This is a genomic window from Saccharothrix luteola (assembly GCF_020859565.1).
Taxonomy (GTDB): Bacteria; Actinomycetota; Actinomycetes; order Mycobacteriales; family Pseudonocardiaceae; genus Actinosynnema; species Actinosynnema luteola.
On sequence record NZ_JAJHUO010000004.1, the window covers coordinates 202,418 to 315,903 of the forward strand.

Here is a 113,486-nt window from a genome sequence, read left to right on the forward strand (position 1 = left end):
CTCTCCACGGTCACCGTGACCACCGCCTCGGCCGCCGGCCCCGTGCTCATCGAGGGCCTCGACCACGACGACGCGGTGCGGTTGGCCGACGAGCTGACCACGACCACCCAGGCCACGCCGGGTGATGCCACGTGACCACGGACCTGCCCGCCGCGCCCGAGTACGCCGAGCCGGTGGTGGACTGGCACCGGCTGGACGTGCGGATGCTCGTCGTCCGCCCGCTGAACGAGCTGCTCGGCCTGGTGCCGCTGTTCGTCGGCCTGATCGTGCTCGGCAAGGGCGAGACGTGGCGGATCCTGGTCAGCGTCGGCGTGATCGCGGCGATCGTGCTGTTCGGCCTGCTGCGCTGGATCACCACCCGGTACCGGATCACCACCGAGCAGGTCGAGCTGCACACCGGGCTGCTCGTGCGCAAGCGCCTGGCGGTGCCGCGCGACCGGATCCGCACGGTCGACCTGACCGCGAAGCTCGGGCACCGGCTGTTCGGGCTGTCCGCGATCCGGGTCGGCACCGGGCAGCGCGACCAGCCCGGTGAGGACGGCCTGACGCTGGACGCGGTGTCGTCCGCCGAGGCGGAACGGCTGCGCGTGCTGCTGCTCACGATCGCCAAGGCGGAAACCCCCGCCGTCGCGGAGGAAGCGCGGCCGGGCGTCGTGCTGTCCGAATGGGACAACCGGTGGCTGCGCTACGCGCCGTTGACGTTGTCCGGCCTGGTGGCCGCGGGCGCGCTGTTCGGGTTCGTGATGAACTTCGCGCGGGAGCTGGACATCGAGGTGTTCGAGCCGATGAGCGAGGCCGCGCACTGGGTGGTGGAACAGCCGCTCGGGTTGACCATCGCGGTGTTCGCGGGCGTCGTGCTGCTGGTGGCCACGTTCGGCTCGGTGCTGGTGTACGTGGTGCAGTTCTGGGGCTACCGGCTGACGCGCGAGCCGGACGACACGGTGCGCGTGCGCCGCGGCCTGCTCACCACCCGTTCGGTTTCCGTTGCGGAGCAACGACTTCGCGGCGTCGAGCTGGTCGAACCGCTGCTGCTGCGCGCCGGGCGGGGCGCCCACGCCAAGACCGTGACGACCGGTCTGGGCCGCAAGGGCGAGAGCAACCTGCTGCTGCCGCCCGCGCCGGTCGCCGAGGCTCACCGCGTGTCCGCGGAGGTGCTGCGGCCGACGACGGGCAACGCCGCTGAACACGCCGCCACCGCCGACCGGGCCGGGGCGTCGCCGACGCGGACGCCGTTGCGCAGGCACCCGGTGGCCGCCCTGCGCCGCCGGATGGTGCGCGCCGTCGTGCCGTTGCTGGTGCCGGCGGCCGTCCTGGCGTGGTTCGCGCCGAGCTGGACGTGGCAGGTCGTGCTGGCCCTGGTGCCCTTCTCCGCCGCCCTGGGCTGGGACCGCTACCGCTCGCTCGGCCACGCCCTGACCGACCGCCACCTCCTCGCCCGCGCGGGCTCCGCGGTCCGCGAAACCGTTGCCCTGCAACGCACCGGCATCATCGGCTGGCGCATCTCCCGCTCGTTCTTCCAACGCCGCGCGGGCCTGGTCACGATCACCGCCACCACCGCGGCGGGCAACGGCGCGTACCACGTGGTCGACGTGGCCGAGGCCGACGGCCTGGCGCTCGCCGACGCGGCCGTGCCGGACCTGCTGCGCCCGTTCCTGGAGCTACCCGACTGAGCGGAACGTGGTGCGGTAGGCGCTGGGCGACACGCCGAGCGTCGCGCCCATCTGCTGCCGCAGCGCCGCGCCCGTGCCGAAGCCCGCGTGCCGGGCCACCTGGTCGATCGCCAGGTCGGTGGTCTCCAGCAGGTGCCGGGCCCGTTCGACGCGCTGCTGCGTGATCCACTTGCCGGGGCTCACGCCGGTCTCCTCGCGGAACCGGCGGGTGAACGTGCGGACGCTCATCCGGGCGTGCGCGGCCAGCGCGCGCAGGTCCAGCGGCTCGTGCAGGTGCGCCACGGCCCACGCGCGGGCCGGTGCGGTGGACGTGTCGGCCCGGTCCGGGATCGGGCGGACGATGAACTGCGACTGCCCGCCCGGACGCCACGGCGGCACGACGCACCGGCGCGCGGCCGTGTTCGCGACGTCGCTGCCGTGGTCGTGCCGCACGACGTGCAGGCACAGGTCGACGCCCGCGGCGACGCCCGCCGAGGTCAGCACGTCGCCCTCGTCCACGAACAGCACGTCCGGGTCGAGGTCGACGTTCGGGAACAGGCGGCGGAAGTTGTCCGCGTGCGCCCAGTGGGTGGTGGCCTTGCGCCCGTCCAGCAGCCCGGCCGCGGCCAGCACGAACGCGCCCGTGCAGATCGACATCACCCGGGCGCCCCGGTCGGCCGCCGCGAGCAGGGCGTCGCGCACCGGCTCCTCCAGCGTGCCTTCCTCCAGCACCCGCGCCCCGTAGTGCACGCCGGCCACGATCACCGTGTCCGCCTCCGCCACCAGCTCCAAGCCGTGGTCGGGGGTGATGGCGAACCCGGCCGAGCTGCGCACCGGACGTCCGCCCGGCGTGCAGACCCGCACCCGGTAGTACCGCTGACCGTGCTCGTCGCGGGCGGCGTTGAGGACCTGCGTCGGCGTGCCGAGGTCGAACGTCACCACCTCGTCCAGCGCGAGCACGGCGACCAGGTGACGGCTGTCCATGGCCGGATTTTTGCACATGATGGCCATCCAGCCACTTTCCGGAACCGGGTCGCATCGTTGAGGCTTCCTCACGTGATTCGCAGCAGGCAGAACTGGGCATGGGTGGTCGCCGGCGTCGCCTTCATCGCACTCGTCGGCGCCGCGGCGTTCCGGGCCACCCCGGGCGCGTTGATCGAACCGCTGCAACGCGAGTTCGGCTGGTCCACGGCCACGATCGGCTTCGCCGTGTCGGTGAACCTCATGCTGTTCGGGCTGACCGCGCCGTTCGCCGCCGCGCTGATGGAGCGACTCGGCGTGCGCAAGGTCGTGGCCTCGGCGTTGACGCTGGTCGCCGTGGGCAGCGGGTTGACCGTGTTCATGACCACGGCCTGGCAGCTGGTGCTGTTCTGGGGCGTCCTGGTCGGCCTGGGCACCGGTTCGATGGCGCTGGCGTTCGTGGCGACCATCACCGGCCGCTGGTTCGTCAAGCACCGCGGCCTGGTCACCGGCATCCTGACCGCGGGCGGCGCGACGGGGCAGCTGGTGTTCCTGCCGGTGGTGGCGGCGTTGTCGGAGTCCTCCGGGTGGCGCTCCGCGTCCATCGTGGTGTCGGTCGCGGCCCTCGCGGTGGTGCCGCTGGCGCTGCTGTTCCTCCGCGACCACCCCGCCGACGTGGGTGTCCCGCCCTACGGCGGCGACGAGATCGTGCCCGTGCCGCCGTCGACGGGCGGTTCGGCCCGGCGTGCCATCAGCGCGCTGACCAGCGCCGCGCGCACCGGACCGTTCTGGTTCCTGGCGGCGGGCTTCGCGATCTGCGGCGCGACCACGAACGGCCTGGTCGGCACCCACTTCATCCCCGCCGCGCACGACCACGGCATGCCCACCACCACCGCCGCGGGCCTGCTCGCCCTGGTCGGGATCTTCGACATCGCCGGCACGGTCCTGTCGGGCTGGCTCACCGACCGCGTCGACTCGCGGATCCTGCTCGCCGTGTACTACGCGCTGCGCGGCGCGTCGCTGCTCGTCCTGCCGCAGCTGTTCCACGACTCGGTGCACCCGTCGATGCTCGTGTTCATCATCTTCTACGGCCTGGACTGGGTCGCCACCGTCCCGCCGACGGTCGCGCTGTGCCGCCAGGTGTTCGGCCTGTCCGCCCCAGTGGTCTTCGGCTGGGTCTTCGCCTCGCACCAGATCGGCGCGGCGATCGCCGCCACCGCCGCCGGTCTCACCCGCGACCACTTCGGCGACTACGCGCCGGCCTGGTACGTCGCCGGCCTGCTCAGCATCGGCGCCGCGTTCCTGTCCATGAAGGTCAAGCGCTCACCGGCGCTTGCGGGAGGTCCCGAAGAGCCCACGGGTGATCTCGCGGCCGAGCGCGCTCGCGGCTGAACGCAGGAACGACTTCACCGCCGAGTTGCCGAGCACCTGCGACACCACGCCCGGCTCCTCACGCGGCTCTTCGCGCTCGGCCCGGCGTTCGGGCTCGCGAGGTGGCGGCCCCCCCCCCCCCGGCGGGGGGGGCCCCCCCCCCCCGCCCCGCGCCCCCCCCCCCCCCCCGGGGGGGGGGGGGCCCGGCGGGGGGGGGGGGGGGGGGGGGGGGCCCCCCCCCCCGGGGGGGGGGGCGCCGCCACCTTCGCCGTCAGCTTCTCGTACGCCGACTCGCGGTCGATCGTCCCGGCGTACTTGCCGTGCAGCTCTGACGCCTCCGCGGCCTGCTTGATCGCGTCCGACCCGATCGTGTCCATCAAGGACCGCGGCGCGCGCAGCCTCGTCCACGCGACCGGCGTCGGCGCGCCCTTCTCGCTCAGCACCGTCACCACCGCCTCGCCGGTCCCCAACGACCTCAACGCCTCATCCAGCTCGTAGTGCGGCGTCGTCGGGTACGTCTTCACCGTCTTCGCCAACGCCGCCTGGTCCTCCGGCGTGAACGCCCGCAACGCGTGCTGCACCCGTGCGCCCAACTGCGACAGCACCGCGTTCGGCACGTCGGTCGGCAGCTGCGTGCAGAAGAACACACCCACGCCCTTGGACCGGATCAGCTTCACCGTCTGCGTGATCCGCTCCAGGAACGCCTTGGACGCGTCGGCGAACAGCAGGTGCGCCTCGTCGAAGAAGAACACCAGCTTCGGCTTGTCCAGGTCGCCCTCCTCGGGCAGCACCTCGAACAGCTCCGCCAGCAGCCACATCAGGAACGTCGAGAACAACGCGGGCCTGGCCTGCAACTCCGCCAGCTCCAGCAGCGACACCACACCTCGGCCGTCGACCAGCCGCATCAGGTCGCGCGGGTCGAGCTCCGGCTCGCCGAAGAACGTGTCACCGCCCTGCGCCTCCAGGTTCACCAGCGAGCGCAGGATCACACCGGCCGTCGCCGACGACACACCGCCGAGGCCCTTCAGGTCCGCCTTGCCCTCCTCGGACGTGAGGTGCCCGATCACCGACCGCAGGTCCTTGATGTCCAGCAGCGGCAGCCCGCGCGAGTCGGCCCAGTGGAAGATCAGCCCGAGCGTGGACTCCTGGGTGTCGTTGAGCCCGAGCACCTTGGCCAGCAGGATCGGCCCGAAGCTGGTGACGGTCGCCCGCACCGGCACGGCCACGCCACCCGTGCCCAGCGACAGGAACTGCACCGGGCACGCCTCTGGCTGCCAGTCGTCACCCGTCTGGGTGGCACGCTCGGTGACCCGCTCACCGCCCTCCCCCGGCCGTGACAACCCCGACAGGTCGCCCTTCACGTCCGCCACCACCACCGGCACGCCCGCCGCCGACAACTGCTCCGCGATCAGCTGCAACGTCTTCGTCTTGCCGGTGCCGGTGGCGCCCGCGACCAGCCCGTGCCGGTTCAGCGTGGCCAGCGGGAGCCGCACGCGCGCGGTCGGCTCCACCGTGCCGTCCACGAGGACCGCACCGAGTTCGATGGCCGCGCCCTCGGAGGCGTAACCGGCAGCGATGTCGCTCTGGGCCGTCATCGCCCCGAGCGTAATGAGATTGGAAGGGCCCGCCACCCGAAGCGACGCGGGGCCGGCGGGACCGGGCGACTAGGCTCGCGCGGGTGATGGATCGCTTGGTGTGGATCGACTGCGAGATGACAGGCCTCGACCTGGGCAAGGACGCCTTGATCGAGATCGCGGCGCTGGTGACCGACGCGGAGCTGAACGTGCTCGGCGAGGGTGTCGACGTGGTGATCCACGCCGACGACACCGCGCTCGACTCGATGCCGGACGTCGTCATGCAGATGCACGCCAAGTCGGGGCTCACCGAGGAGGTGCGGCGGTCGACCGTGACGCTCGCCGACGCCGAGGCGCAGGTGCTGGCCTACATCAAGGAGTGGGTGCCGGACCCGCGCACCGCTCCCCTGGCGGGCAACTCGATCGCCACCGACCGCGGGTTCATCGCCCGTGACATGCCCGAGCTCGACGCCCACCTGCACTACCGCATGGTCGACGTGTCGTCGATCAAGGAGCTGTGCCGGCGGTGGTACCCGCGCATCTACTACGCGCAGCCGGGCAAGGGCCTGGCGCACCGCGCGCTGGCCGACATCAAGGAGTCGATCCGCGAGCTGGCGTACTACCGGCGGACGGCGTTCGTGCCGCAGCCAGGGCCTTCCTCGGAGCAGGCGCAGGCCGTGGCCGCCGAGCTGCTGGCCGCCGACGGCCTGAAATAGGGTCGATTTCAGACCCGGCGGTAGGGCACTGTATGCTTCACGCGCCGGGTCAGCCGGTCTTGGTGGGTGTAGCTCAGCTGGCAGAGCACTGGGTTGTGATCCCAGGTGTCGCGGGTTCAAGTCCCGTCACTCACCCCAAGCGAACGCCCCTCGACGCCTGTCGAGGGGCGTCTTCTTTTGCCGTGGAGTCGTCATGAGCGCCACACTCGTCGCGAAGGACCTGGCCGCCGGGCACGGCGACCGCGTCCTGTTCGAAGGCTTGGACCTGGTCGTCGCACCCGGTGACGTGATCGGCCTGGTCGGCGCCAACGGCGCGGGCAAGTCGACGTTGCTGCGGACGTTGGCGGGCCTGCTGCCCGCCGAGCGGGGTGTGATCCGCCTCTCCCCGACCACCGCGACCGTCGGCCACCTGCCGCAGGAGCCGGAACGGCGTCCCGGTGAAACCGTGAGGGACTTCCTGGCCCGGCGCACGGGCGTGGCGGCGGCGCAGGTCGAGCTGGACCGGGCGACCGAGGCGTTGTCGTCGGGTGCGGGTGACGACGGCTACTCCGACGCGCTGGAGCGGTGGCTCGCGCTCGGCGGCGCGGACCTTCCGGAGCGGTCGCTGGAGGTGGCCGCCGACCTGGGGCTCGACGTCTCGCTCGACCTGGCGATGACGGCGCTGTCGGGCGGCCAGGCGGCGCGGGCCAGCATGGCGTCGTTGCTGCTGAGCAGGTACGACGTGTTCCTGCTCGACGAGCCGACCAACGACCTCGACCTGGACGGCCTGGCTCGGTTGGAGCGGTTCGTGACGGGGCTGCGGGCGGGTGTCGTGGTGGTGTCGCACGACCGCGAGTTCCTGGCCCGGACGGTGACGCGGGTCGTCGAGCTGGACCTCGCGCAGCAGCAGGTGCGGTCCTACGGCGGCGGCTACGAGTCGTACCTGGAGGAACGGGAGATCGCCCGCAGGCACGCGCGTGAGGAGTACGACGAGTACGCGTCCACGCGGTCGTCGCTGGAGGAGCGCGCCCGGGCGCAGCGGGCGTGGATGGAGAAGGGCGTGAAGAACGCCCGCCGCAAGGCTCCCGACAACGACAAGATCGGGCGCAAGTTCCGCACCGAGGCGACCGAGAAGCAGGCGTCGAAGGCCCGGCAGACCGAGCGCCTGATCGAACGCCTCGACGTGGTCGAGGAGCCGCGCAAGGAGTGGGAGCTGCGGATGGAGATCGCCGCCGCGCCCAGGTCCGGCTCGGTGGTGTCGGTGTTGCGGGCGGCGGTGGTGACGCGCGGGTCGTTCACGCTCGGGCCGGTGGACCTGCAGGTGGACTGGGCGGACCGGATCGCCATCACCGGGGCCAACGGCTCGGGCAAGTCGACGTTGCTGGCGGCGCTGCTCGGCCGCGTCCAGCTGACCTCGGGCTCGTCGTCCCTCGGCTCGGGTGTGGTGGTCGGCGAGATCGACCAGGCGCGCGGCCTGTTCCTGGGTGACGAGCCGCTGCTGGACGCGTTCGGCGCGGCCGTGCCGGACGTGCCGCCCGCCGAGGTGCGCACGCTGCTGGCGAAGTTCGGGCTGAAGGCGGCGCACGTGCTGCGGACGGCGGCCTCGCTCTCACCCGGTGAACGCACCCGTGCCGCGTTGGCCCTGCTCCAGGCGCGCGGCGTCAACCTGCTCGTGCTGGACGAGCCGACGAACCACCTCGACCTGCCCGCGATCGAGCAGCTGGAGTCCGCCCTCGACTCCTACCAGGGCACCCTGCTGCTGGTCACCCACGACCGCCGGATGCTGGACGCGGTGCGCACGACCCGCCGCCTGGTCGTGGCGGCGGGTCGCGTCACCGATCTGTAGAGCCCTAGCGGTTGCCCTTGACCCACTGGTCCCACGGGATCTGCCAGTCGCCGAAGCCGTCCCACGACTCCAGCACCGGGCCGCCGGAGTTGGTGACGACCACGATGTCGCCCTGCTTGGAGTTGTCGAACACCCACTTGGCGTTCTCGGGCGAGAGGTTCAGGCAGCCGTGGCTGACGTTGCGGTGGCCCTGGTCGCCGATGGACCACGGCGCGCTGTGGAAGAAGATGCCGGAGTTGGACATCCGGTAGGCCCAGTCGACCGGGGTGACGTAGCCGCCCGCCTCCAGCGACAGGCCGTAGGTGCGGGAGTCCATCACCATGTGGGCGTGCTTCTCCATGAGCACGTAGGTGCCCGTGGGGGTCGGGTTCTGCGCGTCGCCCATGGAGGTCGGCATGGTGCGCACGACCTGTCCGTTGACCTTGGTGACGACCTGGTGCGTCTGGCCGTCCGCCTCGTGCACGACGGCGTCGCCGATGGTGGTGTTGATCACACGGTCTTCTTCGCCGTACACGCCGTTGCCCACGTGCTTGCCGTAGATCTTGGCGTTGATCGTGATCTTGGTGCCGGGGGTCCAGTAGTTCTGCGGCCGCCAGTGCGCCGTCTTCTCGTCGAACCAGTAGAACGCGCCCTCGACGCGCGGCACCGTGGTGATCGAGATCATCGCCTCGGCGGCGGCCTTGTCCGCGATCGGCTCGTCGAAGTAGAACGCGAGCGGCTGGCCGACGCCGACCGTCGTGCCGTCCTGCGGGTTGACCGAGAGGTAGGTCAGCGTGCGCGGCTTGACGGTGGTGAAGGTGGACGTCTTGGTGACCGGCTTGCCGTCCGCGCCCTCGCCCGTCACGGCCAGCGTGTAGGTCTTCTGGTAGCCGAGCGGCTCGGTGTTGGTCCACTGCAGACCGTCCGGGCTCACCTGGCCGGCCACGGCCTTGCCCTCCGGGTTGGTCAGCGCGACCGACGTGATCTTGCCGTCGGTCGCCGTGGCGACGACCGGCACGCCGGGCTGCACGTCGACCGCCGCGTCCGCGGGGCCCGTGGTCAACGACACGGGCTTCGGCGGCGGTGTCGACGACGTGGTGGTGGTGGATGCCTCGCCGCCGGTGTCCCCGGTCGCGGCCGAACCGGAAGAGCAACTCGTGACCAACGTCGCGACCAACCCGATCGCGACGATTCCCAGCGCTCGGCGCGCCCCCCGCTTGCGGTACATCCCCGTCCTCCGCTTCGTCCCCAGAACGCCGTGACAGCCCGCAACAGGAGTCTGTCGGCGTCCCCTGACAAGGTGACGCCTGGAGGCTTGACGATGTTGCCCGAGATGCTGGATCGTTACCAAGGCGAAGTTCCCCCTGCACCAGGGCGGCACACCCACCCTGACCAGGCGATTGGGAGCCCGGTCGGACGCTGTGCTAATGTTCTTCACGTCGGACGGAGCAAGAGGGTCCGGGCGCCGCTAGCTCAACTGGCAGAGCAGCTGACTCTTAATCAGCGGGTTCGGGGTTCGAGTCCCTGGCGGCGCACAACACAGCGAGAGGGTCACCATTCCGGTGGCCCTCTTGTTGTCTTTCTCGGCGATGAACGCCACTAAGGAGTGGGTGGGAACTCGTACTCCCACCCACGTCCTCAGGTCGGCGCCTCGGAGGTTCCACCACCGGTACTGCCGGCTCTGCGTATGTCGGGTTCCATCAGAGCTCCTCGTTCGAGTCTCGACACCGCGAAGCGGTCGTCATCCGATACGGCCGGGCCATTGCACAACACAAGCCGAGCTGCCCAGGTCGACTTCGGCGGCCGTTGCCGTCGGGCCGCCGAGCACGAATGCGACGACGGCGAGTGAACCGGTGAACGAAACAGCAATGGTCCGCGATGCGCGGCGCATGCGTGAGTACACGGGCGTAGTAGATCACCCGCCCCAGTGGTCCGTCCCACGGGGGTGGTTCTCTTCCGGGTGTCACCCACCCGTCAGAGAAGAGCGGCGACACCCATTGATGCATAACTATTTTGTTGTCCTGCTCAACATTCACTGGATCAGGTGACGACCTTTCCTCTCAGTTCTTACGCTCAGTGATCTCCTTGGCCGGCGTGGCGGTGAAGTCGGGCGCCGACGAACGAGGCTCCGGAATAGCGCTGCGAATAGTCTTCACATCGGCCAGGTGTTCCGTCACCACCTCGGCCTCGACCTCCTGCACGCCCCGCAGCACGCCGACTGCCAGCCGGAACCGCTCTTCGGCCTCGTCCAACCGCCCGAGGGCCACCAGCGCGTGACCCCAGACGTGCAGCGCGCGCCCCTGTCCCGCACGCGCCCCGATGACGTGACACGTGGAAACGGCCTCCTCGGCGTGGCCGATGGCCTCACCGAACCGGCCCAGGTCGTACTCCACCTCGGTGAGCGTGACGAGCGCGTCGGCGGTGCGGGCGCGATCACCGCCGATCGGGTGGAGCGCCAGGGCTTCGTGGAGGCGACCCAGGGCCTCCTCGTGCTCGCCCCTCTCGAAGTGGAGCCGCCCGACGTCCGTGAGGGTGGTCGCGACACCCCTGACGTGACCTATCGAGCGACGGATGGCGAGCGCCTGGTAGTAGTGCTCCAGCGCGAGATCGTCCCGCTCCGCTTTGCGGTACGCGTTCGCGAGCTCGTTCAGGGCGTACGCCTCGCCGTCGCGGTAGCCGGATTCGCGCGTCGCGTCCAGGGTTTCCCGGTACAGCTCGATCGCGGCGCCGACCTCGCCCAGGGCCAAGCGGATTCCGGCCAGGTTGTGCGAGCAGATGAGTTGGATCTCGTGCGCGCCGATGGCTCGCGCCAGGTCCGATCCGGCTTTGAAGTGCTCTTCCGCCTCGGCGTACTTGCACAACCGGTACAGCACCATTCCCACATTGCTGTGCGTGCCGCTCAACGCTTCCAGGTCGCCGAGCGCGGCACACGATTTGAGCGCCGCCCGGTGACTGATGAGGACGTCCTCGTAATGCCCGGACCGGTCGTACGCCTCGTGGAAATTGGCCGACAGCCGCCACGCGTGCCCGTGGAACCCGTGGCGGACGGCTTGCGGCACCGCGGCGACCAGGTTCGCCCGCTCCCTGGTGAGCCACCTCAACGCGTCCGACTGGTCCGCGAGCGGCACCGGCTCCGCCGACATGCCCGGCAGTGGCGGCACCGGCGAGGTCTGGGGATCCAGCAGGTGGGCCGCGGCGCCGGACGACGCCAGGTACCAGTCCAGCAGCCGGGTCATGGCGTGCTTGCGCGCCTGCGCGGGCTCGTCGCGGCGCACGAGGTGCAGCGCGTAGCCGTGCAACGTGTCGTGCAGCCTGAACCGCCGCGGCACGGCGCCGTAGTCCAGCAGGTTGCTGCGCACCAGCGTGCTCAGGTGCGCGCTGACCGCGTCGTAGGGCTCGCCCAGGAGCGCGACCGCCGCGTCGACGCCGAACTCGGCCGTCGGGTTGAGCGCCAGCAGCCGGAACATCCGCGCGGTGTCCGCGGGCAGGTCGCGGAACGACCAGGAGAACGCCGCCGGCAGCGTGGCGCTCTCGTCGTCGCTGTCGTGCACGGATCCGAGGATCCCGAGCCCGTCCTGACCCTTGAAGTCCTCGACGAGCTCCCCGATCGGGGTGTCCGGCCGGTTCGCGACGTGCTGCGCGATGATCCTCAACCCGAGCGGCAGGCCGTCCACCAGACCGGCCAGGTCCCGCAGCGCCGCGGGGTCGACGTCGGCCCGCTCGCGGCCGATCTCGTTGCGCAACAACGTGATCGACTCCGCCGTCGACAGCGGCGGCACGGGCACGAGGTCGACGTGGTCGAGGACCTTCAGCCCCATCAGCCGGGTCCGGCTCGTGATGATCGTCAGGCACTGCGGCGTCGCCGCCAGGACCGGCCTGACCTGTGCGCTCTCGTGCGCGTCGTCGAGCAGGACCAGCATCCTGCGGTTGCCGAGCAACCGGCGGAGCTCGAGCTGCCGCTCGCCGCCGGTGGCGGGTATCCGCTCGGCGCCGAGCGACCTCAGCAGGAACGCCAGCACGTCGTCGGGCGCGACCCGCGTGCCGGGGCCGGCGCCGCGCAGCTCCAGGTACAGGTTCCCGTCCGGGAACCGGTCGCGGTGCCGTGCCGCCCACTTGAGGGCGAGCTGGCTCTTGCCCACGCTCGGCATCCCGTGCAGCGCGACGACCCGGCCCTGGTCGCCGTCGCCGAGCAGGGCGTCGAGCCTGGCCAGCAGGTCGTCGCGGCCGGTGAAGCTGCGCGCGGGCGGCGGCAGCTGGTGCGGCGCCGTCGTGCCCGGCACCGCGGTGCTCTCCTGCTTGCGCAGGATGCTCCGGTAGAGGTCCCGCAACTCCGGGCCGGGCTCGGCGCCGACGTGCTCGAACAGGCGCTGGCAGAACACGGCGTAGAAGTCGAGCGCCGTGGAGTAGCGGCCCAAGGCGTCCAGGGAGCGCATGTAAAGGCCGGCGAACGCCTCGTCCGGGGCCTGGCTCGCGGTGAGCCTGCCCGCTTCGGCCATCACCTCCAGGTGCTCGCCCAGTTGCCGCTGGCTGTCCAGCAACGCGTAAAACGCGGGCATCCGGTCGAATGTCTCCATTTGGTCACGACAATGGTCGGCCCACGCCCCGCCGAGCTCTTCGAGCGGCCTGCCGTTCCACTGCGAAAGCGCCTCGCGCAGCAATGCCTTGGCCTCCCGGTGGTCACCTCGAGAGGCCGCTACCCGACCCATCTCCGCCAATTTGCGGAAACGGTGGTAGTCGATCAGGTCCGCCTGTCGCAACACCAAGCGATAAGCGTTGCCCTCCTTCGGTATCGACGCACCTGTCCCCGATTTGGCCAGAATGGCTCGCAGTCGGCTGACGATCGGCTGCAGGTTTCGTTTCACCTGTTCCGGGGCACTGTCCGGCCAGAGCACCTGAGCGATGGTGTCCACTTGGACCGGTCTCGGGAAGTAGTAGAGGAGCAATGTGAGCACGCCGCGGTGCTTGGCCGGCCCGAGATCACAATCATTCCCGTCGATGTGTAATCGCGTCTTGCCGATGATCTTGAACTCCACCAGCGCCACCTTTCGCTGGCCAACTTGCCCTTGGGCACAGTGTGCTTCACTGGGAGGAAGTTCCGCAGGCCCGTTTCCCATTTTCGTCCGAATTGCCCAGGTGACCGGACGGCGATCGGCAGATGCAAGCGGACTGCAAGTTCCCGGCAAACCGGTCCGTCACTCTTCTCCCGAGGGTTGGAGCGCGAGGGGGAGTGCATGACACGTCCAGAGTGGCCGCGAGTGCCGATCGGGCTCGACGCGTCGCAGTGGGTCAGCCGCGCCGGGTGCCTGTCGGTGCTCGCCGTGGTGCACACGGTCACCAGCGGGCAACGCCTGCTGGAAGCCGTGGAGCTGATCGAGACGGACACGAGGCTTCAGGTCGTCTTCACGCAGGCGCCTGACGTCTTCAGCAACGGGGTGGCCGAGTTCCTGCGGTCCACCGGGGGCGTCGTGTGGCCGTGGGAGCTGGCGATCCGGCAGGAGTTCGCCCTGGCCGTCGCCGCGTCCTACGGCGGGCTGCACGAGTTGCACGCGCCGCTGGTGGTGATGCCGCACGGCGCCGGCTACGGCAAGTCCTTCACCACCGGCGGCGAGCCGGTGGTCTACGGGTTGGACGCGCAACGGCACCTGCACAACGGCCGTGTGCTGGCGAGCGCGCTGGTGCTCGCGCACGACGACGAACGGGAGGTGCTGCGGCGGCAGTGCCCGCAGGCGCTCGACGTCGCCGTCGTGGCGGGCGACCCGGCCTACGACCGGTTGGTCGCGAGCCTGCCGCGGCGCGACGAGTACCGGGCCGCGCTGGGCATCGAGCCGGGTCAGCAGGCCGTGGTGGTCAGCTCGACGTGGGGGCTGGACTCGTTGTTCGCGAGGTTCGAGGACCTGCTGCCGAGCCTGCTCGAAGAGCTGACGCCGCACGGGTTCCGCGTGGTGGCGCTGGTGCACCCGGGAGCCTGGTTCGGCCACGGCAAGCGGCAGGTGGACGCGTGGCTCGCGGAGTGCCGGGACGCGGGGCTGGTCGTGGTCGGCCCGCACGTGGACTGGCGGGCCGCGGTGATCGCCGCCGACCACGTGGTGGCCGACCACGGGTCGGTCGGCGTGTACGCGGCGGCGATCGGCCGGCCGGTGGTCCTGGTCGACGCACCGGTGCGGGTCGCCACGTCCAGCGGGTCGGCGCAGGAGCTGTTGCGGCACCTGGCGCCCAGGTTCCAGTCGGGATCGCCCGTGCGACCGCAGCTCGACCTGGCCGCGGCACGTGCGGCCGAGCTCGGCGAGGTCGTGCGGGAGCGGTTGACCTCCGAGCCCGGCCGCTCGTCGGCGCGGCTGCGCCGGATCATGTACGAACTGCTCGACCTCCCCGAACCGGGACGGCACCGCGCCGTGCCGCCGGTTCCGACACCACCGGAGGAGTCTCCGTGACCGAACCCGTGGTGCGGTGGACGAGCGGCCCGGACCGCCTGGCGGACGTCGTCGTGCGCGAGGTGTCCGGTGTGGATGGTGATCCGACCGCCGAGCTGCTGCGCGACAACCCGTTCGCCGCGCTGGCGGTCGCCGCGTCGGCCGATCGGCTCGTGGTGCGGACCGAACTCGGCCAGGTGGTCGAGCTCACGCCGGCGGCCACCGAGGCGCGCTGCCTCGACGTCCAAGCGGTCGTGGTGTCGGCCGTCCAGTCGCTCTACGCGTGGCACGTGGCACGACTCGACCTGAGCGCGCTGCGACCGCGTGGGCTGCCCGTGTGGTGCGCGGAACACCGGGCACGGCGGTCAGCCGTCGCGTGCGGGTGGCTCCGGGTCGTCGTCCTGGACGCCCAGTCGTCGAGCGATGCCGTCGGCCTTTGAGGATCCGATCTCGGTGTAGAGCCGCAGAGCCTGTCTCCAGTGCTCTGCGGCCCGCTCCGCGTCACCCTGCCGTTCGGCGGACTCCGCCAGCAGTTGGTGCGACTCGGCCATCCCCTGTTTGGAGCCGAGCGCGCTCAGCGCGTCCAGCGCGCTCCGGGCCGTTCGGTCGGCGAGCGGCAGGTCGTCGGCACGCAGGTACGCCGCGGCCTGCGCCACCACGACCCGTGCCTGGTTGTAGGGGTCCGGCGGCTCCAAGCCGCGGAACTGCTCCGTCGCCTCCAGCAACGCCCGCTGCGCCTCGTCGACCCGACCCAGCCCGGTCAGCGCCCGGCCGAGGTTGATCAGCGTGAGGCCGAGGCTCCGCCGCGCGCCCAGGTCCCGGTTGGTCCGGGCCAACCGCTCGAACAGCCCGACCGCCTCGGCGAGCCGGCCACCGGCCACGTGCAGCAGGGCGAGCGCCTCCTCCGCGTCGGCGGCGCCCCGCCGGTCGTCGATCTCCTCGGCGACGGCGACCGACGCCCGCAGGTGCTCTTCGGCCTCCTCCAGCCTGCCCACCGTGGTGCACACCAGGCCGAGCCGCTTGAGCATGTCGGCCTCGGCGAGCCTGTTCCCCCAACGACGTGCCGCCTCGACGCCGCGCCGGTCGACCTCCAGGCGGTCGCGGTAGTGCTTGTGGTGCAGGAACAGGGGCCAGAGCACGTCGGCCAGCTGCCAGGTCAGCGCCCACCAGCCGCGTTCCTCCGCCACCAGGCCGCAGGCGATGAGGTTCCGCCGCTCCTCCTCCAGCCACGCCAGCGCCGACTCGCGGTCCTCGAACTCCGGCACGCCCTCGGGCCGCGCCAGGAACTCGTAGGCCTGTCTGCGCCGGTGGGGCGTGACGACGAGGTCGGCCGCCATCGCGCCGGCGAGGTACCACTCGACCATCCGCCGCACGGCGTGCGCCCGCTCGTCCGGGTCGTCCTCGGAGTTGGCCTTGTTGCGGGCGTGCAGCCGGAGCAGGTCGTGGAAGCGGTACCGGCTCTCGCCGACCGACTCGACCAGGTTGCCGTCCACCAGTTCCTCCAACAACGCGTGCGAGGTGTCCTGCTCCAGCACCGACGTCGCCACCGAGGCGCCGAACTCCTGACCGGGGTGCAGCGCGAGCCTGCGGTAGAGCGCCGCCGCGGTCGGTCCGAGCGCGCGGTAGGACAGGTCGAAGGTCGTCTGCACGGACAGCTCCGGCGCCGACAGCATCGACAGCCTGCTGCGCTCGTCGCTCAACTCGGTGACGATCTTCCGCACGGACCACTGGGGCCGGCTGGCGAGCCGTGCGGCGGCCACCCGGACCGCGATCGGCAGGCCGCCGCACATGCCGACCAGCGCCTCGGCCCGTTCGGGATCGTCGTCGATCCGGCGCCTGCCCACCACCTTCGCCAGCAACCGGACCGCCGAGAGCTTGCCGAGCGGACCGACGTCGACCAGTCGCGCGCCCTCGGCGACCAGGCCGGTCAAGCGGTTGCGGCTGGTCACGAGGACCGCGCTGGCCGGCGAGTTCGGCGCGAGCGGGCGCACCTGCGCGGCCGAGTACGCGTTGTCGAGCAGGACCAGGAGCTTCTTGTCCGCGGTCAGCGAGCGGTAGAGCGCCGCCTGCTCGGCGATGTCGACCGGCACCTCCCGGGACGGCACGCCCAGGCTGCGCAGGAACAGGCCGAGCGCGTCCTCCGGCGTCACCGGCTCGGATCCGCTGAACCCGGCGAGGTCGACGTAGAGCTGGCCGTCGGTGAACCGGTCGCGCGCGGTGTGCGCCCAGTGCAGCGCGAGGGCGGTCTTGCCCACCCCGCCGGGACCGCTCAGCACCGCGAACATGCGGATTCCGTCACGCCGGTTGTCGGCCAGCGCCTCGTTCAGCTCGGCCAATTCCGCGGTCCGGTCCGTGAAATGCACCGGAGCCCCCAATAATTGCCGCGGCACCGGCGGCGGTGTGGACGGTGCATTGTGGAACGCTATCCCCCCGTGCACCACCGCAGCCTGCACCGCACCGCCGGAGACGGACCCCGACAAGGTGTTGCCCAGCCCGTCCGCCGGGCCCTGACCTGATCGCGACATCCGCTACCCCCGTGGCGTGTCAATTCGACCAACAACACGACCGTACGGTATGCCAGTACGGAAGACATTCCCCTACTTCGGCAATTCGCTCTCCGTTCGGACCAACGGGATCGTGACCGCGGTCACCTGATTCGATGTCGGAGTAATGAATTAGGGGTCACCCGAACGCGAGCGCGATCCGGCGGGCCGCCAGCAGCCGGGTGCGCCGGACGTCCTGGTCGATCACCGCGTCCGCGTTGCGGTCGAGGCGGTGGTAGGACTTGGCCAGCAGCCAGTGCGCGGCCTCGGCGCCGATCGGGTTCAGCGGGCCCTGGTCGGCCAGGCGGGCGCGGGCGGTGACGACGTCCCTGGTGACGAAGGCGGTGCGAACCTCGCCGCCCGACAGCTCGTCGATCAGGAACACCATGGCGTGCTCGGCGCGGGCGAACGTGTACGTGCAGATCAGGGCCAGGTAGCCGGCGTCGATCGACCGGTCGCAGATCCAGGCTCCGCCGACCACCAGGGCGGGGCCCGCCGGCGTGACGGCGCTCGCCGCCCACTCGCGCGGACGGCCGGTGAGCACAGCGGCCAGGACGCGCAGCAGGGCGTGGTTGCGGCGGCTGGGCAGCGACACGGCGTGCTCGACCAGGCCCGCCCAGAACTCCTCGTCCGGCTGGAGGTCCGCGACCGCGCTGCTGACCGTCAGCTCCGCCTCCAGCGGGTCGAGGAGCTGCGGCAGGGCGCGGCAGCGGTGGACCACCTGTCGCTGCGCCACGGTCAGCGGCGTCCCCTGTGGACGGTTCACCACCACGATCGGCCGCCGCTTCGGCACCTGCGTCTTCCGGATCACCGCGCGAGGCTGGCACGTCGGGGGGCGGGTGGGGCCGCAACGCGCACCGGGTGCGGCGACACCACACCCGAAAGGGGACAATCGGCGGTCGTGGACTCCCTGCGCGAGGCGTTGTGGCGGGCCGCGGCGAACCGCCGGGCCCGGCTGCCGCGCACCTCCTCCCTCCCACCGGCCGAAGTGGACGACGCGGTCCAGGCGGTGCTGAGGCGTGCCTTCGAGCACCTCTGGGAGCACGGCTGGCTGCCCTACGACGTGTACGAGGTCGTGCGGCGCAACGAGGACGAGCGCGCGTTGTCGTTCCTGGTCGACTCGTTGGCCGTCGAGGCGGCCCGCTACCCGGCGTTGCACCCGCGCTGGCGGGAGCAGTTGGCGGAGATCGGGGCGACGGTGTGGTGGGACACCTCGCAGCCCCACGTCGACCAGTGGGCGAGCAGGCACATCGAGCTGCGTGACGACGCGGTGGCCGCCGCGGTGGCCGCGCTGGCGGTGCTGGTCACGCTGCCGGGTCTGCCGGTGATCGTGCCGAGGCCGGGCACGCCGCTGGCCGAGGTCGACCACCACCACGTGGACCCGAAGATCCTCAACCGGGTGCGAGGGCTGCTGGCCAAGGCGGAGTCGACCGCGTTCCCGGACGAGGCCGAGGCGCTGTCGGCGAAGGCGCAGGAGCTGGTGACGCGGCACGCGTTGGAGCGGATGCCCCTCGAGGCGCCGACGACCACGTCACGCCGGTTGTGGCTGGACAAGCGGTACTTCGACGGCAAGGCGCACGTCGTGCACGTGGTCGCGGAGGCGAACCGCTGCCGCGCCGTGGTGTACGACCTGGGGTTCGTGGCGTTGGTCGGCGAGGAGCTCGACCTGGAGATCGTGGAGCTGCTGTCGGCGTCGTTGCTGGTCCAGGCGACGCGGGCGATGATCGCGGCGGGCGACAAGGCGCGCAAGGGCGACGAGGCGCGATCGGCGGCGTTCCGCAAGTCGTTCCTGCTGTCCTACGCGCACCGGATCGGGGAACGGCTGCGGACGGCGAACGAGGTGCCCGACGACGACCGGCTGCTGCCCGTGCTGGCCGAGCGCAAGAAGGCGGTGGAGGAGTACTTCGGCGCGATGTTCGCCCGGACCGTCGCCAAGTCGACGCCGGTGCGCAGCGCGGCCGGGTGGGACGCGGGCCGCTCCGCCGCCGACCGTGCCAACCTGTCGATCACCTGACCTGCGCTTTCCCCGGAACTGTCGGTGGTCGTCCGTACTCTCCGCGTCATGCCCACCGCGATGGAAGTGCGCCGGCTGTTCAACGTCACGCAGGAGACCCGGTTCCACTTCAACCACTGGTTCAGCGGGCGCAAGCACGTCGTGGCGCACGTGATGGCGCACGAGTCCGTCGCCGTGCACCGGATCACGCCCGACGAGGTCGAGGCCGCGTGCCGCAGCGCGCCGCGGCCGGGTCCGACCGACGTGCCCGAGATCCTGCACTGGCGGCCCGACTTCGCCTTCGCGCACGTGGCCCACCACGTGGTCGAGGCGCTTGGTCGATTACCCGGCTGGCCGGAGTTCCGGGAGTTCTGCGAGGCCGACGAGCAGGCGCGGGGGATGTTGTGGACGCCGGCCCGCGAGGTGATCGCCGAGGTGGGGCCGGCGGGACGGGCGGCGCTGCGCAACCGCGTGGTGTCCGACTTCCTGGGGTTCCTGCGCGACGTGTACGTCCTCGCGGTGCTGCGCGGGCACGGGCTGGACGTGCGGGTGCACCCGTTGGCGGACACGGTGTTCAAGGTCGACGCGTGGGTGGAGCGGCTGATCCTCAACCCGCGCGGCGGCGGGCAGCGGTCGGCGGACCTGCTCGTGCACGCGATGCCGCCGTTCTTCTTCACGGATCTGGGGTTCACCGAGTTCACGCAGGTCGGCGCGGCCCTGCTGCCGTCACGCGCGCAGTTGGACCGCGCGGCGCGGCGGCTGCGGGACGTGCTGCACCCGGCCTGAGGGAGGTCGCGGGCGGGCTCCGGGCCACGGTGGGCGCCGGCGGGGGCGGGCGCATGGGCCATCATGGCCGGGTGCCGAACCTGGAGACGACGGACGACGTCCGCGCCCGGATGAGCAAGCAGCGTTCCCGTGACACGGGCATCGAGGTCGCGTTGCGGCGCGAGCTGCACCGGCTGGGGCTGCGGTACCGGGTGCACCAGCGGCCGGTGCGCGCGGTGCGGCGTGAGGCCGACGTGGTGTTCGGGCCGGCCAAGGTGGCCGTGTTCGTGGACGGGTGCTTCTGGCACGGCTGCCCGGAGCACGGCACGTGGCCCAAGCGCAACGGGGAGTTCTGGCGGACCAAGATCGAGACGAACCAGGCGCGTGACGCGAACACCGACCAGGTGCTGGCGGACGCGGGGTGGCTCGCGGTGCGGGTGTGGGAGCACGAGGACCCGGCCGTCGCGGCGAGTCGGGTGCGGACCACGGTGTTGCGGCGTCGCGGTCGGCTAGCCTGAGTCCGTGCTGTCCATGATCGACCTGTTCGCCGGCTGTGGCGGCATGACCGCGGGGTTCGCCGCGGCGGGCGGCTACCGGCCGGTGATGGCGGTCGAGTGGGACCTGCACGCGGCGGCGACGTACGCGGCGAACTTCGGCGAGGACCACATCCGGTGGTCGGACATCGCGGCCGTGCCGGACGGCGCGATCCCCGAGGTCGACGTGATCGTGGGCGGCCCGCCGTGCCAGGGGTTCTCGAACCTGGGCTCGAAGGACGTCGACGACCCGCGCAACTCGTTGTGGCGCGAGTACCTGCGGTTCGTGCGGAAGGCCCGGCCGAAGGTGTTCGTGATCGAGAACGTCGACCGGTTCCTGGCGTCGACGGAGTTCGCGTTGCTCCAGGCGGAGACCGAGGGCTACGAGCTGAGCTTCGGCATCCTGCTGGCGGCGGATTTCGGCGTGCCGCAACGGCGTCGGCGCACGATCGTGATCGGCTCGCGGATCGGGCGGGTCCCGCTGCCGGTCGCGACGCACCCGCGCGGGCAGTGGCACACCGTGGGCGACGTGCTCCGCGGCCTGCCGGAGCGGCCGGTGACGACCGCGTTGCCGAACTCGGTGGTGGAGTTCTTCGGTCGGGAGCTGCCGGGGCCGTTCAAGAGCCCGGACCTGCACATCGGCCGCAACCCCACGCCGTTGTCGTTGGAGCGGTACCGCCACGTCCCGCCCGGCGGTGGCCGGTTCGACGTGCCGACGGAGCTGTTGCCGCGGTGCTGGCGGGAGAAGAAGAGCGGCACGACGGACGTGATGGGCCGGATGCGGTGGGACGAGCCGTCGGTGACCATCCGCACCGAGTTCTACAAGCCGGAGAAGGGTCGCTACCTGCACCCGCAGTGGGAGCCGGGCCAGGACGGGCACCGGGTCGACCGCCCGATCACGCACCTGGAGGCGGCGCGGCTGCAGTCGTTCCCGGACTCGTTCGAGTGGTGCGGGTCGAAGATCGAGGTGGCCAGGCAGATCGGCAACGCCGTGCCGCCGTCGTTGGCGAGGGCCATCGCCGAGCACCTCAAGCCGTACCTGACGGGCGCCGAGCCGACCGCGCCGACCTGCCCGCTCTGCCCCTGATCCGGGCTTCCGGTCCGTTCTCCGGCACGTGGCCGCGGCCGGTGGCCCGGAATTGTCGGACCCCTCCGCTAGCGTCATCACCATGACGACAACCACGTATGAGAACGCGGTCCGCATCGGCTCCACGACCTACCAGGTGGTGGCCACCGCCGACCCGGACCTCTCCGTCGACCTGGCCGGTGTGGACGCCTCGGGCGTCCTGGTGGCGGAGGGCACCATCCGCCTGCCCGCGGACGCGGGCGCGAAGATCGGCAAGTTGCTCGCGCAGGTGCTGGAGGCGTTGGGCAGGCTGAGCACACCGTCCCCGCTCTCGGCCCGCGACCGCCCGGCGAACGCCAACCAACCGTGGAGCCGGGACCTGGACGACGGCCTGCGCGCCGACTGGCTGGCCGCCACCACCGAGACCCCGACCGCCGACCTGATCCGTTCGATCGCCAAGCGGCTGGAGCGCTCCCCCACCTCGATCAGGTCACGGCTGGCGAGGGTGGGCTGCGACCCGGACGTGCCCGGCCGGGAGCTGTCCTCCGACGGCGCGCAGGTGTTCCGGGTTCAGGGTCGGGATCAGGGGCGGGTCAGGGGCAAACCCGATTCGGGAGGGGAGGGTGTCGAGTGATGCTCGAGGTGGACGCGTAGGGCGAGGAAAGGACCTCTCGTGGAGATCACCGGGCTCATCTCGGCGCTGTTCATCGGCGTGGTCGTCGGTGGCCTTGGGCGGCTGGTCGTGCCGGGCAGGCAGAAGATCTCGATGGTGATGACGCTGCTGGTCGGTATCGCGGCGGCCCTGGTGGGCACCTTCGCGGCGTCCGTCATCGGCGTCTCGACCACCTCGGGCATCGACTGGATCGAACTGGCCCTGCAAGTCGGCCTGGCCGCCGTCGGCGTCACCACCCTGGCCCGCCGGAGGTCCCGCCAACCCCAGTGACCGACCTCCCCCCCGGCAGGCCGCCCGGTCCAACCCCGTCCGGCCTGCCACGGCCCCCACGCGACGCTCCGGCCACCGAGGCCCGCGTGAGGTGGGTAGGTGCGCCCGGATACGCGGCCGGGTGCCTGTGATGTCGCGCGAGCGGGTGCTATCGCCGATGCATGGGAGGGACGAGTAGGAGCGCAGCCAGGTGCCCGGCTGAGAGCGAAGGGCGGGTGGGGCTGCGAGGTCCGTGAGGTGGCTCGGCATTGACCGGGTGCTCGGGGGCGGCTCGCACGCCAGGTGCATCGGGCGGACGGCGCGGCCAGGGCATGCGACGGGGAATGGTGCGGGGTGTGCAGTGGGGCCGGTGGCAGGTGGGGCTGTTGGTGGCCGGCTGGGTGGGGGTGGGTTGGGGATGAGGTGGCGGTAGGCGCATAGTGCTGTCCGTGTTGGTGCTGCATGCGTTGGGCGTGGGTGGCGGGCGGGTTGGGGTTTGGGTGGAGGATTCGCTCTTGCCGGAGCGGGTCGGTGGGCGGTTGCCCCGGCGGGCGGTGAGGCATCCGTTTGCGGTTGACGGGGAAGGGCTCGCGCGGTTGGTCGGTGGGGTGCTCGGGGAGGTTTCCGTTCGGTTGCCTTCCTACGCCGGTGGGCCGGTCGGGTCTCCCGAGTTGGTCAGGGAGGCCGTCGGTGGGCGGCGGGGTGCTCTTCGGTGGCGGGAGTGGGCGGTTCCGGTTGCCTGGGTCGAGGGGGTGGCCGGATCGCTGCCGCCGGACTGCCGGGGTGGGGCTTCGTGGAAGTTCCTGATCGACGTCCTCGAGTTCGGGCGGGAGCTGGTTCGGCGAGGGCGGGTGCTGCCTTCGCTGGACGGGGACGGGTGCGCGCGGTGGCGGGCGGCGTTGTCCGGGGTGGACGCGTTGCGGTTCGCGGCGTTGCGGGCGAGCGTGCCGCCGTCGTTCCTGGGCTCCGACGGACCTGGCGACCTGGTCCAGGAAGTGCTGGACCGCGCGGTCGACCGTGAGGTCCGGGTGGCGTTGCGAGGTGCCCGGCCCGCTGGTGACGGCGTGGTCGGGCAGTGGCTGAACGCGTTGGTGGACGAGCCGCGCGTGGTCGGTGAAGTGGGTGCGTTGCGGGCCAAGGTGGCGGCTTGGCGGGCCAACGGGTTGCAGGAGAGTCCTGTTCGGACCTGCTTCCGGCTCAGCTCGCCCGACCAGGGCGGCATGGCGAAGGACGGGTGGCGGGTCGAGTTCCTGCTCCAGGCCGTGGACGAGCCCAGCGTCGTGGTGACGGCGGAACAGTTGTGGCACAAGCAGGACGCGGTGTTGCGGCGGTGGGTCGGTCGACCGGAGGACGTGCTGCTCGGCGACCTGGGACGGGCCGGTCGGCTCTACCCGGCGTTGGACCGGGCGCTCTCCGCCCGCCGGCCGGTGGAGCTGGAACTGGACGTCGAAGGCGCCTACGACTTCCTCCAGCACGCGGCGGTGTTGGCGGAGGCCGGCTTCGGCGTGATGCTGCCCTCGTGGTGGCGTCAACCCCACCGCCTCGGGCTCCGGCTCACGGCCACCAGTCGCGGCACGGCGGGTCAGGTCGCGAAGGAGAGCGAACTCGGGCTGAAGGTCCTGGTCGACTACCAGTGGGAACTGGCCGTCGGCGACGAACGGCTGACCGAGGCCGAGCTGCAGTCCCTCGCCGAGGCCAAGGTCCCGCTGGTCCGGGTCCGCGGCCAGTGGGTGCACGTCGACCCGAAACGCCTCGCCGCGGGCCTCGCCTTCCTCAAGCGCGGCGGCGGGCAGATGACCGCCGCGCAGGTCCTGCTGCACTCCGGCCTGCACCCCGAGGACGCCGACCTGCCCCTGCCGCTGAACGGCGTCAGCGCCACCGGCTGGCTCGGCGACCTGCTCTCCGGCGAGGTCGAGCACCACCTGGAGCCGGTCGGGAAGCCGAGCGGCCTGGTCGCCGAGCTGCGGCCCTACCAGCAGCGCGGCCTGGCCTGGCTCGCGTTCCTCGACCGGCTGGGCCTGGGCGCGTGCCTGGCCGACGACATGGGCCTCGGCAAGACCGTCCAACTGCTGGCCCTGGAAGCGCACAACCGCGCGCACGGCGCCCGCCTGCCGACGCTGCTGGTCTGCCCGATGTCGGTGGTCGGCAACTGGCAGCGCGAAGCCGCCCGCTTCACCCCCGGCCTGGAGGTGCGCGTCTACCACGGCGCGGACCGCGCCCTCGACACCGACTGCGACCTCGTCATCACCACCTACGCGGTCGTCGCGCGCGACGCCGGGAAGCTCGCCGACGTGAGCTGGGACCGGGTCGTGCTCGACGAGGCTCAGAACATCAAGAACAGCTCCACGCGGCAGTCGAAGGTCGTGCGCGCCCTGCCCGCACGGCACCGCGTGGCGTTGACCGGCACCCCGGTGGAGAACCGGCTGGCCGAGCTGTGGTCGATCATGGACTTCGTCAACCCCGGCGTCCTGGGCACGGTCAGCACGTTCCGCGCCCGCTTCGCCGTGCCCATCGAACGCCACCACGACGAGGACGCCGCCGTCCGCCTGCGCCGGATCACCGGCCCGTTCGTGCTCCGCCGCCTCAAGACCGACCCGCGGATCATCACCGACCTGCCGGACAAGATCGAGGTCAAGCAGCTGTGCACGCTGACCGCCGAACAGGCCACGCTCTACCAGGCCGTGGTGGACGACATGCTGGCCAAGATCGCCGAGGCGGAGGGCGTCAAGCGCAAGGGCCTGGTCCTGGCCACGATGTCCCGCCTCAAGCAGGTGTGCAACCACCCGGCGCAACTCCTCGGTGACGGCTCCCGCGTCGCCGGCCGCTCCGGCAAGCTCGCCCGACTCGAAGAAGTCCTGGACGAAGCGCTGGCCGACGGCGACAAGGCGTTGTGCTTCACGCAGTTCACCGCCTTCGGCTCGCTCGTGGTGCCCCACCTGGCCGCCCGCTTCGACACCGAAGTGCTCTACCTGCACGGCGGCACGCCCAAGCGGCAGCGCGACGAGATGGTGCGGCGGTTCCAGGCGCAGGACGGCCCGTCGATCTTCGTGCTCTCGCTGAAGGCCGGCGGCACGGGGCTGAACCTGACCGCCGCCAACCACGTGATCCACCTCGACCGCTGGTGGAACCCGGCCGTGGAGGACCAGGCCACCGACCGGGCGTTCCGCATCGGCCAGCGCAACCACGTGCAGGTGCGCAAGTTCGTCTGCGTCGGCACGCTGGAGGAGCGGATCGACCGGATGATCGAGGAGAAGCGCGGGTTGGCCCAGCTCGTGGTCGGCGCGGGCGAGGACTGGCTGACCGAGATGTCCACCGGCGAGCTGCGCGAGCTGTTCGCCCTGTCCGGGGAGGCCGTCGGTGACTGACTGGCACGGGTACCACCCGCCTGCGCGGCCGATCCGGGTCGAGGGCGGCCTCACGTTGCGCAGCAAGCGGGGCGACATCGCGCAGACGTGGTGGTCGCGCCGGTTCCTGGAGGTGCTGGAGTCGTTCGGCATGGCCGCCCGCCTCGCCCGCGGCCGGGCGTACGCGCGCACCGGCCAGGTGATGAGCCTGTCCCTGTCGTCCAGCCTGGTGGTGGCGCTGGTGACCGGGACGCGTCCCGAGCCGTACCGGGCGCGGATCGGGGTGCGGAAGTTCACCGACGACGACTGGCGGCGCATCGAGCACGCGCTGGCCGACCGGGCGATCTTCGCGGCCAAGCTGCTGGCGGGCGAGATGCCGCCGGAGATCGAGGACGTGTTCGCCGACCTCGGCCTCGCCCTCTTCCCGAGCACGATGCGCGAGCTGCACATGGACTGCACGTGCCCGGACTGGGAAGTGCCGTGCAAGCACCTCGCCGCCACCTGCTACCTGCTCGCCGAGTCGTTCGACACCGACCCGTTCGAGATCCTGGCCTGGCGCGGGCGGTCCCGCGAGGACCTGCTCGACCGGCTGCGCGACCTGCGCGCGCCCATCCCGCCCGACGAGCCCACGACACCTCAGGCGCCACCGGAGGACTCGTTCGAGACCTTCTGGGCACGCCCGAAGGTCGCCGAGGTCGTGCCGGACGTCGTCGAGCCGACCACGAGGCGCCCGGACGCGCTGCTCGACCAGCTCGAACCGCTCGTCGTGGACGGCCGTTCGGTGACCGACGAGCTGCGCCCGCTGTACCGGCGGCTCGCGAAGCCCTAGCCGCCCGCGACCGACGGCAGGATCCGCACCTCCGCGTCCGGGCGCAACGAGGTGCCGGCGCCGGACAGCCGGCGGCACTCCTCGCCGTCCACGTAGAAGTTCACGTAGCGGCGCAGCCCGGCCCGCTCGTCGCGCAACCTGCGGTCCAGCAACGGGTACCGCGCGGCCAGGTGGTCGAGCAGCGCCCCCAGCGTGGCGGGCTCGGGCAGGTCGACCTCCAGCCTCGCCTGGTCGCCCGCCGCCTGCCGGAGCGGCCCGGGGATCAGCACGAGCACCCGCACGTCACACCTCCGCCGCCCGCACGCACAGCACGTCGGGCAGGTGCTCGGCGATCCGCCGCCAGCTGTCGCCCTCGTCGGCGCTCGCGTACACCTCGCCCGACCGCGACCCGAAGTAGACGCCGGCCGGGCTCGCCGCGTCCGTGCACATCGCGTCACGCATCACGGCCGTCCAGAACCCGTCGGGCAGCCCGACCCGCAACGCCTCCCACGACGACCCCGCGTCCGACGACCGGTACACCGCGCACTGCCCGCCGGGCGGGAACCGGTGGCCGTCCGCGGTCAGCGGGAACGTGTAGACCACGTCCGGGTCGTGCGGGTGGCTGACCACGGCGAAACCGAAGTCCGCGGGCAGGCCGTCCGCGATCGACGCCCACGTCTCCCCCGCGTCTTCCGACCGGTACACGCCGTGGTGGTTCTGCAGGAACAGCCGCTCCGGCCGGGACGGGTGCCGGCTCACCTTGTGCACGCACTGGCCGAACTCCGGGTACTGGTCGGCCAGGAAGTACGCCTTGATGCCGGTGTTGCCCGGCTCCCACGACGACCCGCCGTCGAACGTCCGGTACACGCCGCCGGTGGACATCGCCACGGTCAGCCGCAGCGGGTCGACCGGGTCCGGCAGCACGGTGTGGATCGCCTGCCCGCCGAACCCCTCGCCCCACAGCTCGCGGTGCGGGTGCTTCCACAAGCCCTCGACCAGCGAGTACGTCCGACCGCCGTCCTCGGAGCGGAACAACGCCGACGGCTGCGTGCCCGCGTACACGACCTCCGGGTCGGGCGTGAGCGCCAGCTGCCACACCCGTTCCAGCGCGGCGTCCGCCGGGAACGCGATGGGTGCGTGGTCCGGTTCCTTCCAGGTCACGCCGAGGTCGTCGCTGGTCACGACGGTCGGCCCGAAGTGGGGACTGCTCGTGCCGACCAGGAGCCGCGGCCGGTCGCGGCGGCCCTCGATCGCGATCGCGTAGACCTCGGTCATCGGGTGGTGCGGTCCGCTGAGGCTCCACGACGTGCGGTCTTCACTGGTCGCGAGCCACAGGCCCTTGCGGGTGCCGATGGCGAGCAGATTCATGACAACCCCTCAGCTTGTGACGCGCAGCACACTAACCCTTCGGCCGCCGCCCCGCAGCCGGCGGCGAGCTCGCGTCCCGAGCACGAGGAGCCGGCCAAGTTACCGACTGGTAGCGTGCGGCGGCGACGAAGGGAGAACCCCGTGCTGTTCGACCCGAACACCCACGACTTCGGACACCTGGACGCGGAGAGCCGCCGCCTGCTGCGCGCGACCGTCGACTGGTTCGAGGAGCGCGGCAAGCGCCGCCTGATCGCCGACGACCAGGCCAAGGTCTGGTACACCGAGTTCCTGGACTTCGTCGCGCGCGAGAAGCTGTTCGCGACCTTCTGCACGCCCGCGGCCGAGGCCGACGGCAACCGCGACAAGCGCTGGGACGCCGCCCGCAACGCCGCGCTGAGCGAAGTCCTCGGCTTCTACGGCCTCCAGTACTGGTACGCCTGGCAGGTCACCGTGCTGGGGCTGGGCCCGATCTGGATGAGCGACAACGCGGTGGCCCGCAAGAAGGCCGCCGAACTCCTCGACCAGGGCTCGGTGTTCGCGTTCGGACTGTCGGAGAAGGAGCACGGCGCGGACGTCTACTCCACCGACATGGTCCTCACGCCCACCGCCACGGGCTTCACCGCGTCCGGCGGGAAGTACTACATCGGCAACGGCAACGTGGCCGGCATGGTGTCGGTCTTCGGCCGCCGCGCGGACGTCGAGGGCCCCGACGGGTACGTGTTCTTCGCCGTCGACTCGCAGCACGAGAAGTTCACGCTGGTCAAGAACGTGGTCGACTCGCAGATGTTCGTCAGCGAGTTCCACCTGGACGACTACCCGGTGTCCCCGGACGACGTCCTGCACACCGGCCCGGACGCGTTCAGCGCCGCCCTCAACACGGTCAACGTGGGCAAGTTCAACCTGTGCACGGCCTCGATCGGCATCGACGAGCACGCGTTCTACGAGGCCATCACGCACGCCCACAACCGGATCCTGTACGGCAAGCGGGTCACCGACTTCCCGCACGTCCGGCAGAACTTCGTGGACGCCTACGCCCGCCTGGTCGCCATGAAGCTGTTCGCCGACCGCTCGGTGGACTACTTCCGCAGCGCCTCCCCCGAAGACCGCCGCTACCTGCTGTTCAACCCGATCACCAAGATGAAGGTCACCAGCGAGGGCGAGCGGGTCGTCGACCTGCTGTGGGACGTGATCGCGGCCAAGGGCTTCGAGAAGGACACCTACTTCTCGATGGCCGCCCGCGACATCCGGGCGCTGCCGAAGCTGGAGGGCACGGTCCACGTCAACCTCGCCCTCGTGCTCAAGTTCATGCCGAACTACCTGTTCCAGCCCACCGCTTACGCCGACGTCCCGACCAGGCACGACCAGGCCGACGACGGGTTCTTCTGGCACCAGGGACCGGCCCGCGGCCTCGGCCGGGTCACGTTCCAGGACTGGGAGACCGCCTACCGCGAGCACGCGCACGTGCCCAACGTGGCCCGCTTCCACGAGCAGGCCCGTGCGCTGCGCACCCTGCTCACCACCGCCGCACCGGATGCGGAGCAGCAGCAGGACCTGGACTTCCTGCTCAACCTCGGCCACCTGTTCACGCTGGTCGTCTACGGCCAGCTCGTGCTGGAGCAGGCCCGGATCACCGACCTGGACGCCGACGTGCTGGACCAGGTGTTCGACGTCCTGGTGCGCGACTTCTCGGCCTACGCGGTCGCGCTGCACGGCAAGGCGTCGTCCACCGAGGCGCAGCAGCGCTGGGCCGTCGAGCAGGTCCGCAAGCCCGTTGTCGACCAGGCCCGCTTCGAACGCGTCTGGAGCAAGGTGGCGGCGCTGTCCGGCGCATACGAAATGCGCCCGTGAGCGATCACGGTAAGGCGGTGGGTGTTCACCACCGCCTTACCGGCGAAGCCCCGGGTAAACGATTAACCGCGTCCGGTAGTCGGTCGGCCCGCACCGGCAATCGCACCAATCACGACCACTCCGACCGGACGTCGCGCACACGGCCCGACGGGTGAACGCGCGCCCGATCCGGGACCACTCGGCGCGGATGCCGTCTTGACTGGCGGGTGCGCTGCGTGTTTCGTCGTCAGCTACCGACGAACCGGAGGGAATCGCGCGCATGACCGCGTCCAAGGCACTGCGGGCCCTGCGGGAGGCGATCGTCCTGGAGCACCTGGAGTCGGAGAACGAACACGAGTTCGACACCGCTGTCGGCGCCTTCGACCACCCGCGGTGCGAGATCGTGGCGACCGGCCAGGTGTTCGACGGCCGGGCCGAGGTCACCGGCTACTACGCGCGCGTCCGCGACGCGTTCCCGGACCGGCGCAGCACGCTGGTCGAGCTGCACCACGCCGACGGCGCGGTGATCGTCGAACTGGAGCTGCGGGGCACCCACCAGCGCAGTCTCGGCGGCGAGGAGCCGACGGGGCGTGCCTACCGCGTGCGCACGACGGCGTTCTTCGTCTTCGACGACGCCCGGCTGGTGGGCAAGCGGGTCTACGGCGGGCAGGCCGACGAGGCGCCCGCGCTGATCACCTGAGCGACGATTCGGGCCGCCACCCCCCGCTGCTGCGAGGTGTGGCGGCCCGAAAAGATCCAGGTCCTGGTGGTGACCCGGATTAGGTCAGAGCGGTCGAACCGTCTGCGCCTGCGGGCCCTTCTGGCCCTGGCCGATCTCGAACTCCACCCGCTGGTTCTCTTCCAGGGTGCGGTAGCCGTTGCTCTGGATCTCCGAGTAGTGCACGAACACGTCGGCGCCACCGTTGTCCGGGGAGATGAAGCCGAAGCCCTTCTCCGCGTTGAACCACTTGACGGTGCCCTGAACTGCCATCTTGCTACTTCTCCTCTAACAGGTGCCGGATCGCGCTTGCGACCACCGGGTCAGCTAGGGCCCCGGCCCCTCCTGGCGAGGAAAGTTCGGCGCCCGCAACTCCGTTCCGCGAGCGTGGTGGAACACGAACACAGAAAGGTACGACCGAAGACAGTCAACCACGAGATCCCGCCGGCAGTCGAGCGGAAGAATGCGGCGAGTCGCACTGCTACCGTGGGCGAGGTCGCGATCACAGGGGGTCTCCGATGCCTGAACCGATGCTGGTCTCCATCGCCGCGTCGCTCGCCACGCGGGCCGTCGCCGGCCTGTACGAGCTGGTCCGCGCGAAGTTCGCGGACGATCCCGTCGCCACCGCGGCGCTCACCGCCGCCGAAGGCGCGTCCGAGGACTCGCCGCAGGTCAGGGCGTTGGGCGAAACGCTGGAGCGGACCATCGAGGCCGATCCCGCCTTCGGTGCCGAGCTTCGGGCCCACCACGCCGTCACGCAGACCGGCCGGGTGACCAACCAGATCTCCGGCACGGTGCACGGCAACGTCGTGCAGGCGGGCGACATCCAGGGCGGCATCAGGTTCAAGTAACCCCGCCGGGTGAAGATGGGGTGGTGCACCCGCTCCACCTGCCCCAGTCCCGGCTGCTGTTCTTCTTCCTCGGCCTGGTGCTCACCTTCGTCTTCATCCGGATCAGCGTCCGCCTGATCAGGGCCAAGGTGCGCTGGTGGCCGGGCAACTTCACCCCCGGTGGCACGCACATCCACCACGTCGTGTTCGGCACCGTCTTCATGCTGCTCGGCGGCGTGATCGGGTTGGCCGTGCCGGACGACCAGCACGGGGTGCGGGTTGCCGCAGCGGCTCTGCTCGGCGTCGGCGCGGCTCTCGTGCTCGACGAGTTCGCGCTGCTGCTGCACCTGCGCGACGTGTACTGGACCAAGGACGGCCGGCTCTCCGTGGACGCGGTGTTCCTGGCCATCGGGATGACCGGCCTGCTGCTGATCGGCGCCCGTCCGCTCGGCTACGAGGAGTTCTACGGCGAGGGCGTGGCCGTGCGCGTGCTGATCATCCTGGTCCACCTCGGGTTCGCCATCGTGGCGCTGCTCAAGGGCAAGGTGTGGACCGGGCTGATCGGCCTGCTGGTGCCCGTGCTGCCGGAGATCGGCGCCGTGCGGCTGGCCCGCCCCGGCTCACCGTGGGCCCGCTGGCGGTACACCGAGGGCTCGCGCAAGCTGCGCCGGGCGTACCGCCGGGAGGCCCGCATCCGCCAGCCGCTGATCCGGGTGAAGATCCGGGTGCAGGAGTTCATCTCCGGGCGACACGACGAGGAGGGCTAGGGCGGCCCTAGGCCGGCGCGTGGCCGTCTAGTTGGTCAGGATGCCCAGCTCGGTGCAGTCGTCCGCGGTGTCGCCGGCGCACAGGTCCGCGTGCTTGACCACGCCCTCGGCCACCAGCGCGCACGTTGTCCCGGGTGATCAGGTCCGCGCCCAGCAGCACCGACTTCACGTCCCGCTTCGCCACGAGGTCGCGGGTGTTGCCGGTGGCCAGGTCGTCCGCGCCGCTGAGGTCGCCGCGGGCCACCGCGATGGCCAGCCGCGCCGCCGCCTCGGCCTCGTCCCGGATCGGCTTGTAGACCGTCATGCACTGCTCGCCGCGCAGGATCGAGCGCAGGCCCTCCAGCGTGGCGTCCTGGCCGGTCACCGGCACCCGGCCGGCCAGGCCCTTGGCCTTGAGCACCTCGATCGCCGCGCCGGCCAGCCCGTCGTTGGCCGCGACCACGCCGTCCACCGCGCCGCCGTTGGCGAGAAGCATCTGCTCGAACGCGGCCTTGCCGAGCAGCGGGTCCCACTTGTCGATCGGCTTGCTGTCCACCAGCTTCAACGCGCCCGTGTCGTACTTCGGGCCGAGCTTGCGGCGCTGGCCGTCGAAGAACAGGGTGGCGTTGTTGTCCGTCGGCGCGCCCTGCAACTCGATGATCCGCGCGCCCTGCTTCTCGCCGAGGCACTTGAGCAGCCCCTCGGCCTGCAGCTCGCCGACGTTGAGGTTGTCGAACGAGACGTAGTAGTCGGCCTGGCCGCCCAGGCTGATCCGGTCGTAGTTGATGACCGGGATGCCCGCGTCCCGCGCCTTGCGCTCGACCGCCGCGCCGCCCTCGGGGCTCAGCGGCGTGGTCATCAGCACCTTCACGCCGCGCCCGATCATCTCGTCGGCGATGCTGGCGAACCTGGCCTCGTCACCGTCCGCGTTCTCGATCACGCCCTCGATGCCCGCGAAGTTCAGCGCCTGGAGCAGCAGCGGCCGGTCCTGGTCCTCCCACCGGTCCGACGACGACCGGTCGGGCAGGATCACGCCGACCACCGGCCGCGGCGCGCGGCTGCCCGTCGGGGGCGCGAGCGGGTCGACCGCCGTGCCGCAGCCGGCGGCGAGCAGGACGAGGAGACCGCAGGACACGGCTCTGACTAGCCTTCGCATTCGCCAACCCCTTGCGCGGGCACATCGACGTCGACCCGGGAAATACGGAATGTCCCGAATTCCATCCCTCCGGGTGCGGGTTCGTCAAGACGTAGCAACCCCGCAGCTCCGAATGGTCTTCCCCATTCGGACAGTTGACCTTCCCGGAACATCGAAGTCGCTGGTCGGGGCGTTACAGAGCGTACTTATCACGCTCCGCACCCGATTGGTCACGCAGCCGGCAGATGCGGAAAGGGGACTCCCGTTCGGACGAATTGTGTGCGATGGTGTCGCGTGCCGAACCCTGGCCGGGTGTGTGAGGAGAACAGCGTGAGAATCGTCCCCGCAGCGCTGGTGGCCGCGATCGCCGCGGCACTGCTCGCCTTGGGCGCCGGGCCGGCCGCCGCCGAACAGGTCACGCCGGACCTCGCCGTCGCCAGTTCGCCGTCGCCGGCCCAGTTCCTGACGAGCGAAGACAACCGCGACATGTAGTGGCAGACCGAGATCCCCGCCCTCCGGCGAGCCGGCGAGCGGGGATCTTCGTCGTGCACGGGTCCGTCAGCCCAGCGCGGTGCCCAGGGCCTGCCAGTCCAGCACCGGCGCGGCCAGGTCGCGGATCGCCGCCAGCAGCCCCAGCCTGGCCCGCCGCACGTCGGCGTCCTCGGCCATCACCAGCACCTCGTCGAAGAACGTGTTCACCGGCCCGGTGAGCCCGTTCGCGGCGGCGACGAACGCGGCCGGCCCCGTGACGCCGGCCGGCACGTCGGCCAGCGCCTTGTGCAACGCCACCTCGGCGGGCTCCACGAGAGCCTCCGGGTCGTACTCGCCCACGGTGTCCGCGGGCACGATCCGCCGCACCCGCTGCAACGCCGCCACCAGCGCGGCGAAGTCCGGGTCGCCGGCCAGCCCCGTCAGCTCGGCCAACGTCGCGTCGGCCACCGCGGGCGCGTCGGCCAGCGGCAGCACGGCGTTGACGAACCGGTGGTCGTGCCCGGCGTCGAGGAGCTGCTGCTCGTACCGCCGCACGGCGAACTCGCGGGCCGTGTCCAGCGCCTCAGCGGACACCTCCAGCTCTTGGGCGGCCAGCGCCAGCGCCTTGGTCAGCGTGAGGTCCTTCAGGTCCGGGAACGCCCGCAGCACGCTCACCGCACCCAGCGCCGCCCGCCGCAGCCCGAACGGGTCGGAGCTGCCCGTCGGGTTCGCCCCGATGCCGAACAGCCCGGCCAGCAGGTCGAACCGGTCGGCCAGCGACAGCAGCGCGCCGGGCGTGGACGACGGCACCGCGTCACCCGCCGAGCGCGGCAGCTCCATCTCCCACAGCGCCCGCGCGACCTCGGGGGTCTCCCCCGCCCGCTCGGCGTACTCGCGGGCCATCACGCCGGCGAGGCTCGACAGCTCGATCACCATCTGCGAGCCGAGGTCGAACTTGGCCAGCTCGCCCGCGCGCGCCAGGGTCTCGTCGGCCGCGCCGACCTCCTCGGCGAACCGCCGCGCGAGCGCCGCGATCCGGCCCGCCCGGTCGGCCATCGACCCGAGCTTGTCGGCGAACGTGAGCTTCTCCAGCCCGGCCTTCATGTCCTCCAACGGCGTGCGCAGGTCGGCGCGCCAGAAGAACGCCGCGTCCTCGTACCGGGCGCGCAGCACGGCCTCGTTGCCCGCGCGCACGATGTCGACGTCCACCTCGCCGTTCGCCACCGCCACGAAGTGGGGCAGCAGCGAGCCGTCCTGGGCGCGCACCGGCAGGTACCGCTGGTGCTTGCGCATCACGGTGGTGAGGATCTGGGCGGGCAGCTCCAGGTAGCGCTCCTCGAACGAGCCGAGGATCGGCGTCGGCCGCTCGACCAGGTTCGTGACCTCGTCCAGCACGCCCTCGAAGTCCACGACCCCGCCCACGGACGCGGCCAGCTCCTCGGCGCGGGCCACGATGGCGTCACGTCGCCGTCGCGCCGACGCGTCGATGCCGTGCCCGGCCAGGAACTCCAGGTAACCGTCCGCCGCGGGCACGTCGACCACGGGCGTGGCCGCGGTGCGGTGCACGCGGGTCTTCGGCTCGGCGGCCAGCGACGACACCGCGACCGGCACGGGCGTCGTGCCCAGCAGGGCGAGCAGCCAGCGGATCGGGCGGGTGAACGACAGCTTCGGGTCGTTCCACTTCATGTTCTTCTCGGCGCGCAGCTCGGACACCACCTCGCCGAGCAGCCCGCTGAGCACCTCCACCGCGCCGCGACCGGGGTCCGTGCGCACGAGGGCGACGTGCTCGACGCCGTTCTCGGTGACGCGGCCGAGCGCGTCGACGTCCACGCCCTGGCCGCGGGCGAAGCCCTGCACGGCCTTGGTCGGGTTGCCGTCGGCGTCGAAGGCGGCGGACACGCGGGGGCCCCGCACGGTCTTCTCCGCATCCGGCTCGCGCGGCGCGACGTCGGGCACCAGCACGACGATCCGGCGCGGTGTGCCGTGCACCTCGACCGCGCCGTGCGCCAGCCTGGTCGCGCCGAGCTTGTCGGCCACGGCCTTGCCGACCGCCTCGACGGTCCGGGTCACCTCGGCGGGCGGCAGCTCCTCCGCGCCGATCTCGAACAGCAGCGTGCTCGGGGCCGTGACCTCGGCGAACGTGTCCGGCACGGTGGCCGCGGCGGGCGCCTCGGCCAGCCCGAGCGGGTGGCCGAGCTCCTCGCGCCGCGCCGCCCACAGCCCGGCGACCTCCCGGGCCAGGCCGCGCATCCGGCCGAACGCGCGGGCCCGCTCGGTGGTGCTGATCGCGCCACGCGCGTCGAGCACGTTGAACGCGTGCGAGCACTTGAGCACGTAGTTGTGCGCGGGCACGGGCAGCCGCGCGTCGAGCATCCGGCGCGCCTCGGCGGCGTACTCCTCGAACAGCCGCTTGTTCGCCTCCACGTCGGCGTCGTCGAGGTAGTAGCGGCTCATCTCGTACTCGGCCTGGCCGAACGCCTCGCCGTAGGAGATGCCGGGCGCGTAGGAGATGTCCTTGAAGTGGTCGACACCCTGCAGGGCCATCATGATGCGTTCGATGCCGTAGGTGATCTCCACCGACACCGGGTCGAGCGACATGCCGCCCGCCTGCTGGAAGTAGGTGAACTGGGTGATCTCCAACCCGTCCAGCCACACCTCCCAGCCGAGGCCCCAGGCGCCGAGCGCGGGCGAGGCCCAGTTGTCCTCCACGAACCGCACGTCGTGCGCCCGCACGTCGATGCCGAGCGCTTCGAGGCTGCCCAGGTACAGCTCCTGGGGGTTACCCGGGTCGGGCTTGAGGATGACCTGGAACTGGGTGTGGGTCTGCAGCCGGTTCGGGTTCTCGCCGTACCGCGCGTCGTCGGGCCGAACGCTCGGTTCGACGTAGGACACGCGCCAGGGCTCCGGACCCAGCACCCTCAGCACGGTGGCGGGGTTCAACGTACCGGCGCCGACTTCGGTGTTGTACGGCTGCACGACGACGCAGCCCCGTTCGGTCCAGTACCTGGTCAGCGCGAGCAGCGCATCCTGCATGGTCAGCACGGTGGCAGTCTACGAACGCGGGACCGCGGACCTCACAATCGGGTAACCGACCTGGTCAGCCCGCCCGCGGACCGGTATCACCACGTCCGGCGAACGCGCTGTGCGACGCTGGTGGCAACCTGGGCGGCCCGCCATGCGTCCACTGGGACGAACCCGGGTACATGGGAGGAGTGGGAGTGGACAACCGGCCGCCGAGGCCAGGCGAACCCGATGGGTTCCGCCGGCGACCCGTTCCCCCTCGGAGTCCCCACGCAGGTCAGCCGCCGCGCGCCCAGGAGCCGCCACGGCGCTCCGAGCCAGGGGGGCGGTTCGACCAGCCGCCGCGCGGGCCCGAGCGCCCGACCGGCGGACGACGTGCGCCCGGCCACCCCGACCGCCCGGCCGGTGAACGCGGACGCGTGCCCGGTGAGCGGCCGAAACGCCCGGTGACCGACCCCTCGTCGGGTGAACGTCCCCGGCCGAACGCGCCCGGGGACGGACGTTCGCGGGCCGGTGAACCCCCGAGGCCCGCCGCCGAACGTCCCCGACCGGCGGCCGGCCGCCGTCCCGCCGAGCGCGACGCCGACGGCAGGCGCCCGGCCGCCCCGCAGCGGATCGCGCCGGCGCAGCGTCCCACCGGCCGACGCCCGCGCCCGCCCGCCGGCCGCACCGGTCCGCCGCGTCGCCGCCCGCCCGAGCGCGGCACGTCCGGCAGCGCGATCTTCGGCCGGTCGCTGCTCGCGCTGTTCTCCGTCGCCGTGCTGCTGGGCACCGGCTACGCGTGGGCGAACCTGAACACGCTGCTCAGCGATATCTCCACCACGGACGTCATCAGCGACGAAGGCGGTGGCGAGAAGCCCGCCGACGGTTCGGTCGACATCCTCATGGTCGGCATGGACAGCCGCACCGACGCCAAGGGCAACCCGCTGCCCCAGGAGATCCTGAACGAGCTGCACGCGGGCAACGAGAACGACGGCGGCCTGAACACCGACACGCTGATCCTCATGCACGTGCCGAACGACGGCGGCAAGGCGGTCGCGGTCTCGTTCCCGCGCGACTCCTACGTGCAGATCGACGGCGGCTACGGCCGGCACAAGATCAACTCCGCGTACGGCTACGGCAAGAACGACGCGATCGCGAAGCTGGAGCGCGAGGGCGTCACCGACCCGGCGCAGCTGGAGGTCCAGTCGCGGCAGGCGGGCGCGAAGAACCTCATCGGGACCATCGAGAACCTCACCGGCGTGACCATCGACCGCTACGCCGAGATCAACCTGGTCGGGTTCTACGAGATCACCAAGGCCGTCGGCGGCGTGGACGTGTGCCTGAACCAGGCCACCCGCGACAACATGTCCGGCGCGAACTTCGCCGCCGGGCCGCAGAAGATCCAGGGGCGCGAGGCGCTGGCGTTCGTCCGGCAGCGGTACGGGCTGCTGCGCGGCGACCTCGACCGCATCGTGCGGCAGCAGGTGTTCATGGCGGGCCTGGCCAAGCAGATCCTGTCCGCCGGCACGCTGTCCGACCCCGGCAAGCTGCGCTCCCTGATCGACGCGCTGACCAAGTCCATCGTGCTGGACAAGGACTGGAACGTGCTGCAGTTCGCCACCCAGATGAAGGACCTGACCGGCGGCAACCTCAAGTTCGAGACGATCCCGACCGGCAACCCGGAGCTGCAGACGCCCGAGGACGGCCTGGCGGTCGAGGTCAACGAGCGCGAGGTGAAGAAGTTCTTCAAGAACCTCAACGCCGACCCGAACGCCACCGGCACCACCGCGCCCGCCGTCGACAAGGCGTCGGTGACCGTCGAGGTCCGCAACGCCTCCGGTTCGCCCGGGCTGGCCGGCCGGGTGCTCCAGGCGCTGGTGGCCGAGCGGTACACCGACGGCGGCGCCGACAACGCCACGCTCATGGACACGTCCGTGGTGCGCTACGGCGTGGGCGGCGAGGCGGGCGCGGAGGCCGTCGCCGAGTCCCTCGGCGGGCTCGAGATCGAGCAGGACGACGACATCCCGGCCGGTCACGTCCGCGTGTTCGTCGGCGCGGACTACTCCGGGCCGGGCACGCAGACGCTCGCCGGCGACCGCCTGGTCGGCCTGGACGGCGCGCGGCAGCAGCAACCGGGCACGACCACGACCACCGAACCGCCCATCACGGCGGACGGGGTGCGCTGCGTGAACTGATCGTTCGACTCGGGGGGTAGTCGTGGGGAGCTTCATCAGAAGGGTGCGCTGGAAGCGCGTGCTGATCGCGCTCGGCCTGGTGGCCGTGCTCGCGGCCACGCCGTGGGTGTGGGTGCAGACCAGCAGCGCCGCCTACCGGCACGACGCGGCCGACGTGCCGGACGCGCCGGTGGCGCTGGTCCTGGGCGCGGGCCTGACCAGGTCGGGCACGCCGACGCCGTTCCTGGCGGGCCGGTTGGACGTGGCCGCCGACCTGTACCGGCGCGGCAAGGTCCAGGTGCTGCTGGTCAGCGGTGACAACAGCCGGACGGAGTACGACGAGCCGACCGCCATGCGCACCTACCTGATCGGGCGCGGCGTGCCCGCGGACGTCGTGGTGGCCGACTACGCGGGCCTGGACACGTGGGACTCGTGCACGCGGGCGAAGCGGATCTTCGGCGTCGAGCGGCTGACCGTGGTGACCCAGGAGTTCCACCTGCCTCGCGCGGTGGCGCTGTGCCGTTCGGCGGGCCTCGACGCGTCCGGCGTCGGCCACGACACGTCCGACCGGGTGTCGACCACCGCCTACGGGCACTTCCGGGAGGTGTTCGCGGCGGGCAAGGCCATGTGGGACGGCGTCGTGGCCAAGCCCGATCCACAGTTCCTCGGGCCGGTCGAAACGGCCGTCACCAGCGCTTTGAAGCGCTGAAACGCTACTTTCGGTACCACTCTGTTAGCCCGATCGGGCGATAAATCGGACAACCCGCGTAAGCAACCGTCCTGTCGCGCTTTCCATCTGCGTGGGGTCTGCCGGGGCCCCAGCGGACTGGAGGATCGACGGTGCAGATCGACACAGCGGCGTACCAGCGCGTGCTCGGTGATGAGCTCCGCAGCCTTCGCAAGCAGCGCGGATGGACCCGCAAGGAGCTCAACCGCCGCTTGCAGAGCGACATCTCGCTGCAAACGCTGGCCACGTACGAGCTGGGCACCCGCCAGTGCTCGGTGACCCGGTTGGTGGAGATCTGCGTCGCGCTGGGCGTGCCCGCGCACCAGGTGCTGGCCCGGGTGCACGAACGCGTGTTCGGTGACGCGCCCGCCGGCCACCTCTCGGTCGACCTCGCCACGGTCGTCGCCGATCCGCGGCCGCAGCTGATGCCGCTGCGGCGCTGGGCGCAGGGCAGGCTCGCGCACCTGGTGCCCGGCCAGCCGCCCGAGGTGCACCTCGACCTGCCCGCGCTGGAGTACATGGCCCAGTTGTGCCAGCTCAGCACGGTGGACCTGATCCGGACCCTGCGGGAGCTCGACCACCAGCGGCACCGGTAGCATCGGGGGATCTCCCTCCCCTGACAGATCCGGGAAGTCGGTTTGCCGAACACTCCAGGTGCAGACCCAGCCCGCCTGCCGCTGCGCACCGCGGCGGCCGTGCGACTGGGCAACATGAGTTCCAAGCTGTCGCAGAAGATGGGCCTGGGCGCGGGCGGCATGATCGGCGGCCGGGTCGCGCTGAAGCTCGACCCGCAGGCCCTGGCGCACTTGACGTCCGGTCGCTCGGTCGCCCTCGTGACCGGCACCAACGGCAAGACGACCAGCACGATGATGCTCAGCCGGGCCGTGTCGTTCCTGGGCGAGGTCGCCACCAACCACGGTGGCGCGAACATGCCCGACGGGCACGTGACCGCGCTCTCCAAGCAGCCCGACGCGCCGTTCGCGGTGCTGGAGGTCGACGAGGGGTACTTCCCCGAGGTCGTGCGCGCCGCCGCCCCCGCGGTGGCCGTGCTGCTCAACCTCAGCCGCGACCAGCTCGACCGGGTCGGCGAGGTGCGCACGATCGAGAAGTCGCTGCGCACGGCGTTGACGGCGGTGACCGGGGTCGTGGTGGCCAACTGCGACGACATCATGGTGACGTCGGCGGCCCGCGACTCGGCGAACGTGGTGTGGGTCGCCACCGGGACGGGCTGGCACAACGACGCCGCCTCGTGCCCGCGCTGCGGCGACCCGATCCGCTGGGAGGGCGAGCACTGGCACTGCACCGGGTGCGACCTGGCCCGGCCACGTCCCCAGTGGGTGACCGGCGACGGCTACCTGGTCACGCCCAACGGCGTGAAGGTGGAGCTGGCGCTGCGGTTGCCCGGCAAGTTCAACCAGGCCAACGCGGTGATGGCCACGGCCGCCGCCGCGGCGCTCGGCGTGCCCGTGGAGGAGGCCGTGCAGCGGTTGCGCGCGGTGTCCAACGTGGCCGGTCGGTACCGGACGATCCAGCGGTCCGGGCACCGGGCCCGGCTGCTGCTGTCGAAGAACCCGGCCGGGTGGAGCGAGACGCTGACCGTGGTGCGCGAGGCCGACCACCCCGCCGTGCTCGTGATCAACGCGCACGAGGCCGACGGCCGCGACCTGTCGTGGCTGTGGGACGTGCCGTTCGAGCGGTTGCGCGGGCGGCAGGTGATCGCGTCCGGCGAGCGGGCGACGGACCTGGCCGTGCGGCTGACGTACGCCGAGGTCGAGCACACGATCGTGCCGGACCCGCTGCTGGCGATCGACGCCATGCCGCCCGGTCCGGTCGAGGTGATCGCCAACTACACCGCATTCCGCGACCTGAACGCGAGGGCCGCCCAGTGAGCACCAGCAAGGTCCAGATCGCACTCGTGCTGCCCGACCTGCTCGGCACGTACGGCGACTTCGGCAACGCGGTCGTGCTGGAGAAGCGGATGACGTGGCGGGGCATCTCTGCCGAGATCGTGAACATCCGGTTCGGCGAGCCCGTGCCCGAGTCGTGCGACATCTACGTGGTCGGCGGCGGTGAGGACACGGCGCAGACGTTGGCCGTGCGGCACCTGCGCGAGCACCCCGGGATGCAGCGCGCGGCGGCACGTGGCGCGGTGATCCTCGGCGTGTGCGCGGGGATCCAGATCTTCGGCGAGTCGTTCACCCGGGCCGACCAGGTGACGCACGCCGGCCTCGGGTTGATCGACTCGACGTCGCACGCGGGCGGCAGCCGGGCCATCGGCGAGGTGATCGCGACCCCGGCCGACGGCCTGTTCGAGGGCCTGCTGACCGGGTTCGAGAACCACCAGGGCCGCACCGTCCTCGGGCCGTCCGCCCGACCGTTGGCGCACGTCAAGGTGGGTACGGGCAACGACGGCTCGGTGGAGGGCGCGGTGCAGGGCCGGATCCTGTGCACCTACCTGCACGGTCCCGTGCTGCCGCGCAACCCGCAGATCGCCGACCTGCTGATCGAGTGGGCCACGGGCGCCAAGCTGAACCCGCTCGACCTGCCCGACGTGACCCGCCTGCGCGCCGAACGCGCCAAGGCCGCCGGCGTCACCGCCTGAGCGTTCAACTCACCCGGCCTGAACGTAGGACTCACGCGTGCCGAACGCGCCAAGGCCGCCGGCGTCACCGCCTGAGCGTTCAACTCACCCGGCCTGAACGTAGGACTCACGCGTGCCGAACGTAGGACGCACGCGAGAGTCCTACGTTCAGGCCGCGAGAGTCCTACGTTCGCGTCGCGCGTGTCCTACGTTCGGGACACGCGAGTTGAACGTTCGGGTCAGGCCGGGACGCGGGTGCGGCGGGCGCGGGTCAGGGTGTAGTCCTCGGCGCGGACGGTCTTGGTGCGCATCCAGTAGCGCCAGGTGAAGCCCGGCCAGACCGTGCGGTTGATGCCCTGCGCGTCGAGGTACCAGCTCTTGCAGCCGCCCTCGGTCCACACGCCCCTCGACAGCTTGCGCTGCAACTGCCGGTTGAACCGAGCCTGCACGTCAGGTCGCACGTCCAGCTCGTCGGCCTGGTGGCGGTCCAGCAGCTCCAGGCACTGCCGCACGTACCGGATCTGCGACTCGATCATGAACACCACCGAGTTGTGCCCGAGACCGGTGTTCGGGCCGAGCAGGAAGAAGAAGTTCGGGAAGCCCGAGACCGTGATGCCGTAGTACGTCTCGATGCCCTTCTCGCGCCACTGCTTGGCCAGGTCGACCCCGCCCTTGCCGGTGACGTCGAGGTAGTCGAACGAGTCAACCACGTGGAACCCCGTGCCGTAGATGATCACGTCGACCTCGTGCTCGACCCCGGCGCGGTCCACCACGCTGTTCGCCCGCACCTCGGCGATGCCGTCGGTCACCAGGTCCACGTTCGGCTTGCTCAACGCCGGGTAGTAGTCGTTGCTGATCAGCACCCGCTTGCAGCCCATGGTGTAGTCCGGCGTCAGCTTCGCCCGCAACGCCTCGTCCGGCACCTGGCGGCGCATGTGCCGCTTGGCGATGTTCTGCGCGAACTCCATGATCTTCGGGTTCACGGCGAAGCCGAGCGCGCTCGACTCCCGCGTCCAGTACACGAAGTCGCGGTACAGGCGCTGGGTGAACGGCAACGCGCGGAACAGCTTCTGCTCCCACGTGCTGATGTCCCGGTCGATCTTGGGCATGATCCACGGCGGCGTGCGCTGGAACAGCGTCAGCCGACCGACCTCGTCGGCGATCCGCGGCACGAACTGGATCGCGCTCGCGCCCGTGCCGACCACGGCGACCCTCTTGCCGCGCAGGTCGTAGTCGTGGTCCCACTCGGCCGAGTGAAAAGTCCTGCCCTGGAACGCCTCGATGCCCGGCAGGGTCGGGACGTTCGGGATGTGCAACGCGCCGACGCCCGCCACCACCGACTTCGCGGTGTAGGTGTCGCCGTTCTCCACGGTGACGTGCCAGACCTTCGCGTCCTCGTCCCACCGCGCGCCGCCGACCTTGCTGTCGAACCGGATGTGCTCGCGCAGCCGGTACTTCTCGGCCACCCGCTTGAGGTAGTCCCAGATCTCCGGCTGCCGGGCGAACATGCGCGACCAGCGCGGGTTGAGCTCGAACGAGAACGAGTACATGTGGGACGGCACGTCGCACGCGCAGCCGGGGTAGGAGTTGTCCCGCCAGGTGCCGCCGAGGTCGGCCGCCTTCTCCAGCACGACGAAGTCGCGCCGCCCCGCCCGCTTCAGCTCGATCGCCATGCCCAGGCCGGAGAAGCCCGTGCCGACGATCAGGACTTCGACCTCTCGGTGCATGCCCGTCTCCTCCGCGTCAACCTACATACTCTCCAGTAGGTTACTCGAAGTAAGTTACCTCCGGTAGTCTCGTGTTCGTGACCACCACCGAGCCGCGCCGCCGGCGGATGCCCAAGGCGGAGCGCAAGGCGCAGATGCTCGACATCGCCGAAGGCGTCTTCGCCGAACGCGGGTACCTCGCGGCGTCGATGGACGAGATCGCCGAACGGGTCGGTGTGTCCAAGCCGATGCTCTACGAGTACTTCGGCTCCAAGGAGGGCCTGCTCATCGGCTGCATCCACCGGGCGCGCACGGAGCTGCTCGAACGCACACAGCAGGCGATCACCGGCGCGGACGGGCCCGAGGAGGTCCTGCGGCGCGGCCTGATGGCGTTCTTCGAGTTCATCGCCGAGCACAAGCAGTCGTGGGCGCTGCTGCGGCAGGAGGCGGCGATCACCGTGCCGTCCGCCGTCGAGGAGGTCGAGGGCATCCGGCGGCAGCAGACCGACCTGATCGCGGCCGTGATCGGCAGCTTCGACTCCGACGTGGACGCGGTGGAGGCCGAGGCGTTCGCCGAGATCGTGGTGGGTTCGACCGAACGGCTCGCGCTGTGGTGCGAGCGCAGGCCCGAGGTGGGGCCCGCGCTCGCGACGGCCTACGTGATGGACGTCGTGTGGCGGGGCGTGGCCAGCCGGCTCACGACGTGACCGGTGTGGTCAGGCGCGACGACGGCGGCTGAACAGCAGCAGCACCGCGCCGCCGAGCAGCACGACCAGGCCGCCGACGGCCGTCCACAGCGGCGAGGCGCCCGTCGCCGCCAACGCGTGGTCGGTGGACGACCTCACGACGCGGGGAGCCGGCGACGCGGGGGCGCGCACGCCGACCGCGCTGGTCGTGGTTCCCACCTGTGAGGTTCCCGCGTACGACGTCGAGGTGACCACGGCGCTGGTGGTGCCGGCGACGTCCGTGGTGGTCGCGGAGGTCGCGGACGTGCCGGACACGTCGGTCGTCGTCGTGGTCGCCCCGGTGGACGTCCAGCCGGTCGAAGGGGTCGTCGTGCGCGTGGTCGTCGTGTGGCACGGCGGATCACCGCGGTGCTTGCAGACGTCACCCCACACCTTGTCGCCCCACCCGTCCGGCACCTCCCACGACGGGTCGGCCGACGCCGCACCCGGCGCGAACGCCAACCCCAGCAACAGGCACACCACGACGACCACTCGACGGCTCATCAGGACCTCTCAGACGTGGGACATTGCTCCAAATGGCCTATCGATGGCCGGTAGCCGCGCGTTACCGCTCATGCACGGTGTGTGCACCGTATTCGACCTCCACGAATGGGTGAGGACACGGGGTTCCCACGCCTTCCCGGGCGACCTCACACGATCGAAGGAATGACGCCGCACCAACTCCCAAACGCCGGTCAGATATGCGCAACAACCACGGAAGGCAAGGCATGACCACGCTCCCCATCACCGCGAACTACCGACGCGACGGCGACGACTGGGCGGTCACCGTGCGCGCCGCCGGCAAGGAACTCGACGCCACCGCACCAGGCCTGATCGCGGCCAGGCTGGCCGCCGACCAACTGGTGGAGGAGATCGCGATCGGGCGCTCCGCCCGTGCCGTCGTGCACCTGCTGGAGGGCGACGCGCTCGCGTTCTCGGTGGCCTACTTGCACACCCGCGCGGGTCTCGTGCCCCCACCGACGGGGTGAACCCGAAGCGGCGCGGCGCCGGGGAAGATGATCTGTGGCCGTTTCCCGGCACACCCGGCCTAGGATGTCCCGCCAAAGGCGACAGGAGCGCGAAATGGCCACACCGGTGTACAGCGGGGCGACTCGGACCCCGCAGCGAGGCAGACCGAGGGACGCCAGCCGGGACGACGCGTTGCGACAGGCCGCGCTGGAGGTGATGGCCGAAGTCGGGTACCGCGCGCTGACGATGGACGCCGTCGCGGCGCGCGCCCGTGCGGGCAAGGCGACCATCTACCGGCGGTGGGAGTCGAAGCTCGACCTGGTGATCGACACCTGCACGCAGCTGGCGCAGCGGAACCTGGCCGAGCCGGACACCGGCTCGCTCGCCGGCGACCTGCGCGAGTTCCTGAGCGCGTTCGCCGCGTTCCTGTCCGGCCCGATCGGCAAGGCGGCGCAGGCCCTCGTCGGCGAGCTGCCGCACGAGCCCGAGCTCGCCTCGGCGTTCCGCGAGACGTTCCTGACCGCGCAGCGGGACGTGCTGCGGCGCATCCTGGAGCGCGCCGAAGAGCGCGGTGAACTCCGCCAGGACGCGCCGCGCGGCATGGCGGTCGAGATCGCGGGCGCGGCCCTGATCTACCGGTTGATGCTCACCGGAGACCCGTTGGACCGACCCTTCGTCGACCGCGTGGTGGAACAGGTGCTGGTGCCCCTCGTCGCCAAGGGGCAGTAGCGCACCTTCAGCGGAACAGCTTGCGCAGCAAGGCGAACCCGATGAGCACGGCCACCGCGATCAGCGAGTACCGGATCTTGGGTTCGTCGAGCTTCGCGCGCACGCTCTCCTTGCCGGACTCGACGAAGCGCTGGGGATTCGCCCTCGTCCCCAGCTCGTCGAGGGTCACGGCCAGCGCGTCACGAGCCTGCTCGATCTCGCGCTGGATGGTGTCGGGATCGCGGGCCACATCTCCTCCTACCTGCTCCTTGGTCACAACCGTAGTTGAGACGCCGCGACCACGTTGACCTGACCGGCGGACAAGTGCTTTTATAACGCTGTTTCCATTCGAGTGGAGGAGCGTCATGGCCGCCATCCGGTTGTCACTCGCGTCCCGCCGGTTGGCGGGCGTGCTCTTGCTGAGCGTCGTCGGCGTCGAGTTCGGCGGTCGGTTCCTGACCAGGGTGGTGCAGGGCGAGGTGCCGCTGACCGAGTTCCAGCAGTCGTTCTTCCGCGCCGGTCACGCGCACGCCGGCGTGCTGGTGATCCTCAGCCTGGTGTGCCTGCTGTTCGCCGACGCGGCGGACGTGCGCGGGCTGTGGGGTTGGGTGGCGCGGCTCGGCGTGCCGATCGCGGCGATCCTCATGCCCGCGGGGTTCTTCTTCTCCGCCATGGGTGCGGACGTGACGCGGGCGAACGGCCTGATCGTCCTGCTCTACGCCGGCGGCCTGAGCCTCGCGGCGGGCGTCGTGTCCCTCGGCATCGGGCTGCTCAGGCCTGCCGATAAGCTTGCGGCGACGGGCTCGTAGCCCAATTGGCAGAGGCACACGGTTTAGGTCCGTGCCAGTGAGAGTTCGAGTCTCTCCGAGCCCACGTCGCCCACCGGCGGCCCTCGGCGTTCCGCGCCGGGGGCCTCGCGGGGTCGCTCACGCCGTGTAGCGCAGGACTTCGAGCATCGACTGCGGGTCCACGGCGGCCGGGTCCGGTTCCTCGCAGGCGGCCAGGTCGGCGTGGATCGCGGCGACGTCCAGGCCCGTGCCGATCAGCACGAGCTCGGTGCGCCGCGGTCCCGGCCACGACGAGCGTTCGAACCGCAGGAACGCGCCGACGGTGTGCAGGCCGAACCGCTGACGGTGGCCGGGCACGTCGAACCGCACGAAGCCCTTGATCCGGTACAGGCCCTTGGGTCGTGCGTCGAGGAAAGCCATGAGCCGCAACGGGTTCATCGCGCCGCCGGTGAACTCGACGCTGTCGTAGTGCACGTGGTCGTGCTCTTCGTCCAGCATGTCCTCGAACGACAGCTGGCCGAACCGCTCGCGCGGACGTGGGTCGAACAGCAGGGCCGGGTCGACGCGGCCGAACGACGACCGGACCACGGGCACGCCGGGCTTGAGCCGGTCGATCTCGGCCGCGAGCGCCGAGGCGTCCGTGACGCGGTCGACCTTGTTGAGCACCACCAGGTCCGCCACGCGCACGTGCCTGGCGAGGTCGTCGGGGAACTCCGCGGCGTCGACCAGCAGCACCAGGCCGCCGTAGGTCAGGCGCGGGTTCTCGCTCGCGAGCACCATCCGTGCCATGGCCTGCGGTTCGGCCAGGCCGCTCGCCTCGATGACGATGACGTCCACCAGGGAGTCGAGCTTGGCGAGCATCCCGTCGAGCTCGCTGACGTCCACGGCGCAGCACAGGCACCCGTTGCTGAGCGAGACGGTGGAGTCGACCTGACCGGCCACGCTCATCGCGTCGATGCCGATGGCGCCGAAGTCGTTGACCACCACCCCGACCCGCGTGCCGCGACTGCCGCCGAGCAGGTGGTTGAGCAACGTCGTCTTGCCGGAGCCGAGGAACCCCGCCACCACTACCACCGGGATCCGCTTCACGCCGACCGATCCTACGTCCCCCGCGAGAGTCCTACGTCCACGCGTCGAGAGTCCTACGTTCAGAGCACGTGAATTCAACGCTCAGCCGTGCTCACGGACGTCTGTGGGCGCGCCCGAGTGTTCAACTCAGGTGCTCCGAACGTAGGACACGCGCGTGCTGAACGTAGGACTCGCGCGACGCGAACGAAGGACTCTCGCGTGCTGAGGGTTGGACTCACGGGGTGGTCAGGGTGATGAACTGCTCCATGGCGGCGTCGACGGCGGCGAGGTCGTCGGTGGCGACCAGGTCCAGCAGCAGGCCGCGCGCGACGGCGAGGCCCAGGCGGGCGCGGGCGGCGGCGACGTCCGGCGGGTGGCCGAGGGAGCGCTGGACGGCCGCGACGGGTTCCAGCCAGTCGGTGACGATGCCGTCCAGCAGGGCGGTGGTGCCGGGGCGGCCCTGGGCGGCCTGGGCGTACAGCTCGAAGAACAGGCGCTCGTGGGCGCGCAGGGACGGGTCGGTGAGCGTGCGCCAGAACGCGCGGGCGGCCTCGGCGGGGTCGTCGGTCGGCAACGAGGCCAGCACCGCGCGTTGTCGGGCCTCGACCGCGCGCACGACCTCGACCAGCAGGCCCTCCATCGAGCCGAAGTGGTAGATGAGCATCCGGTGGCTCGTGCCGACCGCCTCGGCCAGCCGGCGCAGGCTCACCTCACCCAGGCCGTGCTCGGCCAGGTGGTCGACCACGGCGGTGAGCAGGCGTTCACGGGCGCCCCCTTGTTCCGGCATGTACCAGATGGTACATGTACCGCATGGTACAGAGAGTGGACGTCCAAGTTCACAGCGAAGCACCGCCGGAACGGGTTTACCGCCTGGCCGCGGACAGTTCGACGTGGCCCGAGTGGTCGCCCGTCGTGCGGTACGAGCGGGAACGCGCGGGTGACGCGAATGGCGTCGGCGAAGTGCGGGTATTCCACAACAAAGGCCGCAAGGCGCTCACGAGGGAGGAGGTCGTCGAACTGACGCCGAACCGGCGGGTGGGTTACGTCCTGCTCTCGGGTCTCGCCATTCGCGACTACCACGCGTTCATCGACCTAGCGCCGGACGGCGACGGGACGGCGATCCGCTGGCACTCGTCGTTCGAGCCGAAGACACCGGGGACGGGGTGGCTCTACCGCATGGTGCTGCAAGCCGTGATCACGCGGTACGCGAAAGGGCTCGCCGCGCACGCCGCCACCGGGGACTGAGGTTTTCCACACCCCGGTGTGAGGTCGGCTTCATGGTGACGGCGTCGGCGCGTTCGTAACTTGGGATCATGGATGTCGTCTCGTGGGTCACCGACCTGATGGAAGCGCTCGGCGCGCCCGGCGCCGGGATCGCGATCGCTCTGGAGAACCTCTTCCCACCCCTGCCGAGCGAGCTCTTCCTGCCGCTGGCGGGCTTCACCGCGAGCCAGGGCAAGATGAACCTGTTCGCCGCGATCCTGTGGACCACCACCGGGTCGGTCGCCGGCGCGCTCGCGCTGTACTACCTCGGCGCGCTGCTGGGCCGTGACCGGATCAGGGCCATCGCGCAACGGCTGCCGCTGGTCAAGGTGTCCGATGTGGACCGGACGGAGGAGTGGTTCGCCCGGCACGGCAAGGCGACGGTGTTCTTCGGCCGGATGGTGCCGATCTTCCGCAGCCTCATCTCGATCCCGGCGGGCGTGGAGCGCATGCCGCTGCCCGGTTTCCTGCTGCTGACCGCAGCGGGCAGCCTGATCTGGAACAGCGCGCTCATCCTCGCCGGGTACGTGCTGGGCTCGAACTACCACCTCGTCGACCAGTACATGGGGATCGTGTCGAAGGTCGTGATCGGACTGGTCGTGCTGGCCGTCGGCTGGTTCGTGGTGTCGCGCCTGACCCAGAAGAAGAAGGCTCAGGCCCGCAAGTAGCGCAGGATCGCCAGCACGCGTCGGCTGTAGCCGTCCACATCGGACAGGCCGAGCTTGTCGAAGATCGAGTTGATGTGCTTCTCCACCGCGCTGCGCGACACGTGCAGCCGGGACGCGATCGCGTTGTTCGTGTGCCCCTCGGCCATGTGCGCCAACACCTGCCGCTCCCGCTCGGTCAGCACGTCCAGCGGGTGGGTCGTCCGGGCCAGCAGCCGGCGCACCACCTCCGGGTCGAACGCCACGTCGCCCGCGCCGACCCGGCGCAGCGCGTCCAGGAACTCCTCCACCTGGACCACCCGGTCCTTGAGCAGGTAGCCCACGCCGTCGGCGTGCTCGGTGAGCAGGTCGACGGCGTAGCGCTGCTCGACGTACTGCGACAGCACCAGCACGCCGACGCCGGGGAACCGCCTGCGGATCTCCAGCGCGGCCTTCAGGCCCTCGTCGGAGTTCGTGGGGGGCATCCGCACGTCGGTCACCACGACGTCCGGCAGGTGCGCCGCCACCGCGCTGATCAGCGCTTCCGCGTCACCCACGGCCGCGAGCACGTCGTGGCCCTCCTCGAGGAGCAGCCGCACCAGGCCCTCGCGCAGCAACGTCGAGTCCTCCGCCAGGATCACCCGCACGGCACGTCCGCGGTGATCACCGTGGGACCGCCGACCGGGCTGGTCACGTCGAACGCGCCGTCCAGCGCGAGCACCCGCCGGGACAGACCGGCCAGCCCGCCGCCGGCCGGGTCCGCTCCCCCGACGCCGTCGTCCACGACCCGCACGCGCACCGCGCCGGCCTCCTCGGTGATGTCCACGCCGATCATGGTCGCACCCGAGTGCTTGGCCGCGTTCGTCACCGCCTCGCAGACCACGAAGTACACCGCGGTCTCCACCTGCGGCGCGGCGGCCAGCGGCGCGCACGTGATCCGCACCGGGATCGCGGACCGGTCCGCCACCGCCTCCAGCGCGTCGACCAGCCCCAACGAGTCCAGCGCCGCCGGGTACACCCGCCAGGCCACCTCGCGCAGGTCCTCCAGGACGTGCCGGGACTCCTCGTGCGCCTGCGCGAGCAGCTCGTCGGCGTGGCCCGGGTTGCGGCGGGCGCGGCCGAGCAGCATGCCCAGCGCGACCAGCCGTTGCTGCACGCCGTCGTGCAGGTCGCGTTCGATGCGCCTGCGCTCGGCGTCGACGGCCGCCACGATGCCCGCCCGGCTCGCGGCCAGCTCGTCGATGCGCAGGCGCAGCAGCTCCGACTCGCTCGGGCCGAGCCAGCGCCGGGCGACCTTCCCCTCCAGCGCGATCACGCCGATGATGCCCTGCACCTCGATGTAGAGCAGGACCAGGCCGATCAGCCCCGTCCACAGGAAGGCCGTCCAGTCGTCGGAGCGGTCCAGGCCGCTCTCCGGACCGCCCGCGACCAGCCGGTACAGCACGATGACGCCCATCGCCAGGCCGTAGAACAGCCACGCCAGCACGAACCCGCCGAACAGCCCGACCGGCGCGCGCACGGCCAGGTAGCGCAGCGCCTGCTCCCGCGTCGGCTCCGCGCTGTCGATGCCGAGGAACGTCCGCAGCCGCCGCCGTTCCAGCCCGGCGACCGCGACGGCCGCCTTCCGGGCGAAAACCACGACGACCAGATCCACCAGCGCGGAGCCGAAACCGAGCAACAATCCGGCAACAGCGCGCAACCCCCTGTGCACCTGGTCGAGGCTAGTCGACCCGATCGTGCTATTGGCGATCGCACATCCCTGTGCAGAGGATCTGTGTTGTGGGCACAATCGCGGTCATCGGCGCAGGTCAAGCGGGCTTGGTGTTATCGGCGGCGCTCTTGCGCGCCGGATGGCGGGTCACCCTCTACTCCGACCGGACGGCCGAGGAGCACCTCGACGACCGCGGCCGGCCCACCGCCTGCCTGTTCGGCGACCAGGTCGAGTACGAGGCCGAGCTGGGCCTCGACTTCTGGCCCGAGGCGTCCCGGATGCGCCGCATCCACCTGGACCTGTTCACGGAGGACCGCTCGCTGGCGTTCTCGGTCGACGCGCCGCTTCGCAAGCCCGCGCTGGCCGTCGACCAGCGGTTGAAGTTCTCCGCCGGGCTCGAGGAGCTGGAGTCGCGCGGCGCGTCCGTGGTGATCGACACGGTCGACGTCGACGACCTGGACCGGCTGGCCGCATCGCACGACCTGGTGGTCGTCACGGCCGGGCACAAGTCGCTGACCGGCCTGTTCGAGCGCGATCCGGTCCGGTCGGTGCACTCGGAGCCGCAGCGCAGCCTGTTCATGGTCAACATCCACGGCTACGAGATGGCGGCCCGGCCCGAGCACCGGGAGGGCGTGTTCTCGTTCCTGCCGGGCACGCTGGAGGTGTTCTGGATCCCGTTCCACGACAAGGACGTCGGCGAGTCGCGCAGCATCGTGGTCGAGGCGGCGCCGGGCGGTCGCGCGGACCGCTTCGGCGACGTGAACTCGGCCGACGAGGGCTTGGCCGTGCTCAAGGACGTGGTGGACGACCTGTTCCCGCACGAGTCGGCGTTCCTGCGGCCCGCGCGCCCGACCAGCCCGGTGACCTGGATCAAGGGCCAGATCGTGCCGGTGGTGCGCAAGCCGGTCGCCGTGCTGCCGTCCGGGCGGCACGTGCTCGGCCTCGGCGACGCCGTCGTGCTCAACGACCCGCTGGCCGGCCAGGGCGCGAACAACGCCACCCGGATGGCCCGGTTCTTCGCCGAGGAGCTGACCGCCCACGGCGGCCCCTTCACCGCGTCGTGGCTGACCGAGAGGTTCGACGAGTGGTGGGAGCGCGGCTGCTACACCAGCGACTTCTCCAACGGGCTGCTCGCGCCGCTCAACGACGAGCAGAAGACCGTGATGCTCGCCGCGTCACGCCGCGAGGACATCGGCGAGCAGCTGTGGGAGGGATTCAACGACCCGTCGTCGCTGTTCCCTTGGTTCTTCGACGCGGCGGCCACCCGGGAGTTCCTGGCCCGGCGCAACGTGCGTCAACTGGACGTGCTGCGGTACAAGCTGGGCGTCGGGGTGAACCTGCTGGGTCAGAAGGCGTCGAGGCTGTTCAAGCGGCCTGTCGGCCCGACAGCGACGCCTTGATCTCCTTCGCCGCCGCACGCCCCGCACGGGTGGCGCCGACCGTGCTGGCCGACGGGCCGTAGCCGACGAGGTGGACGCGCGGGTCGGCGACGACCCTCGTGCCGTCGAGCCGGATGCCGCCGCCGGGTCCGCGCAGGCGCAACGGGGCGAGGTGGTCGAGGGCGGCGCGGAACCCCGTCGCCCACAGGATGGCGTCGACCCGCTCGTGCGCGCCGTCGGGCCAGACCACGCCGTCCTCGGTGATCCGGTCGAACACCGGCCGCCGGGCCAGTACGCCGGTCTCCAGGGCTTCGCGGACGGCCGGGGTGAGGCTCAGGCCGGTCACGCTGACCACGCTGCGCGGCGGCAGGCCGCGGCGGACGCGGTCCTCCACCTTGGCGACCACCGCACGGCCGAGTTCCGGCGTGAACGGCTCGTCGGAGAACTCCGGCTCGCGGCGGGTCGCCCAGGTGGTGCGGGCGGCGTGCCGGTCGATCTCCAGCAGCTGCTGCACGGCCGACGTGCCGCCGCCGACCACGACGACGTGCTGCCCGGCGAACTCCTCCGGCCCCCGGTACTGCGACGAGTGCAGCTGACGGCCCCGGAACAGCTCCTGGCCGGGGTAGCGGGGCCAGAACGGGCGGGTCCACGTGCCGGTGGCGTTGACCAGCGCCTCGGCCTCCCAGACGCCACCGTCGGTCTCCACGCGCAGCAGGCCGCCGTGGTCGCGGACGGCGTGCACGCGCACCGGCCGCCGCACCTCGATGCCGTTGCGGCGCTCGAAGTCGGCGAAGTAGGCGGGCAGCACCTCGTTGGCGGGCGCGGTCGGGTCCGGCTCGGCGAACGGCATGCCCGGCAGGTCGTGGATGCCGTGCACGGTCGCCATCCGCAACGTCGGCCAGCGGTGCCGCCACGCGCCGCCCGGACCGGCGTCCGCGTCCAGCACGACGTGGTCGAGGTTCGCGCGCTTGAGGAAGTAGGCCGCCGACAACCCCGCCTGACCTGCACCGATGACCACCACGTCCATACCTTGGTCAACGCAGGCTTCGGGTCGGGCCTTTCCCGGTGTCGCGACCGTCACACCAGGAAGGCATTCGGGGTCTTCGGCGTTGGTCGAAGGCATGACCCGACTCCGTGACGTGCCCCTGTCCGCCCTCGACCTCGCCACGGTCACCACGGCGACGGACGCGCGCACGGCGCTCAAGCACACGCGTGAGCTGGCCCAGCACGTCGAACGGCTCGGCTTCACCCGGTTCTGGCTGGCCGAGCACCACAACATGCCCGGCATCGCCAGCTCCTCGCCCGCGATCCTCATCGGCCACGTCGCCGACGCCACCACCACGCTGCGGGTCGGCTCCGGCGGCGTGATGCTGCCCAACCACCCGCCGCTGGTCGTGGCCGAGCAGTTCGGCACGCTGTCCGCCCTGCACCCCGGCCGCATCGACCTCGGCATCGGCCGCGCGCCCGGCACCGACCAGCGCACGGCGCAGGCGTTGCGCCGGACCACCGGCCCGCTGTCGGTGGACGACTTCCCGCAGCAGCTCAGCGAGCTGACCGGCTACTTCAACGGCACCGAGGAGCTCAACGCGATGCCCGCCGAGGGCAACAAGCCGGACGTGTTCCTGCTCGGGTCGAGCGGGTACAGCGCGCAGGTCGCGGGCCTGCTCGGGCTGCCGTTCGCGTTCGCGCACCACTTCAGCGCGGAGAACACGCTGCCCGCCCTGGCCCTGTACCGCGAGCGGTTCCGGCCCTCCGAGCGGCTGGCGGAGCCCTACGCGCTGGTCTGCGCGTCGGTGATCGTGGCCGACACCGACGAGCACGCGCAGTGGATCGCCGGTCCCGGCGCGCTCGCGTTCGTCAAGCTGCGCAGCGGGCGGCCCGGTCCGCTGGCCACCGACCAGGAGGCCGCCGACTACCCGTACACCGACATCGAGCGGCTGATCTTCGAGGACCGGATCGCGTCGCAGGTCATCGGTTCCCCGAAGACGGTCGAGGCGGGACTCGAACGGCTCTTGGAGGACACCCGGGCGGATGAGCTGATGGTGACGACGATGGTCGCCGAGCAGTCGGACCGGCTGAGGTCTTACGAACTACTGGCGGAGCTGGCGGGACGTTCGACCGTTCAGGGTTCGTCCGAACGGGTGAAGACCGACGTAGAGGTGTAGCGGTTCCGCCACGGGGCGCGATGATCGTAGTGGAGCGCGCACGCCCCCCGACGCGCTCCCCAACTTCCGGGCGCTCCGCGCGCCCGATCGCTCGGCCGCCGCCGACCCGCGTGGTCGCCGCCAGGTGTGGCGCCGCCCACGCGGGCAGCCGTGCGTCATCACGGCTTGGCCACAGGCAGGCACCAGGTGCGAATCAAGGCCCCTGTTCGGTCACCGAGCAACCCCCGGCACCGTCATGGTGGTGGCAGTCGCAGTCAAGCCCACCGCCGGGGCGGGAAGGGGAGGTTCGTGAAGTTCGCCAGACTGGCCGTCGGCGTGTGCCTAGGCCTGGCAATGGCGGGATGTGCGGACCCCTCCGACATTTCCACGCCCCCCGGTCCGTCCGCGGTGGCCGAGCAGCGCGGCGACGAGCCGTCGTCGGCCTCGTTCACGGCGTTCGGCACCCAGCGCGTGTGGGGCAACGGCATGGCGGTCACCGTGGCCGCGCCGAGGTCGCTCAGACCGAGCGACACGTCGTTCCCGCAGTCGCCGCGCACCGCCGTGTTCACGCTGACCGTGGTCAACGGCACCAAGACCGCCTACCGCACCAGCCAGCTGTCCGTGCGCGCGCTGGTCGACGGCCAGCCGGTCGCCGAGGTGCGCGACTCCGTGCAGGGGCTCAACGGCGTCGGCGCCGGGGTGAACGAGGTGGCGCCCGGTGCGGAGACCGTGCTGACGATGGCGTTCGCCGTGCCCGCCGACCCGGTGCGGTTGCGGCTCGTGGTCGAGCCGAACGGCGCCGACCAGGACCCGAGCGCGACGTTCGAGGGCGTCGCCTGACCTTGTAGCGTCTGGGGCCATGACCGAGCAGAAGCGCCTGTCCCCGGGCGACCAGGCCCCGGCGTTCACGCTGCCCGACAGCGAGGGCAAGCCCGTCTCGCTTTCCGACTACGCCGGCCGCTCCGTGGTCGTCTACTTCTACCCGGCCGCTGGCACGCCCGGCTGCACGAAGCAGGCGTGCGACTTCCGCGACAGCATCGGCGACCTCGCGTCGTCGGGCTACGAGGTCGTCGGCATCTCGCCCGACAAGCCGGAGAAGCTGGCCAAGTTCGCCGAGGCGGAGGGCCTGAACTTCCCGCTGCTGTCCGACGTCGACCGCAAGGTGCTGACCGAGTGGGGGGCGTTCGGGGAGAAGCAGAACTACGGCCGGACCGTCATGGGCGTGATCCGCTCGACGTTCCTGGTCGACCCCGAGGGGAAGGTCGAGAAGGCGATGTACAACGTCCGCGCGACCGGCCACGTGGCCAAGCTGCTGCGCGAGCTGCCCGCCTGATCACCCGTACGACCGATTGCCGGGTGTCCTCCCCTGCTCGAACCTGTCGGTTCGGAGCACGGGGAGGGCACCATCGCCATTCTGGAGGCGGCGGCCGGCAAGATCGGTGAGGCCGTCGCGCAGCACGCGGCGAAGTCCTGGCTGGCACGCCGGCGGGCGTCGCGCGACCGCACGGCGTCGTTGGCTTCACTGGCCGCCGAAGAGCTGTCGTCGATCCGCCAACGTGACCGGTTGGATCACCTGGTCGTGGGCATCGGCCACCAGGTGGGCGACCAGCTCGAACCGCTGTTGGCGGCCAAGTTCGCGTCCCTGCCCGATGGCGAGGTCGAGGCGGCCCTGGACGCCGTGGTCGACGCGTTGCGCGAGCTGGACCTCTCCGACGAGGCGCTGCTGGCCGCCGACGCCGACCCCGAGCTGCTGGCCCGGCGGGTGCGGGCGACGCTCGTCCGCGACGCCGGGCTGTCCGAGCCGGCGACCCGCCTGTACGAGATCGCGCTCGACCAGGCGTGCCGCTACCTCGTCCAGGTGATCCGGCACCTGCCGGCGTTCCAGCCGCGGGCGTTGGCGGAGGTGCTGGCCCGGGCGTCGCAGCAGGCCGCGTTGCTGGAGGACGTGCTGTCCCGGCTGCCGCGCACCAGCCTGCACGCGCCGACCGGCGCGGACACCGACGAGGAGTTCCGCGACGAGTACCTGCGCTACGTGGCGAACAGCGTGGACCGCCTCGAACTGCTGGGCCTGACCATGCGCCACCGGCCGAAGCTCGCGTTGAGCGTGGCCTACCTGAGCCTTAGCGTCACCGACCAGGACCACCGCGGCTCCCGCTTCGAGTTCGACCGCTGGTTCGGCGCCGACGTGGACCACGGGCACGGGTCGATGCGGGTGGAGGCGGCCATCGGCAACGCCGACCGCACGTTGGTGCGCGGTGAGGCCGGGTCGGGCAAGACCACGTTGCTGGACTGGCTGGCCGTGACGGCGGCGCGGGAGGCGTTCACCGACCGGCTGTCGTCGTGGAACGGCCTGGTGCCGCTGGTCGTGCGGCTGCGCCGGTACGCGGACTCGCCGCTGCCTCGGCCCGAGCAGTTCCTGGACCACGCGGCGGGGTGGTTGGCCGGGCTCATGCCTCGGGGCTGGGTGCACCGCGTGCTGCGCGCCGGTCAGGGGTTGGTGCTGGTCGACGGGGTGGACGAGGTGCCGGCGGGTCGGCGTCGGCTGGTGCGGGAGTGGCTGCGGGAGCTGGTGACGGCGTTCCCCTCGGCGCGGGTGGTGGTGACGTCCCGGCCGGCGGCGGCGGACCAGCGGTGGCTGCACGACGAGGGTTTCGGCTCGGTGCTGCTGGAGCAGATGAGCCCGGCCGACGTGCGGGTGTTCCTCCAGCGTTGGCACGAGGCCGCGCGTGATGCCGAGTCGTTGCCGTGCGCGCCGGAGGACCTGCCGGTGGCGGAGCGGCGGTTGCTGCGGCAGTTGGACAACCGGCCGCACTTGCGGGCGTTGGCCGCGTCGCCGTTGTTGTGCGCGATGCTGTGCGCGTTGAACCTGGGGCGGACTTCGGAGCTGCCGCAGAGCCGGATGGAGCTGTACCAGGCGGCGTTGACCATGCTGCTGGATTTGAGGGACGCCGAGCGCCAGATCGCGGGGATGCTGAGCGGGACCGAGAAGACCGTGCTGCTGCGCGACCTGGCGTGGCGGCTGATCCAGGCCGGTCGGAGTGAACTGCCACTCGATCGGGCGGTCTCCTTCGTGTCGATGAAGCTGCCTTCGATGCCCACCGTGGAGTCCTCGGCGGAGGTCGTGCTGGCACACCTGCTGGAGCGGAGCGGGGTGCTGCGCGAACCGGTGTCGGGTCGGGTCGACTTCGTGCACCGGACGTTCCAGGAGTACCTGGCCGCGAGCGAGGCCACCGAGCAGGAGCACATCGAGACGTTGGCCGGGAACGCGCACCTGGACACGTGGCGCGAGACCGTGGTCATGGCGTGCGGTCACGGCAAGCGCTCGCAAACCAAGGCTTTGCTGACTCAGATCCTGGACCGGGCGGACTCTGAACCCCGCCACGCCCGCCGATTACGGCTCTTGGCCGCCGCATGCCTGGAGACCGTCACCGATGTGGACGCCGAGGTGCACCATCGGATCGACCGGGTCATCCGCGACCACCTCGTGCCGCCCCGGAGCGTCCGGGAGACCCGTTCCCTGGCGTCCATCGGCCACCGGGTGCTGCGCTACCTGCCGGAGACGCTGGACGACCTCTCACCGGCTGCTGCCGCCGCCACCACTCGCGCCGTGGCTCTGACGGGCATCGCGGACGCCATCCCCCGACTCTCCCGCTACGCCCAGGACCGCAGGCAGGCCGTGCAACTGGAGCTGGCCAAGGCGTGGGAGTACTTCGACCCGGAGCGGTACGCGCGGGAGGTGCTGGCCGACGCGCCGCTGCGGTCCGGCACCATCCACGTGACGGAGGCCCGGTTGGTGAAGCACCTGCCCCTGCTCCGGAACCTGTCCTGGACGACTTTGCGGCTGGCCGGACCGCACGCCGATTTCCGGCTCGTCCGGGGGGTTCCGCACCTGAAGTACCTGCACCAGGACGTGGAAGGCGACATCGACCTCGCCCCGCTGGCCGAGCACACGGAGCTCCAGCAGCTGTTCATCCCGGGTGCGCAGGGCTACCGCAATCTCGATGCGCTCGAAGTTCTGCCGGACCTGGAGGAGCTGGCCCTCGGCAAACTGGCCGAGCTCGACGGGTTGGCGCGACTGCGGAAGCTCGACTTCCTCGCCGTCAGACTCCTCCCCGAGGCGGGCCCGAGCCTCGCGCCCTTGCGCCACCTGCCTCTGCGCTACCTCGGCCTGTACTGGGGCGCGACGCCGGAGGTGCTCGACGACATCGCCGACCATTTTCCTGGCCTCGAAAGCCTCCACCTGGGCGGCGAGATCGCGCAGCGCCTTGATCCCGTGACCGGTCTCAAGAAGCTGCGAGAGCTGACGCTGAGGGCCAAGTCCAAGCCGCTCGACCTGCGACCCATCCGGGGCATGACCCTGGAACTCTGGCTCTCGCCCCGGGACGAGCACATCGGCTTGGACGAGTTGGGCCCCGGGGTGACGGTCAGCTACTACTGAGCCAGCTCGCGCAGGTGCGGGAGCAGGAGGCGCAGGGCGCGGCCCCGGTGGGAGATCTCGTCCTTCTGGTCCGGGGTCAGCTCGGCCGAGGTGACGTCATGACCCTCCGGGCGGAAGATCGGGTCGTAGCCGAAGCCGTTCTCGCCGGCAGGCTCGCGGGTGATGGTGCCGCGCCACTCACCGCGCACCACCGTCTCCGCGCCGGGGCCCGCCACGAACGCCGCCGTGCAGACGAAGGCCGCTCCCCTGCGCTCGTCCGGCACGTCACGGAGTTGGCCGAGGACCAGGTCCAGGTTGGCCTGGTCGTCGCCGTGCCGGCCGGACCAGCGGGCCGACAGGACGCCCGGCATGCCGTTCAACGCGTCGATGGCGATACCGGAATCGTCCGCGACCGACGGGAGGCCGGTGGCGTTGAACGCGTCACGGGCCTTGGCCAGGGCGTTGCCCTCGAACGTGGGATCGGTCTCCGGGGCCTCCGGGAACTCCGGCACGTCGTCCAGGCCGACCACCTCGATCCCCTCCAGCCCTTCGGCCAGCAGGATGCGGCGCAGTTCGCCGAGCTTCTTCTTGTTCCGCGAGGCCAGGAGCAGCTTCACTTCTTCTTCGCCTTCGGCTCGGGCAGGACGCCGGGGTACGGCAGGGCCAGCGCCTCCGCCTGGATGCGGTTCAACTCGGCGCAGCCGGCCAGGGCGAGGTCGAGCATCTTGTCCAGCGTCGACCGCGCGAAGGTCGCGCCCTCGCCGGTGCCCTGCACCTCGATCAACGTGCCGGCGTCCGTGGCGACGACGTTCATGTCGACCTCGGCGCGGGAGTCCTCTTCGTACGGCAGGTCGAGGCGCACGCGACCGTCCACCACGCCGACCGACACGGCCGACACGGCGCACGAGAGCGGCTGGGGGTCGGCCAGGCGGCCGGCGGCGCCCAGGTAGGTGACGGCGTCGGCCAGGGCCACGTACGCGCCGGTGATGGCGGCGGTGCGGGTGCCGCCGTCGGCCTGGATCACGTCGCAGTCGATCACGATCGTGTTCTCGCCGAGCGCGGCCAGGTCGATGCACGCCCGCAAAGACCGCCCGATCAGGCGGCTGATCTCGTGCGTGCGTCCCCCGATCCGGCCCTTCACCGACTCACGGTCGCTGCGCGTGTGCGTCGCGGAGGGCAGCATCGCGTATTCGGCGGTCACCCAGCCGAGCCCCGAGCCGGACCGCCACCGCGGCACGCCCTCGGTCACGCTGGCCGCGCACAACACCCGCGTGTTGCCGAACTCGATCAGCACCGACCCGGCGGGCCACTGCTGGAAGCCGCGGGTGATCCGGATGTCGCGCAGTACGTCGTCGTTCCTGCCATCGGTCCTCAGCACGGCACTACCCTATGTCGCTGAACCCGGGAGCAACCCACCGGCGTAGGGAGAGACATGGCACTCGCAGACGACCTGGTGACGATCTTCGGTCTCCCCGCGCACCCGCTGCTGGTCCACGCCGTGGTGGTGCTGCTCCCGCTGGCCGCCGCGGGCGCCGCCGCGCTGGCCGTCGTGCCCCGGTGGCGGCAGCGGTACGCGTGGCCCCTGCTGGGCGTGACGCTGGTGGCCGTCGGCTCGGTGCCGCTGGCGCAGTGGGCGGGCGAGCAGCTGATCGCGAAGATGCAGGCGGCGGGTTTCGAGGACCCGGCGGCCCAGCGGCACGCCGACCTGGGCAACGACCTGCTGCCGTTCGCGCTGGGGTTCTTCGTGGTCGTGGTGGCCCTGCTCGTCGCAGGCCGCCTGGCCGACCGCGAACGCGTGGCCGCCGTCGAGGACCCGGCCGTGCCGAAGACGTGGCGCCGCATCTCGACGGTCGTCGCCGTCCTGGTCATCGCCGCCGGCGCCGCCGCCACCGTCCAGACCGTCCGCATCGGCCACAGCGGCTCGACCGCCGTCTACGACTACGTGAGCACCATCTGACCCCGCGAGAGTCCTACGCCCGGAGCCCGAGAGTCCTACGTCCACGGACCCCGAGTTCAACGCTCAGCGTTGAATTCACCGCTCGTGGACGTAGGACTCTCGCGGCGTGGACGTAGGACTCTCGACGGTCAGGTGGGCAGCGTCAGAGGGGTCGGCGGGGCGGCTTTCAGGGTGCGGGTGACGGTGCACAGCTGGTCGATGGCCCGGAGGACGGCGGTCTCCAGGGCGGCGCGTTGGGTCTCGTCCAGCTGGGAGATGTCGTAGTCGAGCGCGACCGGCACGCTGGTCAGCGAGTGCCCGTCCGCCGAACGCACGTCGTCCGCACGCGCCACCAGGTCGCCGTCCACGCGACGCGTCACCAGCGTCTCCGCCGTCACCACCGCGCAGCCCGCCGCGGCCGCGAGCAGCAGCTCCACCGGCGTGAACGAGCCCTCGGCGCCCTTGCGGCCGACGCGCACCGAGGCGCCCCGGTCGTTCGTGGCCACGAAATCGTGCTGACCGACCCGGCGCACCTCGACGTTCGACACACGATCGACGTTAGTCGATCCGGTCCTCCGTGGCTGCCGCGATCTTGCGGACGTAGCCGATGTCACCGCAGTCGTCGTCCAACCGGCTCTGCCGGACCTCCACGAACAGCCGGCCGAGCTCGTCGCGCCGCTCGTCGGACACCTCCTCCCGCGCGTCGTTGAGGATCGTCCGCTCCTCCTCGTCCACGTGGTGGTTGAGCGCCTGGACCAACTCCTCCAGCTTGCTCTCCCACTCGTCGGAGCTCGTGTCCTCGACCTCCATCAACGCCAACAACGCCTGGTGGCCCTCGGCGTGCTCCTCCGCGCCGTGGTCGACCTCGGCGTTGTCGACTTCCTTGTACCGCTTGAGGGCCGGGTACACCTTGGACTCCTCGGCCTCGGCGTGCGCCACGAGCAGCGCCGCCAACTCGCCGAGCACCGTCGAGCGGTCGGAGTTCCGGTCGCGCAGCGCGCGGAACAGCTCCTCGAACTTCCGGTGGTCGGCCAGGATCAACTCGACGACATCAGTTGCCATGGCCGCCGATTACCCGCACCTCCGACCGGTCAACCGCGTACGTGTCGCCTTGGTTGACCACGTCGACCGGCCCGGGGAAGCGGCTGCGCGCCTCGGCCAGCACGGCGTCGCGATCGGTCCACGGCGCGATGTGCGTGAGCAGCAGCCGCCCGACGCCGGCGTCCGCCGCCACCTCGCCCGCCTGCACGCCGGACAGGTGCGTGCCGGGCGGCCGGTCGTCGGAGTGCGTCCACGTCGCCTCCGAGAGCAGCACGTCCACGTCGCGCGCCAAGCCGCGTAACGCCTCGCACGGCCCCGTGTCGCCGGTGTAGGCCAACGTCGCCGTCTTGGTGGCGATGCGGAACCCGTACGTCTCGGTCGGGTGGTCCACCCGGACGGCCGTGATCTCGAACGGCCCGATGCGGGTCACCGCGCCGTCGGCGAGGGTGTGGAACTCGAACACGTCGCTCAGGTCCGTGGTGAGCAGCTCGTCGGCCGTCTCCGCGTACGCGCGGGCGAACCGGTCGGCGGACTCGGCCGGCCCGTGCACGGGCAGCCGGCGTTCCCGCGTGTCGTACGGCGGGTGGGTGTGGTAGCGGCGGATGACGGTGAGGGTGGTGAAGTCGGCGCAGTGGTCCGGGTGCAGGTGGGAGAACAGCAGGGCGTCCAACGAGAACGCGTCGTGACGCGCCTGCAGCGACGCCAGGACCCCGCTGCCCAGTTCGATCGCGAGTCGGCAGCCCTCCGCCTCGACGAGGTAGCCGGATGCGGGCCCGTGCGGTCCCGGCAGGCTGCCCGAGCAGCCGAGGATGGTCAACAGCACCCGTGGAGCGTGCCAGGTCAGCCGTGGGCTTGGAAGGTCGCTCTTTCCAACCCGGGCAGGAATCGGCGCGCCAGCCGGGCGAACGGCTCGACCGGACCGGTGCAGCTGAACCGCTGATCGGGGTCGCCGGCGCGGAACAGGTCGCGCTCCGTGAGCACCCGCACGACGTCCTTCACGGTCTCCTCGGCGCTGGAGACGAGCGTCACGCCGTCACCCATCACGATCTGCAACACGCCGGTCAGCAGCGGGTAGTGCGTGCAGCCGAGGACGAGCGTGTCGACCTCGGCCCGCTGCAACGGTTCCAGGTAGGCCTGCGCCAGGCCGAGCACCTGGCGGCCGGAGGTGGTGCCGCGTTCCACGAAGTCCACGAACCTGGGGCACGCGACCGCCGTGACCTCGATGTCCCGTGCGGCGGCGAACGCGTCCTGGTACGCGCCGGACGCGACCGTGCCCGCCGTGCCGATGACGCCGACCCGCCCCGTGCGGGTGGTGGCCGCCGCCCGGCGCACGGCGGGCAGCACGACCTCGATCACCGGGATGTCGTAACGCTCGCGCGCGTCGCGCAGACAGGCCGCTGACGCCGTGTTGCAGGCGATGACCAGCAGCTTCGCGCCGTCGGCGACCTGCCGGTCCATCACTTCGAGGGCGTACTTGCGCGCTTCGGCGATCGGCAGCGGGCCGTACGGGCAGTTGACCGTGTCGCCGACGTAGCGGATCCGCTCACCCGGCAACTGGTCCATGATCGCCCGTGCGACGGTCAGCCCGCCGACGCCGGAGTCGAAGATCGCGATGGGCGAATCGGCGGTGACGGTCACACGTCGAGCGTAGTCCGGGCGCCCTTCCTGGCATCCTGGGCGACGCCCCACGCGGCGAGGACGCCGCCGAGCGCGCCGAACAGGTGCCCCTCCCAGGAGATGCCCGGCTGGCCCGGAAGCACGCCCCACAGCGCCGCGCCGTAGACCGCGAAGACGACCACGGCCAGCACGATCTGCAATGGGCTGCGCGCGAAGATGCCGCGCACCAGCAGGAACACCAGGAAGCCGAAGACGAGGCCCGACGCGCCGATGTGGCTGCCAGTGGAGCCGAAGATCCACACCCCGAGGCCGCTGGTGAGCCAGATGACCGCGGTGACCTGGAGGAACTGCTTGATCCCGGCGGAGGTCGCGAGGTACGACAGCACGAGCAGCGGCACCGCGTTGCCGGTCAGGTGGGTCCAGTCGCCGTGCAGCAGCGGGAACCACAAGATGTTGTCCCACTGGCTGAAGTCGCGCGGGATCACGCCGTCGTTGTCGAGCCGGCCGCCGAGCACGGTGTCGATCGCCTCGACGACGTAGAGCAGGCCGACGAAGCCGAGCACGACCACGGCCGACAGCACGGGCCTCGGCGGCACGACGCGCTTGGCCAACGGCTTGGGCTGCTTGGCCTGCCTGGGCGCGGCGACCACCGGGTCGGGCGTCGGCGGCGTGAAGGGGCCGGTGGGGTCCACGTCACCAGGCTACGCGCGGATGTGGTGATCCAGCGGTGACTTCCGTTCAACGTGACTTCTCCGTCTTCGCCCCTGTGCGACCGGGGCGTGACCGTAGGCTGTGCCGGTGTCGATCGAAGTGGCGGTGCGGGCCGAAGCGGAACTGGGTGAGGCCCCCACGTGGGACCACGCCAGCGGAACGCTGCTCTGGGTGGACGTCCTCCGCAGCGAGGTGCACCGGTACGACCCCTCGCGCGACGACGACGCCGTCCTCGAAGTGCCGCAGCACGTGGGCGCGGCCAAGCCCCGGACCCGCGGCGGCCTGGTGCTGAACCTGCGCGACGGCGTGGCCCTGATCGACCGGGACGGCGTCAAGACCTGGCTCGTCTACTGGGCGCGCGACGGCGTGCGCGGCAACGACGCCGCGATCGACCCGGCGGGCAGGCTGTGGGCGGGCACGATGCGGTACGACGAGGCCCCCGGCGGCTGGCTGGCCCGCGTGGAGCCGAGCGGCGACGCGAAGGTCGTGCTGGACAAGGTGAGCGTCAGCAACGGCATCGGCTGGAGCCCCGACGCCACGCGCATGTACTACATCGACTCGGCGGAACGGCGGATCGACGTCCTCGACTACGACCGCGGCACCGGTGAGGCGACCAACCGCCGCCCGCTCGTCGAGGTGGCGCGCGGGCTGCCCGACGGCCTCACCGTGGACGCGTCCGGCGCGATCTGGGTCGCGCTGTGGGGCGGCGCGGCGGTGCACCGGTACACGCCGGACGGCGCGCTGGACCGGGAGGTCGAGCTGCCGGTCGGCCAGCCGACGGCGTGCTCCTTCGGCGGCGCGGACTTCACCGACCTGTACGTGACGACCGCGCGCGTCGGGTTGAGCGGTGACGCGTCGAGCGAGCTGGCCGGTTCGGTCCTGGTGCTGCCGGGCGTCGGCGAGGGCCTGCCGTCGACCGCGTTCGCGGGCTAGAGCGCGTAGGTGGCGCCCGGCGCGGCCAGCGTGACCGGGCCCGGGAACGCCTCCGCCGCATCGCTCAGGACGCCGTCGTGGTCCGACCACGGCAGGACGTGGGTCAGCACCAGGCGGCCGACGCCGGCGGCCTTGGCCACCTCGCCCGCCTCCTGCCCGCTCATGTGCAGGTAGTTGGCGCGGCCCGCCTGCTCGCGCCACGCCGAGTCGGCCAGCAGCAGGTCGGCGCCCGCGGCCAGCCGCACCAGCTCCGGGCACGGCACCGTGTCGCCGGAGAACACCAGCGACACGCCGCCGTAGGAGATGCGGAACCCGTAGGCCTCGCAGATGTGGCGCATGGCGGCCACCTCGACGTCCACCGGGCCGATGGCGTACCGGCCGGGCGCGAGCGGGACGAAGTCGAACGTCTCGGTCAGGTCCGTCGTCGCCAGCGAGGCCCGGTCGGCGGCGTGCGCGTTGGCCAGTCGGGACGGCGCGTGCGACGGCGCGAACACCGGCAACCGGCGTTCGGTGACGTCGTAGGGCGGCTCCGGGTGCTCGCGCCGGTGCACGGCGAGCGAGCCGAAGTCGGCGCAGTGGTCGAGGTGCAGGTGCGACAGCAGCACGGCGTCGAGGTCGAACGGGTCGCAGAGCCGCGTGAGCGGGCCGAACACCCCGCTGCCGAGCTCCATCACGATCCGCACGCCGCCCGCCTCCACCAGGTACCCGGAGGTCGGCAGATCGGGTCCCGGCGCGCTGCCCGCACACCCGAGCACCGTCAATTGCATGGGCCGAACGATAGCAGGACCGACGACGGCAAAAATGCGGAAACACGGTGGGTGCCGACCATTGAATTCGACCGCCGCACAGGTTCACTCGAATGCATCAACCGAGGTCGGGAGCCTGCACGGGCCTGCGGCTTTCCGAAGCGGATTCGGTAACGCGGCAATTTCACGCGGATGGCCACCACCAGACCGTCGAGCCTGTTTTGCTATTACTTCGGGCGGTCCCCCGAAAGATTAGGACCCCGCTCCGACCGGCCTGACCGAAAGTTTTCGGGCGCAACCGGCGCGACCAAACGGGCGCACCGCGCGTTGCCGCAGCTCAACACGCCATTTGAGACTCGCAACATTCACGAAACTCATTGTCCGCGACCACTCGGCGACACATAGTGACGACAACTCACGCCGTGATCCTCAAGGAGGAGGGAATGGTCTTGAGAACCCTTCTGGCCGTGGTGCTGCTGGTGGTCTCGCCACTGCTGTCCGCGAACGCCGCGGGCGCCGCGCCCGCCCCGAAAGCCGGGGCGGTCGCGCTCGCCTGCAACGGGTACGTCGCGCTGACCTACGACGACGGCCCGAACGCGCAGTTCACCCGCCCCCTGTTGAGCGCGCTGCGCTCGGCGGGCGCGCGGGCCACGTTCTTCGACCTCGGCTCACGCGTGCAGCAACAGCCGCAACTGGCGCGTGAGACGGTGCAGGCGGGCATGTGGGTCGGCAACCACTCGTGGTCGCACCCGTACCTGACGAACCTGAGCGCCGCCGCCGTGGCCAAGGAGCTCGGCGACACCCAGAACGCGATCCGCAACGCCACCGGCCGGACGCCGACGCTGTTCCGCCCGCCGTACGGCGCGACGAACGCGACCGTGCAGACCGAGGCGCGCAAGCTCGGCCTGACCCAGGTCATCTGGTCGGTCGACACGCAGGACTGGAACGGCGCGTCCACCGACGCCATCGTGCGCGCCGCGACCAGCGCGAACGCCGGCGGGATCGTGCTCATGCACGCGAGCTACCAGAACACGGTCAACGCCGTGCCGCGCATCGTCCAGGGGTTGGCGGCCAAGAACCTCTGCCCCGGCCGCATCGACAACACCGGACGGGTGGTGGCTCCGTGAAGGTCCTCGGCGCGATCCTGGGTTCCCTGGCCGTCGCGGCGGCGTTCGTGCTGGCCTCCGTCGCCGCACCGCAGGCCTCGGCCGCCACGCTGACCGAGGTCACCGGCTTCGGCACGAACCCCAGCAACCTGCGCATGCACCTGTACGTGCCGGACCGCACCCAGGCCCGGCCGGGCGTGCTGCTGGCCGTGCACTACTGCACGGGCACCGGCCCGGCGTTCCACTCGGGCACGGACTTCGCCCGGCTGGCCGACCAGTACGGCTTCATCGTGATCTACCCGTCGGCGACCCGCAGCGGGCAGTGCTTCGACGTGTCGAGCCAGCAGGCGCTGCGGCGGGACGGCGGCAGCGACCCGGTCGGCCTGATGTCGATGGTCCGGTACGTCCTCCAGCGCTACAACGGCGACACGAGCCGCGTGTTCGTCACCGGCGTCTCGTCCGGCGCGATGACCACGAACGTCATGCTGGCCAACTACCCGGACGTGTTCGCCGCGGGCGCCGCGTTCGCGGGCGTGCCGGCCAGTTGCTTCGCCACCACCGACGGTTCGGGCTGGAACAGCGCCTGCGCCAACGGCCAGGTGAACAAGACCCCGCAGGAGTGGGGCAACCTGGTGCGCGGCGCCTACCCCGGCTACAGCGGGGCTCGGCCGCGGATGCAGCTGTGGCACGGCACGAACGACGACACGCTGCGCTATCCGAACTTCACCGAAGAGATCGAGCAGTGGACCAACGTCCACGGCCTGTCCACGACGCCGACCTCGACCGACTACCCGCAGTCGAGCTGGACGCGCACCCGCTACGGCGACAAGGTCGAGGCGATCTCCATCCAGGGCGGTTCGCACAACGTCCTGGTCTCCGGCATGGCGTTGCGCGCCATCCAGTTCTTCGGACTGGACCAGACCGGCCCGACGACCACCGACCTGACCAACTCGACCACCACGACCGTGCCCGACCCGACGGGCGCGTGCCGGGTGACCTACGCGGTCAGCTCGTGGAACACCGGCCTGACCGCGAGCATCTCCATCACCAACACCGGCACCAGCCCGGTGAACGGGTGGCAACTCGCGTTCACCCTGCCGTCCGGGCAGACCATCACCAGCGGGTGGAGCGCGACGTACTCGCCCACCAGCGGGGCGGTGACGGCGCGCAACGCCTCGTACAACGGGACGCTCAACCCCGGCGCGTCGACCGGAATCGGGTTCCAGGCCACCCACACCGGCAACACCGGCGAGCCGACCTCGTTCACGCTCAACGGGGCCGCCTGCACGGTCGCCTGACGCGCGAAAGGGGTCCCGCACCCTGTGCGGGACCCCTTTCGCATGCCTGGCCTCAGGCCCAGAGGTGACCGTCGAGCCGTTCCGCGGCTTCGTCCAACGTGCCCGCGTACGCGCCGGTGGACAGGTACTTCCACCCCGCGTCCGCGACGACGAACGCCACGTCCGCCGACTCGCCGCGCGCCGCGGCCTTCTCCGCCGCGGCCAGCGCCGCGTGCAGGATCGCACCGGTGGAGATGCCCGCGAAGATGCCCTCCACCTCGAGCAGCTGCCGGGTGCGGCGCAGCGCGTCGTACGAGCCGACCGAGTAGCGACCGGTCAGCACCTCGGCGTCGTACAGCTCGGGCACGAAGCCCTCGTCGAGGTTGCGCAGGCCGTAGACCAGCTCGCCGTACCGCGGCTCGGCCGCGATGATCTGCACGTCCGGCTTGTGCTCGCGCAGGTACCGGCCGACGCCGACCAGCGTGCCGGTGGTGCCGAGGCCCGCGACGAAGTGCGTGATCGTCGGCAGGTCCTTGAGCAGCTCCGGCCCGGTGCCGTGGTAGTGCGCGCCGGGGTTCGACGGGTTGCCGTACTGGTAGAGCATCACCCAGTCCGGGTTCTGCGCGGAGAGCTCCTTCGCCAGCGCCACGGCCTGGTTCGAGCCGCCCGCCGCCGGCGAGAACACGATCCTCGCGCCGTAGGCCTGGAGCAGCTGCTTGCGCTCGGTGGACGTGTTCTCCGGCATGACGCACACCAGGCCGTAGCCCTTGAGCTTGGCTGCCATGGCGAGGGCGATGCCGGTGTTGCCCGACGTCGGTTCGAGGATCGTGCAGCCCGGCGTGAGCACCCCGCTCCGCTCGGCCTCCTCGATCATCATCAGGACCGGGCGGTCCTTGATCGAGCCGGTCGGGTTGCGGTCCTCCAGCTTCGCCCACAGCCGCACGTCCTTCGACGGCGACAGCCGGGGCAGCCCCACCAGGGGCGTGCCGCCGACGGTGTCGAGCAGTGACTCGTACCGGGCCACGATCTTCCTCCGCAGTGGGTCCTTCCGGGGTGCGTCCTTCCGGGGTGGGTCAGCCGCCCGCGACGGCCGGGAGGATCGTCACGGTGTCGCCGTCCTTGACCGCGGCGCCGAGGCCGCCCGCGAACCGCACGTCCTCGTCGTTGACGTAGACGTTGACGAACCGGTGGAGCGCGCCTTCCTTGACCAGGCGCTGCTTCAGGCCACCGTGGTTGGTCTCCAGGTCGTCGATGACCTCCGCGAGCGTCGCGCCCGCGGCCTCGACGGACTTCTGCCCACCGGTGTGGGTGCGCAGGATCGTGGGGATGGAGACGGTGACGGCCATGCTGGTACCTCCGAGGAGCCGGGTTTGGTGAGGTGGTGCCACGTGTGGTGCGCGCGCGCACCTGGAGGGGCTCAGGGACAGTCGGGCGTGTCGTCGGCGCCGGTGTGGGCGAACATGTACGACTCCACGACCTCGACCGGCTCTTCGGTCACCACGCCGTCCACGATCCGGTAGGAGCGCAGCTCGTGCTGCTCCGGGTCACGGGTGGAGATGAGCACGTAGTGCGCCTGGGGCTCGCTCGCGTAAGAGATGTCCGTGCGGGACGGGTACGCCTCCGTGGCGGTGTGCGAGTGGTAGACGACGATCGTTTCCTCGTCGTTGGCGCTCATCTCGCGGTGGACGCGCAGCTGCTCCATCGAGTCGAAGCGGTAGAACGTCGGCGAGCGCTCGGCGTTGTCCATCGCGATGAACCGCTCCGGGCGGTCGGAGCCCTCCGGGCCCGCGATGATCCCGCATGCCTCGTCCGGGTGGTCGCGACGGGCATGGGCCACCATCGCGTCCACGAGGTCACGGCGAATCACCAGCACCCCTCCATCCTACGTGGTGGGGGAAGGTGTCCCGCCGTGTGAGAACCCGCACTACACCGGTTCGCGCACGCCTCCGGGCGCAGCGGGATCGGCCGTCCGGACGCCGAGGAGGCCGCCCGCGCCGAGGGCCGCGAGACCGAGTGCCGAGACGGCCCTGGCCACGACGCCGAAGCCGTGGCCGCGGAGGCGGAAGGACGTGAGGTAGCACACGTTCGCCACCGCGTTGGCCGTCAGCTGCACGAACGCCGTGCGCCGCTGCTTCTCGTCCAACGTGCCGTACTCGGCCAGTTCGGTGGCCAGGGCCGCGGGCGCTATCGCCAACCCGGCGCCGATCACGGCTCGGGCCGCCTTGCCGCTGCCCGGCATGAGGTCCAACGCCGCCGACGCCGCGTACAGCCCGATGGGCAGCGCGACGACCGCCGGGTGCACGGGCCGGCCGAGCGCCCGTGCCCGCAGCAGGTCCGTCACCTCACGCCTGCGCAGCGTCGCCGGCACCGCCTCGGCCAACGCCCCGGCCGCCTTGTCCACCGCCGGACTGGTCCGCACCCACCTGAACGCCCTCTGCACAGCCGCCATGCCGACCGGATACCCACCCGGCGTGTCGAACACTCAGGTCCCGCGTGTCGAACCTTCAGGCCGGGCGTGTCGAACACTCAGGACCCCCGAGTTCTACGTTCGGGTCACCTGGCGCCGTCCTGAGCGTTGAATTCGGGGTACCTCAGCGTTCGACACGCGGGACCTGAAGGTTCGACACGCGCGGGGGTTCAAGGACGGCGTGGTGGAGGGCGGTGGTGGCGGTGGTGCAGAGGTCGTTCAGGGGGGTGGCGGTCGGACGGCCCGTGGCGACGGCGAAGACGGTGGCGGGCACGGTCACGCCGGTGCGGGCGAAGGCGTCGTGGGCGGACATCGCGACCCGTCGGCATTCCGCCGGGTCCAGGTCGGCGTCCACCACGACGAGCCCCGCGGCGGTCGAGCCGATCAGGGCCAGGGCGGGCACGTCCAGCGGCACGGCGGAGGCGCACACCGAGTAGCCGTCGGCCGGAGGCAGGTCCAAGGCCTCCGCGGCGGGCACGATCGGCACCACCTCGAACGGGCGCGTGCCCACCGGGAAGCCGTGGCCGCGCTCCGCCAGCCACCGCACGACACCGTCCACGGCCGAAGGCCCGCCCAGCACCACGGCGTGCACCCGCCGCACCAACGTCGACGGGTCGAGCAGGTCCAGCTCGCGCGTGCCGACCGGCGCGCCCCGGACGTCCACCCCGGCCACCGCGCCCGCGGGCGTCAGCAGCACCGCCACGCCCGCCGCACGGCCGGCCAGCATCAGGCCATGACCGCTTCGATCAACGTCTCCTGCACCCACGTCAACCAGTGGTACACGCCCAGGTGCGGCGACCGCGGGTCGTCCGGCGGCAGCTCGTCCGGCATGTCCTCCTGCACGTCCAACGCCGTCCCCAGCGCCAGCCGCACGTCGTTCAACGCCGACAGCCACGCCTCGGCCTGCTCCAGCGCCAGCCGCACCTCACCGCCGTCGGGCGGGCACGTCTGCAGCACCACCGCCGCGACACCGGTCTTCAGGTCCAGCAGCTCGGGCTCGTGCAGCGACCGCAGCGCGTTGGCCGAGTCGACCTCGGCCGGGTCGGGCGCGTCGGGGTCGAGCCGGTGGAAGTCGGGCAGCAGCCGCCCCAGGATCGGGTCGTCCGGCGGCGTGGACGGGCCGGTGCGGATGCCGGTCAGCTCCGCCAGCTCGTCCTGCGGCGCCTCCTCGGCGCGTGCCATCAGCATGTCCTGGATCTGGCTCACCAGGCCGCGCACCACGGCTGCTTCCTGCCGGTCGAACCGGCCGAGCACCTGGTCGCCGGTGCGTGTCCACTTCTTCACGACGAACGCTGCATGGTCGCCCAGAGCCCGGCCGCGTGCAGCTTGGCCACGTCGGCCTCCACCTTGTCCTTGCTCCCCGACGACACGATCGCCCTGCCCTTGTGGTGCACGTCCAGCATCAGCTTGGTCGCGTGGTCGCGGCTGTAGCCGAACAGCTTCTGGAACACGTACGTCACGTAGGACATCAGGTTCACCGGGTCGTTCCAGACCAGGGTCTGCCACGGGCGGTCCTCGGTGCGGACCTCCTCGCCGGCCGGGTCAACCTGCGTCCGCTCATGCTCGACGGGCGTGGTCATACCGCCAATGGTGTCATGTTCCGGTCCGCGGTGGAGCCCTCAGGGGCACCCTGGCCCACGGCTTAGGCTTCCCCGCATGTCGACGTCGCTGTTCACCGACCACTACGAGTTGACGATGCTCGCCGCGGCGCTGCGCGACGGCACCGCGGACCGGCCGTGCGTCTTCGAGGTCTTCGCCCGGCGGTTGCCGGAGGGCAGGCGGTACGGGGTGGTCGCGGGCACCGGGAGGCTGCTGGACGCGATCACCGACTTCACCTTCACCGAAAGTGACCTTGAGCTGCTGGAACGCACGAACGTGGTCGACGAGGCCACCCTGTCGTGGCTGGCGGACTACTCGTTCACCGGGGACGTGGACGGCTACCCGGAGGGCGAGCTGTACTTCCCGGGCTCGCCGATCCTGTCCGTGCGGGCGCCGTTCGGCGTCGGGGTGGTGCTGGAGACCCTGGCGCTGTCGATCCTGAACCACGACAGCGCCATCGCCTCGGCGGCGGCGCGGATGGTGGGCGCGGCCAACGGTCGGCGCATGATCGAGATGGGGTCGCGCCGCACGCACGAGGAGGCGGCCGTGGCGGCGGCCCGCGCCGCGTACCTGGCCGGGTTCACCGCGACGTCGAACCTGGAGGCGGCACGGCGGCACGGCATCCCGACCGCCGGCACGTGCGCGCACGCGTTCACCCTCCTGCACGACAGCGAGGAGGCGGCGTTCCGGTCGCAGGTCGAGGCGCTGGGCGTGGACACGACGCTCCTGGTGGACACCTACGACATCACCAACGGCATCAAGACCGCCGTGGAGGTGGCGGGGCCGGCGCTGGGCGCGGTGCGGATCGACTCCGGCGACCTGGGCGTGCTGGCGCGGCAGGCGCGTGACCAGCTGGACTCGCTGGGCGCGCGGAACACCCGGATCGTGGTGTCGGGCGACCTGGACGAGTACTCGATCGCGATGCTGCGCGCGGAGCCGGTGGACGCGTACGGCGTGGGCACGTCGCTGGTCACGGGGTCCGGCGCACCGACCGCGGGCATGGTCTACAAGCTGGTCGAGGTGGATGGGCGGCCGGTGGCCAAGCGCAGCTCGCACAAGGAGTCGCGCGGTGGGCGCAAGAGCGCGCTGCGGCGGCACAAGGAGACCGGGACGGCGTTGGAGGAGGTCGTGTTCCCGCACGACTCCGAGCCGTCGGCGGGCGCGCACGACCGGCTGCTCGCCGTGCCGCTGGTCCGCGCCGGCCGACGGGTGGACGGCCTGGACACGTTGGCGGAGAGCCGGGAACGGCTGCGTGCTGCCCTCGTGACCGTGCCGTGGGAAGGTCTGAAGCTGTCCCGCGGCGAGCCCGCGATCCCGACGACGTTCCTGTAGGGGGCGGAAGATGAGCAAGGCGCTGATCGTGGTGGACGTGCAGGTCGACTTCTGCGAGGGCGGCTCGCTGGCGGTGCCCGGTGGCGCGGCGGTGGCGGCGGCGGTCTCGGCGCACGTCGCCTCGTCGTCGTACGACCACGTGGTGGCGACGCGCGACTACCACATCGACCCGGGGGCGCACTTCAGCGAGACGCCGGACTTCGTCGACTCGTGGCCGGTGCACTGCGTGGCGGGGACGGCCGGTGCGGCGTTCCACCCGGAGTTCGACGTGACGCCGGTGGAGGAGGTGTTCTCCAAGGGCGCGTACGCGGCGGCGTACTCGGGGTTCGAGGGCTCGTCGCGCTCGGGTGAGCAGTTGGTGGACTGGCTGCGTGCGCGTGGGGTGGAGCAGGTGGACGTGGTGGGGGTGGCGACCGACCACTGCGTACGTGCGACGGCGGTGGACGCGGCGAACGCCGGGTTCGCGACGACCGTGCTGCTGGACCTGACGGCGGGCGTCTCGCAGGCGACGGTGGACAGCGCGTTGACGCGGCTGGGCGACGCCGGCGTGACGCTGTCCGGCACCCCTCGCGTCGGCTGACCACCCCGCGTGTCGAACGCTCAGGTCCCGCGTGTCGAACACTCAGGTCGGGCGTGTCGAACGCTCAGGTCCCGCGTGTCGAACACTCAGGTCGGGCGTGTCGAACGCTCAGGTCGGGTGAGTTCCGCGTTCACGGCCGCCGGTCGCGGTCCTGAGCGTTGAACTCGGGGGTCCTGAGCGTTCGACACGCGGGGCCCGAGCGTTCGACACGCGCGAGGTCAAGGGGTCGGTGAGCAGGCGGTCGCGCCGAGGACCACGTCGCCGGTCACGGTGGACGCCTCGGTGAAGCGCAGGTGCAGCATGGTCATCGCGATGCTGCCGTCGTTCGGGTCCGGGTTGGCCGTCTCGCCGAACGTCGCCGTGGCCAGCACCGTGCCGTCGCCCGACTTCACCTCGTGCACGTAGTTCGTCGGGATCTGCTCGGGCAGCCCCGCGAAGCCCTGCAGGCCGTCCGCGGCCCACCCCGCGCTGGTGCCGGACACGGTGCCCACGCAGGTGACCTTCCACCTGGCCACCCGCAGCCTCGGCCCGCCCGCCGACATCAGCGCCGACAGCTCGAACTCCGCGCCGACCGCCTCGGACGTGGACGTGGTCGTGCCGTTGTCCGGGTCGGCGACCGCGGTGGTGCACGACGACGTGCCCGCGCCGAACCGGACGCCCGTGCGGCTCACCGCCTCGGACTTGTTCGACGTCGTGCCGTCGACCGCGCACGGCGCCAGCGGCGCGACGGTGACCCGAGTGCCCGCCTTGGTGAACTCGGCGGAGCCGACGGACGCCACCCCCGCCGGGTTGGCCGCCGACGCCGGTGGCGCGGCGGTGACCAGGCCGAGCACCAGCGCCGCGGTCACGGCGCCCACCCGGCGCGCTCCGTTCTGCTTCATCGTGTCGCCCTCCTGCTATTCGCGGTCGTGAGGACTATCGAACTCCGGCGGACACGACCCGATGATCTCGCGCGTACATCACCCGCTAGAGGAAAACCGATACCTGTTCGAGTGACAGAACGCGGTCAGCACGGAATGCGCACCGGCAGCGACGCGCCGGCGAAATCACTCGGCAGACCGACGAGCCGCTCCAACGCGCCGCGCACCCGGATCGCCGCGCGGCCGTCGCCGAACGGGTTGCGCCCCCGCGGCAGCCGCAGCCGCGCGCCGAGCACCCAGCCCGCCTCGGCGATGATCCGGATCGGGTCGGTGCCGACCAGCCACGCCCCGCCCGCCTCCACCGCGGACACCCGCTCGGTCGTGTCCCGCAGCACCAGCACCGGCACGCCGAACGTGGGCGCCTCCTCCTGGATGCCGCCGGAGTCGGTGAGCACGAGCGCGGACCGGCGCAGCGCGCGCACGAGGTCCGAGTAGTCCAACGGCCCGGTCACCACGATCCGCTCGTGCCCGCCGAGCAGGGCCCGTGCCGCCGCACGCACCCGCGGGTCCGAGTGCACGGGCAGCAGCACGCGCACGTCGGGGTGCCGGTCGGCGATCGCCCGCACGGCGTGCAGCACCCGCGTCAACGGCTTGCCCCACGACTCGCGCCGGTGCACCGTGACCAGCACCAGGCGTTCGGAGCGCTCGTCGAGCACGGTTTCGAGCACCGCGAGGTCGGCGTCGCGGGCGGGCAGGTCGGCGGCGGCGATTCGCTGCACGGCGTCGACAACGGTGTTGCCGGTGACCACGATCCGGCGGTCCGCCAGGCCCTCTCGGACGAGCGCGGCGGCGTCGTCGTCGGTCGGCGCGAGGTGCAGGGTGGCGATCCGGGCGATCATCCGCCGGGCGCCCTCCTCGGGGAACGGCCCGGCGGTGCCCGGGCCGGCTTCGAGGTGCGCGACCGGGATGCCGCGCCAGAACGCGGCGAGCGCGCCGGCCAGCGCGGTGGTGGTGTCGCCCGGCACGAGGACGACGGCCGGGTCGCGACCGCGCAGCATGCGGTCGAACTCCGCGACCAGGCGGGCCGGCAGTTCGTCCCGGCCGCCGGTGGCCCGCGGCACGTCCAGGTCGACGTCCACGAGCAGGCCGAACGAGCTCAGCACCTGCTCGACCACGCCGTTGCGCTGTCCACTGTGGATGATCACGGGCCGGAGCACCGGGTGGTCGGCGAGCGCCAGCGCCACCGGCGCGACCTTCACCGCTTCGGATCGGGTGCCCGCGAGCAGCACGACTTCCTTCACCTTGCTCCCTTCACAGCGGTGCGGACGGGCGCGGGTTCGTGTCGGCGGCGCAACGCCGCGGCGCCCACGGGCACGCCGAACAGGGCGAGCAGGCCGAGCCCGACGCACAGTCCGGCGCCGGACGCCATCGGGATCGGCAGACCGGCCGGACCGCAGGTGACGGACGAGAGCACCAGGTCACCGGTGCCCGGCGCGCCGCCGCCCAGGGTCACGTGGACGGCGTTGACGGTGAGGCTGCCGTCGGCGTTGCGCACCTGCTCGTTGAACACCACCTCCGCGCCGGGGAGGCCGACGTCGATCGTGGTGTCGGGCGCGGGTCGCGCGTCGACCTCACCGAGCCCGCCGAGGTCCAGACCGACGAGGTCGGTCCTGCCCACCACGCCCTTCTGGGTGGCCGCGCACTCGGCTCCGACCAGTTCGGCGGACACGCCGCCGGTCGCGGTCGGGAGCAGGTCGAGCCGGACGTCGGCGGTGCTCGCCCGGGAGCCGACGCCGCCGGTCTTGTCGTCGCGCGACGTGGACGCGCTGATCACACCGGTCTTCAGGGTGTTCGGCAGGTCCACGCCCGCGAACGTGGCGGTGGTGGGGCCGTTCGCGTCGGCGGCGGCGAAGGGGCCGGCGGACACCGCGGCACGGCCCGGCAGCGACAGGTCGACCCTCGCGCCGTCGGCCGAGGCGTCCCCGGGCGCCGCCGAGGCCGGTGTGGCTCCGACGACCAGCGCCGCGGCGGCGAGCCCGGCAGCCGCGGCGTGACGCGTCACTGGCACACGCATGGGACCCCTTTCACGAAACGTCCGGTCGGGCAAATGCCCCTATCGGCGTTCCTCCCGCCGCATTGAGGGTTGCTGACCGTAAAGAGGGACAACCGCCACTCGAACCGCCCAATCACCGCCACTGAACGTGGGCGAACAGCCCGAAAGCACTTCGCGTTTTCACTCGTTCCGGGGGTGAGGTTCGCCGTATGCACACCCGATGACCACCAAGCAGCCCTAATCGGGCGATCCCTCGATCGAGGGAAGGCCTCAGGCAGCTCGGCCCGACGGTGAGCGCGTCGGCGGGACGGCCGCACACCACTGGCACGTCGGCTCGTCCCGCGTGAGATGGCCAACTTTGTAGAGCTTCGACAAAGACCGAACGAGTGATCGCCGGTTAACCTCCCGGTGAGTCGATCCTCTGGGAGGTCCCAAGTGTCCGTCCTCGCCGTTCCCGGCCGTCGCGCGGTGCTCGCCGACCTGGTCCCGGGCGCTCTCGCGCGTGACATCGCCCTGGTCGTCGCGGGCGCCGGGTTGACCGGCCTGGCCGCCCAGGTCGCGCTGCCGGTGCCGGGCAGCCCCGTGCCGCTGACCGGCCAGACGTTCGCCGCCCTGCTGGTGGGCGCGGCGCTCGGGTGGCAGCGCGGTGGCGCGTCGATGGTCCTGTACCTGATCGCCGGCGTGGCCGGTGTGCCGTGGTTCCAGGGCGGATCGTCGGGCACGCCCGCGTCGCTCGGGTACGTGGTCGGGTTCGTGTTCGCCGGCGCGCTGGTCGGCCACCTCGCCGCCCGCGGCGGTGACCGGACGCCGTTGCGGACCGTCGGCACGATGGCGGTGGGCAACCTGGCGATCTACGCGTGCGGCGTGCCGTGGCTGATGGCCGCGGCGGGCGTCGGCTTCGGCAAGGCGTTGCAGCTGGGCGTGACGCCGTTCCTGCTGGGCGACGCGCTGAAGATCGCCCTGGCCGCCGGTCTCCTGCCCGCGACCTGGGCCCTGGTCAACCGCAAGTAACCGCGCGAGTCCTACGTCCAGGACGCGCGAGTCCTACGTCCGGAACACGCGTGTCCTACGTTCGGAACACGCGTGTCCTACGTTCGGAACACCCGAGTTCAACGCTCGGGACGCGTTGGGGTGTCCGGCCCGCGGTGACGGGGTGGGCGGGTACGGTCTTCGCCGTGCCCGCCACCACCGCGATCCCCGACACCAGGACGTTGCTCGCCGTTGCCGTGGAGGCGGTGGGCGGCGCCGAACGCCAGGGCCAGGTCGACATGGCGGAGGCCGTCGAGCGGTCGATCCGGACCGGCGAGCACCTGGCCGTCCAGGCGGGCACCGGCACGGGCAAGTCGCTGGCCTACCTGGTGCCCGCGCTGCGGCACGCGGTGGCCGAGGAGACGACGGTCGTCATCTCCACCGCCACCATCGCGCTGCAACGCCAGCTCGTGGACCGCGACCTGCCCCGGCTCGCCAAGGCGTTGCGCAAGGAGCTGGGGCGCGAGCCGAGGTTCGCGATCCTCAAGGGTCGGCGCAACTACCTGTGCATGCACCGCCTGCACACGGGAGCACCGGACGAGCCGGAGGACGCGGGCCTGTTCGACCCGTTCGCGGTGTCCAAGATGGGCCGGGAGATCAAGCGCCTGCACGAGTGGTCGTCCGAGACCGAGACCGGTGACCGGGACGAGCTCGTGCCGGGCGTCACGGACCAGGCGTGGCGACAGGTCTCGGTGACCGCGCGCGAGTGCCTCGGCGTGAACAAGTGCCCGATCGGCGTGGACTGCTTCGCCGAGAAGGCCCGGGCCGAGGCGGGCAAGGCGGACGTCGTGGTGACCAACCACGCGATGCTCGCCGTGGACGCGCTGGAGGGCTACCAGGTCCTGCCCGACCACGACGTCGTGGTGATCGACGAGGCGCACGACCTGGTCGACCGCGTCACGTCGGTGGCGACGGAGGAGCTGAGCGCGTCCCTGGTCGCCACGGCCGCGCGGCGCTGCGGGCGGCTGATCGACCAGACCGTGGCCGACCGGATGGCCGAGGCGAGCGACGGCCTGGCGATGATCCTGGAGGAGGTGCCGGCCGGTCGGCTGGACAGCCTGCCGCAGGCGTTGGCCGGTGCGTTGCGGGCGACCAAGGACGCGGCGCACGCGTGCATCACGTCGTTGGGGCCGGAGCGCAAGGAGGACGTGGACGGCGCCACGTCGCGCAAGTTGGCGATGTCGCTGCTGGACGACGTGCACGACTGCGCCACGCGGATCCTGGAGGCGTTCGACTCCGACCACGACGTGGTCTGGGTGTCCGGTGATTTCGCCGACCGCAACAAGCCGCCGTCGTTGCGGGTCGCGCCGTTGGGCGTGGGCGGGTTGCTGCGGGAGCGGCTGTTCGGGAAGCGGACCACGGTCCTGACCTCGGCGACGTTGACGTTGGGCGGCACGTTCGACACGTTGGCGCGGCAGTGGGGGCTGCCGGCGGCGTCGGGGGTGCGGAAGGCCGAGGGGACGGCGACGGACAAGGAGCCGCCGTCGGACCTGAGCGCGCCGCGGTGGAGCGGGCTGGACGTCGGCTCGCCGTTCTCGCACGGGAGCGCCGGGATCCTGTACGTGGCGCGGCACCTGCCCCCGCCGGGGCGCGACGGGCTGCCACCGTCCTATGTGGACGAGATCGAGGGTCTGGTCAACGCGGCGGGCGGGCGCACGTTGGGGCTGTTCTCGTCGATGCGTGCGGCGAAGGCGGCGGCGGAGGCGTTGCGGGACAAGGTGGACTACCCCGTGCTGTGCCAGGGTGACGACGCCACGGGGCAGTTGGTGAAGCGGTTCGCCGAGGACGCGCAGACGTGCCTGTTCGGCACGTTGTCGTTGTGGCAGGGCGTGGACGTGCCGGGGCCGGCGCTGTCGCTGGTGGTGATGGACCGCATCCCGTTCCCGCGGCCGGACGACCCGTTGGCGTCGGCGCGGCAGAAGGCGGTGGAGTCGCGCGGCGGCAACGGTTTCCTCACCGTGGCGGCTACTCACGCGGCGCTGTTGCTGGCGCAGGGGGCCGGGCGGCTGCTGCGTTCGATGAACGACAAGGGCGTGGTGGCGATCCTCGACCCGCGCCTGGCGACGGCCCGTTACGGCGGGTTCCTGCGCGCCTCGCTGCCGCCGTTCTGGACGACGTACGACCCGGAGGTCGTGCGGGCGGCGCTCAAGCGGCTCGACGCGGCGAACAACTGACGCCGTTTCCGCAGGTCGCGTGTTCTGAGCGTTGAACTCGGGGGTCCTGAACGTAGGACACGCGGGTCCTGAACGTAGGACACGCGGGACGCGAACGTAGGACTCACGCGACGTGGAGGTAGGACTCTCGCGGGGTCAGCCGTCGACGAGCAGGCCGCGGAGGGGACCTTGGAGGCGGCCGGCGCGGCGGGAGACGCCCGGGAGGGCGGTCAGGCGGTGCTTGCCCGGGGCGGTCAGGGTGGGGCGCCAGAGGCGGTCGACGACGTCGTGGGCGGGGCCGGTGACGTCGGACAGCGGGCGTTGCAGGTGTTCGGACCAGAGGCGCAGCCGGGTGTCGCGCGCGACATCGGGGTCGTCGGTGACGACGTTGACCTCGGTGTCGTTGAACAGGGAGTGCTCGTTCAGGTTGGCCGAGCCGATGCTCAGCCAGCGGTCGTCCACGATGGCCAGTTTGGCGTGCACGTAGACCGACGAGGACGTCGCGCCGTCGTGCGAGGACAGGGTGGCGGCGACCAGGCGGTGGTTGCCGTCGTCGGCGTCCAGCAGACGTCCCAGCTGGCCGCGGGTGGTGTCGGCGCCGTTGCTCGGCTTGCGCGGCAGCACGAGGACCGTGCGGAAGTCCGGGTGGGGCGGGTTGCGGAGCTTGTCGATCAGGACCTCGGTGATCTCGGGTGACCAGAGGAACTGGTTCTCGAGGTAGATCAGGCTCCTCGCCGCGCGCAGGGCGCGGAGGTAGGAGTCGAGCAGGCTGAACTCGCCGCGGGCCGCGAAGTCGTAGGTGCGCTCCGGGATCGTCCGCACGAGCTGGGCCGAGGACGGGCCGGCGGGCGCGGGCGGCGTCGCCGCGGGCAGCTGCTCGCCGGCGATCTCCTGCCAACGACTGCGGAAGTGGTCGGCCACGTCCGCGACGATCGGCCCGTGCAGGCGCGTCCCGATGTCGTGCCAGCCCAGCGGTTCACGGGGCGGGTGCTCGGCGGTGTCGTGGCGGTCGCCCTCCACCGCGGTCAGGTCCATGCCCCCGACGAACGCCACCTCGTCGTCCACCACGACGATCTTCTCGTGGTGGCAGTGCAGCGTCCGCTCCCGCGCGTCGATCTCGCACCGGACCGCGCTGTCGCGCGTGAACTCGCGCTGCGCCGCCAGCACGCGCTTGCGGGTCGGCTCGAACATCGGCACCGGCGGCCCCGCCCACAGCAGCACGCGCACCGGCACCCGGGACGCGGCCGACGCCAGCAGCTCGCGCAACGTCGGCGAGCCCGGTTCACGGGTCAGCCGGAAGTCCGGGCTCGCGCACCACCCGGCCAGGTGCACCGACCGGCGTGCCGACGAGATCGCCGACGCGATGGCGGGCAGCACCTCGTGCCCGTCCACCAGCACCTCGACCCGGTTGCCGGTCCGCACCGGCCGTCGCGGCGTCCACCAGCCGGCCTCCGAGCCGAAGGCCGAACCCCACCCCAGTTTGCGCAACCGTCTCGCGTGGTGCGCGCACAGCAAGCTCTCCAGCCCGTCACCGAGCTTGGCGTCCAGCACGTCCAACAGGCCCACGCCGGGGATGGTTACCGCAAATCGGTCAGCCGAAACGTCGGTGCACGGCCACCGTCGCCGTGCCGGGCGCGACCTCGGTGTACCCGGCGTCGCGCACCAGCACGACGTCCGGCCGGGCCACCAGCGCGTCCCAGTCCGCCGCCGACGGCGTCCGCACGGCACACCGGTAGTCCAGCTCCGCCCACTCCTTGAGCTCGGCGTCGGACAGGTGCGGCGCGAGCAGCATCGACGCGTGCCCCACCTGGGCCGCGGCCTTGCCCGCCGTCATCCCGACCCGCGGGTTCAGCCAGAGCTCGTGAGCGCCGGGCGGGATCGGGCCGGGCTCGTCGGACGGCAGCTCGCTGCCCGAGATCTGCAACCGGCTCAGCTCCTTGGGCAGGTCGACCACCCGCCCCGGCACGAACGCCCGCACCGAGGCGCCGCCGACCGTGATCGTCACGCCCGGCAACGACTGCACGGCCTCCCAGTGCGCGCCCCGTGCCCGCCGCGTCACCTTCCGGATCCGACCGCGCACCCACGCCACCAGCTCGTCGTGCCACTCGCCGCCCGGCAGCGCGCGGTCGTCCAGGCACACCGCGATGGCGGCGGCCGCGGCGGCCTCCAGCACGTCCGTCCGGGACGGCGGCGCGGACCGCTCGATCCGCAGCACCACCGGCATCGCCCGGACCGACTCCGGGTCCTCCTCGTCGGTCGCGTAGTGCCGGTCCACCAGCATCCGCAGGATCGGGTTCACAGCCGGTTCAGCTCCAGACCGTCCGCCGCGTCCGCGGCCTCCACCTCCGCACGCGTCACGCCGAGCACGAACAGCACCGCGTCCAGGAACGGGTGCGACAGCGCCGTGTCCGCCACCTCGCGCAACGCGGGCTTGGCGTTGAACGCGATGCCCAGCCCGGCCGCGCCGAGCATGTCGATGTCGTTGGCGCCGTCGCCGACGGCCACGGTCTGCGCCAGCGTGATGCCCTGCTCGTCGGCGAACCGCCGCAGCGCCACCGCCTTGCCCGCCCGGTCCACGACCTCGCCGACGACCCGGCCGGTCAGCTTGCCGTCCACGATCTCCAGCTCGTTGGCCGCGCAGAAGTCCAGGCCGAGGTCGTCGACCAGCCGCTGGATCACGCGCGTGAAGCCGCCGGACACCACACCGCAGCGGAACCCGAGCCGCTTCAACGTCCGCACCGTCGTCCGCGCGCCGGGCGTCAGCTCCAGCGACTCGGCGACCTCGTCCAGCACGGACTCGTCCAGGCCCTCCAGCAGCGCCACCCGCCGCCGCAGCGACTCGGTGAAGTCGAGCTCGCCGCGCATCGCCGCGTCGGTGATCTCCTTGACCTGCGGCTCCACCCCGACGTGCGCGGCCAGCATCTCGATCACCTCGCCCTGGATCAGCGTGGAGTCGACGTCGAACACCACCAGCCGCTTGGCCCGCCGGGTCAGCCCGGCCCGCTCCACCGCGATGTCGAGCCCGCCGCGCACCGCCACCTCGGCCAACGCCGACCGCAGCTGCGCGTCGCTCTCCGGCGTGTCGTCGGCCACCGAAACCCGCAGCTCGAGGCCGGTGACGGGGTAGTCGGCGACACCGCGGATCGCGTCGATGTTCACGCCGAGCGCCGCGAGCCGACGCGCCACCTCGGTGAACGCGCGCGCCGTGACCGGGCGGCCGAGCAGGATCAGCACGTGGCTGGACTCCAGCCGCGCCGTCCGCTTCGAGTCCGCGCCGATCTCCACCTCGACGTGCATGGACACCGTCGCCATGGCCTGCTCGACGGCCTCCTGCAACCCCTCGGGGTCGCGGTCGGCGGCCACGAGCACGCCGAGCACCAGCCGACCGCGGATGACGACCTGCTCGACGTCGAGGATCTCCACGCCGTGCCTGGTCAGCACCGCGAAGAGCACGGAGGAGACCCCCGGCTTGTCCGGTCCGGTGACGGTGATCAGGACGGGCGTGGCGCTGGGCTTGGTCACTGATGGCTCCTATGCCAGACAGCGACGAGCCCCGAGACCGCGGTCCGAGGGATCGGACGCTGGTCGTCGGGGCTCGCCGTTGAACCTGCGCTCAGGTTACAAGCGCTACTTGTGGTCGCCCTCGGTGTCCTCCGAGGCTGTGCCCGATTGCACAGCGGCGGCGGCCACCTCCGACGGCGCGGGCTTCGCGTCCTCGTGCGCGATGGCCTTGCCGGTGAACGTCACGTGCGCCTCGCTGTGCAGCCGCTCGATCATGTGCGGGTAGTGCAGCTCGAACGCCGGGCGCGCCGAGCGGATGCGCGGCAGCTCGGTGAAGTTGTGCCGCGGCGGCGGGCACGAGGTCGCCCACTCCAGCGAGTTGCCGAAGCCCCACGGGTCGTCCACCTTCACGGTCTCGCCGTACCGGTAGGACTTGAAGATGTTCCAGATGAACGGCAGCGTGGACGCGCCGAGGATGTACGCGCCGATCGTCGAGATCGTGTTCAGCGTGGTGAAGCCGTCGCTGGGCAGGTAGTCCGCGTACCGGCGCGGCATGCCCTCGTTGCCCAGCCAGTGCTGCACCAGGAACGTCGCGTGGAAGCCGAGGAACGTGGTCCAGAAGTGGAGCTTGCCCAGCGGCTCGTCCATCATCCGGCCGGTGATCTTCGGGAACCAGAAGTAGATGCCCGCGAACGTGGCGAACACGATCGTGCCGTAGAGCACGTAGTGGAAGTGCGCGACGACGAAGTACGTGTCGGACACGTGGAAGTCGATCGCCGGCGCGGCCAGCAGGATGCCGGACAGACCGCCGAAGAGGAACGTGACGATGAAGCCGATGCTGAACAGCATCGGTGTCTCGAACGTCAGCTGCCCCTTCCACATCGTGCCGATCCAGTTGAAGAACTTGATGCCGGTGGGCACCGCGATCAGGAACGTCATGAACGCGAAGAACGGCAGCAGCACCGCGCCGGTGGCGTACATGTGGTGCGCCCACACGGCCACGGACAGCGCCGCGATGCCCAGCGTCGCGTAGACCAGGCCGTTGTAGCCGAAGATCGGCTTGCGGCTGAACACCGGGAAGATCTCCGACACGATGCCGAAGAACGGCAGCGCGACGATGTAGACCTCGGGGTGGCCGAAGAACCAGAACAGGTGCTGCCACAGGATCACGCCGCCGTTGGCGGGGTCGAACACGTGCGCGCCCAGGTGGCGGTCGGCCAGCAGGCCCAGCAGCGCGGCGGTCAGGATCGGGAACGCCAGGAGCACCAGCACGGACGTCACCAGGATGTTCCAGGTGAAGATCGGCATGCGGAACATGGTCATGCCGGGCGCCCGCAGGCAGACCACGGTGGTGATCATGTTGACCGCGCCGAGGATGGTGCCGAGACCACCGACGACCAGGCCGGAGATCCACAGGTCGGCGCCGACGCCGGGCGAGTGGATGGCGTTCGACAGCGGGGTGTAGGCGAACCAGCCGAAGTCGGCCGCGCCGCCCGGCGTGAGGAAGCCCGCCATCACGATCAGGCCGCCGAACAGGTACAGCCAGTACGAGAAGGCGTTGAGCCGCGGGAACGCGACGTCCGGCGAACCGATCTGCAGCGGCAGGATGAAGTTGGCGAAGCCGAACACGATGGGCGTCGCGTAGAGCAGCAGCATCACCGTGCCGTGCATGGTGAACAGCTGGTTGAACTGCTCCTGGGACAGGAACTGCATGCCCGGTCGTGCCAGCTCGGTCCTCATCAGCATGGCCATCGCGCCGCCCACCATGAAGAAGGCGAACGACGTGACCAGGTACATGATGCCGATTTGCTTGTGGTCCGTGGTGCGGAACATCCGCAGCAGGAACGAACCCTTGACCGCGTCGCGAGTCCCGAAGGGCCGCGTCGCGATCGGCTGCGGGGCTACGGCCGTCACGGTGCCTCCTGCACTGTCTGGTTCTGGCTTCGCCGGTGGGTGGCGCCGCCGGCTCATCGGATCGTAGACGGCGGTGTTCCGGGTGGTGCGGCTGGGCTGCCCCCTGGATCAAGTGAGGTAGCGCAGGTCACAGGATTGGATGGCCGCTGCTCCGCAGACGGCGGCGAGGTCGCCGGGAAGTCGATCGTTCGCGCCCTGATTCTCCGACGATCGAAAGCGTGATCTCCGGAGAATGAGGACGCGAACGATCGACGCGACCTCGCGGGGTCGGCGTGATCGGAGTGGTGAAGCAGGGGGTGGGGCGGGGGTGGGGTAGCACGAGGGCCGCTCCCGGGGGTGGGAGCGGCCCTGTGGGTGAGGTGGGTGCTGGGGTTAGCGGCGCAGGAGGTTGCGCAGCTTCGGTGAGGCGACGAAGGCGGCGCCGGCGGCGACCAGGGCGAGGCCCACGATCAGCATCCAGCCGCCGTCGTAGCCGGTGTTGGCCAGGTCGCCGTCGTTGGTGCCGTCGGCCACGGCGGGCGCCGAGGTGGTGGTCGGGGTGGTCGCGACGGACTCCGTGGTGGTCGTCGGGGTCACCTCGGTGGTGGTCGCCGGGGTGGACGGCGTGGTGCTGTCCGGGGTGGACGGCGTCGTGGTGACCGTGGCGTCCTGCTCGGCGCAGACGAACCAGTGGCTGATTCCCGCGGGGCCGCCGCTGGAGTTGACCGGCGGGTGCAGGTCTTCCCAGGCCAGGTCGCCGAGGTCCGCGGCGTCGTAGACGTTGTAGGCGCTGCCGCCCTTCACGACGACACCGGTGACGGTGTAGCCCTCGGGGTGGGCGGTGATGGTGATGTTGACGCCTTCGGTGGTGAAGGTGCCCGCCGGCATGGTCATCTCGTCGCCGGGCAGGCCGACGACGTCGCACGCGTTACCGGGCTGGCCGATGTCGACGTTGCCGTCGACCACGGTGGCGCGGTCGTCGCCCGACTCGAGGGGGGTGCCGGGCGAGGCCGAGGCGGTGCCGCCCAGCAGGCCGGTGGCGCTCAGGGCGAGCAGGGCGGCTGCTCCGACTAGGCGGCGGGTGGTGATGCGCATGGGTGCTGCTCCGCGGGTTCGAGGGCTGACCGGGTGGATCGAACTACACCGGGCATCCCTCTATCGAGGTAGCCCATTCAGACGAAGCGGGTTGGAGTGCATTTGTTATGAGTCGGTGATCTCAACGTTCGGTAACGACCGTTTCACCGACGGAGGAACTTGCGGAGCTTCGGCGAGGCGAGGAACGCGGCGCCGGCGGCGAGGAGCGACAGGCCGGCGACGATCAGCCACCAGCCGTCGAAGCCGGTGCTCGCCAGACCGTCGTTCGACTTGGGGACGATGATCGCGCCGGCGGCTTTGGTGGTGGTGGTGGTCGGGACGGCCACGATCAAGGCTGGTTGCGTGGTGGTGGTGGTTGTCGGGACGGTGGTGGTGGTCGGCGTGGTGGTCGACGGCGTGGTGGTGGTGGTGGTGGTGACGGTGGTCGTGGTGGTCACGGCCGAGGTGGTGGTGGCTGTCGTTGTGGTGGGAGCGGTGGTGGTCGTGGTGGTTGTTGTCGTGGTGGTCGTGGTGGTGGTCAGGCAGACGAACCAGTGGCTGATGCCCGCCGGGGTGCCGTTCTCGTTCAGTGGTGAGTGCAGGTCGAGCCACGGCAGGGAGCCGAGAGCGGGGTAGACGTTGTAGGCGTTGCCGCCCTTGACGACGACTCCCGTGATCACGAAGCCGGACGGGTGGGCGGTGATGTCGATGTAGGTGCTGTCGGCCGAGAAGCCGCCGGACAGGGTCGCCTCGGTGCCCGGCAGGCCCACGGCGGCACACGCGTTGCCCTGCTGGTCGATGGCGATGTTGCCGGTGAAGGCGGTCGCGCGGCTGTCGCCCGGCAGGGGTGGGTCCTGGTTCGGCTGGGCGGACGCGCCGGTGGCGAGGAGACCGGCTGCGATCACGGCGAGCAACGAGACTGCTCCGAACGTGGTGCGACTTGTCGTGCTCATGGGGCTCTCCGCATGGCTCGATGTGGCGTTCGGCGGATCGGACTGCTCCGTCGCTGCTCTATCGCGTTAACCCGTTCGTATGATGCAGGCCGAGACCGAGTCGTTATGCGAAGCGGCCTGGAATGGGCCGGATCTCCCCCGTGGCGGGGATGCGGGCGGCCTTTACCGAACCCGAACACGCTCGTGGCCCTGCCCGCCGCCGGCCCCGTGCCACGATTCCCGGCGTGCAGGGACTCGTGCTGGTCGTGGAGGACGAACGGGCCATCGCCGACCTGATCTGCCTCTACCTGCGGCGGGACGGGTTCGGGGTGCACGTGGAGGCGGACGGGCACGCGGCCTTGGCGGCGGTGCGGCGGTTGCGGCCGGTGGCGGTGCTGCTGGACGTCGGCCTGCCCGGGATGGACGGGGTCGAGGTGTGCCGGGCGCTGCGCGCGGCGGGCGACTGGACGCCGGTGCTGTTCGTGACCGCGCGCGACGACGAGGTGGACCGCGTGCTCGGGCTGGAGCTGGGCGCGGACGACTACGTGACCAAGCCGTTCAGCCCGCGTGAGCTGGTGGCCAGGGTGCGCACCGTGCTGCGCCGGGGAACGCCGCAGGTCAACCCGGTGCACGTGGTCGGCGACGTGAAGCTGGACGGTGACCGGCGGCGGGTGTGGGCGGGTGAGGTCGAGGTGGCGTTGACGTCGACGGAGTTCGAGCTGTTGGCGCACCTGATGCGGCACCCCGGCCGGGTGTTCGCGCGCGAGCAGCTGTTGAGCGCGGTGTGGGGTTACGCGGCGGCGGCGGGCACGCGGACGGTGGACGTGCACGTGGCGCAGTTGCGGGCGAAGCTCGGCGACCGCAGTCCGATCAGGACCGTGCGCGGGGTCGGCTACTCGGTCGAGGCGTCGTGACGCGCACCAGCCTGGCGTTCCGGATCACGGCGTTGTGCCTGGCCGTGGCCGGTGTGGCGGTCGTGGTGGCGGGTCTGGTGTCGGCCCGGCTGGTGCTGACCGCGGCACGCGAGGTGAGCCGCGAGGCGTTGGCCGACCAGGCCGACGTGGTGGCCGGGCAGCTCGACGGTGGTCGGGCCGGGCGGCTGCGGGTGGTCGAGGTGCTGCGCGGGCAGGGCATCGCCGTGGTCCTGATCGGGCCGGACGGCGGGTTGACCGGTGATCCGCAGGCCGTGCGCGCGGTCCGGGAGGCCCGGGTCAGGTCGGGCGTCGCCGGGACGCGGCTGGTCGAGGTGCGCGACGGGGTCGCGCTGGTGCAGGAGACGGGGCTCGGCAACGGGCCGGGGCGCAAGCTGCTGCGCAACATCGCGTTCGCGCTGCTCGTCGGGTTGCTGGTCGCGGCGGTGGCCGGGTTGTTGCTGGGCAAGCTGGTCGCGCGCCCGTTGCGGCGGACGGCGGCGGTCGCGCGCACCATGAGCGGCGGTCGGCGTGACCTGCGGGCGCCCGAGCAGGGGCCGGCGGAGGTCGCCGAGGTCGGCGGCGCGGTGAACGCCCTGGCCGACGCGTTGGCGCGCAGCGAGGCCAGGCAGCGGGAGTTCCTGCTGTCGGTCTCGCACGAGCTGCGCACGCCGTTGACCGCGGTGAGCGGGTTCGCCGAGTCGCTGGCCGACGGTGTGGTGTCAGGGCCGGAGGTGCCGTCGGTCGGCCGCACGATCTCCGAGGAGGCGCACCGGCTCGACCGACTGGTGACGGACCTGTTGGACCTGGCCAGGCTGGGTGCGGACGACTTCCGCGTCGACCTCGCCCCGGTGGACCTGACCGAGGTCGTCACGGCCGCCGCCGAGGTGTGGCGGGCCCGGTGCGCGGCGAAGGGGGTCGAGTTCCGGCTGGAGGCGCCGTCGCGGCCGACCGTGCGGACGACGGACGCCCGGCGGGTGCGGCAGGTGCTGGACGGGCTGCTGGAGAACGCGCTGCGCCTCACGCCCGCCGGTCGGCCGGTGGTGTTGGCGCTGCACGACGTGCTCCAGGTGCGCGACGGCGGTCCGGGGCTGTCCGAGGAGGACTACCGGGTCGCGTTCCGGAAGGGAGCGCTGCACGCCAAGTACGAGCGCTCCCGGCCGGTCGGCACGGGTCTGGGACTCGCGCTGGTGCACGGTCTGGTGACCCGGCTGGGTGGCACGATCGAGGCCGGTCCCGCGCCCGAGGGCGGCGCGGCGTTCACGGTGAGGTTGCCCGATGCGTGAGCTGGAAGCGCGGTGGCACGACGCGGTCCGGGTGCTGGGTGGCGCGCACGGACCGGGTGACCTCGCCGAACGGTACGCCGAACCGCACCGCGGCTACCACAACGCCGAGCACGTGCTGGCCGTCGTCCGGGACGTGAACGCCCTGGCCGTCGATCACACGGCACGTGAGCGCGCTGTGCTGACGCTCGCGGCGCTGGCGCACGACGTGATCTACGACGGCGTGCCGGGCGAGGACGAGCGGCGCAGCGCCGAGTGGGCCCGGGAACGGCTGACCGGCCTGCCCGAGGCCGACGCGGTGGCCGAGCTCGTGCTGGCCACCGCGGACCACGCCTCGGACGACCCGCTGACGTGCCTGCTCCTGGACGCCGACCTGGCCGTGCTCGGCTCCGACCCGGCCACCTACGAGCGCTACCGCACGGCCGTGCGCGCCGAGTACGCGCACGTGCCGGACGACGCGTGGCGGGTGGGGCGGGCGGGCGTCCTGCACGCGCTGGCCCGGCGCGATCCGCTGTACGTCACGCCGCACGCGCGTGCGCGGTGGGAGGTCCGCGCCAAGGCCAACCTCGCCGGCGAGCTCAGCTCGCTCGGTGACCCGCCATGAGCGCGTCGTACGTCGGGAACGCCTTGGCGATCTCGCTGCCGGTGAAGTTGCCGACCCAGCCGTCGTCGTCGTGGAAGAACCGGATCGACACGTAGTCCGGCCGGGTGCCCATGTCGAACCAGTGCGTGGTGTTCTCGGGCACGCTCAGCAGGTCGCCCGCCTCGCACAGCACCGCGTACACGCGCCCCTCGACGTGCAGGTAGAACACGCCGGAGCCGCGCGCGAAGTACCGGTCCTCGTCGTCGTCGTGGGTGTGCTCGGCCAGGAACTTCAGCCGCGCCTGCCCGGCCGACGCGAGCCACTCCGGGTCGTCCGACGGGGTCATCTCGGTCGCGTCGACCAGGACGTAGCCCTCGGTCTCGGTGACGCGGGCGACCTGCTCGGCGTACACCTCCAAGGCGTTCTCGGCGGTCACACCCGGCACGACCGGCCACTGCTCGTACCGGACGCCCAGCTGCTTCAGCTCGGCCGCGATCTCGGCGGGGTCGGCGGTGCGCACCAGAGCGGTCTCCGGGTCGGTGTCCGACCACACGGTCAGCAACGTCATCGCGCCTACCTCCTGTAGGTCTCGGCTTTGAAGCGCAACAGCCACTCCAAGCACTCCAGCCGGTGCCGGGCCTGGTAGAGGTCGTCACCCCAGACGTACACCCCGTGGCGGGCGACGAGCAAGGCGGGCACGTCCGCGCGGAAACCGGCCTCGAACGCGTCGCCGAGCTCGGTCATGTCCTGGCTGTTCGGGACCACGGGGACGACGACGGTCTCGTGCGCCTGCCGCCCGAAGCCCTTGAGCATCTCCAGGTCGCGCAGCTCGACGCCGTCGGGCCAGAGCTCGGCCGCGACCACGGGCGCCAGGGCGTGCACGTGGACCACCGCGCCGGCGCCGGACACCGCCGCGATCCGCCCGTGCAGGCCCGCTTCGGCCGACGGCACGCGCACCGGGTCGTCCGTGCGGCCCTCGGCGTCGACGACCACCACGTCGTCCGGCGCGAGTTCGCCCTTGTCCTTGCCGCTGACGGTCACCGCGAGCCGCAGGGGGTCGCGGCCCACGACCACGGAGAGGTTGCCGGACGTGCCGCGCATCCACCCCATCGCGGTGTACCGGGCGCACTCGGCGGCCAGCGCCTCACCGGGTGTCACAGAGCCGGTTCTCACAGGGCCTGCACCGTCCGGTGTGGACCGAAGTCCGCGTCGCCGTACGGCTCGCCGGGGCGGGCGACGCCGACCGTCCGCCAGCCCGCCTCGGCGGCGGCGTGCAGCTCGGCGGGGACGTCGGAGTAGAAGGTGATGTCGGTCGAGCCGAGCACGGAGGCGATCTTGAGGTACGACGAGGCCTCTCGCTTGGGGCCCGCGTTCACGGTGTCGAAGTGGAACTCGAACAACGAGGTGAGGTCGCCGTCCGTGGTGTGGGCGAAGAACGCCACCTGACCGGCCACCGAACCCGAGGAGAACACGGCCAGCTTCGTGCCCTCCGCGTGCCACTCGCGCAGCGCGGGCACGACGTCCGGGAAGAACTCGGCCACCAGGTCGCCCTCGGCGTACCCGCGCTGCCAGATCAGGCCCTGCAACGTCTTCAGCGGCGTGACCTTCTGATCGGCGTCCATCCAGCCGTGCAGCACGCGCACCAGCTCGTCCGTGCCGCCGTCCACACCGGACAGCTCGCGGATCTGCGCCACGGCCTCGGCGACGGCCGGGTCGTCACCGTGCTGGTCGATCCACGGCCCCAGGCGCGGCCGGGCGTAGTCGTACAGCGTGACCAGGACCTGGTCGGTGGCGCTGAGCGTGCCTTCGATGTCCAGCACTACCCACTCACTCATGAACGTCCCCAACGTAGTAATCGGCCAAACCGCCCGGAGCGTACGCACCGCGGTCGGTCACCACCGTCGTGACGAACCGCGGCGGCGTGACGTCGAACGCCGGGTACAGGCCCCGCGCCCGGTCGGTGGCCGTGCGGCGGCCGAGCGTGTGCAGCACGTCGTCGCCCGGCCGGTACTCGATCGGCACGTCGGCGGCGGTCGGCGCCAGGCGGTCCGGGGCCTGCACCATGGCCAGGAACGGCACGTCGAACGCGTGCGCCGCGATGGCGAGGCCGAGCGTGCCGACCTTGTTGACCACGTGCCCGTCCATGGTGACGCGGTCGGCGGCGGTCAGCAGCACGTCCACGTCGCCGGTCGACATGACGGCCGCGCCCATGCCGTCGGTGATCAGGGTCGTGTCGACGCCCATCTCCCCCAGCGTCTCCGCGGTCAGGCGGGCGCCCTGGAGGTACGGGCGGGTCTCGGTGCAGAGGAACCGCAAACGCTTGCCCATCGCCTGAGCAGCGGCGACGGTCTCGGTCAGGTAGAGGTCGGCCCAGCAGTGCGTGAGCACCGCGGCCCCGTCCGGCAGCAGCTCGGCGGTGTGCGCGCCGAGGCTGCGGCTGCGGCTGCGGTAGCGCTCGTCCCCCGCCTTCGCGCCTTCCAGCGCGCCGGCTTGGAGGTCGTCGTTCGCGTCGACGCCCGCCAGCACCGCGGCCACGGCCTTGCGCAGGTGGTTGTTGGTGCGGCGGGTGGCGATCAGGAGCTGCCCGGCCCGGTCGAGGTGGGCGCGGGCCTCGTCGCGCGGCAGGCCGCGGGCCTCGCGGGCGGCCAGCACCATGCCCCACAGCGCGGCGAAGTACGGGCCGGAGGACTGGGTGACCATGTCCTCGATGGCCTTGGCGACCTCGGCGACCGTGCCGCAGCGCACCCACGTCTTCTCGAACGGGAAGTTGCGCCGGTCCAGGATGTGCACGCCGTCGTCCTCGAGGCGCACGCTGCGCGCCAGCAACGGCTCCATCAGCTGTACCCGGTGAACGGCGCGTGCTCGCCGGTGAGGTAGTACGCGCCGACCTCGCGCGCCTTGTACGACACGGGGTCGTGCAGGGTGAGGGTGCGGGCGTTGCGCCAGAACCGGTCGAAGGCGTAGCCGGCGGCGGTGGCCCGTGCGCCGCACAGCTCGAACACCCGGCTGGTGGTCTGGTTGGCGACCTTGGTGGCGACGACCTTGGCCGACGAGATGGCGGCGGCGGTCTCGGCGCGTTCGGTCCGGGTCAGGTCGGCGCCGCGCCGGGAGGCCTGGTCGAGCTCGGCCGAGGCGTGGTCGGTGAGGAAGCCGGCGGCCTGCGTGTCGGCGACGAGCTCCCCGTAGGTCCCGAGGACGTACGGGTCGGCGGTGGCCGTGTCGACGCCGCTGAGGAACCACGGTCGGGTGGTCGTGCGGGTGTACTGGGCGGCTTCGGCCAGCGCGCCCTCGGCCATCGCCACGTACAGCTGGGCTAGCACGAGCTGGAAGCCGAGGGCGGCCAGCGAGAGGCGCGGGCTGTTCTCGTCGTGCGCGCCGAGGACCTGGTCGGACGGCACGTGCACGTGGTCGAACACCACGCCGCCGCTGGCGGTGAGGCGTTGGCCGATGTTGTCCCAGTCACCGGCGTAGGTGATGCCGTCGGCCTTGGCGTCGAGGGTGAAGGTGATCTTGGCGCCGGTCTCGGCGTGGGTGGCGCTGACCACGAGCCGGTCGGCCACCGACGCGCCGGTGGCGAACGTCTTGCGGCCCGTGACCTCGAACCCGCCGTCGACGGGCCGCAGCTCCAGGGCGGCGTCGAGCGGGTTGCTCACGCCTGCCCAGAAGAGGTCGGCACCGGAGAGGTCGGCACCGGAGAGGTCGGGTAGGTGGCGCGGGTTGTCGAACAGGCCGCTGCGCCAGACCTGCAGGTAGTGGTAGCCGAGGAGGTGGCCGATGTTGGCGTCCGCCGCGCCGACGACCCTGGTCACCGCCTGCTGCGTGGCCCAGTCGTCGACCTTGAGCAGCCCGGACCGCCGCAACGCCCCGACCTCGGCCGAGGGCTCCGCACCGCGCCGGTCGCGCTCCGCCGCGTCGACCCGCAACGCCGCGGCCAGCTCCTCGGCGACGGTCAGCCACTTCTGCCGACCATCGGTGCTCGTCATGCGCCCTCCTACCGTCTGCGTCCCAGCAGGGGAGCCTAATCGCCGGCGCGCGCCGCGGACTGAGCGTTCCGCCACATGGGAGGCGTGCTCAGCGGGCGACGTAGGCGGCGTGACCGACCAGGCCCAGCTCCGTCACCGCGCCGCGCAACCCGACCGTGCCGCCGGGGAAGGTCGCGACGTGCGCCGCCCACGTGCGCCGGTCCTGGGCGAGCGCCTTGAGGTACCGCACGCACAGCGACGGCGGGATGGCTTCGCAGCGCTTGCGCGCGGCGCGCAGGGCGATCTCCATCCGCAACGCCTCGTCGTCACGCCGTCCCCGTGACCTGATCCGGTCGAGGATGCTGTCGATCAGGGCGATCCGGCCGTGCAGGAACTCGGTCCAGTAACCCTCGTCCGCCGCCGCCTCGAAGCCGCCGTCGTCGTCCAGCAGCGCGAACACCCCTTCGGCGAGGCAGTCGCCGAACTCCTCCACCTGCGCCCGCGACTCGTTGGCGAACGGGTCGTACGGCTTCTGCTCCACCTTGCCCGTGATCGCCGAGCGGCGCAGGCCCGCGTCGTCGAGCAGGAAGAACCAGTCCTCGTTGTAGATCGTCGGGAAGAACGAGGTCATCGACTCGCGACCGACGACCAGCGCGCCGCCGCCGATGAACGTGCCCTGGTCGCCGCCGGTCTCTCGGTGCGCGTGGCAGACCACGGAGTTGTCCGGGAAGCCGCCGACCTCCAGCCCGACGGCCGCGTAGCCCTCCGAGACGAGGCCCGCGGCGGCGTCGAGGTCGGACGGCGTCGGCACGGTGATGTCGTCGTCCAGGAACGCCACCCGCTCCCAGCCGACCACCCGGGACACCAGCAGGCCGAGGTTGCGCTTGAAGCTGGTGTCGGTGTGCCGCATGAACTCCGTGGGGCCCAACACCTTCGTGGTGGCCGACTGGCGGGGCATGAGCGAGGAGGGCAGCGCGCTGACGTCGACCACCAGCATCTCGACGCCCCTGGTGCGGGCCAGTTTCGCGGCCCGGTCGGGTGCGGCGGCGCCGCTGGTGAGCACGACCAGCGGCCGGTCGAGCTCGGCGGCGACGTCGGCCGCCGTGCCGAGGTAGCTCCACGGGCGGTTGGTCGGCACGATGATCGCGTCGACGGCCCCCTGCGGGCAGTCTCGGACGTCCACTGTGGTCAGCAGCTTGCCGTGCGACGCGTGGTGCTCCACGAGCGCAGGGGCGGTGGCGTTCAACCCGGGCCCTCCGGCCATTCGACGAGGCGGGATTCGGGCAGGTTCCAGTCCGGCGTCACGACCCGGCCGTTCACCACTTGCACCCTCGTGAGGACGCTGTAGGCGTTCGCGCCCGCGAAGCGGGACTCCAGGTACGCGCCGTTGCGGTCGCGGAACCTGCTGTCCGTCAGAGCCCGCACGACACCGAGGGTGCCCCTGCCGTACTGGCCGTTGCAGATCGTCACCGTCCGCTTGTGGTTGAACGGGTTGGTGCCGCGGTAGAAGTGGCCGACGTCCTCGAGCAGGACCTCGTGGCCGCGGTGGTTGCCGAGCTTCGGCGCGAAGAGGCGTTCGCGGCCTTCGCGGTCGCGCACCACGAACCCGCCCGCTTCGGCCTCGTCGTGCCGCGCCACCTGCGTGATCGGCAGGTCGACGCGGTCGAGCAGCTCGCGGGTGACGAGGTTCCAGTCGACGCCGCCGAGCAGCACGAGGTGCGTGGTGTAGTCGTCGGGCGCCAGGTCGGAGGCGATGCGGAAGTTGACCTGGCTGCGCGGGTTGAGCGCGCGGATGTGGCCGTGCAGCTCGATCAGGGCGTCGAGGTCGGCGTAGGTGTAGAGCTCGACGTAGTCCGGCTGCGTGGGGTCGGAGTAGGGCATCTTCGCCCGCATGTCGGCCGGGAGCTGGGCGACGACGATCGTGATGTCGTACCGGTCGTCGAAGTACCAGAAGCCCCGGTCGGCGCGGTCCTGGGCCGGGGTCGCGCCGTCCTCGCGTTCGACGGCGGCGCGCAGGTCGGCCAGTTCGCGCAGCAGTTCTTCCCGGTGGCGCAGCTCGTCGGGGGTCAGCTCCTCCACCGGGATCAGCCGGTAGGGGCGGGCGGCGACGGAGCGCCTGGTGGCGAAGAACGTGGCGTAGGCGGCGAGGCGGTTCAGCGGCGGCGTCTTGGGCTTGCTGCGGCTCTCCCAGGACGACAGCAGGGGCACGCTGGCCGGCTTCTCGGCACTGAACGCTTGCGCCAGGTCGCTCTGCGTGATCGTCACGTCGGGCCACCGCTCTTCACGCAGCGCCCGAAGGCGGTGCGCCAGCAAGTGGGAGTCCTCCGCAACGACCACGTCCGCGCGCCCTTCAGTGAACTTCAGCGTAACAGCTGAAGCGTGAAACATACACGATTGCGGAGAAAAGTCACGAGTCGCTACGCCCATCAGGGGCTTGTCAGTCCGGTACACCGCACTTACGCTCAAGTTACTGAGGTTCAGTCAACTTCAGTGAGTAGAGGTGAAGTTCACCCAGGAAGCCATCCGGGGGTCATCATGAACATGCTCACCGCGTTAGCTCAAACGTCCGAGACCACCGAGTGGACGCCGCTGGTGGTGATGATCATGGTCGGCGCGATGGCGCTGGTCATGGGCCTGGCCAAGCTCCTGCGCCGAGTGCTCGGCATGCTCACCCGGGTCCTGCTGTCGGCCGGTGCGGCGATGACCGGGATCGCCACGATGCTCGCCCTCTGCACCGTGCTGACCACCGTTCTGCTGGTCTACGCGCGCTGAACCGCCACGTGCGGCCCACCCCCTTCGACTACGGTATGCGGGCCCGCATCGAAGGGGGAGTCGCACGATGGACCTGTCGCGCAGATCGTTCTCCGGGGGAACCGCCGTCGCCGCACCGGCGACCGCGACCCCCGGGACGACCGCCGCGTCGGCCCGGACGCCGCGTCCACACCGGCCGTCCACACCGCACCTGCTGGAAGCCGAGCACCTGGTCGGCTACCTGTCGTTGCCGACGTGCCCGTTGGCCAACAACACCTACAAGGAGCCGGACCAGCCGAACGTGGTCCGGTGGGGCTCGCCCGGTGACGCGTCCGGGTGGGTCAACCAGAGCCAGTGCGCGTCGTTCCTGACCGCCGTGCTGAAGCGCACGTACAAGTGGGCGACTTCAGGGTTCTTCAGCGCCCACTTCGGCGTGGCGAGCCCGTTCGCGCGGGACTACCGGGCGGCGTTCGCGGAGCGGGAGATCCCGCACTTCGAGCGCGTCACCAGGGTGGCGGACCTTCGTCCGGGTGACCTGATCGCCGTCGACTACCGCAACGACCAGGACACCAACACCGGGCACGTGGTGATGGTGCGTTCGGTGAAGGGCGTCTACACCGCGCCGACCCGGGCCCTGAACTTCCCCGGTGAGACGCAGTACGCGGTGGAGGTCGTGGACTGCACGTCCGAGCCGCACGGCGTGTACGGGGTGGGCAACTACTTCCGGTTCCCGGACAACCGGATCTTCAACGCCACCGCCGCGACGGACGGCGCGGGGTACGGGCACATGATGTTCTACGCGTCCGACGCCACCGGCGAGTTCAGCCGGTACCGGTGGAGCGTGAACACGTCGTCCGCGCGGACGTTCCCGGTGTCGGACCGTCCGGTCTCCGCCGCCCGCGTCGTGTCCTGACCGTTGAACTCGGGGTCCCTGAACGTAGGACACGCGGGACCCGAACGTTCGACACACGGGGCCCGGACGTTCGACACGCGCGGGTTTCAGGTTTGCGTCGGGGTGGTCGAACACTCAGGTCCCCCGTGTCGAACACTCAGGGCCCGTGAGTTCTACGTTCGGGTCAGAGGCGTTGCCAGAGGGCCGGGACGTTCGGTGGTTCCCAGCCGGGTAGCGAGGTGTGCGACTGGCGGCACTGGTAGGTGACGCCGTTGTAGGTGACTTGGGTGCCCGCCGTGTACGCGCGGTTAGGGGCCCAGGTGCCGGATGGTTGGGTGGTGGTGGTCGTGGTGGTGGTGCCGTTGTCGGCCCAGGGGACTTGGGGTGAGCGGTAGAAGTCGATGCCCATCGCGGCCCAGCGCGGTGCTTGGGCGCCGAGGCGGAGGCGGAACGCGTCCCAGTTGTGGGTCGACCACGGTGACCACGCCAGCTCGGCGATCGCGGACAGGCGCGGGAACGCCATGTGGTCGATGTGGGCCGGTGTCACGATCGTTTCCGTCCACAGTGGAGCTTCCACGCCGCGGACGGCGGATTCCGGGACGCCGCTGACGTGCGTGCCGGGGTTCCAGTCGTAGGCGTCGCGGACTTCGACGAAACCCGCCCAGCTCAGGCCGAGGGGCGTCCCGGAGTGGTACTTCATGTCCAGGTAGGCCTTGTTCGCGGGCGACATCACGATCTTCTGCCCACGCGCGGCGGCGTTCTGGACGACCGCGTTGGACGTCGTCGTGCCCCAGTACTGCGCGACAGCGCCCGTGTCCGCGGTCGTCTTGACGAACTCGTGCCAGCCCATGGGCTTCTTGCCGTACTTGCCGACCAGCGGCAGCACGCGGCTCATGAACGCCTGGTACTCCTGGTCCGTGGTCGCGTTCGCCTCGTCGCCGCCGATGTGGAAGTACGGGCCGGGCGTCAACGCGGCGATCTCGCGGATCACGTCCTCCACGAACGTGTAGGTGATCTCCTTGGACACGCAGAGGGACGAGTAGCCCACCGCGATGTCCGTGCGCAACGCGGGCGCGACGCCATTGCAGTTCAGCTCGGCGTAGGAGGCCAGCGCCGCGTTGGTGTGGCCGGGGAGGTCGACCTCGGGCACGACGGTGATGTGCCGGGCGGCGGCGTACGCGACGATCTCCTGGTACTGCGCCTTGGTGTAGTACCCGCCCGGCCCGCCGCCGACCTGCGTGCTGCCGCCGTGCGTCGCCAGCCGGGGCCAGCTGTCGACGACGATGCGCCAGCCCTGGTCGTCGGTCAGGTGCAGGTGGAAGTAGTTCACCTTGTAGAGGGCGAGCTGGTCGAGGTACCGCTTGACCGCGGCGACGGGGTGGAAGTGCCGCGCCACGTCGAGCATCGCGCCGCGGTGGGCGAAGCGCGGGTGGTCGGTGATCGTCACGCCCGGCACGGTCCACGGGCCCGGCTGCGCGGTCCGGCTCTCGACCTTGGCGGGCAGCAGTTGGCGCAACGTCTGCACACCCGCGAACAGGCCCGCCGCCGTATTGGCCCGCAGCTGCACGGCCGCGGACGTCACGGTGAGCTGGTAGCCCTGGTCGCCGACGGACGCCGGCGCGCCGCCGAGGAGCAGCGCGATGCCGTCGGCCGGGACGCCGGTGGTGTCCGCGACCGGCAGGGCGTAGCCGGTCGACGGGCGGAGCAGGGCGGCCAGGTGGTCTCCGACGCCGTGCGCGGCGGCCGTGGTGTGGATCCGGGTGTCGGCCGTGATCGCGTGCGTGACGCCGGCGGCGGGCTGCACCGAGACCGGCACGGGGACGAGGCTGTTCAGGGGCTCGGCGGCCGAGGCCGTGGTGGTGCCGGTGTTCCAGGCGACGATCGCGCCGGACACCATCACCAGGGCGGCGAGCGCTCGCGCCGTCCTCGCTGGGGGTTTCACCGTTGGTCCTCCTAGGGCAAGGCGGCGGCCGGCTGCCGTCAAGCGTGCGTACGCCCGGGAGGAGATGTCAATGGGTCTAGACCAGTTGGCCACCCCGGTCGGCTACGCGAGGGCGAGCTTGCCGAGTTCCACCCGCGACGTGACGCCGAGCTTCGGGTACGCCTTGTAGAGGTGGTAGCCGACCGTGCGCGGGCTCAGGAACAGCTGCGCGCCGATGTCCCGGTTGCTCAGGCCCTCCGCGGCCAGCCGCACGACCTGCAGTTCCTGTGGGGTGAGGGCGCTGAGCGGGTCCGGCCCCGGCACGGCGCGGCTCTCGCCGGTGGCGCGCAGCTCGGTGCGGGCGCGGGCGGCCCACGGTGTCGCGCCGAGCCGTTCGAACACCTCCGACGCCGACCGCAGGTGCGTTCGGGCGTCGGCCTTGCGGCGGGCCCGGCGCAGCCACTCCCCGTACAGCAGCTCGGTGCGGGCGCGTTCGAACGGGCGGCTGTCGTCGACGCGGTGCAGGTCGACGGCCTTCGAGTACCACTGCTCGTCGTTGGTGAGCAGGGCGCGGCAGCGCGCGGAGACGGCGAGCGCCCACGGTTGGCCGGTGCTCGACGCCCACTCGTCGTACCAGCGGGCGGCGTCGTCGTGCGGCCTGCCCAGCCGGGCGGACGCCTCCACCACGTCGGGCAGGCTGGTGACGGAGTAGAGCCGGTGCGCGCCCGCGGCGACGTCGGCCAACCGGTCCAGCACGGCCTCGTGCCTGCCGAGGCCCAGGTCCAGCAACGCCAACGCGCACGCGGCCCGCACGGACTGGGGCGCGCCGCCGACCAACGTCGTCACCAGCTCCTCGCACCTGGTCTCGTCACCCTCGATGGCGGCCAGTTCGGCGAGCACGGCGGCCAGGTAACCGACGCTGAACTCCTGGCCGATGTCCGCGGCGATGCGGAGCCCTTCCTCGGCGGTGGCGCGCGCGTCGCGGTGGTGGCCGAGGTGCAGGCGGCCGCGGGCCAGGTAGGCGAGGGCTCGGGGCAGCACGCCGAGAGCGCCTTGGGCGCGTGACTGGCGTTCCAGGTCGAACGCCCAGGCGTGGGCCGCTTGGTCGTCGCCGAGGACGAGGTTCCACCAGGCGGTGACCGCGTTGCCGGGCCCGCCGACGTACGGGGAGTCGAGGAGCTTGCGCAACGCGGCCATGCCGCCGGGGACGTCCTCGCCTTCCAGGCCGAGGGCGGCCTTGGCGACGCCCCGGGTGTCGTCGGCGCCGGGCAGGCCCTCGGCACGTGCCACGACGTCCCGGAGCAGGTCGAAGTCGCGGCCGGCCCACGCGTTGTTGGCGGCGTGGAACAGCATCTCCCCCGCCAGCTCGGGATCGGCGTGCCGGGCGCACGTGACGGCGCGGGCGAGTTGCGCCGCGGCCTCCGCCGGCCGTCCCTGCTCGGCGGCCAACCTCGCCTGGATGCGTGCCACCCGCGCGCCGTCCAACGTGTCGGTCACGAGGTGCCACGCCTGGTCGGCGAGCGCGACCGCGCGGTCGAACTGGCCCGCCGCGCCGGCCGCGCCCGCTGCCGCCGCCAGCCGGTGGCCGCGTTCGGTCGGGTCCGGGGTGAGTTCGGCGGCGCGGTGGTAGGCGGAGGCGACGGCGACGTAGCCGCCCCGGTTGCGGGCGTCCTCGGCGGTGCGGGCGAGGGCTTGGGCGACGTCCTCGTCGGGCGCGGTGGTGGCGGCGGCCAGGTGCCAGGCGCTGCGGTGGGCGTCGTCCAGCACCTCGGCGAGTGCTTTGTGGACGGTGAGGCGGTGCTTGAGCGGCGCGCTCTGGTAGGCGGCGGCGCGGATCAGGGGGTGGCGGAAGGTCAGCCGGCCGTCGTCGGAGCGCAGGAGTTGGCGTTGTTCGGCGATTTCGAGGTCGTCGACGGACGCGCCCAGCAGTTCCGCGGCCGCGAACACCGCGGCCGGGTCGCCGGTGTCGTCGGCGGCGGCTACCAGGAGGAGGGTGCGGGTGCGTTCGGGGAGCGTGCCGATGCGGTCGGCGAAGGTCTGCTGGATGCGGCTGTGGGTGGGCAGGGCGGCGACGCGGTAGGCGTGGGCGGCAGGCAGGTGGCCTTCGCGTTGGGCGGCGGGGAGTTCGAGCAGCGCCAACGGGTTGCCGCGGGCTTCGTCTGCGATCTGGTCGCGGACGTAGCGGGGCAGGTCGGCGGCGTGCTCTTCGAGGAGGGCGGCGGCGTGCTCCGGGGTGAGGCCGGTGAGGCGGAGTTCGGGCAGGCCGGGTGCGGGGAACGGCGGTGCGTGCAGGTCGCGGGCGGCGAAGATCATCGCGATGCCCTCGGCGTGGAGGCGGCGTGCGGCGAAGACGAGCGCTCGGGCGGAGCCCTGGTCCAGCCAGTGCGCGTCGTCGACCAGGCAGAGGACGGGGTGCTGGTCGGCGAGGTCGGCGAGGAGGGTGAGGACGGCCAGGCCGACGAGGTGGTGGTCGCCGCCTTCGGGCGGGGCGAGGCCGAGGGCGGCGCGCAGTGCGGTGGCCTGGTTGGGCGGCAGGGCGTCGACCCGGTCCACGACCGTGCCGAGGAGGAGGTTGAGGCCGGCGAACGGCACGACCGACTCGGACTCCACCGCCGTGCCGCGCAGGACCAGGAACCCGGCATTGGTCGGGGTCCGGTTGTCGCCGGCCGGGGTCCGGTTGTCGCCGATCGCGGTGCGGTTCTCGCCGGCTTGCGCGCGGTTGTCGCCGGCTGGGATGCCGTTGTCGCGGGCGGTGCCGGGTGGTCGCTGCGCAGGGGTACCCGCCAGGGGGTCCCCTGCTTTCATTCTGCCAAAGGGGTCTGACAATTCCGGTGGGGGCGAGGTTGCCCGGGTGGCGGCGTGGGACAGCAGGGCCGATTTGCCGATGCCCGCCTCACCGCGCACCACGAGCACGCCGCTGCGACCGGCGCGGGCGGCGGACAAGAGACCGTCCACCACGGCCAGCTCGGCGGACCTCCCGTGCAGCACGTCCCCGACCCTAGCCGGCGTCCGGCAGCAGGACGACCTTGCCGACTGTGCGCCTGGTCTCCATCGCCTCGTGCGCCCGCCCCGCCTCCGCCAGCGGGAACGCCTGGACGAACGGCGTCAGCCGGTGGGTCGCGGCGGCGGCCAGGGCACGTGCCTCCAGCGCACGCAGCCCGCCCGACCGCTTCGCCACCTGCGGGCCGACGGCGACGGTCGCGGTCAGCGCGCGGGCGAACAAGTCCTGCGAGGTCAGGTGCACCAGCTCGCCGGACGACGACCCGAACATCACGACCCGCCCGCCCGGCGCGAGCAGGTCGACCGCGCCACGACCCAGCGCACCCCCGACACCGTCCAGCACCACCGTCACCTCCCGTCCACCGAGTCGAGCGCGCACCTGCTGCTGCCACCCCTCCACCAGGTAGTCGACGGACACCGCCGCACCCGCCCGCAACGCCACCCGCCGCTTCTCCTCGCCACCCGCCAGGCCCACCACCAGCGCACCCGCCCGGACCGCGCCCTGCACCAGCACGGTCCCCATCCCACCGGCGGCGGCCGTCACGACCACCACGTCGCCCGGCGCCGGGGCCGCCGCGTCCACCACGCCCAACGCCGTGCCGCCGGTGCAGATCATCGCCACGGCCGCCGGGAAGTCGAGCCCGACCGGGATCACGTGCAGCGCCCCCACCTCCCGCACCACCAGCTCGGCGTACCCCCCGCCGGCGAGGCCGAGCTGCGTCACCACCCGCTCCCCCAGCCACGCCTCGTCCACGTCACGGCCGACCGCGTCCACCACCCCGGCCACCTCGGAACCCAGCACCGCGGGCAGCTCCGGCAACGGCACGCAGTCCTCGCGGCCACGCCGGATCACCCCGTCCACCAGGTGCACGCCCGCCGCGCGCACCGCGATCCGCACCTGGCCCGGCCCCGGCGACGGGTCCTCGACCTCCTCGCACCGCAGGGCCGAGCCGAACGCGTGCAGCCGCACGGCCAGCACGTCAGGCCCCGTAAGGCCGCTTGGCGCGGGCCTCCTTGAGCGCCGTACCCCACCAGACCACCTGGTCGAGCACGGCGGTGGCGGCCTTGTTCACCTCGTCGGCCTCGACCGGCTCGCCCGCGTCGTCGAACCGCGACCACGCGCCGTGGAAGCTCACGGTGTCGCGCACGGTGACCGCGTGCAGCTCGGCGAAGACCTGCCGCAACTGCTCCACCGCCCGCAACCCGCCGCCGAGGCCGCCGTAGGAGACGAACCCGACCGGCTTGGCCTGCCACTCGGTGAAGTGCCAGTCGATGGCGCTCTTCAACGGTGCGGGGAAGCTGTGGTTGTACTCGGGCGTGACGACGATGAACGCGTCCGCGTCGCGCAGGCGCGGCGAGACCAGCGCGACCTCCGGCGCCGGGTCCTCGCCGAAGCCGTGCAGCCGGTCCGGCAGGTCGAGGTCGTCGAGGTCGAGCACGTCCACGCTCAGGTCGTCGCGCTGCTTGGCCCGGTCGGCGAACCAGTTCGCCACCACCGGCGCGAACCTGCCGCGCCGGGTGCTGCCGACGATGATCGCTAGCTTGATCACGGGTGTTCCCTCCCTCGGTTGTGTCGGTGTCGACGCTAGGAGCGGGGTGGGGCACGGGCATCTGTCAGGTGACTGGTCACCTGACGGATTCGAGCGGTCGACGGGCGGTCGTAGCGTCGCCGGCATGACACGAGAAGCGCAGGTCAGGACGCGTTGGGCGCCGGTGGTGGCGTTGGCGGCGGCGATGTTGGTGGTGACCACCGAGATGACGGTGGCGGCGGTGGCGCTGCCGAGTCTCGGCGGCGAACTGGACGTGGGACCGGCGGCCACGGCGTGGGTGCTGCTGGCCTACACGCTGCCGATGGCGGCGATCGCGATCCCGGCGGGACGGTGGGTGGACCGGGCGGACGTGCGGTCGGCGTTCCTGCTCGCGATGGCCGGTGTCGCGGTGGCGAGCGTGCTCACGGCGGTCGCGCCGTCGTTCTGGGTGTTGGTGGTGGGTCGGGTGCTGCAAGGCGTGGCCGGGTCGCTGGTGCTGGCCGGGTACATGCCGATCGTGGTCGCGGCGGTGGCGGCGGAGCAGCGCGGGCGGGCGATCGGGTACGTGATCACGATCATGACGGTCGGCGGGCTGGCCGGCGCGCCGCTGGGCGGGTTGGTGGCGGGTGCGTTCGGGTGGCGTGCGGTGTTCCTGATGAAGCTGCCGGTGTTGGCGGTCGCGTTGTGGCTGGGGTGGCGGGCGCTGCGCGGTGACGGGCGCGGGCTGCCCGTGCCCGACCGGGGGTTGGTGCTGGAAACCGTGCTGCTGGGCGGTGCGGTGACGTCGGTGCTGCTGGCGTTCGAGGACCTGGCGTGGCTGCTCGTGGTGGCTGCCGTGACGGCGGTGTGGTGGGCGCGGCTGCCGGGGTCGCGGCCGGTGCTCGCGCTGGTGCGGCGGAGGGTGTTCGGGCTGCCGCTGCTGACGTTGTCGCTGGTGTCGACGTTGGGCGGGGTGATGTTCTTCCTGGTGCCCTACCACGTGACGGACGTGCTGGGCGGTTCGCCGGAGGACGTCGGGGTGGCGCTGCTGGTGTTCGTGGCCGGGGTGGCGGCGCTGGCGCTGGTGTCGGGTTCGCTGACCGACCGGTACGGGCCGTGGCCCGTGGCGATGGCCGGGTCGGTGGTGAGTGCGCTCGGGTTGGGGTTGCTCATGGTGCCGGTGACGGGGTTGGTCGACCTGTGCTGGCGGCTCGGCGTGCTCGGTGTCGGTCAGGGGCTGTTCAACACGGCGATGAACACGCTGGTCATGGCCGGTGCGCCGGAAGGGGCGGAAGGCGCGGCGGGCGGGTTGAGCGCGACCGCGCGGATGGTCGGCACGACGGTGGGTCCCGCGGTGGCGGCGCTGGCGGCGGGCTTGGCGGGCGGTGGTGACGCCGGGTTCCGCACGGGTGTCGCGGTGTTGGCGGCGGTGGCCGTGGCGGGGGTCGTGGTGCTGACCGGTGGTAGGCCGCGGTGAGCGGCTATCAGGGGACGTGCGGCTCGGGTTTCGACGCGGCCATGCACGCGCCCATCCCCTGGTTGACGGGCGCGGTGGGGTTGAACAGGGCGTAGGAGTAGGAGCAGCACGGGTTGTGGCGTTCTTCCTCGGAGCCGTAGTCGGCGCCGAAGGGCGCCTCCACGCCGACAGCCGCGTAGGGCGGCGGCGGTGACTTCGGCACGCTGTCGTAGGTGTTCACCAGCCGGAACGTCGTCACGTCCAGGCTGTCGTAGTAGCTCTGGAAACCCTGGTCGCCGACCCGGGGGCTGGCCTGGTTGTACTGGAGGGTGTTCGCGCCGGCGATCCCGTTGGCGCGCGCCAGTGGCACGGCCAGGGTGGCCAGGGCCGAACCGAGGCTGTGCCCGCTCACGATCAGCCGGGTGCCGGCGGCCGAAGCCGTCAGGAACAACCGGTCCAGGAATCCTCGGTCGATCCCGCTGAACACGCCGTAGAACCCGCGCTCCACCTTGACGCCGCCGGCGGTCGGCGTCGTGGGCGGCGGGTAGTCCACCAGCTCGACCTGGAGGTCCATCCGCGTGTCGGCGTCCGTCTGCGAGCCGCGGAAGGCGAGGTGGAGGGTCTGCGGATCGCTCGCGCTGCGGGCCAGGACGCCGAACGGCTCGCTGACCACCGCGGCGTCCAGGATGAAGTTGCTCCAGATCGGGCCGGAGAAGGTGAAGTCGCCGACGTCGAACACCGAGTTGGTGACGGGGCAGGTGTCCACGGGCTGCCACTGGAAGAAGCCGGCGGGCGGGCAGCCGGCCGCCTTCCACTGCTCGCACATGTCGCAGGCGACGTTGACCACGAACGAGCAAGTCCGGGCGATGTCGAGGTCGTAGCCGGGAGGTACCTGCAGTGGCGTGCCGGTCCCGTTGGACATCGGAGAATCGTATGGTCGGCCTGCCGATGCCGCCGGTGACCGGACGAGGAGCACTCGATCGGGTGGCGCAGCGGCGATCAGGTCAGCAACGCCCGGACTTCGTCGGCGTCCTCGACGCGGCCCTGGGCGCGGAAGAGGGTGAGGGCTCGTTGCCGTGCGTCGCGCGCTTCGTCGTGCCGGCCCACGGCGGCGAGCACGTCGCCGAAGTGCCGCAGCACGGTGGCCTCCTCGTAGGAGTTGTCCAGTTGCCGGTAGAGCTTCAACGCGTGCCGGTAGTGCTCCACGGCGTCCGCGTCGCGCCCGTGGTGGTGGGCGATGAAGCCGAGGCTGTCCGAAGTGGCCGCTTCGCCTTCGACGTGGCCCAGTTCCTCGTTGAGCGCCAACGCTTCCCGGCAGTGCGCCTCGGCTCCCGCGTAGTCGCCGAGCCGTGCCATCCGGTAGCCGACGTCGTTGAGCGCCTCCGCGATGCGGACCGGGATGCCGAGCGCGCGGAACCGCTCCAGCTGCGCCTGCGCGTGCTCCAACGCCCCGGCGACGTCACCCCGGCGTTCCATCGCCCACGCCATGGCGCGGTGCGCCGACGCTTTGCCGTAGTCGTCCTCCACCAGCTCCAACGCCTGGCGCAGGTGGTGGTCGCCCTCGTCGTGGCGGCCGAAGTCGGTCAACGCCATGCCGAGGAACTTGTGCGCCGTGACCTGCTTGAACCGGTCGCCCAACGCGTCCGCGGCGTCCAGCGCGAGCCGCCAGACGACGTCGTCGGCGGCGTGCCCCCGGCGCAGGTGGTAGTTCGTCAACGCCCACGCCAGGTGCCAGGCGACGTCGTGCCACCGGTGGTCGCCGGCCAGGCGTTGGGCGGCCAGCAGCGACTCGTGCTCGGCGTCGAACCAGTCCATCGCGGCGGTGACGTCGGCCAACGGCGCCGGGTAGCCCTCCGGGGCCGGGATCGGGGGGCGGTGCGGCTCGATGAGCATGTCGCCGTGGTGCGCGGTCGCGGCGAAGTAGCCGATGAACGCCTTGAGGTTGGCGTCGGCGTGCGCGGGCGCGACCTCGGCGGCATAGAGGCGGACGAGGTCGTGCATGCGGTAGCGCCCGACCCGGTGCTGCTGCACCAGGTGGGCGGCTTCGAGTTCCCGGAGCAGGCGGCGGGTGTCGGCGCGGCCGGTGAGGGCGGTGATCGCCTTCAGGCCCAGGTCCGGCGCGGAGGTCAGGCCGATCAGCCCGAACAGCTCCGTCGCGGCGGGGGTGAGGACCCGTAACGAGCAGGCGAACACCGTGCGCAGGTCGGCGCTGAGGTCGTCCAGCGCGTCGAGCCGCTGGTCCTTCAGCTCCTCGGTGAGCGCGGACAGCGGCAGGTCCGGCTGCGTCACCGCACGAGCCGCGATGATGCTCAACGCCAGCGGCAGGCCGCCGCACAGCACCAGCAGCTCGCGGGTGACGTCCGGCTCGGCCTCGACCCGTTGCGCGCCGAGTCGGGCGACCAGGAAATCACGGGACTCGTGCTCGTCCAGGACGTCCAACGCGACCGAACGCGCGCCGTGCGCCGTGAGCAGGCCGAGGAGCTGCAAGCGGCTGGTGATCAGCACGGTGCAGCGCGCGCCGCCGGGCAGCAGGGGCGTGACCTGGGTGGTGTCGCGGGCGTTGTCCAGGACGACGAGCATCCGCTTGTCCGCGACCAGGCTGCGGTAGAGGGCGGCCTGGGCGTCGAGGTCGGCGGGCGGGTCGTCGACGCCGAGGGCTTCGAGGAAGCCGCGCAGCGCTTGCTGGGGCGTGACGGGGTCGCCGACCGGGTCGAAGCCGCGCAGGTTGACGTAGAGCTGGCCGTCCGGGAAGTCGTCCACGTGCTGGTGGGCCCAGTGCAGCGCGAGGGCCGTCTTGCCGATGCCGCCCGCGCCGCCGATCGCGGTGATCACGACCGTGGCCGATGGCTCCGTGAGGTCGGCGATCTCCTTCGCCCGGCCGGTGAACCAGCGTTGCGGCGCGGGCAGCTGCCGGGGCACGGCCGGGGCGTCCTGGGACGCCTGCTGACCTAGAAGTCGCAGGTAGAGGTCTTGCAGCGGCTTGCCGGGGTCGGTGCCCAGCTCGTCGGCGAGCGTGCGGCGCAACGCGTCGTAGTGCTGCAACGCCTCCGACGACCGGCCGCTGCGGTGCAGGGCGAGCACGAGCTGACCGGCGAGGCGTTCGTCCAGCGGGTCGGCCTGGGTCGCGTCACGGAGGGCCGGCAGGAGGGCCGCGTGCCTGCCGAGCCTGATCGCCACGTCGTTGCGGTCCAGCTCGACGGCCGTCCGCTCGGCCCGCAAGGCGTCCCTGACCTGGGCGAACCACGGCGAGTCGAGGCCGTCCAACGCCTCACCGCGCCACCGCCGCAACGCCTGGTCGTACAGCTCGGCGGCCCGCTCGTCGTCGGCCTCGGCGCGGGCCCGCTCGGCGAGGGCGCGGAACTCGACCAGGTCGACCCGGTCGGTCTCCAGCACGTAGCCGCCCGGCCGGCGCTGGATGTCGATCCCGGCGGACCGCAGCTTGGAGACGTACCCGTACAGCGTCTCCTTGGCCCGCAGCGGCGGCCGGCCGCCCCAGACGCGGTCGACGAGCCGTTCCGCGGGCACCGGGCGCCCCGCCTCCAGCAGCAACGCCGCCAGCACGCTCCGCCGGCGGGTGTGGCCGATGTCGAGGTCGTCGCCGCCGACCCGGGCGCGGACACCGCCCAGCAGCGAGAAGTCCACGCTCAGCCCCTTCGAACAGCCGGTTCAAGGTTCATCCTAGGTTCGCTCACGTTCGGCCCAGCAGGGTGTACCCATGACCGCGGATAGATGAAGGACCCCGGCGGAGTGCCCCACACCCCCGCCGGAGACGAGGGGTCGACGTCCCGACCGGTGCTCCGCCCTGCCGGTTGGGACGCCGCGGTGTGCCCGCCCCGTGCTCACGAGGACGGCCGACCTGGGGGCGGCCGTTCTCGTGCCCGGACGTTCCCGTGCCCAGACGCTCTCGTGCCCGGCGAAGTGGCGTGGAAGTCCGTTGGAAGCGGGGCCGCCTAACCTGCGCCGGTGAGACGACTTCTGGGGTTCGCGCTGGTCCTGGCGCTGGTGGCGCCGGTACCGGCTTGGGGTAGCGGCACGGCGGCGTCGCCGTCGTCCATCGGTGTCGAGCACCTGCTGTTCAAGGGCGGGACCGGCGGGTACGGGTGTTATCGCATCCCGGCGCTGGTCCGGACGTCGGCGGACACGTTGCTGGCGTTCGCGGAGGCACGCGAGTCGCCCTCGTGCGCCGACCGCGGTGACATCGACATCGTCGTGCGGCGGTCCACCAACGACGGTCGTACGTGGGGTCCCGCCCGGGTGGTGCTGAGCGGGGTGCCCGAAGACCTGGAGAGGCCGTTCACCAGGGGGAACCCGGCACCGGTCGTGGATCGGGAGACCGGGCGGGTGTTCCTGCTGTCCACGTCGAACGAGGCCCTGCCCGGTGGCGTGCGGCTGCCGTGGGTTCAGCACAGCGACGACGACGGGGTGACCTGGTCGGCGGCACGGCAGATCCCGGCGTCGTTCGACGGGACCACGCGCGGCTGGTTCGCCACCGGGCCGTCGCACGGCGTGCAGCTGCGCAGCGGGCGGCTGGTCGTGGGCGCGCACCAGGCCGTGGGCAACGTCGTGCGGGCCGGCGTCCTCTACAGCTCCGACCACGGCGAGACCTGGCAGGCGAGCCAGACGCCCGACTCGTTCGTCGAGGGCAAGGTCACGCCCGGCGAGATGTCGGTGGCCGAGCTGCCCAACGGCGACGTCTTGGTGCTGGGCCGCAACGACATCGCCACCGGGCACCACCGCACCCGCGCCATCAGCACGGACGGCGGCACGACGGTGTCCGCCTCCACCCCGATCCCGAGCCTGGTCACGCCGGCCGTGCAGGGCGCGGTGCTGGCGCTGCGCAACGGCGTGCTGCTGTTCTCCGGCCCGTCCGACCCGCAGGACCGCGAGCTCATGCGCATCCGGTACTCGACCGACGGCGGCGTCACGTGGGGCGCGGGCGGCCTGATCCACGCGAGCCGGGCCGGGTACTCGGACCTGGCCGAGCTGTCCACCGGCGAGATCGGGTTGCTGTACGAGGGCGGCCAGTCGTTCTCGGCGGACGAGATCCGGTTCAACCGGTTCACCACGCAGCAGGCGCAGATCCCCGGCGGCACGAACCCGTCCGCCGAGGCGACCCCGGCCGCCGGTCCCACGTCGCCGGACACGACGGCCCAGGCCAACGACGCCTACGTGCGCGGTTCGGTGAACGCCGGGCTGACCGGCCAGGCCGACGTGCCGTACTCGCGGTCGCTGGACGTCGGCGCGCAGGACTTCACCGTCGAGACCTCGTTCCGGCACGGCGGTTCGACCGCCGCCCAGGCGTTGTTCTGGGGGTTCGGCCAGGGCGTGGAGGTGCCGCAGGTGTGGGCGCGGATCCAGTCCGGACGCCTGGTCGCCTGGGTGAGGGGGACGACGAGCGGCGCCACCGTGTCGTTGGACGGCACTTTCGCCGACAACGCCTGGCACGAGCTGACGCTGGCCCGCGTCGGCAACCGGGTCACCCTCACCGTGGACGGGGTGTCGGCGTCGGCGACGGGGGTGGAGGGCGCGGTGACGAAGACGCGCACCGGGCTGCGGCTGGGCTCGCGGCTGGACGGCGCGGACCCGTTCTCCGGGGTGCTGAAGGACTTCGTCGTGCGCAAGGCGGGCGTCGCGGTGCTGAACCTGCCGTTCCAGGTGGTGGACGGTGCGGTGACGCCGACCCGCACGAAGGTCGCGCTGACCGACGACCTCACCGGGCACTGCCTGGCCGGCACGTTGCTCGGCGGGCACCGACCGTTGGTCGCGGGGAAGGCCGGGACGGCCCTGGACGTCGACGCCACGCGTCCGGGGGTGGAGGTGCCGTACTCGCCGGCGCTCGACCCCGGTGCGGGTGACTTCGCGTTCTCGCTGTGGTTCCAGCGCCAAGGCACGGCGAACCAGGCGTTGCTGTGGGCGTACGGGGCGACGACGGGCAAGCCGTCGGTGTGGGTGCGGGCCCAGCCCGGCTCGGACCGGCTGTTCGGGTGGGTCGAGACCGATGCCGGGCACGTGTCCGTGGCGGTGACCGACACCTCGGCGGCCACGGCCTTCGGCGACGGCGCCTGGCACCAGTTGTCGCTGCGCCGGATCGGTGACCGGGTGGAGATGAGCGTCGACGGCGGTGCCCCGGCCGTGGCGACCGGGTTGACCGGGTCGGTGTCCAGCACGCTCGGCGTGCGCGTCGGGTCGAAGCCGGACGGGACGGACGTGCTGGACGGGCGGCTGGACGACGTCCGGCTGACCGTGGGCACGCGGCCGGCGCTGTGGTGGGGCTTCGAGCACCAGAACACGCAGGCGCACGACGCCGTCCGCACCCCGCTCGGCCCGGCGACCGCCGACGTGTCCGAGCACTGCCACCACTCGGCCGTGCAAGGCGGCGCCGTCACGACCACCGGCGTGAGCGGGCGCGGCTTGGCGTTCGACGGCGTGGACGACTCGGTCGTCGTGCCCTACCAGGCGTTGGACGGCGACTTCTCGATCGACTTCCGGATGCGGTACGTCGCGGGCACGGCCGACCAGGTCTTGGTGTGGGCCTACGACGTCGGTGCGACGGAGCGCTCGCTGTGGTTGCGCGCGCAGCCCAGCCAGGGTCGGCTGCTGGCCCGGGTGCAGACGGATGCCGGGCCGACGTCGGTCGCGTCGGTGGGCGCGTTCGGGGACGGCCAGTGGCACCACGTCGTGCTGCGCCGGGTCGGCGGCACGCTGGAACTGCTGGTCGACGGTGCGGTTCGCGGCAGTGCGGCGATCAAGGGCTCGCTGACGCACGGCGACACGTTCGCGGTGGACGGCCTGCGACTGGGCGCCAGGCCGGACGGCGCC

106 protein-coding genes, 3 tRNA genes and 1 pseudogene (2 of these 110 running past the window's edge) are annotated in these 113,486 nt (G+C 71.7%); 54 read left to right on the plus strand and 56 right to left on the minus strand.

Translation table 11 applies throughout. The features are described 5' to 3' along the window. Both LNK82_RS06375 and LNK82_RS06380 read left to right on the plus strand, forming a co-directional pair. Positions 1 to 135 carry the end of a PH domain-containing protein gene (locus tag LNK82_RS06375; protein WP_230565997.1) on the plus strand. It extends 357 nt beyond the left edge of the window, so only the last 135 of its 492 coding nucleotides appear in the window; its start codon lies beyond the left edge, outside the window; its stop codon occupies positions 133 to 135. Continuing rightward, positions 132 to 1,670 (plus strand): PH domain-containing protein, encoded by a 1,539-nt coding sequence (locus LNK82_RS06380; RefSeq protein ID WP_308257169.1) that lies wholly within the window; start codon positions 132 to 134, stop codon positions 1,668 to 1,670. The genes LNK82_RS06375 and LNK82_RS06380 overlap by 4 nt, the downstream gene beginning before the upstream one ends. Here LNK82_RS06380 and LNK82_RS06385 read toward each other — a convergent pair. Then, a complete protein-coding gene (locus LNK82_RS06385) occupies positions 1,659 to 2,633 on the minus strand; it encodes a GlxA family transcriptional regulator (RefSeq protein WP_230565998.1) in 975 nt (324 codons plus the stop codon). The two genes, LNK82_RS06380 and LNK82_RS06385, sit on opposite strands and share 12 nt — an antisense overlap. 72 nt (positions 2,634 to 2,705) lie before the next feature. Between LNK82_RS06385 and LNK82_RS06390 the strand changes: the two genes are divergently transcribed. Then, the gene (locus LNK82_RS06390) at positions 2,706 to 4,001 is read left to right on the plus strand and encodes an MFS transporter (RefSeq protein WP_230565999.1); all 1,296 of its coding nucleotides are present in this window, start codon (positions 2,706 to 2,708) and stop codon (positions 3,999 to 4,001) included. Here the strand turns inward: LNK82_RS06390 and LNK82_RS06395 are convergent. After that, positions 3,933 to 5,575: pseudogene (locus tag LNK82_RS06395) on the minus strand (helicase HerA-like domain-containing protein). The gene LNK82_RS06390 and the pseudogene LNK82_RS06395 sit on opposite strands and share 69 nt — an antisense overlap. Before the next feature lie 83 nt (positions 5,576 to 5,658). On the opposite strand from LNK82_RS06395, the gene orn reads away from it, so the two are divergent. The 3 genes from orn (at position 5,659) to LNK82_RS06410 (ending at position 8,095) form a co-directional block, all read left to right on the plus strand. Then, on the plus strand, positions 5,659 to 6,270 hold the full coding sequence (orn, locus tag LNK82_RS06400) for an oligoribonuclease (protein ID WP_053722962.1): 612 nt from the start codon (positions 5,659 to 5,661) through the stop codon (positions 6,268 to 6,270). Positions 6,271 to 6,332: 62 nt separating this feature from the next. Beyond that, positions 6,333 to 6,408 (plus strand) — tRNA-His (locus tag LNK82_RS06405). A gap of 55 nt (positions 6,409 to 6,463) precedes the next feature. Beyond that, complete coding sequence (locus tag LNK82_RS06410; protein WP_230566001.1) at positions 6,464 to 8,095, plus strand: ABC-F family ATP-binding cassette domain-containing protein; 1,632 nt, start codon at positions 6,464 to 6,466, stop codon at positions 8,093 to 8,095. Between the two features lie 4 nt (positions 8,096 to 8,099). On the opposite strand, the gene LNK82_RS06415 is transcribed toward LNK82_RS06410, so the two are convergent. Beyond that, a complete protein-coding gene (locus LNK82_RS06415; protein ID WP_230566002.1) occupies positions 8,100 to 9,302 on the minus strand; it encodes a L,D-transpeptidase in 1,203 nt (400 codons plus the stop codon). 234 nt (positions 9,303 to 9,536) lie between these two features. On the opposite strand from LNK82_RS06415, the gene LNK82_RS06420 reads away from it, so the two are divergent. Next, positions 9,537 to 9,609 (plus strand) — tRNA-Lys (locus LNK82_RS06420). A gap of 525 nt (positions 9,610 to 10,134) precedes the next feature. Here the strand turns inward: LNK82_RS06420 and LNK82_RS06425 are convergent. Then, a complete protein-coding gene (locus LNK82_RS06425) occupies positions 10,135 to 13,188 on the minus strand; it encodes an AfsR/SARP family transcriptional regulator (RefSeq protein ID WP_268995865.1) in 3,054 nt (1,017 codons plus the stop codon). Positions 13,189 to 13,305: 117 nt separating this feature from the next. Here LNK82_RS06425 and LNK82_RS06430 point away from each other — a divergent pair, with 117 nt between their 5' ends. Both LNK82_RS06430 and LNK82_RS06435 read left to right on the plus strand, forming a co-directional pair. Next, complete coding sequence (locus tag LNK82_RS06430) at positions 13,306 to 14,505, plus strand: NADPH-dependent FMN reductase family protein (RefSeq protein WP_230566003.1); 1,200 nt, start codon at positions 13,306 to 13,308, stop codon at positions 14,503 to 14,505. Beyond that, on the plus strand, positions 14,502 to 14,924 hold the full coding sequence (locus tag LNK82_RS06435; RefSeq protein WP_230566004.1) for a hypothetical protein: 423 nt from the start codon (positions 14,502 to 14,504) through the stop codon (positions 14,922 to 14,924). Before LNK82_RS06430 ends, LNK82_RS06435 begins: the two co-directional genes overlap by 4 nt. On the opposite strand, the gene LNK82_RS06440 is transcribed toward LNK82_RS06435, so the two are convergent. Continuing rightward, positions 14,850 to 16,847, minus strand: coding sequence for a tetratricopeptide repeat protein (locus LNK82_RS06440; protein WP_230566005.1), 1,998 nt, complete (start codon positions 16,845 to 16,847; stop codon positions 14,850 to 14,852). The genes LNK82_RS06435 and LNK82_RS06440 overlap by 75 nt on opposite strands. A gap of 319 nt (positions 16,848 to 17,166) precedes the next feature. Next, positions 17,167 to 17,838, minus strand: coding sequence for a hypothetical protein (locus LNK82_RS06445; protein ID WP_230566006.1), 672 nt, complete (start codon positions 17,836 to 17,838; stop codon positions 17,167 to 17,169). 90 nt (positions 17,839 to 17,928) lie between these two features. Between LNK82_RS06445 and LNK82_RS06450 the strand changes: the two genes are divergently transcribed. The 8 genes from LNK82_RS06450 to LNK82_RS06485 all read left to right on the plus strand — a co-directional run bounded on the left by LNK82_RS06450 (position 17,929) and on the right by LNK82_RS06485 (position 26,479). Next, positions 17,929 to 19,041, plus strand: coding sequence for a DUF2786 domain-containing protein (locus LNK82_RS06450; RefSeq protein WP_230566007.1), 1,113 nt, complete (start codon positions 17,929 to 17,931; stop codon positions 19,039 to 19,041). A 48-nt stretch (positions 19,042 to 19,089) separates the two neighbouring features. Continuing rightward, positions 19,090 to 19,806, plus strand: a complete 717-nt coding sequence (locus tag LNK82_RS06455) for a hypothetical protein (RefSeq protein ID WP_230566008.1) — start codon at positions 19,090 to 19,092, stop codon at positions 19,804 to 19,806. A gap of 53 nt (positions 19,807 to 19,859) precedes the next feature. Then, entirely contained in the window at positions 19,860 to 20,303 is a 444-nt protein-coding gene (locus tag LNK82_RS06460) for a very short patch repair endonuclease (protein ID WP_372470424.1), read from the plus strand. A gap of 13 nt (positions 20,304 to 20,316) precedes the next feature. Beyond that, complete coding sequence (locus tag LNK82_RS06465) at positions 20,317 to 21,405, plus strand: DNA cytosine methyltransferase (RefSeq protein WP_230566168.1); 1,089 nt, start codon at positions 20,317 to 20,319, stop codon at positions 21,403 to 21,405. A gap of 82 nt (positions 21,406 to 21,487) precedes the next feature. Then, positions 21,488 to 22,018 (plus strand): hypothetical protein, encoded by a 531-nt coding sequence (locus tag LNK82_RS06470; RefSeq protein WP_230566009.1) that lies wholly within the window; start codon positions 21,488 to 21,490, stop codon positions 22,016 to 22,018. A gap of 39 nt (positions 22,019 to 22,057) precedes the next feature. Beyond that, positions 22,058 to 22,327 (plus strand): GlsB/YeaQ/YmgE family stress response membrane protein, encoded by a 270-nt coding sequence (locus tag LNK82_RS06475; protein ID WP_230566010.1) that lies wholly within the window; start codon positions 22,058 to 22,060, stop codon positions 22,325 to 22,327. Between the two features lie 731 nt (positions 22,328 to 23,058). Further along, positions 23,059 to 25,671, plus strand: coding sequence for an SNF2-related protein (locus LNK82_RS06480; protein WP_308257170.1), 2,613 nt, complete (start codon positions 23,059 to 23,061; stop codon positions 25,669 to 25,671). Beyond that, complete coding sequence (locus LNK82_RS06485; RefSeq protein ID WP_230566012.1) at positions 25,664 to 26,479, plus strand: SWIM zinc finger family protein; 816 nt, start codon at positions 25,664 to 25,666, stop codon at positions 26,477 to 26,479. The genes LNK82_RS06480 and LNK82_RS06485 overlap by 8 nt, the downstream gene beginning before the upstream one ends. Here LNK82_RS06485 and LNK82_RS06490 read toward each other — a convergent pair. Further along, positions 26,476 to 26,760 (minus strand): MoaD/ThiS family protein, encoded by a 285-nt coding sequence (locus LNK82_RS06490; protein ID WP_230566013.1) that lies wholly within the window; start codon positions 26,758 to 26,760, stop codon positions 26,476 to 26,478. The genes LNK82_RS06485 and LNK82_RS06490 overlap by 4 nt on opposite strands. Before the next feature lies 1 nt (position 26,761). Beyond that, a complete protein-coding gene (locus LNK82_RS06495; protein WP_230566014.1) occupies positions 26,762 to 27,826 on the minus strand; it encodes a WD40/YVTN/BNR-like repeat-containing protein in 1,065 nt (354 codons plus the stop codon). A gap of 141 nt (positions 27,827 to 27,967) precedes the next feature. Here LNK82_RS06495 and LNK82_RS06500 point away from each other — a divergent pair, with 141 nt between their 5' ends. Both LNK82_RS06500 and LNK82_RS06505 read left to right on the plus strand, forming a co-directional pair. Further along, positions 27,968 to 29,674, plus strand: a complete 1,707-nt coding sequence (locus LNK82_RS06500) for an acyl-CoA dehydrogenase family protein (RefSeq protein WP_230566015.1) — start codon at positions 27,968 to 27,970, stop codon at positions 29,672 to 29,674. Between the two features lie 259 nt (positions 29,675 to 29,933). Continuing rightward, the gene (locus LNK82_RS06505; protein WP_230566016.1) at positions 29,934 to 30,353 is read left to right on the plus strand and encodes an ester cyclase; all 420 of its coding nucleotides are present in this window, start codon (positions 29,934 to 29,936) and stop codon (positions 30,351 to 30,353) included. 84 nt (positions 30,354 to 30,437) lie between these two features. Here the strand turns inward: LNK82_RS06505 and cspE are convergent, their stop codons facing one another. Further along, positions 30,438 to 30,644 (minus strand): transcription antiterminator/RNA stability regulator CspE, encoded by a 207-nt coding sequence (cspE, locus tag LNK82_RS06510; RefSeq protein ID WP_053717138.1) that lies wholly within the window; start codon positions 30,642 to 30,644, stop codon positions 30,438 to 30,440. Between the two features lie 245 nt (positions 30,645 to 30,889). Here cspE and LNK82_RS06515 point away from each other — a divergent pair, with 245 nt between their 5' ends. Both LNK82_RS06515 and LNK82_RS06520 read left to right on the plus strand, forming a co-directional pair. Beyond that, a complete protein-coding gene (locus LNK82_RS06515) occupies positions 30,890 to 31,222 on the plus strand; it encodes a hypothetical protein (RefSeq protein WP_230566017.1) in 333 nt (110 codons plus the stop codon). A gap of 23 nt (positions 31,223 to 31,245) precedes the next feature. Further along, the gene (locus LNK82_RS06520; RefSeq protein ID WP_230566018.1) at positions 31,246 to 31,968 is read left to right on the plus strand and encodes a hypothetical protein; all 723 of its coding nucleotides are present in this window, start codon (positions 31,246 to 31,248) and stop codon (positions 31,966 to 31,968) included. Between the two features lie 7 nt (positions 31,969 to 31,975). On the opposite strand, the gene LNK82_RS06525 is transcribed toward LNK82_RS06520, so the two are convergent. Further along, positions 31,976 to 33,103 carry a sugar ABC transporter substrate-binding protein gene (locus tag LNK82_RS06525; RefSeq protein WP_230566019.1) on the minus strand — a complete coding sequence of 376 codons (1,128 nt, stop codon included), beginning with the start codon at positions 33,101 to 33,103 and terminating at the stop codon, positions 31,976 to 31,978. A gap of 309 nt (positions 33,104 to 33,412) precedes the next feature. Here LNK82_RS06525 and LNK82_RS06530 point away from each other — a divergent pair, with 309 nt between their 5' ends. Further along, positions 33,413 to 33,574: a hypothetical protein gene (locus LNK82_RS06530; protein WP_230566020.1), complete on the plus strand. Its 162-nt coding sequence runs from the start codon at positions 33,413 to 33,415 to the stop codon at positions 33,572 to 33,574. Between the two features lie 66 nt (positions 33,575 to 33,640). Here LNK82_RS06530 and LNK82_RS06535 read toward each other — a convergent pair whose 3' ends face one another. Then, positions 33,641 to 36,586, minus strand: coding sequence for a glycine--tRNA ligase (locus tag LNK82_RS06535; RefSeq protein WP_230566169.1), 2,946 nt, complete (start codon positions 36,584 to 36,586; stop codon positions 33,641 to 33,643). Between the two features lie 434 nt (positions 36,587 to 37,020). On the opposite strand from LNK82_RS06535, the gene LNK82_RS06540 reads away from it, so the two are divergent. The 5 genes from LNK82_RS06540 to LNK82_RS06560 all read left to right on the plus strand — a co-directional run bounded on the left by LNK82_RS06540 (position 37,021) and on the right by LNK82_RS06560 (position 42,059). Beyond that, on the plus strand, positions 37,021 to 38,751 hold the full coding sequence (locus LNK82_RS06540) for an LCP family protein (RefSeq protein ID WP_230566021.1): 1,731 nt from the start codon (positions 37,021 to 37,023) through the stop codon (positions 38,749 to 38,751). Positions 38,752 to 38,794: 43 nt separating this feature from the next. Next, on the plus strand, positions 38,795 to 39,439 hold the full coding sequence (locus LNK82_RS06545) for a SanA/YdcF family protein (RefSeq protein WP_230566022.1): 645 nt from the start codon (positions 38,795 to 38,797) through the stop codon (positions 39,437 to 39,439). A 131-nt stretch (positions 39,440 to 39,570) separates the two neighbouring features. Beyond that, positions 39,571 to 40,053 (plus strand): helix-turn-helix domain-containing protein, encoded by a 483-nt coding sequence (locus LNK82_RS06550; RefSeq protein WP_230566023.1) that lies wholly within the window; start codon positions 39,571 to 39,573, stop codon positions 40,051 to 40,053. A gap of 114 nt (positions 40,054 to 40,167) precedes the next feature. After that, on the plus strand, positions 40,168 to 41,346 hold the full coding sequence (locus tag LNK82_RS06555) for a Mur ligase family protein (protein WP_230566024.1): 1,179 nt from the start codon (positions 40,168 to 40,170) through the stop codon (positions 41,344 to 41,346). Continuing rightward, the gene (locus LNK82_RS06560) at positions 41,343 to 42,059 is read left to right on the plus strand and encodes a type 1 glutamine amidotransferase (RefSeq protein WP_230566025.1); all 717 of its coding nucleotides are present in this window, start codon (positions 41,343 to 41,345) and stop codon (positions 42,057 to 42,059) included. Before LNK82_RS06555 ends, LNK82_RS06560 begins: the two co-directional genes overlap by 4 nt. Positions 42,060 to 42,277: 218 nt before the next feature. Here LNK82_RS06560 and LNK82_RS06565 read toward each other — a convergent pair whose 3' ends face one another. Next, the gene (locus LNK82_RS06565) at positions 42,278 to 43,765 is read right to left on the minus strand and encodes a flavin-containing monooxygenase (protein ID WP_230566026.1); all 1,488 of its coding nucleotides are present in this window, start codon (positions 43,763 to 43,765) and stop codon (positions 42,278 to 42,280) included. 77 nt (positions 43,766 to 43,842) lie between these two features. On the opposite strand from LNK82_RS06565, the gene LNK82_RS06570 reads away from it, so the two are divergent. Then, entirely contained in the window at positions 43,843 to 44,451 is a 609-nt protein-coding gene (locus LNK82_RS06570) for a TetR/AcrR family transcriptional regulator (RefSeq protein ID WP_230566027.1), read from the plus strand. Positions 44,452 to 44,460: 9 nt separating this feature from the next. Here the strand turns inward: LNK82_RS06570 and LNK82_RS06575 are convergent, their stop codons facing one another. Further along, a complete protein-coding gene (locus tag LNK82_RS06575) occupies positions 44,461 to 44,973 on the minus strand; it encodes an LPXTG cell wall anchor domain-containing protein (RefSeq protein ID WP_230566028.1) in 513 nt (170 codons plus the stop codon). A 224-nt stretch (positions 44,974 to 45,197) separates the two neighbouring features. Between LNK82_RS06575 and LNK82_RS06580 the strand changes: the two genes are divergently transcribed. Then, positions 45,198 to 45,458, plus strand: coding sequence for a hypothetical protein (locus tag LNK82_RS06580; protein WP_230566029.1), 261 nt, complete (start codon positions 45,198 to 45,200; stop codon positions 45,456 to 45,458). A gap of 94 nt (positions 45,459 to 45,552) precedes the next feature. Continuing rightward, positions 45,553 to 46,167 (plus strand): TetR/AcrR family transcriptional regulator, encoded by a 615-nt coding sequence (locus LNK82_RS06585; RefSeq protein WP_230566030.1) that lies wholly within the window; start codon positions 45,553 to 45,555, stop codon positions 46,165 to 46,167. 7 nt (positions 46,168 to 46,174) lie between these two features. Here the strand turns inward: LNK82_RS06585 and LNK82_RS06590 are convergent, their stop codons facing one another. Further along, positions 46,175 to 46,396 (minus strand): DUF3618 domain-containing protein, encoded by a 222-nt coding sequence (locus LNK82_RS06590; protein WP_230566031.1) that lies wholly within the window; start codon positions 46,394 to 46,396, stop codon positions 46,175 to 46,177. Positions 46,397 to 46,511: 115 nt separating this feature from the next. Between LNK82_RS06590 and LNK82_RS06595 the strand changes: the two genes are divergently transcribed. Both LNK82_RS06595 and LNK82_RS06600 read left to right on the plus strand, forming a co-directional pair. Next, on the plus strand, positions 46,512 to 46,955 hold the full coding sequence (locus LNK82_RS06595; RefSeq protein ID WP_230566032.1) for a hypothetical protein: 444 nt from the start codon (positions 46,512 to 46,514) through the stop codon (positions 46,953 to 46,955). Further along, positions 46,946 to 47,019: transfer RNA gene (locus tag LNK82_RS06600), tRNA-Leu, on the plus strand. Before LNK82_RS06595 ends, LNK82_RS06600 begins: the two co-directional genes overlap by 10 nt. A 53-nt stretch (positions 47,020 to 47,072) precedes the next feature. On the opposite strand, the gene LNK82_RS06605 is transcribed toward LNK82_RS06600, so the two are convergent. Both LNK82_RS06605 and LNK82_RS06610 read right to left on the minus strand, forming a co-directional pair. Next, positions 47,073 to 48,023 carry a CobW family GTP-binding protein gene (locus tag LNK82_RS06605; RefSeq protein ID WP_230566033.1) on the minus strand — a complete coding sequence of 317 codons (951 nt, stop codon included), beginning with the start codon at positions 48,021 to 48,023 and terminating at the stop codon, positions 47,073 to 47,075. A 214-nt stretch (positions 48,024 to 48,237) separates the two neighbouring features. Then, positions 48,238 to 48,789: a TetR/AcrR family transcriptional regulator gene (locus LNK82_RS06610; protein ID WP_230566034.1), complete on the minus strand. Its 552-nt coding sequence runs from the start codon at positions 48,787 to 48,789 to the stop codon at positions 48,238 to 48,240. Between the two features lie 35 nt (positions 48,790 to 48,824). On the opposite strand from LNK82_RS06610, the gene LNK82_RS06615 reads away from it, so the two are divergent. Both LNK82_RS06615 and LNK82_RS06620 read left to right on the plus strand, forming a co-directional pair. Then, positions 48,825 to 49,247 (plus strand): SRPBCC family protein, encoded by a 423-nt coding sequence (locus tag LNK82_RS06615; RefSeq protein ID WP_230566035.1) that lies wholly within the window; start codon positions 48,825 to 48,827, stop codon positions 49,245 to 49,247. A gap of 68 nt (positions 49,248 to 49,315) precedes the next feature. Continuing rightward, positions 49,316 to 49,933 carry a DedA family protein gene (locus tag LNK82_RS06620; RefSeq protein WP_230566036.1) on the plus strand — a complete coding sequence of 206 codons (618 nt, stop codon included), beginning with the start codon at positions 49,316 to 49,318 and terminating at the stop codon, positions 49,931 to 49,933. Here the strand turns inward: LNK82_RS06620 and LNK82_RS06625 are convergent. Both LNK82_RS06625 and LNK82_RS06630 read right to left on the minus strand, forming a co-directional pair. After that, positions 49,918 to 50,556 carry a response regulator transcription factor gene (locus tag LNK82_RS06625; protein WP_230566037.1) on the minus strand — a complete coding sequence of 213 codons (639 nt, stop codon included), beginning with the start codon at positions 50,554 to 50,556 and terminating at the stop codon, positions 49,918 to 49,920. The two genes, LNK82_RS06620 and LNK82_RS06625, sit on opposite strands and share 16 nt — an antisense overlap. Next, positions 50,547 to 51,620, minus strand: coding sequence for a sensor histidine kinase (locus LNK82_RS06630; protein WP_230566038.1), 1,074 nt, complete (start codon positions 51,618 to 51,620; stop codon positions 50,547 to 50,549). The genes LNK82_RS06625 and LNK82_RS06630 overlap by 10 nt, the downstream gene beginning before the upstream one ends. A gap of 68 nt (positions 51,621 to 51,688) precedes the next feature. Between LNK82_RS06630 and LNK82_RS06635 the strand changes: the two genes are divergently transcribed. Then, positions 51,689 to 53,020 carry a styrene monooxygenase/indole monooxygenase family protein gene (locus LNK82_RS06635; protein WP_230566039.1) on the plus strand — a complete coding sequence of 444 codons (1,332 nt, stop codon included), beginning with the start codon at positions 51,689 to 51,691 and terminating at the stop codon, positions 53,018 to 53,020. Here LNK82_RS06635 and LNK82_RS06640 read toward each other — a convergent pair. Continuing rightward, a complete protein-coding gene (locus LNK82_RS06640; RefSeq protein WP_230566040.1) occupies positions 52,986 to 54,026 on the minus strand; it encodes an FAD-dependent oxidoreductase in 1,041 nt (346 codons plus the stop codon). The two genes, LNK82_RS06635 and LNK82_RS06640, sit on opposite strands and share 35 nt — an antisense overlap. 94 nt (positions 54,027 to 54,120) lie before the next feature. Here LNK82_RS06640 and LNK82_RS06645 point away from each other — a divergent pair, with 94 nt between their 5' ends. From LNK82_RS06645 to LNK82_RS06660, 4 genes are all read left to right on the plus strand, one after another. Next, the gene (locus LNK82_RS06645; RefSeq protein ID WP_230566041.1) at positions 54,121 to 55,164 is read left to right on the plus strand and encodes an LLM class flavin-dependent oxidoreductase; all 1,044 of its coding nucleotides are present in this window, start codon (positions 54,121 to 54,123) and stop codon (positions 55,162 to 55,164) included. Between the two features lie 288 nt (positions 55,165 to 55,452). Continuing rightward, complete coding sequence (locus LNK82_RS06650) at positions 55,453 to 55,983, plus strand: hypothetical protein (protein ID WP_230566042.1); 531 nt, start codon at positions 55,453 to 55,455, stop codon at positions 55,981 to 55,983. A gap of 19 nt (positions 55,984 to 56,002) precedes the next feature. Continuing rightward, positions 56,003 to 56,476 (plus strand): thioredoxin-dependent thiol peroxidase, encoded by a 474-nt coding sequence (gene bcp / locus LNK82_RS06655; RefSeq protein ID WP_230566043.1) that lies wholly within the window; start codon positions 56,003 to 56,005, stop codon positions 56,474 to 56,476. Between the two features lie 102 nt (positions 56,477 to 56,578). Then, on the plus strand, positions 56,579 to 59,581 hold the full coding sequence (locus LNK82_RS06660) for an NACHT domain-containing protein (RefSeq protein ID WP_372470430.1): 3,003 nt from the start codon (positions 56,579 to 56,581) through the stop codon (positions 59,579 to 59,581). Here the strand turns inward: LNK82_RS06660 and rdgB are convergent. Beyond that, positions 59,575 to 60,177: an RdgB/HAM1 family non-canonical purine NTP pyrophosphatase gene (gene rdgB, locus LNK82_RS06665; protein WP_230566045.1), complete on the minus strand. Its 603-nt coding sequence runs from the start codon at positions 60,175 to 60,177 to the stop codon at positions 59,575 to 59,577. The genes LNK82_RS06660 and rdgB overlap by 7 nt on opposite strands. Further along, entirely contained in the window at positions 60,174 to 60,938 is a 765-nt protein-coding gene (rph, locus tag LNK82_RS06670; protein ID WP_123743797.1) for a ribonuclease PH, read from the minus strand. The genes rdgB and rph overlap by 4 nt, the downstream gene beginning before the upstream one ends. A 54-nt stretch (positions 60,939 to 60,992) precedes the next feature. On the opposite strand from rph, the gene LNK82_RS06675 reads away from it, so the two are divergent. Further along, positions 60,993 to 61,517, plus strand: a complete 525-nt coding sequence (locus tag LNK82_RS06675; RefSeq protein WP_230566046.1) for a DUF2231 domain-containing protein — start codon at positions 60,993 to 60,995, stop codon at positions 61,515 to 61,517. 128 nt (positions 61,518 to 61,645) lie between these two features. Here the strand turns inward: LNK82_RS06675 and LNK82_RS06680 are convergent, their stop codons facing one another. From LNK82_RS06680 to LNK82_RS06700, 5 genes are read right to left on the minus strand one after another with little or no spacing between them, the layout of a single operon-like run. Beyond that, positions 61,646 to 62,044: an OsmC family protein gene (locus LNK82_RS06680; RefSeq protein WP_230566047.1), complete on the minus strand. Its 399-nt coding sequence runs from the start codon at positions 62,042 to 62,044 to the stop codon at positions 61,646 to 61,648. A 10-nt stretch (positions 62,045 to 62,054) separates the two neighbouring features. Then, positions 62,055 to 62,558 carry a hemerythrin domain-containing protein gene (locus LNK82_RS06685; RefSeq protein WP_230566048.1) on the minus strand — a complete coding sequence of 168 codons (504 nt, stop codon included), beginning with the start codon at positions 62,556 to 62,558 and terminating at the stop codon, positions 62,055 to 62,057. Then, complete coding sequence (locus LNK82_RS06690) at positions 62,548 to 63,360, minus strand: MBL fold metallo-hydrolase (protein ID WP_230566049.1); 813 nt, start codon at positions 63,358 to 63,360, stop codon at positions 62,548 to 62,550. Before LNK82_RS06690 ends, LNK82_RS06685 begins: the two co-directional genes overlap by 11 nt. Before the next feature lie 17 nt (positions 63,361 to 63,377). Then, entirely contained in the window at positions 63,378 to 64,175 is a 798-nt protein-coding gene (gene murI / locus LNK82_RS06695; protein WP_230566050.1) for a glutamate racemase, read from the minus strand. Beyond that, positions 64,172 to 64,846 carry a rhomboid family intramembrane serine protease gene (locus LNK82_RS06700; protein WP_372470425.1) on the minus strand — a complete coding sequence of 225 codons (675 nt, stop codon included), beginning with the start codon at positions 64,844 to 64,846 and terminating at the stop codon, positions 64,172 to 64,174. Before LNK82_RS06700 ends, murI begins: the two co-directional genes overlap by 4 nt. 106 nt (positions 64,847 to 64,952) lie before the next feature. On the opposite strand from LNK82_RS06700, the gene LNK82_RS06705 reads away from it, so the two are divergent. After that, the gene (locus LNK82_RS06705; protein WP_308257171.1) at positions 64,953 to 65,798 is read left to right on the plus strand and encodes an SMP-30/gluconolactonase/LRE family protein; all 846 of its coding nucleotides are present in this window, start codon (positions 64,953 to 64,955) and stop codon (positions 65,796 to 65,798) included. On the opposite strand, the gene LNK82_RS06710 is transcribed toward LNK82_RS06705, so the two are convergent. Next, on the minus strand, positions 65,795 to 66,565 hold the full coding sequence (locus tag LNK82_RS06710; RefSeq protein ID WP_230566052.1) for an MBL fold metallo-hydrolase: 771 nt from the start codon (positions 66,563 to 66,565) through the stop codon (positions 65,795 to 65,797). The genes LNK82_RS06705 and LNK82_RS06710 overlap by 4 nt on opposite strands. A 422-nt stretch (positions 66,566 to 66,987) precedes the next feature. On the opposite strand from LNK82_RS06710, the gene LNK82_RS06715 reads away from it, so the two are divergent. Next, the gene (locus LNK82_RS06715; RefSeq protein ID WP_230566053.1) at positions 66,988 to 67,671 is read left to right on the plus strand and encodes a polysaccharide deacetylase family protein; all 684 of its coding nucleotides are present in this window, start codon (positions 66,988 to 66,990) and stop codon (positions 67,669 to 67,671) included. Continuing rightward, positions 67,668 to 68,948, plus strand: a complete 1,281-nt coding sequence (locus LNK82_RS06720) for an extracellular catalytic domain type 1 short-chain-length polyhydroxyalkanoate depolymerase (protein ID WP_230566054.1) — start codon at positions 67,668 to 67,670, stop codon at positions 68,946 to 68,948. The genes LNK82_RS06715 and LNK82_RS06720 overlap by 4 nt, the downstream gene beginning before the upstream one ends. Before the next feature lie 52 nt (positions 68,949 to 69,000). Here the strand turns inward: LNK82_RS06720 and LNK82_RS06725 are convergent, their stop codons facing one another. From LNK82_RS06725 to clpS, 7 genes are all read right to left on the minus strand, one after another. Next, positions 69,001 to 69,951, minus strand: a complete 951-nt coding sequence (locus LNK82_RS06725; protein ID WP_230566055.1) for a PLP-dependent cysteine synthase family protein — start codon at positions 69,949 to 69,951, stop codon at positions 69,001 to 69,003. Positions 69,952 to 70,000: 49 nt separating this feature from the next. Continuing rightward, complete coding sequence (locus LNK82_RS06730; RefSeq protein ID WP_230566056.1) at positions 70,001 to 70,273, minus strand: MoaD/ThiS family protein; 273 nt, start codon at positions 70,271 to 70,273, stop codon at positions 70,001 to 70,003. A 71-nt stretch (positions 70,274 to 70,344) separates the two neighbouring features. After that, the gene (locus LNK82_RS06735) at positions 70,345 to 70,800 is read right to left on the minus strand and encodes a M67 family metallopeptidase (protein ID WP_073889135.1); all 456 of its coding nucleotides are present in this window, start codon (positions 70,798 to 70,800) and stop codon (positions 70,345 to 70,347) included. A 51-nt stretch (positions 70,801 to 70,851) separates the two neighbouring features. After that, positions 70,852 to 71,376, minus strand: coding sequence for a DUF2231 domain-containing protein (locus tag LNK82_RS06740; RefSeq protein WP_230566057.1), 525 nt, complete (start codon positions 71,374 to 71,376; stop codon positions 70,852 to 70,854). Positions 71,377 to 71,518: 142 nt separating this feature from the next. Next, on the minus strand, positions 71,519 to 72,121 hold the full coding sequence (locus tag LNK82_RS06745) for a peptidase S58, DmpA (protein WP_230566058.1): 603 nt from the start codon (positions 72,119 to 72,121) through the stop codon (positions 71,519 to 71,521). Beyond that, positions 72,121 to 72,678, minus strand: coding sequence for a DUF2017 domain-containing protein (locus LNK82_RS06750; protein WP_230566059.1), 558 nt, complete (start codon positions 72,676 to 72,678; stop codon positions 72,121 to 72,123). Before LNK82_RS06750 ends, LNK82_RS06745 begins: the two co-directional genes overlap by 1 nt. After that, entirely contained in the window at positions 72,675 to 72,974 is a 300-nt protein-coding gene (clpS, locus tag LNK82_RS06755; protein ID WP_033438448.1) for an ATP-dependent Clp protease adapter ClpS, read from the minus strand. Before clpS ends, LNK82_RS06750 begins: the two co-directional genes overlap by 4 nt. A 76-nt stretch (positions 72,975 to 73,050) precedes the next feature. On the opposite strand from clpS, the gene LNK82_RS06760 reads away from it, so the two are divergent. Further along, positions 73,051 to 74,325: a nicotinate phosphoribosyltransferase gene (locus tag LNK82_RS06760; protein WP_230566060.1), complete on the plus strand. Its 1,275-nt coding sequence runs from the start codon at positions 73,051 to 73,053 to the stop codon at positions 74,323 to 74,325. Between the two features lie 10 nt (positions 74,326 to 74,335). After that, positions 74,336 to 74,905 carry an isochorismatase family protein gene (locus LNK82_RS06765; protein WP_230566061.1) on the plus strand — a complete coding sequence of 190 codons (570 nt, stop codon included), beginning with the start codon at positions 74,336 to 74,338 and terminating at the stop codon, positions 74,903 to 74,905. Positions 74,906 to 75,123: 218 nt separating this feature from the next. On the opposite strand, the gene LNK82_RS06770 is transcribed toward LNK82_RS06765, so the two are convergent. From LNK82_RS06770 to LNK82_RS06780, 3 genes are all read right to left on the minus strand, one after another. Next, positions 75,124 to 75,786: a hypothetical protein gene (locus tag LNK82_RS06770; RefSeq protein WP_230566062.1), complete on the minus strand. Its 663-nt coding sequence runs from the start codon at positions 75,784 to 75,786 to the stop codon at positions 75,124 to 75,126. A 125-nt stretch (positions 75,787 to 75,911) separates the two neighbouring features. Then, on the minus strand, positions 75,912 to 77,066 hold the full coding sequence (gene wecB / locus LNK82_RS06775) for a non-hydrolyzing UDP-N-acetylglucosamine 2-epimerase (protein ID WP_230566063.1): 1,155 nt from the start codon (positions 77,064 to 77,066) through the stop codon (positions 75,912 to 75,914). Next, positions 77,063 to 77,839, minus strand: coding sequence for a choice-of-anchor protein CoaP (locus tag LNK82_RS06780; protein WP_230566064.1), 777 nt, complete (start codon positions 77,837 to 77,839; stop codon positions 77,063 to 77,065). Before LNK82_RS06780 ends, wecB begins: the two co-directional genes overlap by 4 nt. A gap of 414 nt (positions 77,840 to 78,253) precedes the next feature. Between LNK82_RS06780 and LNK82_RS06785 the strand changes: the two genes are divergently transcribed. Beyond that, a complete protein-coding gene (locus tag LNK82_RS06785; RefSeq protein WP_230566065.1) occupies positions 78,254 to 78,829 on the plus strand; it encodes a biotin transporter BioY in 576 nt (191 codons plus the stop codon). Positions 78,830 to 78,993: 164 nt separating this feature from the next. Then, a complete protein-coding gene (locus LNK82_RS06790) occupies positions 78,994 to 81,021 on the plus strand; it encodes an ATP-dependent DNA helicase (protein WP_230566066.1) in 2,028 nt (675 codons plus the stop codon). 135 nt (positions 81,022 to 81,156) lie between these two features. Here the strand turns inward: LNK82_RS06790 and LNK82_RS06795 are convergent, their stop codons facing one another. The 6 genes from LNK82_RS06795 to LNK82_RS46610 form a co-directional block, all read right to left on the minus strand. Next, positions 81,157 to 82,566, minus strand: a complete 1,410-nt coding sequence (locus LNK82_RS06795; RefSeq protein WP_230566067.1) for a phospholipase D-like domain-containing protein — start codon at positions 82,564 to 82,566, stop codon at positions 81,157 to 81,159. A gap of 25 nt (positions 82,567 to 82,591) precedes the next feature. Next, positions 82,592 to 83,281: a peptidyl-tRNA hydrolase gene (locus LNK82_RS06800; RefSeq protein WP_230566171.1), complete on the minus strand. Its 690-nt coding sequence runs from the start codon at positions 83,279 to 83,281 to the stop codon at positions 82,592 to 82,594. A gap of 14 nt (positions 83,282 to 83,295) precedes the next feature. Then, a complete protein-coding gene (gene serB, locus LNK82_RS06805) occupies positions 83,296 to 84,522 on the minus strand; it encodes a phosphoserine phosphatase SerB (RefSeq protein WP_230566068.1) in 1,227 nt (408 codons plus the stop codon). A gap of 105 nt (positions 84,523 to 84,627) precedes the next feature. Continuing rightward, positions 84,628 to 86,415: an aa3-type cytochrome oxidase subunit I gene (gene ctaD, locus LNK82_RS06810; protein ID WP_230566069.1), complete on the minus strand. Its 1,788-nt coding sequence runs from the start codon at positions 86,413 to 86,415 to the stop codon at positions 84,628 to 84,630. Positions 86,416 to 86,787: 372 nt separating this feature from the next. Beyond that, positions 86,788 to 87,489, minus strand: a complete 702-nt coding sequence (locus LNK82_RS06815; protein ID WP_230566070.1) for a hypothetical protein — start codon at positions 87,487 to 87,489, stop codon at positions 86,788 to 86,790. Between the two features lie 143 nt (positions 87,490 to 87,632). Next, the gene (locus tag LNK82_RS46610) at positions 87,633 to 88,421 is read right to left on the minus strand and encodes a hypothetical protein (RefSeq protein WP_268995870.1); all 789 of its coding nucleotides are present in this window, start codon (positions 88,419 to 88,421) and stop codon (positions 87,633 to 87,635) included. A gap of 224 nt (positions 88,422 to 88,645) precedes the next feature. On the opposite strand from LNK82_RS46610, the gene LNK82_RS06825 reads away from it, so the two are divergent. The 3 genes from LNK82_RS06825 to LNK82_RS06835 are packed head-to-tail and all read left to right on the plus strand — an operon-like array spanning position 88,646 to position 91,198. After that, the gene (locus tag LNK82_RS06825; RefSeq protein ID WP_230566071.1) at positions 88,646 to 89,314 is read left to right on the plus strand and encodes a response regulator transcription factor; all 669 of its coding nucleotides are present in this window, start codon (positions 88,646 to 88,648) and stop codon (positions 89,312 to 89,314) included. Further along, positions 89,311 to 90,597, plus strand: coding sequence for a HAMP domain-containing sensor histidine kinase (locus LNK82_RS06830; protein WP_230566072.1), 1,287 nt, complete (start codon positions 89,311 to 89,313; stop codon positions 90,595 to 90,597). The genes LNK82_RS06825 and LNK82_RS06830 overlap by 4 nt, the downstream gene beginning before the upstream one ends. Further along, a complete protein-coding gene (locus tag LNK82_RS06835; RefSeq protein ID WP_230566073.1) occupies positions 90,590 to 91,198 on the plus strand; it encodes an HD domain-containing protein in 609 nt (202 codons plus the stop codon). Before LNK82_RS06830 ends, LNK82_RS06835 begins: the two co-directional genes overlap by 8 nt. Here LNK82_RS06835 and LNK82_RS06840 read toward each other — a convergent pair. The 7 genes from LNK82_RS06840 to LNK82_RS06870 form a co-directional block, all read right to left on the minus strand. Further along, the gene (locus tag LNK82_RS06840; RefSeq protein WP_230566074.1) at positions 91,173 to 91,745 is read right to left on the minus strand and encodes a 1,2-dihydroxy-3-keto-5-methylthiopentene dioxygenase; all 573 of its coding nucleotides are present in this window, start codon (positions 91,743 to 91,745) and stop codon (positions 91,173 to 91,175) included. The two genes, LNK82_RS06835 and LNK82_RS06840, sit on opposite strands and share 26 nt — an antisense overlap. A gap of 5 nt (positions 91,746 to 91,750) precedes the next feature. Continuing rightward, entirely contained in the window at positions 91,751 to 92,335 is a 585-nt protein-coding gene (mtnB, locus tag LNK82_RS06845) for a methylthioribulose 1-phosphate dehydratase (RefSeq protein WP_308257172.1), read from the minus strand. Positions 92,336 to 92,346: 11 nt separating this feature from the next. Further along, a complete protein-coding gene (gene mtnC / locus LNK82_RS06850; protein WP_230566075.1) occupies positions 92,347 to 93,012 on the minus strand; it encodes an acireductone synthase in 666 nt (221 codons plus the stop codon). Continuing rightward, on the minus strand, positions 93,005 to 94,012 hold the full coding sequence (locus tag LNK82_RS06855; RefSeq protein WP_230566076.1) for a s-methyl-5-thioribose-1-phosphate isomerase: 1,008 nt from the start codon (positions 94,010 to 94,012) through the stop codon (positions 93,005 to 93,007). The genes mtnC and LNK82_RS06855 overlap by 8 nt, the downstream gene beginning before the upstream one ends. Further along, on the minus strand, positions 94,012 to 95,160 hold the full coding sequence (locus tag LNK82_RS06860; protein ID WP_230566077.1) for an acyl-CoA dehydrogenase family protein: 1,149 nt from the start codon (positions 95,158 to 95,160) through the stop codon (positions 94,012 to 94,014). Before LNK82_RS06860 ends, LNK82_RS06855 begins: the two co-directional genes overlap by 1 nt. An 88-nt stretch (positions 95,161 to 95,248) precedes the next feature. Further along, positions 95,249 to 96,385 (minus strand): hypothetical protein, encoded by a 1,137-nt coding sequence (locus LNK82_RS06865; protein WP_230566078.1) that lies wholly within the window; start codon positions 96,383 to 96,385, stop codon positions 95,249 to 95,251. After that, entirely contained in the window at positions 96,382 to 97,476 is a 1,095-nt protein-coding gene (locus LNK82_RS06870; RefSeq protein ID WP_230566079.1) for an XRE family transcriptional regulator, read from the minus strand. Before LNK82_RS06870 ends, LNK82_RS06865 begins: the two co-directional genes overlap by 4 nt. A gap of 198 nt (positions 97,477 to 97,674) precedes the next feature. Between LNK82_RS06870 and LNK82_RS06875 the strand changes: the two genes are divergently transcribed. Together LNK82_RS06875 and LNK82_RS06880 are read left to right on the plus strand one after the other, a co-directional pair. Then, positions 97,675 to 97,911, plus strand: a complete 237-nt coding sequence (locus LNK82_RS06875; protein WP_230566080.1) for a hypothetical protein — start codon at positions 97,675 to 97,677, stop codon at positions 97,909 to 97,911. 67 nt (positions 97,912 to 97,978) lie between these two features. Then, positions 97,979 to 98,803 carry a hypothetical protein gene (locus tag LNK82_RS06880; RefSeq protein WP_230566081.1) on the plus strand — a complete coding sequence of 275 codons (825 nt, stop codon included), beginning with the start codon at positions 97,979 to 97,981 and terminating at the stop codon, positions 98,801 to 98,803. Between the two features lie 163 nt (positions 98,804 to 98,966). Here LNK82_RS06880 and LNK82_RS06885 read toward each other — a convergent pair whose 3' ends face one another. The 4 genes from LNK82_RS06885 to LNK82_RS06900 all read right to left on the minus strand — a co-directional run bounded on the left by LNK82_RS06885 (position 98,967) and on the right by LNK82_RS06900 (position 105,253). Continuing rightward, positions 98,967 to 100,679: a family 20 glycosylhydrolase gene (locus LNK82_RS06885; RefSeq protein WP_230566173.1), complete on the minus strand. Its 1,713-nt coding sequence runs from the start codon at positions 100,677 to 100,679 to the stop codon at positions 98,967 to 98,969. A 147-nt stretch (positions 100,680 to 100,826) separates the two neighbouring features. Continuing rightward, entirely contained in the window at positions 100,827 to 103,691 is a 2,865-nt protein-coding gene (locus LNK82_RS06890; RefSeq protein ID WP_230566082.1) for a helix-turn-helix transcriptional regulator, read from the minus strand. Between the two features lie 10 nt (positions 103,692 to 103,701). After that, positions 103,702 to 104,682: a zinc-binding dehydrogenase gene (locus LNK82_RS06895; protein ID WP_230566083.1), complete on the minus strand. Its 981-nt coding sequence runs from the start codon at positions 104,680 to 104,682 to the stop codon at positions 103,702 to 103,704. Between the two features lies 1 nt (position 104,683). Further along, the gene (locus LNK82_RS06900) at positions 104,684 to 105,253 is read right to left on the minus strand and encodes an NADPH-dependent FMN reductase (RefSeq protein WP_230566084.1); all 570 of its coding nucleotides are present in this window, start codon (positions 105,251 to 105,253) and stop codon (positions 104,684 to 104,686) included. Positions 105,254 to 105,377: 124 nt separating this feature from the next. Between LNK82_RS06900 and LNK82_RS06905 the strand changes: the two genes are divergently transcribed. Next, positions 105,378 to 106,688 carry an MFS transporter gene (locus LNK82_RS06905; RefSeq protein WP_230566085.1) on the plus strand — a complete coding sequence of 437 codons (1,311 nt, stop codon included), beginning with the start codon at positions 105,378 to 105,380 and terminating at the stop codon, positions 106,686 to 106,688. Positions 106,689 to 106,695: 7 nt separating this feature from the next. Here LNK82_RS06905 and LNK82_RS06910 read toward each other — a convergent pair whose 3' ends face one another. Together LNK82_RS06910 and LNK82_RS06915 are read right to left on the minus strand one after the other, a co-directional pair. Further along, complete coding sequence (locus LNK82_RS06910; protein WP_230566086.1) at positions 106,696 to 107,589, minus strand: lipase family protein; 894 nt, start codon at positions 107,587 to 107,589, stop codon at positions 106,696 to 106,698. Between the two features lie 77 nt (positions 107,590 to 107,666). Next, positions 107,667 to 110,309: an AfsR/SARP family transcriptional regulator gene (locus tag LNK82_RS06915; protein WP_308257173.1), complete on the minus strand. Its 2,643-nt coding sequence runs from the start codon at positions 110,307 to 110,309 to the stop codon at positions 107,667 to 107,669. 321 nt (positions 110,310 to 110,630) lie between these two features. On the opposite strand from LNK82_RS06915, the gene LNK82_RS06920 reads away from it, so the two are divergent. Beyond that, a protein-coding gene (locus tag LNK82_RS06920; RefSeq protein ID WP_230566087.1) for a LamG-like jellyroll fold domain-containing protein crosses the window boundary here: on the plus strand, positions 110,631 to 113,486 show its 5' portion. The gene runs 108 nt beyond the window's last position; the window shows 2,856 of its 2,964 coding nt (coding positions 1–2,856); the start codon lies at positions 110,631 to 110,633; its stop codon lies off the right edge, out of view.

Excerpts from the sequence above, each read along its gene's own strand:
- LNK82_RS06815 (WP_230566070.1), bottom strand. The coding sequence starts at position 87,489 with ATGCGCATCACCACCCGCCGCCTAGTCGGAGCAGCCGCCCTGCTCGCC.
- LNK82_RS06465 (WP_230566168.1), top strand. The coding sequence starts at position 20,317 with ATGATCGACCTGTTCGCCGGCTGTGGCGGCATGACCGCGGGGTTCGCC.
- LNK82_RS06835 (WP_230566073.1), top strand. The coding sequence starts at position 90,590 with ATGCGTGAGCTGGAAGCGCGGTGGCACGACGCGGTCCGGGTGCTGGGT.
- LNK82_RS06770 (WP_230566062.1), bottom strand. The coding sequence starts at position 75,786 with ATGAAGCAGAACGGAGCGCGCCGGGTGGGCGCCGTGACCGCGGCGCTG.
- LNK82_RS06555 (WP_230566024.1), top strand. The coding sequence starts at position 40,168 with ATGAGTTCCAAGCTGTCGCAGAAGATGGGCCTGGGCGCGGGCGGCATG.
- LNK82_RS06905 (WP_230566085.1), top strand. The coding sequence starts at position 105,378 with ATGACACGAGAAGCGCAGGTCAGGACGCGTTGGGCGCCGGTGGTGGCG.
- LNK82_RS06385 (WP_230565998.1), bottom strand. The coding sequence starts at position 2,633 with ATGGACAGCCGTCACCTGGTCGCCGTGCTCGCGCTGGACGAGGTGGTG.
- LNK82_RS06675 (WP_230566046.1), top strand. The coding sequence starts at position 60,993 with ATGGCACTCGCAGACGACCTGGTGACGATCTTCGGTCTCCCCGCGCAC.
- LNK82_RS06595 (WP_230566032.1), top strand. The coding sequence starts at position 46,512 with ATGGCCGCCATCCGGTTGTCACTCGCGTCCCGCCGGTTGGCGGGCGTG.
- bcp (WP_230566043.1), top strand. The coding sequence starts at position 56,003 with ATGACCGAGCAGAAGCGCCTGTCCCCGGGCGACCAGGCCCCGGCGTTC.
- LNK82_RS06580 (WP_230566029.1), top strand. The coding sequence starts at position 45,198 with ATGACCACGCTCCCCATCACCGCGAACTACCGACGCGACGGCGACGAC.
- LNK82_RS06640 (WP_230566040.1), bottom strand. The coding sequence starts at position 54,026 with ATGGACGTGGTGGTCATCGGTGCAGGTCAGGCGGGGTTGTCGGCGGCC.
- LNK82_RS06415 (WP_230566002.1), bottom strand. The coding sequence starts at position 9,302 with ATGTACCGCAAGCGGGGGGCGCGCCGAGCGCTGGGAATCGTCGCGATC.
- LNK82_RS06425 (WP_268995865.1), bottom strand. The coding sequence starts at position 13,188 with ATGGGAAACGGGCCTGCGGAACTTCCTCCCAGTGAAGCACACTGTGCC.
- LNK82_RS06620 (WP_230566036.1), top strand. The coding sequence starts at position 49,316 with ATGGATGTCGTCTCGTGGGTCACCGACCTGATGGAAGCGCTCGGCGCG.
- LNK82_RS06515 (WP_230566017.1), top strand. The coding sequence starts at position 30,890 with ATGCCTGAACCGATGCTGGTCTCCATCGCCGCGTCGCTCGCCACGCGG.
- LNK82_RS06525 (WP_230566019.1), bottom strand. The coding sequence starts at position 33,103 with ATGCGAAGGCTAGTCAGAGCCGTGTCCTGCGGTCTCCTCGTCCTGCTC.
- LNK82_RS06800 (WP_230566171.1), bottom strand. The coding sequence starts at position 83,281 with ATGCTGGTGGACCGGCACTACGCGACCGACGAGGAGGACCCGGAGTCG.
- cspE (WP_053717138.1), bottom strand. The coding sequence starts at position 30,644 with ATGGCAGTTCAGGGCACCGTCAAGTGGTTCAACGCGGAGAAGGGCTTC.
- LNK82_RS06730 (WP_230566056.1), bottom strand. The coding sequence starts at position 70,273 with ATGGCCGTCACCGTCTCCATCCCCACGATCCTGCGCACCCACACCGGT.
- LNK82_RS06610 (WP_230566034.1), bottom strand. The coding sequence starts at position 48,789 with ATGCCGGAACAAGGGGGCGCCCGTGAACGCCTGCTCACCGCCGTGGTC.
- LNK82_RS06740 (WP_230566057.1), bottom strand. The coding sequence starts at position 71,376 with ATGGCGGCTGTGCAGAGGGCGTTCAGGTGGGTGCGGACCAGTCCGGCG.
- LNK82_RS06410 (WP_230566001.1), top strand. The coding sequence starts at position 6,464 with ATGAGCGCCACACTCGTCGCGAAGGACCTGGCCGCCGGGCACGGCGAC.
- LNK82_RS06575 (WP_230566028.1), bottom strand. The coding sequence starts at position 44,973 with ATGAGCCGTCGAGTGGTCGTCGTGGTGTGCCTGTTGCTGGGGTTGGCG.
- LNK82_RS06910 (WP_230566086.1), bottom strand. The coding sequence starts at position 107,589 with ATGTCCAACGGGACCGGCACGCCACTGCAGGTACCTCCCGGCTACGAC.
- LNK82_RS06430 (WP_230566003.1), top strand. The coding sequence starts at position 13,306 with ATGACACGTCCAGAGTGGCCGCGAGTGCCGATCGGGCTCGACGCGTCG.
- LNK82_RS06885 (WP_230566173.1), bottom strand. The coding sequence starts at position 100,679 with ATGGTGTCCGGCGCGATCGTCGCCTGGAACACCGGCACCACCACGGCC.
- LNK82_RS06535 (WP_230566169.1), bottom strand. The coding sequence starts at position 36,586 with ATGCAGGATGCGCTGCTCGCGCTGACCAGGTACTGGACCGAACGGGGC.
- LNK82_RS06710 (WP_230566052.1), bottom strand. The coding sequence starts at position 66,565 with ATGCAATTGACGGTGCTCGGGTGTGCGGGCAGCGCGCCGGGACCCGAT.
- LNK82_RS06455 (WP_230566008.1), top strand. The coding sequence starts at position 19,090 with ATGCCCACCGCGATGGAAGTGCGCCGGCTGTTCAACGTCACGCAGGAG.
- LNK82_RS06470 (WP_230566009.1), top strand. The coding sequence starts at position 21,488 with ATGACGACAACCACGTATGAGAACGCGGTCCGCATCGGCTCCACGACC.
- LNK82_RS06685 (WP_230566048.1), bottom strand. The coding sequence starts at position 62,558 with ATGGCAACTGATGTCGTCGAGTTGATCCTGGCCGACCACCGGAAGTTC.
- LNK82_RS06860 (WP_230566077.1), bottom strand. The coding sequence starts at position 95,160 with ATGACGAGCACCGATGGTCGGCAGAAGTGGCTGACCGTCGCCGAGGAG.
- LNK82_RS46610 (WP_268995870.1), bottom strand. The coding sequence starts at position 88,421 with ATGAGCACGACAAGTCGCACCACGTTCGGAGCAGTCTCGTTGCTCGCC.
- LNK82_RS06745 (WP_230566058.1), bottom strand. The coding sequence starts at position 72,121 with ATGCTGGCCGGCCGTGCGGCGGGCGTGGCGGTGCTGCTGACGCCCGCG.
- LNK82_RS06495 (WP_230566014.1), bottom strand. The coding sequence starts at position 27,826 with ATGAATCTGCTCGCCATCGGCACCCGCAAGGGCCTGTGGCTCGCGACC.
- LNK82_RS06715 (WP_230566053.1), top strand. The coding sequence starts at position 66,988 with ATGGTCTTGAGAACCCTTCTGGCCGTGGTGCTGCTGGTGGTCTCGCCA.
- LNK82_RS06875 (WP_230566080.1), top strand. The coding sequence starts at position 97,675 with ATGAACATGCTCACCGCGTTAGCTCAAACGTCCGAGACCACCGAGTGG.
- LNK82_RS06760 (WP_230566060.1), top strand. The coding sequence starts at position 73,051 with ATGTCGACGTCGCTGTTCACCGACCACTACGAGTTGACGATGCTCGCC.
- clpS (WP_033438448.1), bottom strand. The coding sequence starts at position 72,974 with ATGACCACGCCCGTCGAGCATGAGCGGACGCAGGTTGACCCGGCCGGC.
- LNK82_RS06855 (WP_230566076.1), bottom strand. The coding sequence starts at position 94,012 with ATGGAGCCGTTGCTGGCGCGCAGCGTGCGCCTCGAGGACGACGGCGTG.
- LNK82_RS06460 (WP_372470424.1), top strand. The coding sequence starts at position 19,860 with ATGGGCCATCATGGCCGGGTGCCGAACCTGGAGACGACGGACGACGTC.
- mtnC (WP_230566075.1), bottom strand. The coding sequence starts at position 93,012 with ATGAGTGAGTGGGTAGTGCTGGACATCGAAGGCACGCTCAGCGCCACC.
- LNK82_RS06645 (WP_230566041.1), top strand. The coding sequence starts at position 54,121 with ATGACCCGACTCCGTGACGTGCCCCTGTCCGCCCTCGACCTCGCCACG.
- LNK82_RS06880 (WP_230566081.1), top strand. The coding sequence starts at position 97,979 with ATGGACCTGTCGCGCAGATCGTTCTCCGGGGGAACCGCCGTCGCCGCA.
- LNK82_RS06505 (WP_230566016.1), top strand. The coding sequence starts at position 29,934 with ATGACCGCGTCCAAGGCACTGCGGGCCCTGCGGGAGGCGATCGTCCTG.
- LNK82_RS06780 (WP_230566064.1), bottom strand. The coding sequence starts at position 77,839 with ATGCGTGTGCCAGTGACGCGTCACGCCGCGGCTGCCGGGCTCGCCGCC.
- LNK82_RS06765 (WP_230566061.1), top strand. The coding sequence starts at position 74,336 with ATGAGCAAGGCGCTGATCGTGGTGGACGTGCAGGTCGACTTCTGCGAG.
- LNK82_RS06565 (WP_230566026.1), bottom strand. The coding sequence starts at position 43,765 with ATGCACCGAGAGGTCGAAGTCCTGATCGTCGGCACGGGCTTCTCCGGC.
- LNK82_RS06585 (WP_230566030.1), top strand. The coding sequence starts at position 45,553 with ATGGCCACACCGGTGTACAGCGGGGCGACTCGGACCCCGCAGCGAGGC.
- LNK82_RS06840 (WP_230566074.1), bottom strand. The coding sequence starts at position 91,745 with ATGACGTTGCTGACCGTGTGGTCGGACACCGACCCGGAGACCGCTCTG.